We start from the raw sequence: 110,258 nt of genomic DNA, 5'->3' as shown, positions 1-110,258 counted from the left end.
CTCGACGAAGTTCTTCGACACGCCATAGAGGCTGTCGGGACGGACCGGCACGTCGACGCCGATATGCGCCTCGACCTCGTGATAGCCGACGGCATGTACGGAGGAGGCATAGATGACTCGTTTCACGCCGTGTTTCCGGGCGCCCTCGTAGATGTGATAGGAGCCGCGGATGCTGGAGTCCAGGATGGTTTGCCATTCGCATTCGAGTGGTGCGCCGCCGAAATGCACGATCGCGTCGCAATCCTTGGTGGCGGCAATCGTCGCCTCCATATCGGCGAGGTCGAAGACCGCTTCTTCCTCGTGTGGAGCAAGATCGCCGAACGGTTCGCGGCCTGCCAGGCGGATCGTTTTTGCCAGCGGCACCAGCCCCTTTCGCAGTTCCGAACCGAGGCGGCCGGCCGCGCCGGTGATCAGGATGCGTTCGTAATGCGGCATGATCTACTCCACTTGCGCGACGGCGGCGTTGATGCGCGCGATCGCTTCGGTCAGCACCTCTTCGCCGGTCGCGGTCGAGATGCGGAAATAGGGTGAAAGTCCATAGGCGGCGCCCGGCACCGAGGCCACGCGCCCTTCGTTCAGGAGATAATTCGCCACTGCCGTGTCGTCCTCGAGCACGACGCCTTTTGGGGTCCTGCGGCCGATCAGGCTGGCGCAGCCAATATAGGCATAGAAGGCGCCTTCCGGTGGCGAAAGCGTAAGACCGTTGATTCGCCTGATGCCGTCGACGACAAGGTCGCGGCGCGCCTCGAACGCCTGCCGAAAGCGTGCCACCTCGTCCTGAGGGCCGTTGAGCGCGGCCACCGTCGCCGCTTGCGCGATCGAGCAGACGGACGTGCAGGACTGGCTCTGGATGGTCGCCATCGCCCTGGTGAGCGGCGCCGGCCCGGCGGCATAGCCGACACGCCACCCGGTCATCGCATAGGATTTGGAGACGCCGTTGACGATCAGGGTGCGGTCCCTGAGTTCCGGGCAAGCCTTGCCGAAGGAGACGAAGTCGCGTCTGTCGAACAGGATGTGCTCGTAAATCTCGTCGGAAAGCACCAGCACCTGCGGATGCCTTGCCAAAACCGCTCCGAGTGCCCGCAGGTCCGATTGCGAATATATGGCGCCGGAGGGGTTGCCGGGCATGTTGAGGAACAGCCATTTCGTCCTTGGCGTGATGGCTTTTTCGAGCAACTCCGGCGTCAGCCGGAAGCCCGAAGTTTCCGGGCACTCGATAACGACAGGCGTGCCGCCGAGCAGCTTCACCATCTCGGGATAGGAAACGAAGTAGGGCGCCGGCAGGATCGCTTCGTCACCAGACTCCAGCGTCGCCATCAGCGCGTTGAAGATGATCTGCTTGGCGCCATTGGCCACGACGACGTCGTCCGCCGTGTAGTCCAGTCCGTTTTCGCGGCGGAACTTGCCGGCCACGGCTTCGCGCACCTCGGCCGTGCCGGCGGCACCCGTGTATAGCGTCTGGCCGGCCTTCGCGGCAAAATGCGCCGCTTCGATGATGTGGCTCGGTGTCGGGAAGTCCGGCTCGCCCAAGCCAAGATCGATCACGTCGACGCCCTTGGCGCGCAGGGCCTTGGCTGCTTGCGAAGCAGCCATGGACGCCGAAGGCTTCACCGCAGACAGGCGCGAGGCAATGTAGCTCATTTGCCGTTCTCCGAAATGTATTCCTTGGAGCGGTCGTTCGCCCGCGCCTCGGTGCTGCGCTTGGACGGATCGCCATAGCCGCCACCGCCCGGCAATTGGAGGATCAGCCGACGGCCGGCCGGAACATGCTGCCAGCCTTTGGGCCGCATCTGCGTGCCATCGTCCAGCCTGACCACGCCGGCCACTCCAGGCCCGCCGCCGTTGCGCCCGTGGGCGGGATGATTGACGCGGTCGAACATGGCCGAAAAGTCGAATTCATGGCCCTCGATCGCCTCGATTTCGATAACCTGCCCGAGCCCGCCGCGGAACTCGCCGTCGCCGCCGGAATCGGGCCGCAGCTCCTTGCGCCAGATGACGATCGGGCCGGTGTGCTCCGTTGCCTCGATCGGCATCGTATGGACGCCGGAGGGGAAGGCCGTCGCCGACAATCCGTCGAGACCGGGGCGCGCGCCCATGCCGCCGGAATTGAACATCAGCACCTCGGCGCGGCGGCCCGAACCGCCGGAGACCGGCCGAACCGAGATATGGATGTTCCACAGTGCGCCGGCGCCCTCGGCAAGGATCTTGCCGGGCATCGCCTTGGCAATCGCGCCGAGCACCAGATCGGGAACCATGTGGCCGAAGATGTGCCTGAGCGCCACCGGCGCCGGCCGCACGGCGTTCAGGATGTTGACCGGAGACGACACGGTGAAGAAGGCGAGCGACGCGGCATTGTTAGGAATATCGGGCGCCACCACGCATTTCAACGCGTAGCAGGCATAGGCCTTGCTGTAGATGATCGGGCAGTTGATGCCCCATCGGCTCATCGGGTCGGTACCGGTGAAATCGACCTCGATGCCGGCGTCCCGAACCGTGACGGTCGCCGCGAGCTTCACCGGCTTGTCGTAGCCGTCGGTCACCAGCGCGTTCGACCAGCTGCCTTTGGGCATCGCCTTGATGCGTTCGACCATGGCGTCGCGGGTGCGCGAGAAGATGAACTCGCCAAGCCCGTCCAGCGATGCCAGGCCGATCTCCTTCATCATGTCGATGAGGCGTCGGTGGCCGACTTCGTTGCAGGCGGCGAGTGAATAGAAATCGCCGACGACCTGGTTCGGCTCGCGGACGTTGGCGCGCAGGATCCTGACGAGATCGAAATTGACCTTGCCCTTCTCCGCGAACTTCATGATCGGGATCTGGATGCCTTCCTCGTAGACCGACTTGCCGTCAGCGCCGAAGCCGCGCCCACCGACATCGACCACATGCGCCGTGCAGGCGAAGAACGCAACCAATTCGCCGTTCAGGAACGACGGCGACACCATGGTGATGTCGTGCAGGTGGCCCGTGCCCAACCAGGGGTCATTGGTGACGTAGGTGTCGCCCTCGAACATGGTTTCGCGCGGGATTTCATTCATGAAATGCAGCACCGCCTCGGCCATGGTGTTGACATGGCCGGGCGTTCCCGTCACCGCCTGTGCCAGCATCTGGCCGCGGGGATCGAACACGCCCGCCGACAGGTCGCCGGATTCGCGCACCGATGTCGAGAAAGCCGTGCGCAGCAAGGTGAGGGCCTGCTCCTCGACCACCGAGATCAACCGGTTCCACATAACCTGCATGCGGATTTCACTGATGTCGCTCATGCCTGGCTGCCTTTGCGGATCAGAAGGATTGCGCCGTCGCTCTGGATGACGGCGTCGAAGCTCGTGGTGACGACGGTGGACGTCTCGCGTTCGACGATGATGACCGGGCCCGCCACCCGATCGCCGGTGCACAGCCCCTCCCGTTCGACGATGCCATAGGTCCGTGGCGCACCGCTGGCCGGATCGAACACCGCGCGGCTTGTTGCCGGCTGAGTGGTCCGCTTGCCGGTGATCAGCTCGTGCCTGGCGACAGCAGGCCGGACATCCGTCGCCTTCACGGACCAGGTGACGATCTCGATTTCCAGGCCGGCAAGTCCTTCGATGGCGCGGCCGAAGAAGCGTTGGTAATTCGCCTGGAACAAATCCTCGAGCGTGGTTGCGGCATCGTTGCCGAACGGCACGTCCGGCAGCGGCACGGGGATTTCCCAGCCCTGGCCGGCGTAGCGCATGAAGGCGGTGATTTCGCATGTGATCGTACCGTTGGCCCCTGCCCGCACGAAGCTTTCGGCTGACACTTTGAGGTCGTCGAGCAAAGCATTGGCCTCGGCCGGCTTGAACTGCGACAGCCGCGTCAGCCGGGATGCCAGGGCTTCGTAGCCGAACGGAGCCTTGAGGAAGCCGATCGCCGATCCGACGCCCGCGCCCTTGGGGACGATGCACTGGTCGATGCCGAGTTTCTCGCAAAGCCTTGCGGCGTGAAGCGGGGCCGCGCCACCGAAGGCGATCATCACGTTGTCGGAAATGTTTTTGCCGTTTTCGACGGCATGGACGCGGGCGGCATTGGCCATGTTTTCGTCCACCACCTCGCAGATGCCGAAGGCCGTCGCCATGGCATCGAGCGACAGGCGTTCGCCGACATCGCGCAGGATCGCCTGTTCGGATGCGGACGTGTCCAGCCTGATGGCGCCGCCGGCGAAATTGTCGGGATCGAGCTTGCCGAGCACCAGGTCGGCATCTGTGATGGCCGGGCGCCTGCCGCCGCGGCCGTAGCAGGCCGGGCCAGGTTCCGATCCGGCACTTTCGGGACCGGTCTGGATGCGGCCCATGGCGTCGACCCAGGCGATCGAGCCGCCGCCGGCGCCGATCTCGATCATCTCGATCACGGGAATGGAGATCGGCATGCCGGAACCTTTGCAGAAGCGATAGGTACGCGCCACTTCGAAGGTTCTGGCGGTGCGTGGCGCATAATCCTCGATCAGGCAGATCTTTGCAGTGGTGCCGCCCATGTCATAGGAGACGACCTTTTCCAGGCCGAATCGCCTGGCGATGTCGGCGGCGAAGATGGCGCCGCCGGCCGGGCCGGACTCGACGAGGCGCACGGGAAATTCCGAGGCCGTCTCCACCGAGATCAGACCGCCGCCCGAATGGATCATGAAGACCGGGCACTCGGCGCCCATCTCCTTCAAGCGGGTCTGGAAACGCGCGAGATAGTCCGCCATCTGCGGCCGCACATAGGCGTTGGCGCAGACCGTGTTGAAGCGTTCGAACTCGCGCATCTGCGGCGAGACTTCGGCGCTGATCGAAATCGGGATGGTAAGCTTGCGGGACAGGATAGCGCGTGCCCGGCGCTCATGATCAGGGTTGGTGTAGGCGTGGATGAAGCCGATCGCCACGGAGCCGAAGCCGCCGGCCCCGATCCGGTCGGCAATGCCTTCCAGGGCGGCTTCGTCGAGCGGCTGAAGCTCCTGGCCTTCCGCGCCGATCCGGCCCTTTACCGTGAAACGGTGCTCGCGCGGGATTAGCGGCGCCGGCAGCTGCAGGTCGAGGTCATACTGCTCGAAGCGGTTTTCCGTACGCATCTCGATGACATCGCGGAACCCTTCGGTGGTGACCAGCGCGGTCCTGGCGCCACGGCGTTCGATGAGCGCATTCGTCGCCAGCGTCGTGCCGTGGATGATGATGCCGATCTCGGCAAGCGCGATACCGGCATCGCGCGTGACGACGGCAATGCCGTCCAGGATCGCCTGCTCGGGCGCCGCATAATTGGTCAACACCTTGGTGGAGAAGATCGTTCCCCTGAGGTCGAGCGCGACGTCGGTGAACGTGCCGCCGATGTCCGCGCCGAGACGGATGTCGTCTTTGGAGGTCATGCCTTGGCCTTCTGGGAAGCGAGCGCGGCGTCACGCATCTGGGAAAGGGTCTGTCGGGGCGTCAGCGCTTCGGGAGATATGGCGATGTCGAGGACCGCTCCCGTCACGGATCCGAGCGCCCGATCGAACGCCGCCGCGAAATCGCGCGTCGCCTCGATCCGCTCGGCATGGAAGCCATAGGCCTTTGCCAGTGTCACGAAATCAGGGTTTTCGAGCGACGTGCCCGAAACGCGCGCCGGATAGTGGCGCTCCTGATGGGCGCGGATCGTGCCGTAGATGCCGTTGTTGAGGATCAGCACGATCGGCTGCGCGCCAGCCTGCATGGCGGTTCCGAGTTCCTGGCAATTCATCTGGAAGTCGCCGTCGCCGGCAAAGCAGACGACCGTGCGTTCTGGAAACGCAACCTTGGCGGCAATTGCCGCCGGCAGGCCGTAGCCCATGGCGCCAGACTGCGGGGCGAGCAGCCGTGCGTCCGGCCCGAACTTGAAGAACTTGTTCGGCCAGACGGTGAAATTGCCGGCGCCGTTGGTGAGAATGACGTCGGGAGGCAGGTTTTCGCGCAGCCAGGCGCTGACCTCCACCATGTCCACCGGGCCGGGCTGGACGGGCGCGCCGAATGTCCCTTCATAGGCTTTGCGGGCCGTCGCGCGCCAGTCCGCCCAGCCGCCTTTGACGGGCGTCAACGCCCGGGCGAAAGCGTTCGGCCCGGCATGGATACCGATGGCCGGCACATAGATCTTGCCGATCTCGCGATCGGAGCCATGGGCATGGATCAGTTTCTGGCGCGGCAACGGCACGGACAGCAGCGTATAGCCGTCCGTGGTCATCTCGCCGAAACGCACATTGACGGCCAGGATCACGTCGGCGTCGCGGAGCAGGGCTTTGACATGCGCCACCATGCCGACGCCGGCCTCGCCGACAAAGACCGGCGAATGGTTGTCGAACTGGTCCTGATAGCGAAAGGCCGCCACGACAGGGATGTCGGAAACCTCTGCGAAAGCCTGTAGCGCCGCGCGTCCGTCCACGGTCCAGTTGGCGCCGCCCATGAGCAGGACCGGCCTCTCGGCCTTGGCCAGCAGCCTGAAGGCCGAAGCGATCGCTTCCGGCGCCGGCGCCGGCTCGAAAATGGCCACCGGTGCGCTGAGCGGAGCCGCTTCGGTCATGGTGGTCAGCATGTCCTCGGGCAGCGCGACCACGACGGGACCAGGTCGTCCGGTCAATGCGGTCGTCCATGCCCGCGCCACAATCTCGGGCAGGCGCGCGACATCGTCGATCTCGACCGCCCATTTGGCGACCGTGCCGAACACCGCCCGGTAGTCGATTTCCTGAAAGGCTTCGCGGCCCTTCATGTCGGTGCCGACCTGGCCGACGAACAGGATCATCGGCGAACTGTCCTGCATGGCCGTGTGAACGCCGATGCTGGCGTTGGTGGCGCCTGGGCCGCGCGTCACGAAACAGATGCCTGGCGAGCCGGTAAGCTTGCCGTAGGCCGAGGCCATGAACGCCGCGCCGCCTTCATTGCGGCAAAGCGTGTAGTCCAGCTTTCCCTGCGTGTCGTGCAGCGCGTCCAGGACGGCCAGATAACTTTCTCCGGGCACGCCGAAGCTCCTGGTCGCGCCAAGCCCGATCAGGCACTCGACGAGAAGGCGGCCGCCATTGCGGATCATGCTTCGACATCCTCACTTTGGCGGCAGGTCGATCGAGCCTGCCTTCGGTTCATAGGTGCACGCAGGCGGTTCGGGGCGAAATCAAGAAATGCCGTCTATTCGAAAGTTTTTCTTTGCCGAGCAGCGTGCACCAGCACGCCCGGATTCATCGTTCCCCGTGGATCGAATGCATCCTTGAGCCGCGCCATGAGTTCGCGCTCCAACGGACTGCGGTTTCGGTCGGCCATGGCGACCTTGGCGCGGCCAAGTCCATGCTCGGCCGCGAAACTGCCGCCCATTTCCGTGGCGAGCGACGATAGCGCCTCGGCGAACCGCCCGGCCTTGCCGTCAAAATCGGCGCGGCCTTCCGGCGGCGACAGATTGTAGTGGATGTTGCCGTCGCCGAGATGCCCGAACGGGTTTATCCGCACGCCGGGAAGAATGTCGTCGCAGATCTCTGCGCCGGCCTCGACGAAACGGGCGATAGCGCCCGGAGGCACCGAGATGTCGTGCTTCAGCTGCTCGCCTTCCAGCCTCTGTCCTTCCGGCTGCTCCTCTCGCAGCCGCCAGAATTGTGCGCGATGCGCGCCCGTCGCCGCCAATGCTCCGTCCAGCACCAGGCCTTGCTCCATCCCCCACTCCAGCGCCGAAGCCAGTATCTCGTCGAGTGGAACGCGGGGGACGGCCGATGCCAGTTCGACCAGCACATAGACCTCGCCGCGTGCCTCCAACTGGTAGGCTAGGTCGGGCAGGTGTTTGAGGGCCAGTCCCAGCCCGATGTCGGAGAAGAACTCGAGGCCGGTCAGGAATTCCCCCGCCTCGCCCCGCAGAAAGGTGCCGAACGAAACCGCGGCAGCGAAATCGGGCATGACGACAAGCGCGCTCGCCTGCCGCTGCGGCATCGGGTAGAGCCGCAGGATCGCCCGCGTCACGATGCCAAGCGTTCCTTCCGCGCCGCAATAGAGCTTGCGCAACTGGTAGCCGGCATTGTCCTTCTGCACCGCGCGCAGCCCGTTCCATATCGCCCCGTCAGGGGTCACGACCTCCAGGCCAAGCACGAGGTCTTGCATCATGCCATACCGGAATGCCTGGCTGCCGCCGGCATTGGTGCCGACCAGGCCGCCGATCCTGGCGCTGCCTTCCGCGCCGAGATGCATCGGAAACATCAGGCCGTGCGGTTCCAGCGCCTCGTGCAGCGCGGCAAGCACGGCCCCCGCCTCGATGAGGATCGAGCCGCTGTCCAAGTCCGGTTTGCCGATCGCCGTCATGCGCGAAAGCGAAACGATCACCGCATCCGGCCGATCGGCGACGGCGCCGCCGCAAAGCCCGGTGTTGCCGCCTTGCGGCACGACCGCCAGTCCGGCCGCATGGCATGCCTTTACGACACTGGCCACTTCGGAGGTGTCCGCAGGCCTGGCTACGCCCAGAGCCGCGACGCCGTAGCGATCGAGCGAATCGCGCTGATAGGGCCTGGCATCGCTGCCCGAAAGCCAGCCTTTCGGTCCGAGCATCTCGCGCAAGACGGTGACGGGATCAGTCACGGACATGGCTGCGGCCTGACGCGGGATCGTTGCATCGATCAGTGACCAAGCACTTGCGACAGGAACTGCCGCGTGCGCTCGTTGCGGGAAAAGGTGAAGAATTCATCGGGAGGCGCCTGTTCGACGATCTCGCCTCCATCCATGAAAATTACCCGGTCGGCAACCCGGCGCGCAAAACCCATCTCATGCGTGACGCAGATCATTGTCATGCCTTCGGAGGCGAGCGTGACTATGACGTCGAGCACTTCCGCGATCATTTCCGGGTCGAGCGCAGAGGTCGGCTCATCGAACAGCATGATCTCGGGCTGCATGCAAAGGGCACGCGCTATCGCGACCCGCTGTTGCTGGCCGCCGGACAACTGACCGGGATACTTCATCGCCTGTTCAGGAATGCGTACCTTCTCCAGATAGCGCCGGGCGGTCGCCTCGGCATCCGCGCGCGGCACCTTGCGCACGATCATGGGCGCGAGCATGCAGTTCTCCAGCACCGTCATGTGTGGAAACAGGTTGAAGTGCTGGAACACCATGCCGACTTCCCGCCTGATCCCGTCGATGTTGCCGACATCGTCGTTGAGCTCGGTGCCGAGCACGGTGATCCGGCCGCCATTGTGCTGCTCCAGACGGTTGATGCAGCGGATCATGGTGGACTTGCCGGAGCCGGACGGGCCGCAGACGACGATCCTCTCGCCGCGATCCACGGACAAGCTCACCTTTCGCAGCGCCTGGAATGTCCCGTAATATTTGTCGAGATTTTCGATCAGCACCGCGGGGCCGCTGGATCGGTTTCCTGAAATCACGTAAACGCCCCCTATCGTTCGCCGACCGACATACGGCGCTCGAGAAAAGCGCCATAGCGGGACAGGCTGAACACGAAGATGAAGTAGATGAAGGCGATGAAGGCATAGACCTCGACATAGGCGAAGCGCCACTCGCCGGTGCCGTAGGCGGCATTGCCGGAGGCCAGGATCTCGAAGAAGCCGACGATGATCACCAGCGAGGTTTCCTTGAACGAGATCACGAACTGGTTGATCGTCGCCGGCAGCGCATTGCGCATGGCCTGCGGTAGAAGAATGCGGCCGACGCGCTGCCAGTAGCGCATGCCAAGCGCCTTGGCTGCCTCTTCTTGCCCACTGGGAACGCCCTGCATCCCACCTCTGACGATCTCCGCCTGGTAGGCGGAAAAAAACAGGGCCGAGCCCAGGATCACCCGGTACAGCTTGTCGCCCACCAGCCATTGCGGCAGTGCGAACGGCAGCACGATGGCGAAGGTGAACAGGATCGAGATCAGAGGCAATGAACGCACCCCGTCGATGATGAGGCCGGTGGTGCGGGAAATCCATGGCAGGCCGGAGCGGCGCAGCAGCGCCAGGCAGATTGCCAGCGGGAAGCCGATCAGGCAGGTGGTCACGAAGATGAACAGGGTCAGCGCCAGTCCGCCCCAGGCCTCCTCGCCGACATAGGGCAGACCAAGCACGCCGCCCTTCATCAGCACGTAGAAAAGCGCCGTTCCGGCTCCCCATACGAGTGCGATGCGGCGACCCGTCCAGAAGGCCGGAATGCAACTTAGCACCGTCATGACCACGACGGTCAGGCAAGCCAGGGCCGACCGCCACTGCTCGTCATAGGGATAGAGGCCGAACAGGATGATGCGCCATCGCGCGGCAATGACCGACCAGCAGGCTCCCGCCGCCGCCTGACAGGCTTCGGGTCCGCCGCTCGTCGTGAAGACGGCCGAGAAAACCGCCCAATTCAGGAGCTTCCAGACCAGGAAGACCATGATCGCCAGGGAAGCCAGCGACAGCAATGCCTGCAGGGGTGTCGCAAAGAAGCGCCGCCTCAGATCCTCGATCTTTCCAAGGGCAGGAGGGGCGACAACGACCATTTCCATCCCTCACCCCCTCAACTGGTTGCCCTTGAGGGCGATTGCTTTGTTGATGCGGTTGAAGATGGCGGCGAGGCTGAGGTTGATGGCGAGGAAGCCAGCCATCAGGATGCCGATCGCTTCGATTGTCTGGCCGGAATGGTTGATCGTCAGCGCCACGATCATGAAGAAATCCGTGAAGCCCACCGCGATGCCCATTGTGGTCGCCTTCATCAGCCAGACATACTGGTTGGCGAGGATTGGCAGCATGGCGCGTAGTGCCAGCGGCAGCCGCACCAGCATGAAGACCCGCCACGGGCCAAGGCCCAGGGAAAGAGCCGCCTCGACCTGGCCCTTGCCGACAGCCTTGAACCCGCCGCGCACGATCTCGGCGATGTAGGAGCCGCCATAGATGGCGATCGCGATGGCCAGTGTCGCAAATTCCGGCGGAATGCGCAGGCCGCCTCTCAGATTGAGACCTTGCAGCGCCGGGAAATCGAGCAGCGGCAAGTCGGCCAGGCGGCCGGCCACCAGAACGACGGCCGCGCAGGCAAGTGCCGCCGCCGCGCAGGCAAGCTGGATGCCGCCACGCTGGCCGACCGGCAGGCTGAGGCGCGATGTCCTGCCCAGCCAGATCGGCAGCGCGATGGCGGCAATCACAGCCAATGTCGCCGCAGCGAGCGCGGCGCTGCTGACATTGGGGAACGGAATGTAAAGCCCCCGGCTGGTGAGGAGAAAGCCCCATCCCTCATGCGCGGCGCGCGGCGTCGGCAGATGGGTGATGACGGCATACCAGAAAAAAACCTGGAGGATCAGCGGGATGTTTCGGAAGATGTCCACATAGGTGCGGCCGAGCAGCCGGGCCAATTCGTTCGAGGATGTTCGCGCCAGGCCGACGATCGTTCCCACGATCGTCGCCAGCGTCAGGCCGACGGTTCCCAGAAACAGCGTATTGATGATCCCGATGAGGAAGTACCACCAATAAGGATCGTTCGCCGTGGCGGGCAGCAGCGAGAAGTTCAGGTCCCAGCCCGTGGACTTGAACAGGAAGTCGAATCCGGAGGTGATCCCCTGCGCCGCCAGGTTCTGTCTGGCGATCGCAATGCCGGCAAGCACCATCGCGGCGATCGAGCCGACATACAGGACCTGCAACAGTGCGTTGCGGACTTTTTGATTTCTCAGCAGGCTGACCATTCAGAAATCCTTCCCGAATTGCCGCGCGGTCCCGCCCGGTGGGAGCCGGGCGGGACCTGGAGCGAGATGCGTTCAGAACGGATCAATCGACAACCAGCGGGAACAGGACACCGCCATTGTTCCACAAATTGGTCAGTTCGCGATCCATCTTGTAGGGCGAGTCCTTGCCGAGATCGCGATCGAAGATTTCGCCGTAGTTGCCGACGTTCTTGATCACCTTGTAGGCCCAGTCGTCGGAGAGCCCGAGACCTTTGCCCATGCCTGGCGTGACGCCGAGGAATTTGGCGACCTGCGGTGAGGTCGGCTTGGCCTTTATCTCGTCGACGTTCTTCGAGGTAATACCTTCCTGCTCGGCAAAGATCAGCGTGCTCAGCGTCCAGTTGGCGATGTCGACCCAGTTGTCGTCGCCTTGCCGCATGATCATGACTTCAGGCTCGACGGCGAGCACGTCGGGCAGAATGACGTGGTCGTCGACCTTGCTCTTGGCGATGCGCGCAATGGCCAGTGTCGGACCCCACTGCGCATAAAGATCGCAGCGTCCCGAGAAATAGGCCTGCTCGAGCTCCTCGGTCTTCTCGATGAGCACCGGTTCGAGCTTGATGCCGAGCTTGGCCGTATAGGCAGCGACCTGCTGTTCCTGCGAGGTGCCGGCGGGAATGCAGATCGTGCCGCCTGCGGCATCCTTGAGCGACTTGAGGTTCAGCTCCTTGTGCGCCATCACCTTGGTGGTCCCGAGATAGTAGGACATGGAGAACTGCAGCCCAAGTTCGGTGTCGCGGCTGAGCGTGCCGCCCGAGGCCTTGATGATGATGTCGACATCGCCGGACTGCAAGGCCGGCCAGCGCTGGGCCCAGCTGATCGGAACGACCTTCAGCTTCGCCGGGTCGCCGAACACGGCCGCGGCTACCGCCTTGCAGAGGTCGATGTCCATGCCCTTCCAGTTGCCCTTGTCGTCCACCTCGGCGAAGCCGAGATAGGAGCCGTCATGGCCGGTGCAGTTCAGCATGCCGCGTGCCTTGACGGTTTCGAGCGTCTTGCCGCCGGCGGCTTCCGCCGGCGCCGCAAAATGCACGAGGCCAAGGGCCAGGGCCGAAGCCCCCCATTTCATCATTTTCATGTTCCGTCTCCACTGTTGAGGTTGTTTGGTTTCTTGTTGTTGGAGGCCTAAAAAGCGTCTTTCAGGCCTCGGTCTCGAAGCCGCTTCTAGTCGGAAAGCGGGGCCGGTTTCGGTAACGAGGAAATCGTGAGGTCGCCGCGCCAGTCCTGCTGAGCCAGCCATCGGTGAAGTGCGGCGACCGCCTTCACACGCAGATGTCCGCGCGGGACGACAAGATAGAAGCCCGGGACTTCCTCTGGCTTCATATCGGCAATGGCGTCGCGGCCGATCGGCGCGACCAGCGTGCCCGCTCGGAAATCTTCCTCGGCGTCGATGACGGAAACCAAGCCCACACCTATGCCTTGCAAGGTCGCCCGGCGCATGGTCGCGGCGTCGTCGAAGCTGATGCTGCGGTCGCCATCCGTCAGTTCCACGCCAAGGTGGCGCAATATGTCCGGCCACAGACGCTTCGACTTGACGGTGTCGAGCAACGTGAACTGTGTCAGATCATGCGCCGACTTGATCCTTTCGCCGATCGCCGGCGTGCAGCAGATGATCTTCGGGTCCGGCACCAGCAACGTGGTTTCATAGTCGGACCAGTTGCCGTAGCCCCACTGGACCGTCATATCGATATCGTCGCGCCCGAAATCGGGCAGGTCGACCATCGTCGTCAGGCGCAGATCCGCGCCCGGCAAGATTTCCCGGAACAACGAAAGCCGCGGCAGGAGATAGTGCGTGGCGAAGTATGGGCTTGCATTCAGGTTGATGCGGTCCCGATAGTTCGACTTGGTGACGCGGCGAACGCCTTCGGCAAACTCGTTGAAGCCGGCTTTGACATAGTGCGACAGAAGAATGGCCGACTCGGTCAGTTCGATCGACCGGCCCTTACGCTCGAACAGCGTTACCTGGAGCGTATCCTCCAGAAGCTTGATCTGCTGTCCGACGGCCTGCGGCGTGACCAGCAATTCATCCGCCGCCTGCCGAAAGCTCTTGTGCTGCGCGACCGCGTGGAACACGCGCAGAGCATTCAGCGAGGGAAGGCGCAGCTTGCCGGTCATCGAAAATCCCGTTCCTTTCCCTGCTTGTGGCCGGTCGGTCATGCACTGCCTCGGTCATGCACTGCCAGAGTTCAGTCGCCTGCGGCGAAAGAGGCTCAGGCGTATATGTAACCGCCTGAAACAATTACGTTTTCACCGGTCATGTAAGTGTTCTTGGGGCTGCCCGTCATCAGCACCCATTCGGCAATTTCCTTTGGCTCGGCACCGCGGCCGAGCGGGCTCGCCTTGGCCAGTTCCTCCAGGAAGCCGAGCGCTTTTGCCTTCTCCGTCGCCATGCCGGCCGGCGCCACCGAATTCACCAGAATGCCGTCCTTCGCCACGTGATGGGCAAAGGATCGGGTAAGGCTGACGACGGCGGCCTTGGTCGCCGCATAATGAGCGTTCTGCGGATGCGCCTTGAAGGCGTCGACCGAGGTCAGGTTCACGATCCGCCCGCGGACGTGGCTCTTCGGCTCCTGCGATTGCATGTGGCGAACCGCCGCCACCATCATGTGGTAGGTGCCCTTGATGTTGATGCCGTTGGAGGCATCCCAGTCGGCGTCGGTGATTTCGAGGAGCGGGCGGCGAGGGTAGATCGCGGCGCAATTGATCAGCGTGTCGACGCGCCCGAGTTTCGAAACGATCGCCTCGAATGCGGCGTGGCACTCTGGGCCTACCTGGATGTCGCAAAGGGCGGTCGCGGTAGGCAGTCCGCTGGCCTTCGCGGTCGCCAGCGCGGACTCGGCGGCTTCCTGGTTGATGTCGATGATGCCGATCTTTGCCGCTCCGGCCTCGACAGCCATCTCGGCTAAGAGGGCACCGAGGCCGGCACCACCGCCAACGATCAGAACGGAAAGATCTTTCATCCCAGTTTTCCTTACTTGGTACCGCTTGGCGAGGTTGGCCAAGTCGGCATGATGTCGAAACGGGTAACGTCGGCCCATGCGGGGAGCCCAAGCACAGCGACGACCATCCTGGCCACGTCATCCGGTTGCACCACTTTGCTGGCGTACATGGCTGCGCGCGCGTTGGCGTCGAGGATGTCCTGGTAGAGCTGCGTCTCGACACGGCCGGCAACGATCTCGGTGACGCGTACGCCTGATGGGGAGAGGTCGGCGCGCAGCGCTGCTGCAAAGCCTGATATCGCCGCCTTGGTCGCTGAATAGACGGCAACGTTGGAGTATGCCGCGTGGCCCGCTGTGGAGCCGGTGAACAATACATGCCCGGACTGCCGCTCGCGCATTTGCGGGACGACGAGGCGCGTGAGCAGGATTGCCGCGCTGAGGTTCACCTCGAGCGTGGTGTCGATGTCAGCGATCTTCATATCGGCGAAGTTGCCGAGCGGCGGCATGACCCCGGCATTGTTGATCAGCACGTCGATGGTGAGATCCGCCAGGGCCGCTTCCAGGGCCTCGCGGTCGGTGACGTCGACGGCAATCGGCACGATGCCGGACCGCTGTGCCTGCAGCTCCTTGAGCGCGGCCTGGCTGCGCCCGACCGCATAGACGTCGTAGCCGGCGTCGCTCAGCGCGATCGCTATGGCCCGCCCTATGCCGCTCGTCGCACCGGTGATGAAGGCTGTCGTCACGTGGACTTTCCTGATTGTCTGTTTTCAGTTTGCGGCCCGGGCCGATGCCGCGAAACCAAGAAAACCAGCAAAAAGGAAAGATAAACTTTCGAAAATTTCGAACGCCTCCAAAATCCCTTGGGGTGTTGGTTTAACCGCAGCAGCCGAAAACCCAGGGAAACGCTGGCAAGCTGGCGCCTTCAACCCTTGGGAAACCCGCGCAGCCGGTGACGGAACAAAAAACACGGCTTTCGCAACGGATGTCTAATTTTCGGCTCAGGCGCGCCGATGCGATCGAATTCGCCGAGGCCTCATCCGCCTGTCGAGACAGGCCTTTTCATGTCGGTGAAAAGTGAGGCCGCCGCCGCCTTCTGCTCGGCTTCGATTGCCTCCACGCCAGAGGCTCGGGCCAGGGCGCGCACCCGCCCGAGGCTGTTGTGCAGGTGCTTGCGCATGGCCTGGCGGGCGGCGCGGCCATCCTGCCTTTCGATGGCGTCGACGATCGTCTTATGTTCGCTGTGTATGCGCGCGTAGTAGCTGTCCTTGAGTTCGGGCGTGACCAGATAGCCGAGCTGGAAGCGCGGCACGATCATCGGCCCGAGATAGCCTAGGAAACCGTGGATGAATTCATTTCGTGCCGCCTTGGCGATCGCCAGGTGGAAATCATAGTCGTAGTGGATCTGGACGACGGCGGGATCGGCCTGCTGGGCGTCGACCTGTTCCATCAAGGTGCGGATCACGCTGGCTTCCGCATCGGTGCGCCGTTCCGCGCACAATCCCGCCGACTCCACCTCGACGCTCAACCTCAGCTCGAGCAGCGCAATGGTTTCCGGCAAGGTCCTGAGCGCTTCGTCCGGTATCGAGAAGTTGCGCGGCGCCGGCGTCTCGCTGACGAACATGCCGCGCCCCTGCTGCGGCACCACCAGGCCTTCGGAACGTAGTCGCGCCACAGCTTCCCGCACCACCGTGCGGCTGACATCGTACTCGGCGCAAAGCTCCGCCTCTGTCGGCAATTGCGCGCCGGGCAGCAGCTGTCCGGAACGGATCTTCTCGGACAGGCTCTCCGCCACGACGGTGGAAAGCGGCTTGCGCTTCGTCATCAGTCTCCCTCTCGCCAGATTCGGGATGATGCCCGAACCGGCAGGACCATTCAAACCGCCGCGGTGACGATCAGTTCGACCAGCATTCCGGGCTTCGCCATCCGTCCTTCGCCCGATGAGCGCGCCGGTGCGTGCTCCCCGGGCATCCAGGCGTCCCACACCGCGTTGACTTCGTCGAAATCCCTGATGTCGTCCAGCCACATCTGCACATGAAGGATGCGGGTCTTGTCCGTGCCCGCCTTGCCAAGCAGCGCATCGATCTTGCCGAGCACCTCGCGCATCTGGTCGGCCGCGGACTGGCCGGGCCTCGCGACCTGGCCGGTGAGGTAGAGCGTGCCGTTATGGATGACGCCGTGGTGGATGCGGGTATCGAAGTCGAAGCGCTGGATGTCGCTCACTGGCCGGATATTGCTCACTGGATTATCCTTGTCAGATAGCCGGCGTTTGCCGGATGGGATTTCCCTGCAGATATTGTGCGTAAGGCGCCTGAACCAGCCAGCCGGCGTCGACCGGCAAGGTGACGCCGGTAATCGAAGCGGCGCGCTCCGAGCAGAGGAACAATGCCGCCTCGGCGACATCGCGCGGCTCGACGAAGCGTCGCAGTGCCGTGGTGGCCTGTATGGCTTCGGGGTTGCGTTCACCCTTGGCGATCTTGGTCTTCAAACCATCGGAAAGTGTATAGCCGGGCGCGACCGCATTGACGCGAACGCCATGCGGGCCGAGTTCGGCGGCGAGGATCTGGGTCAGGGCCAGGACCGCATGCTTTCCCGGCGTGTAGGCCGGCAGCGACAGCGGCGCGAAAGAGGCGAGCGAGCCGACATTCAGGATCGCGCCTCGCCGGGCGGCCGACATCAGCCGGCCAAACACCTGGCACCCCAACAGCGTGCCGCGATAATTCACCCGCCACATCTTCTCGTCCTCGTCCAGATCCTGATCAAGGACGTACTTGCCGCTCTGCAAGATGCCGGCGCAGTTGACGACGACGTGAGGCGTGCCGAACCCGTCGCTGACAATCCGTGCCAGAGCCTCGACTGAGCCGCTATCTGCGACATCTGTCTGGACAAACAGCGCACGCGGCGCGCCTGCCGCCTGGCAGGAGCCGGCCGCCTCATTGCCCCTCGTCGCATCCCGGCCGGAGACGACCACATGATAACCGTCTTCGGCGAAGCGCTGCGTGATAGCGCGTCCGATGCCGGACGTGCCGCCGATGACGACGGCAGTCGGTGTCTCAGCCATGGCCACGGTCCTTGCCTTCGATGTCGAAGAATTCGGACATCGCCCGGACCTGGAAATCCATCATCGGGCGTCCCGGTTGAACGCGGCAGCCGACCCCCTTGGCCGCCCGCAGCAGAGCGGTTTCCGCAGGCTCCATGATGATGTCCACGACCGTCATATCCGGGGTCAGCCGGCTGACGTCAAGCGGCAGCGGATCGCCGGCATGCATGCCGACAGGTGTGGCGTTGATCGCCATATGCATGCCGGAAGGCTCGGCCCCTCCGACCTGGATGCGGCATTTCGGGAACGCGCGGCCAACCAGCGCCGCCAGTTTCTCGGCACGCGCCGTATCGATGTCGGTAAGGCGGATTTCGTCGGCGCCGGCTTCCGCGAGACAATAGGCGAGCGAGGCACCGGCGCCGCCGGCACCGACTTGAAGAATGCGGCGGCCGGCGATCTGATGTCCGTTTGCCTTTAGCGCATCGATGAAGCCGACGCCGTCGAAATTGTCGGCATACCAGCTGCCATCCGGCAGCCGTCGCACCGAGTTGGCGCTTTCCACCCGCGCGGCGCGGTCATGCGCGGCGGAGCATTTGTGGTAGACGGCAACCTTGTACGGCACCGAAATGATCACGCCCCTGATATTCTCGGCTGCCGTGATGCCGGCCCAGAAGGTCTCGAAATCCTCCGGGCGGCAGCTCAAGGGCACCATGAGGCTGTCGAGGCCCTTCTGCTCGAAGATCTCGTTGAATATGCCGGGGCTCTTGGCATGGGCCACGGGATGGGCCAGCATCACGAAGATCTCGGCCTTGCCGGTTCCGCGCATCGGTTACTCCTTTTCTTTTGACAGTTCGTGGCCGCTCAGGATCTCCAGCGCCCGGACGAGAGACGAGTGATCGGCCTCGGCGCCACCTGGATGGCCTGAACAGGCATTCATCAGTTGCTGCGCCATGGCGGTGTTCGGCAGCGCCACGCCAAGGACGCGGGCACTGTCAAGCGCCAGGTTGAGATCCTTCTGGTGGAGCTTGATGCGGAAGCCTGGGGCGAAGGTCCGGTCGATCATGCGCTGGCCATGCACTTCCAGGACGCGTGAAGCGGCGAAGCCACCCATCAGGGCGCCGCGCACCTTCGTCGGGTCGCACCCGGCCTTGCTGGCGAAGACAAGCGCTTCGGCCACGGCCTCGATGTTGAGCGCGACGATGATCTGGTTGGCGATCTTGCAGGTCTGCCCGGCGCCATTCTGCTCGCCGGTCGAAGTGACGTTCTTGCCGAGTGTCTCAAAGATCGGCAGCGCCCGCTCGAACTCGGCGGCCGGGCCGCCGACCATGATGGTGAGGCTTGCCGCCTTGGCGCCGACCTCGCCGCCCGAGACCGGGGCGTCGAGGTAGCCGGCTCCCTTCTCTCGCAGTTTCGCCGCGAACGCCGCCGTGGCGATGGGGCTGATCGAGCTCATGTCGACGACCAGCTTGCCGGCTGACAGTCCTTCCAGGACGCCGTCCTCGCCCAACAGGACGCGTTCGACGTCAGGCGTGTCGGGCAGCATGGTGATGATGATCTCGGACCGCCGTGCCACTTCGGCGGCGGACGCGACGACCGATGCGGTCAGGCCCTGCGGTAGAGGGGAGCGATTGAGAACGGTGACGATCTCATGCCCGGCATCGGCCAGGTGGCGCGCCATCGGTGCTCCCATGACGCCAAGCCCGATGAACCCGATCCTCATTCTCCAGCTCCCATTCGAAAGTCCGCACATCCCATCTTGCACCGTTTTGTAGCCATATGATATAGGACATCATACAAATTTCAGTCCAGATGATTGGAGATGATCGCAAGATGCAAGAACGCCTCAACACGCTGAAAGCTGCCACAGCGGCTGGCCAGGCTCACATCGGCATCTGGTGCTCGCTGGCTTCGGCGCTCACCACGGAGATCGTCGCCGGCTCCGGAGCCGATTGGGTGCTGATCGACGGCGAGCACAGCCCCAACCATCTGCGCAGCATCATGGCGCAGCTTCAGGTGATGGGCGGCTTCGACAGCGAGGCTGTCGTCAGACTGCCCTCCGACGATCCCAATCTGATCAAGCAGGCGCTGGATATCGGCGCACGCAGCCTGATGATCCCCAATGTACGGACCGCCGATCAGGCCCGCGCCATCGTCGCGGCAATGACCTATGCGCCCGGCGGATTTCGCGGCTTCTCGGTCGGTCACCGCGCCAACGCCTTCGGCCGCATCGCCGGCTACCACGCCAAGGCGCGTGAGCAGCAGCTTCTCGCCGTGCAGATTGAGGATGAATTGGGCGTGGCGAATGCCGCCGAGATCGCGGCGGTCGACGGCGTCGACGTTCTCTTCGTCGGTCCCGGCGATCTTTCCACCAATATGGGCGCGATGGGCAATCCCGGCGCGGCACATGTCCAGGAGGCAATCTCGTCCGTGCGTCAGGCCGCAACGGCGGCAGGCAAGGCAAGCGGCATCCTGGCGCCGGCGAGGGCCGATGCCGACCGCTACCTTGCCGAAGGCTTCACCATGGTTGCCGTCGGTTCGGACCTTGGCCTTCTTGCGCGGGGCTCGGATGCCCTGATCGCTTTGTTCAACCAGTAGCTTGGAGTCGGAGCCATGGCGATCCCGCCTTACAAAGCGCCATCGCGCAACGCCTACGACATCGTCATCGTCGGCGGAGCGGTTGTCGGCTCGTCCACGGCCTACTGGCTGAGCCAGGCGCTGGGCAGCGGTGCATCGATCCTCGTGGTCGAGCGCGATAGCAGTTACGAGTTTTCATCGACAGCGCTGTCCACCAGCGCGATCCGGCAGCAATATTCCAATCCGATCAATGTGAAGATCAGCCAGTTCGGCATCGAGATCATCCGCACCTTCCAGGAGCGCATGGCACCCTTCTACAAGGACGAGCCGGCGCCCGATCTCGGCTTTCGTGAGCACGGCTATCTCTACTGCTGCTCCCCGGACGGCGTCGAAGCGGCCCGCGAGCGCGTCGACCTGCAGCGAAGTCTCGGGGCTCACACTGTCTTCCTCAAGCCGGGCCCGCTGAAGGATCGCTTTCCCTGGCTCAACGTGGATGATCTCGGCGGCGGTTCCTGGGGGGCCCGGGAAGAGGGCTGGTTCGATTCCATGGGGCTGATGAACGGTTTCCGCCGAGCCGCCCGGGCCAGCGGTGTCGAGTATATCGATAATGCCGTGACGGAGCTTGGCATCGCCAACGGGCGGGTCATCTCAGTGCGCCTCGCGACCGGCCAGACGATCGCCTGCGGAACATTGGTCAACGCCGCGGGTCCGCGCGCGCAACAGGTGGCAGCCATGGCCGGCCTGTCGATCCCGGTCGCGCCGTACAAGCGCTACAGCTTCGTCTTCGCCAGCGCCAATCCGATCCCTGGCCGGATGCCTAACGTCATCGACCTTTCCGGTACATTCGTGCGCCCGGAAGGCGAGCTTTTTCTCACCGGCAACACCCCGCAGGGCGACGGGCCGGCCGGCTACGACGACTTCGAAATGCAGTATGAAGAGTTCGACGAATATATCTGGCCGGCGCTCTGGCATCGCGTCCCGGCCTTCGATGCCCTCAAGGTCCAGACCAGTTGGACCGGCCACTACGAGTACAACATGCTCGACCACAACGGCATCGTCGGCTTCCACCCGCAGGTGACCAATTTCATGTTTGCCAACGGCTTCTCGGGGCACGGGCTGCAACAGTCGCCAGCCGTGGGCCGGGGAGTTTCAGAACTCATCGTTCACGGGGCTTTCCAGACGCTCGATCTGTCGCCGTTCTGTTACGAGCGCATAGAGCGCAACGAGCCGTTCCTCGAGGAAGCGGTGATCTAGGACGTAGACTCATTACCGCGTAGCCAGATGCGGATTGCGACGAGTTTGAGCGCGGTAAGATAGTTCTCAGCCAACTTGTCGTAGCGGGTTGCGATGCGGCGGAACTGCTTGGCTTTGTTGAAGAAGCGCTCAACCAAGTTGCGGCCTTATACAAGAAGGGGCTGAAGCAGATTGGGTCCTTGCGGTTGGCCTTGGGCGGGATGTTGGCCCATGCTTTTCGCTTGCTGACCGCATTACGCAAGGCGTTGGCATCATAGCCCTTGTCGGCGAGTAGCATGGCACCCTCCGGCAGATCCGTGATCAGGTCTGCTGCCGAGGCAATATCACTCATCTGACCTGCCGTGAGCATCAATTTGATCGGCATGCCTTTGGCGTCGACAAGAGCATGGATTTTGGTTGTCAGCCCGCCTCGGGAACGACCGAGACAATGATCTCGATCCCCCTTTTTTGCCGTCGCGCCCTGCTGGTGGACGCGAACAATAGAGGTGTCGATCATCTGCACCTTGCCGTCATGGACTTTGGTGATAGCGTCCATGAGGCGGTCCCACACGCCTGCTTTCCGCTATCGGACGAAGCGATTGTAACAGGTGGTGCGTGGACCATACCGCTCTGGTAAATCCCGCCAAGGCGCACCGGATCGCAGCACCCAGAAGATGCCGTTTAGCACGCACCGATCATCGACACGCGGCACCCCTCGTGGCCTTTTGGGCAAAAGTGGCTCGATCACGTGCCATTCGGAGTCGGTCAGGTCATATCGGCTCATGCAGAGTCTGGAATCAGATTCCGCTGCAATAGGAGAGCCGCCAGTCGACAATCGACCTCTTAGCGGACGTATTTGATCAATCCACAGGTGGCCGTTTTGGGGCTGCCGCAGCCACGAAGTCTTCACCTCGGAATTGCAGTGCCAGTGGTGTTCAGCCACCAGCACCGCAAGTACGGATGTTCCGCAGGGGTCGCTTAGTTATGGCCATTCTCGTCGATGGCGAGGGAACTCGAGAGCTCGCGATAGGCATCGATCTGCTGCTGCAGAATGGCAATCTTCTGCTCTGCCGTCGCAATGGCATCGGCACCGGCAAGGAAACGATGGGGCAGCACGTCCCCAGCCGCGAGCGTGATCAGTGCGTGCGCAAGCTTTGCGGGGTCACCCCCTTGCTTGCCGTTTTGAGAACGCCAGAAAGCGATCTGCGCCGTCCGCCGTTCGTTGTAGTCCTCGACGGAAGGCGCGGCATAGTTGGTCGACTCTTCCGTGAGAAGCTCGGTGCGGAAAAAGCCCGGGTTCACGATCATCGTCTCGATGCCGAACGGCACGACTTCGGTCTGCAGCGCCTCCATCCAGCCGTCGAGGCCGAACTTCGAGGCTGAATAGGCCGTGCAGAACTCGAAGCCCATTAGCCCGGCCGTCGAAGAGATCGAAATGACCCTGCCGGACCGCTGCTTGCGCATCGCTGGCAGAAAGGCCCGCGTCACGTTCATGGGACCGACGAGGCTGGTGCTGAGCTGCAGTTGCATCTGTTCGGCGGTCAGCTCTTCGAAATACCCGGCAAAGAAACTCGCCGCATTGTTGACCAGCACGTCGATGCGGCCAAACCGGTCAAGCGTTGCCTGGGCAGCGGCTTCGGCGTCGGCCGCGCTCGTCACGTCCAGCTTGACGATAAGGACGTTCTCGGACTTTCCGACGGCCCTTGCGACCTTTTCCGTGTTGCGGCCGGTTGCCACCACCTTGTGGCCCGCCGCCAATGCGGCCTTGGCGATATCCAGACCGAGGCCCCGGCCTGCGCCGGTAATGAACCAAACACTCATATTGCGCTCCTGTTCTCTAGGCCGCAGCTCGGCCTCGAATTCGGACGCGATGGCCAGCAGGGGCTGACGCCGCCCATGCCGGTATCCATCCGCCAGCGGACTGCGTCACTGCGGAAGGCCGGCGCCTTCGGTGATGATGCGAAATCCTTCGGTCGATTTGGTGAAAAACTGCCGGGCCGCCGTGTATTCCGGCGAGTTGTAGTAGCGCTGGGCGTCAGCAAGGCTCGGGAACTCGGCGATGGCTATCACCGATCTCGAGCTTCCTTCGATGGCAGTGACATTGGGGTTGTAGACGATCACCCGGCCGCCATACTTGGTGACGAGCGGCGAGGCGGCTTCGATGTACTGCTGAAACACCGCCTTATCCTTGATGTCATAGCTGCCGATCATGTAGGCGCGGGGGACGGCGCCCGTCGCTTCCTGAGCAAAGGCGGCAGGGCTCACGATCATGGTGAGGGCGGCGAGCGCGCCCACGATTACCTTCTTCATTTTGTTCTCCTTCGGTGGCCAGTTGGACGGTAGGCATTGCGCGGAGAGTTGCTCCGGACCGTCTGGCCTTGAGGTCAGGAAGTTAGCTCCTTTAGCGGCATGCAATTAGATGGTATAATCTGCATGGGCTTAGAAGTGGGGTTGATGAATGCGTCGCGACAGTCTGGATGACTTCCTGACCTTCATCGCCGTCGCCCGCGAGCGCAGCTTCACCAAGGCGGCCGCCAAGCTCGGGGTGTCGCAGTCGGCTCTGAGCTATTCGATCCGGACGCTGGAAGAGCGCCTCGGCGTTAGGCTGCTGACCCGCACGACCCGCAGCGTCTCGCTCACCGAAGCGGGGGATCGTCTGTTCCGAAGCATCGCTCCCAAGTTCGATGAGATCGCAAGCGAAATTGCCGCCCTCAGCGCCCTGCGCGACAAGCCGGCCGGCACAGTCCGGATCACCACCGTGGAGCATGCCGGCGAGACTATCATCTGGCCTGCCATGGTCGGGCTCATGCGCGACTATCCCGACATCAGGGTCGAGATCATCCATGACTACGGCTTGGCAGACATTGCGGCCGATCGCTTCGACGCGGGTGTGCGGCTTGGCGAACAGGTGGACAAGGACATGATCTCGGCGCGCATCGGACCAGACTTCCGCATGGCGGTTGTGGCAGCGCCTTCATACTTCGTAAGCCGCTCCCGTCCGGTCACGCCTGAAGACCTTGCCGATCACGCGTGCATACCCCTGCGACTGCCCACAGGCGGGCTCGCACCGTGGGAGTTTCGCCAGGAGGGGCGGGAGTTAAAGGTGCGCGTTCAAGGACACGCAGCGTTCAACACCCTCGCGATGATCCGTCAGGCCAGCCTTGAGGGATTCGGGCTCGCCTACCTGCCCGAGGACCTAGTGACCTCCCCCCTTGAAGAGGGTCGCCTGGTGCGTGTTCTTGAGGACTGGTGCCCACTCCGGCCGGGATATCACCTGTACTATCCAAGCCGGCGCCAACCCTCGCCGGCTTTCGCACTCGTGCTGGAAACGCTGCGCTACCGCGACTGAGTACGGTTGAAATAAGGATCGTCAGACCTTGGCGACCATGGCGCCTATCCAAGCAGCTCGGTACAGGAAGTCGGCGTCCGTTTCCCACCGATCCCGGTCTCCCCAATTTATGAGTTCACGGCCTAGGGCGAGATGATCGACCGTTTTGCTGCCATTCTCCGGTATTCGGCCCTGTTCAGAATATGACAGCACCGGGGCAACACTATCACACCTTCAGCACAAGCGCCCTGGTTGTCCTCCTGGCCTCGAGATCGCGATGAGCGTCGGCAGCCTGCGCCAGTAGGCGCCGACCGGCGGGCATGCATAGGCAATGCGGTCGCCGACTGAAAAGCCTGAAACCTCCGGGCCGACCGCTACGATGAGACCGGCGGCTTCAATGCCCGGAACGCCCGGCGGCTGCAGGAGGTCGAAATAGCCGGTCCCTGCAATAGACGTCGATGAAGTTGACCCCAATGAATGCGTGACGGATCTGGACCTCGCCACGCGATGGCGGCGCCAAGCCGATCTCCGCAAGCTGCAGAACCTCGGGTCCTCCGTGGCGCTCGACGAGGATTGCCTTGGTCCGTGTGCCCTGGGCGCCGGCTCCAGGCAACTCCGGCTGGGGTGCAAATTGGCGGAGAGAGCGGGATTCGAACCCGCGTTACGGTCTCCCGTAAACACACTTTCCAGGCGTGCGCCTTCAACCACTCGGCCACCTCTCCGTCCATGCATGTCGCGTCGGCCGGTTTCGCCGTGCGGGTTGGGGAGATGCACCTCCCTTGGGCTGAGGCGTGGAAATCCGCGCCGGCGCCGCCAACCAGCGAACGCCCTTCCCCGCACCTGAGCCGAAGCAACAGGCGCGGGGCTCATCTAGTCGATCCGGCGCCGAATGCCAAGCCATAACGGCAGTCTATTCGCTTTGCCGGCCACACAGTGTTTCACAAGGCGGCCGGCATGCCCGTTTTTACAGGCGCCGCCGCTGCAATGGTGTGCACAGGCAGGACCGCGGGGCCGGCCGCCCTTGACTTCCCCCGGAGTTGCCTGTCGGGTGCCGAGGCTTTGCGGGGGCATTGTGCGGACATGACATCAAGCAATGGACAGACGCCAGTCAGGCGGCCGGACAGCGGGCTGTCCTTCGTGCCGGTGGGCTGGCTTGTCTTCGTCATGGCGTGGTCGGTCTACGGCCTGATCTCCGTCTGGCCCGCGGTCGGCGCCACCGGCCTGCCAGACAGCGTGTTTTACCTTATCTATGGCGGGCTCGTCATCGATATCGTCACCATCCTGTGGGGGCTTTACCTGCTCGGCCTCGCCTTCGGCCGCTCGGCCCGCTTCCCGCGACGGTTCATCATCTGGCAGGTCGCCACAATCGTCTGGCTGGTGACCTGGCAGGCCTGTGCACTGACGATTTCGGATTTCGTCTTTTCGGGCCAGGCGCTTGCCATCATGGCTGCTCAAATCGCCATCGGCGTTCTCTGCATCTATCTGCTGCGCCGTGGATCCGAAGCCGATGCCGTTTATGTCAATCCGGAAACCGAAAGCCCGCCTGTCTTCGTCTCGGTCGTCGCCGCGCTGCTCGGCATCGTCCTGGGCGCGGTCATCGGCGCCGTGGGCGGATTCGCCATCGGCTCGGTGATCGCTGATGCCACCGAGATGAGCTGTTTCGAGGGCGCCTGCGGCTATTTCGCCGTGTTCACCGGCCTGGCCGGCCTGGCGATCGGCGCCATAGGCGGCGGCGTTTTTGCCGTCTGGCGTGTCCATCGGCGCAAAAGGAAGCCGGCCGCATAGTTCGCGCAGGGCAACGAATCCGGGTTCACCCGGGCTTTAGAGACTTCGCCGGCACGTCGGTTTGCAAGGCACCAAACGCAAAAACCCGCCTGTGCGGCGGGTCGTCGGCGCAAGTCAGCACCATGCCGAAATTGTTAGCATAGCTGCCCTCATATGTCAATGAAAAGCCACCCGGCCGACTGTCGTCCGGCCTTCTGTTGACCTGAGTTTGGAGTCTGCAAATTCGCGTATGGCGATTGCGATCCAGCCATGCGCATTCTATCTCTGAAAGGCCCCTCGATAGGGACCAGCCCGGAGGAGGGTTCTGATGTTTCGCTTCGTCTTTCGTCTTGCCGCAATGATCGCGCTGTCGATTTCCGTCATCATGGCGGTGCTCGACGCGACACGCACCGTGGCGGCCTCCGTTCTGGTGCTGACCCCGCTCAACACCAGTTGGCTGGCGGTCTCCCCCGACACGCGGGCCGCCTTCGAAACCTTCATCCGAACCAAGGCCAGCCCGCTGCTGTGGGACGGCGCCATCGCCTGGGTGCTGAACCAGCCGGGCTTCGCCGTGTTCGCGGTGCTGGCTTTCCTGCTCTATGTGATAGGCTACAGGCGGCCACCGCGTGCTGGGCAGTTCGCCGCCACCTAGAGCATCGGACCCAAAAGCGGTTGCCGGTTTTGGAAAATCCGATGCTCAAACAAAGCCGCCGTCATGCGGCATCTTATGTTTCACCCGGAGAGGAGCCGCGCATGTTCTTTCTCAGCGACATGCTGAATAAGAAGCTCAATCTGCCGAAGCCCTCCGAGGCCCTGCCGGGCCGCGCCAGGGCGATCCCGACCGCATCCAGGCACAAGGTCTTGAAAAGATCGCTCAAGGGTCCTTATCCCGAGAGGCTGGAGACGGCGATGTTCGGACTGGGCTGCTTCTGGGGTGCGGAGCGGCTGTTCTGGCAGATCGAAGGCGTCTGGGTCACCGCGGCTGGCTATGCCGGCGGCTTCACCCCCAATCCGACCTATCAGGAGACCTGCACCGGGCTTACCGGTCATGCCGAAGTGGTGCTGGTGGTCCATGACCCCGAGATCGTCTCCTATGCTGGGCTTCTGAAGCTGTTCTGGGAAAGCCACGACCCCACGCAGGGCATGCGCCAGGGCAATGATGTCGGCACCGCCTATCGCTCCGCGATCTACACGAGCGACGAGGCGCAATTGTCGGCGGCGAGCGCCTCGCGCGATGCGTATGAGACCTCGCTGCGCGGTGCCGGCCACGGCAGGATCACCACCGAGATCGCGCCGGCGGCCGAATTCTACTTCGCAGAATCCGATCACCAGCAATATCTGGCGAAGAATCCTTACGGCACGTGCAACCTCAAAGGCACTGGCGTCGCTTGCGCCATCCCTGCCGCCGCCTCCGCCTGACACTTGGCGCAAGGACAAGCTGCGGTGCGGCTTGCCCGCACCAAGCTTTTCCAAAAGGTCAAAATTCCGCGTGAATTTTGTTTCGGGCCATGCCAGATTGCCGCCGAGCGGGAGGGAGTACACTCCTGGCTGACGTCGTATGCCTGCCGGAGAACCGGGCCGGCATGCGGCGCGTAACGGAAAAAATAACCGACAGGGTGTGGATCACATGAAACGTATCGTTCTCGGCCTCCTGGCCGCAACCGCAATGGTTCTTCCGGCTTTCGCCGCGGATGTCCAGCCGGCCATCCTCTATGATCTCGGCGGCAAGTTCGACAAATCCTTCAACGAGGCTGCCTACAACGGCGCCGAAAAATTCAAGACGGAAACCGGTACGGCCTACGTCGAATTCGAGGTCTCCAATGCCTCGCAGCGTGAGCAGGCGCTGCGCCGCTTCGCCGAGGACGGCCGCAACCCGATCGTCATGGCCGGCTTTGCCTGGACGGACGCGCTGGCCAAGGTCGCCGCCGAATATCCCGACCTGAACTTCGCCATCATCGACGACCAGGTCGATCTGCCGAACGTGCGGTCGCTGAAGTTCAAGGAACAGGAGGGCTCCTACCTCGTCGGCGTCCTGGCGGCCATGGCTTCGAAGTCGAAGAAGGTCTCCTTCGTCGGCGGCATGGATATCCCGCTGATCCGCAAGTTCGAATGCGGCTATGTCGGCGGCGCCAAGTCAGCGGGCGCGACCGACGTCATCCAGAACATGACGGGTGATACGCCGGCTGCCTGGAACGATCCGGCCAAGGGCGGCGAGATCGCCAAGACGCAGATCGACCAGGGCTCCGACGTGGTCTATGCCGCGGCAGGCGGCACCGGCGTCGGCGTGCTGCAGGCGGCGGCAGATGCCGGCAAGCTCGGCATCGGCGTCGATTCCAACCAGAACGGCCTGCAGCCGGGCAAGGTGCTGACCTCGATGCTGAAGCGCGTCGACGTCGCCGTCTACACCGCCTTCATGGACGGCAAGAACGGCACCTTCAAAGGCGGAGTCGAGAATCTGGGCCTCAAGGAAGGCGGCGTCGACTACGCCATGGACGACAACAACAAGGCGCTGGTGACGGAAGAGATGAAGGCGGCCGTCGAAAAAGCCAAGGCCGACATCATTGCCGGCAAGGTCGAAGTACACGACTATACGGCTGACAACGCTTGCCCCTATTGAGCGGCACGAACACACAGCCATGATCTGCAAACCGCCGGGCGCCAGCCCGGCGGTTTTGTCTTTACCGGATCGAGCGAAACGTTCGCTCCGTGCCGGACACCGTTTGGGGATACAGATGCAGCCGAAGATCGGACCCATGGGCGAGCACGACGTAGCAGCGGTAGCCCAACTGCGCCTGGCTGCCTTTTTCGAGGGAACCGGAAGGACCCTCGGGGAAGATGCGGCAGGGCTTCGTGGCTTGATCGCCGGTGACGGCTTCGAGGCGGCATTCGTGGCCCGGATCGGCGACACCCCGGTCGGGACATGCCTGCTGGTACGCCACGAGCTGGAGCCCGCACATGATCTGACGCCATGGCTGGCCGGGTTGGTTGTCGATGCAAGATATCGACGCCGAGGCATCGCCACCGCGCTGGTCAAGGCAACGGAAGCCCATGCGGCGTCACGCGGCGTCGAGACGCTCTATCTCTACTCATGGGATGCGCGTGATTTCTACGCGGCCCTCGGCTGGAAATACCGTTGAGATAAGCGGCTCGGACGGCGAGACGATGGCGCTGATGTCGCGCCGGCCTCGCCTATAGCAGCTTCGCGACGACACAGCCCAGCGCGAACGCCACCATCAGCCCGGCGGCAACGACAACTCCGCGCCGGCCGCCAAGCGCGTGCACGCCAATGCCGTATGGTGGCCGGGACAGGCTTCGGATCACCGTGCGCGGTTTGACCTCATTGCCGCCGAGCTCGACGCTGCGCATCTGAGGTAACTCGGCTAGGCGTTGGGTAACCAGTTCCCAATGCCTGCCAGGCAGCAGGCCGCGTTTTCCGTAACGGTCGAAGAAATACATCTGCTCGGCAAGTCGCACGACCGCGTCGCGGAAGGCGGGATCGACCTCCAGGTCACGTTCGGCCCGTTCGCGGTCTTTGTCGTTCATAAGACCGAGCACATATTCGCCGGCCCGCGCGATGCGATCGCTTTCACTGACCACGGCGTGCACCTTCCCTTTCCTCACCAGTGCGGTGGCTTGGTTACCGGCACCTCATCTCCTGTCTGCTCCTCCAGCGCCAGGAAGCGATCCGTCAGCGCGTCGAGCTTGCGCTGCATGCGCTCGATCACTTTCCACTGCTCGGCGATCTGGCCGGACAGTTCCTCGATGGTCTTCTCCTGCTCGGCGGCGCGTATTTCCAGCGTCGTCAGCCGGTCGGCGGGCGTGATCATGTGAATTCCCCAGTCTTCACGGCGATGTCGTTCGCCGCGATGTCGTTCACCGCGATGTCGTTCACCGCGATGTTTTGCGCCGTGATGCGAATTTCGGCGCCGTCATACTAGCGAATGTGAAGGCCCCGGCCACGTTGCAAATTGACAAGCGCACCGGGATTTGTCGAGAGTGAACCGGCTCCGCCAATTGGCACGGGCGGAGCGTCATGCTAGGCGTTTTGACCAAGCGATAAAAAAATAAGAGTGGGACAGGCTGCATGGCGCAAGCCGCAATCGAGTTGATCGGCATCAACAAGAGTTTTGGTGCGGTGCGCGCCAACCGGGACATCAATCTTGAGATCGGTCGCGGCACGATCCACGGCATTGTCGGCGAGAACGGAGCTGGCAAGTCGACGCTGATGTCGATCCTCTACGGCTTCTACCAGGCCGACAGCGGCGAGATCCGCGTTGGCGGCCAGCCGGCCTCGATCAAAACCCCCAATGACGCCATCGCGCTCGGCATCGGCATGGTGCATCAGCACTTTATGCTGGTCGACAATTTCACGGTGCTGGAGAACGTCATCCTCGGCGCCGAAAGCGATGCGCTGCTGAAGAAGAGCATCGCCAAGGCGCGCTCCGAACTGGAGCGGCTGGAGCGTGAATACGGGCTGGAAGTCGATCCCGATGCAATCATCGAGGAACTGCCGGTCGGCCTGCAGCAGCGGGTGGAGATCCTCAAAGCACTCTATCGCGGCGCCGAGATCCTGATCCTCGACGAGCCTACGGGCGTGCTGACACCGGCCGAGGCCGATCACCTGTTCCGCATCCTCGGGCAGTTGAAGGACCAGGGCAAGACGGTGGTGCTGATCACCCACAAATTGCGCGAGATCATGGCCATCACCGACACCGTGTCGGTGATGCGCCAGGGCACGATGGTGGCGACGCGCGAGACCAGGAAGACGACTGTCGAGGAACTGGCCGAGCTGATGGTCGGGCGGCGCGTGCTCTTGCGGGTCGAGAAGGGCGAGGCCGAGGCCGGCGCCGTCAAGCTCGCTGTCAAGAACCTGACGGTCAGGGATACGCGCGGCGTCACCATGGTCGACGACATCTCCTTCGATATCAGGGCCGGCGAGATCGTCGGCATCGCCGGTGTCGCCGGCAACGGACAATCCGAACTGCTCGAGGCGATTTCCGGCATCAGGCGTGCCGTGTCCGGCTCGGTCATGCTCGACGGCAAGCCGATCGACCTGACCGGCGCCGCCGACCCCGGCGAACTGCGCGACCGTGGCCTCGCGCATGTGCCGGAGGACCGCCATCACGTCGGGCTGGTGCTGGCCTTCGAGGAGAACGAGAACTCGATCCTCGGCTATCACGACGACCCGCGCTATTTGAAGGGGCCGTTTCTCAACATCGATGCCATCCGCAACGATGCCAAGGACAAGATCGCCAAATACGATATCCGCCCGGCTGACTGCCGGCTGAAGACCGCCAATTTCTCCGGCGGCAACCAGCAGAAGATCGTGCTGGCGCGGGAGATGGAACAGGACCCCGGCGTACTGATCGTCGGCCAGCCGACGCGCGGCGTCGATGTCGGCGCCATCGAATTCATCCACAAACGCCTGATCGCCATGCGCGACCAGGGCAAGGCGGTGCTGGTGGTGTCGGTCGAGCTTGACGAGATCCGTTCGCTGTCCGACCGTATCCTGGTGATGTTTGCCGGCCGCATCGTCGGCGAGCGCGGCCCCGAAGCGACCGAGGGCGAGCTCGGCCTGCTGATGGCCGGCATCGAGCACCAGGAGGCCGCCGAATGAGCGCGCCTTACGCCAAACTGCCGGCCTGGGCCGACTATGGCCTGATCCCGCTGATCAATCTGTTCGTCGCCTTCGTCGTCGCCGGCTTCGTCGTGCTTCTGGTCGGCGAGAATCCGTTGCGCGCAGCCGTCATCCTGGTCGAAGGCGCCTTCGGCAAAGGCACCGGCATCGCCTTCACCCTCTTTTATGCCACCACCTTCATCTTCACCGGGCTTTCGGTGGCGGTGGCCGCGCATTGCGGCCTGTTCAACATCGGCACCGAAGGGCAGGCCTACATCGCCGGCCTCGGCATCGCCATCGTCTGCCTGAGCTTCGACAGCACACTGCCATGGTGGCTGACCTTCCCGCTGGCGATCATTGCTGCGGCGGCGGTGGGCGCATTGTGGGCGCTCATCCCCGCCTATCTGCAGGCCAAGCGTGGCTCGCACATCGTCATCACCACCATCATGTTCAACTTCATCGCCGCCTCGATCATGGTTTACCTGCTGGTCGGCCCGTTGAAGCCAGCCGCCTCGCAAGCGCCGCAGACGCGTAACTTCCTCGCCGGCGCGGAATTGCCCAAGCTCAACTGGATCATCGAGCTGTTCGGCGCCAAGATCCGTTCGGCGCCGCTCAACGTCACCTTCCTGCTGGCGCTGGTCATGGCCTTCCTGGTCTGGCTGCTGATCTGGCGCACCAAGCTCGGCTATGAAATGCGCACCTACGGTCACAGCCCGAAAGCGGCACGCTATGCCGGCATTTCCGAAACCCGCATCATCATCACCGCCATGATGATCTCGGGCGGGCTGGCCGGCATGATGGCGCTCAATCCGGTGATGGGCGATCAGCACAATGTCGCCATCGACTTCGTTTCCGGCGCCGGCTTCGTCGGCATCGCCGTGGCGCTGATGGGCCGCCTGCACCCTGTTGGCATCGTGCTGGCGGCAATCCTGTTCGGCATGCTCTACCAGGGCGGCGCCGAGCTCGCCTTCGAGATGCCGGCAATCAGCCGCGACATGATCGTCATCATTCAAGGCCTGGTGATCCTGTTTGCCGGTGCCCTCGAGCACATGTTCCGGCCCTACATCCAGGCGCTGTTCGCCTCGTTCAGTCCGCGATCGGTTGGCATGGAAGCGGTCAAGGGGAAAGGTGCCTGAGATGGATGTGTTCAACGCGATCATCCAGACATTGGACTCCACCATCCGCCTCTCGGTGCCGCTGCTGCTTGCCTGCCTCGCCGGGCTCTATTCGGAACGCGCCGGCATCTTCGACATCGGCCTCGAAGGCAAGATGCTGGTCGGCGCCTTCGCCGGTGCGGCCGCCGCTTCCGTGTTCCATTCGGCCTTTCTCGGCCTCGGCATGGCCATCCTGATCTCGGTCGCCTTTGCCATGATCCACGGCTTTGCCTCGATCACCCATCGCGGCAACCAGATCGTCTCCGGCGTGGCGATCAACTTCATCGCCGCCGGCTCGACCATCATCCTCGGCCAGGCCTGGTTCCAGCAGGGCGGGCGCACGCCGGCGCTGCAACCGGGCGAGCGCTTCGAGGCCATCACCTTGCCGGGCGCCGAGGCCATCCGCGACGTGCCGGTCATCGGACCGATCTATGCCGAGCTCCTGTCGGGCCACTCGATCCTGGTCTATCTTGCCTTCCTGATGGTGCCGTTCACCTGGTGGGTGCTGTTTCGCACCCGTTTTGGCCTCAGGCTGCGCGCCGTAGGCGAGAACCCGGCCGCCGTCGATACCGCCGGCATATCGGTCGCCTGGCTGCGCTACAGGGCGCTGATCTGCACCGGCATCCTCACCGGCATTGCCGGCGCCTACCTGTCGATGGTGCAAAATGGCGGATTCGTGAAGGACATGACCGCCGGCAAGGGCTATATCGCGCTGGCAGCCCTGATCTTTGCCAAGTGGAAGCCGGTCAACGCCATGTTCGCCTGCCTTCTGTTCGGCTTCCTGGACGCGGCGTCGATCCGCCTGCAGGGATCACCGCTGCCCATCATCGGCAAGGTGCCGGCACAGTTCATGCAGGCGCTGCCCTACATCCTCACCGTCATCCTGCTCGCCGGCTTCATCGGCAAGGCAATCCCGCCACGCGCCGGCGGCGTGCCTTATGTCAAGGAACGTTGAGCGGCAGGTCGGCTTTGCGCCGGGTTTTGAACACGATCATCGGAGAGAACACCTGAATGTCGCATGATCTGTTCGAGGCCGCCAAGGCCGCCATGGCCAGGGCCTACGCGCCCTATTCCAAGTTTCCGGTCGGCGCAGCCTTGCGCACCGAGGACGGGCGCGTCTTTACCGGCGCCAACATCGAAGTCGCCTCCTATCCGGAAGGCTGGTGCGCCGAGACCACGGCGCTCGGCCACTACATTATGGGCGGCGGCGGCAAGATCGTGGAGATCGCCGTCATCGCCGAACGCATGGCGAAATGCTCGCCTTGCGGCGGCTGCCGGCAGCGGCTGGCCGAATTCTGCCGGCCGGAAACAAAGCTCTATCTCTGCGACAATGCAGGTGTGGCCGAGACCGTGACCATGGGCGACATGCTGCCTTACGGCTTCCGCGGCGATATTTTGAAATGAACAATGGGCTCAAATGAACAGCTGGCAGCGATGACGGAAAAAGCCCTGGATCATCTCGTCGAAAGGCTGGACGGCCTGGCGCCGGCCACGGCACTGGTGCTCGGTTCGGGCCTCGGCGGTCTGGTCGCCCAGATCGAGGACCCGATCCGCATCTCCTATGCCGACCTGCCCGGTTTTCCCAGAAGCGGTGTCACCGGGCACGCCGGCGAAGTGGTGGCAGGGCTGTTTGCCGGCGTGCCGGTGCTGATGCTTTCGGGCCGCGCCCATTACTACGAGCACGGCGTTGCCGCGGCGATGCGGCCGGTGCTGGAAGTGCTTGCCGGCATCGGCATCACGAAGCTGATCCTCACCAATGCCGCCGGCTCGGTCGATCCGGACATGCCGCCGGGCTCGGTGATGCTGATATCGGACCATATCAATTTCTCGGGCACCAACCCGCTGATCGGCGAACCAAGCGACCGGCGTTTCGTCGGCCTGACTGAAGCCTATGATGCCGGCATCCGCCAGGCCATCGAACGGGCGGCAAATGCGACCGGCACCACCCTGCACAAGGGCGTCTATATGTGGTTCTCCGGCCCATGCTTCGAAACGCCGGCCGAGATCCGCATGGCGCGCATCATGGGCGCCAATGCAGTCGGCATGTCGACCGTACCGGAGGTCATTCTCGCCCGCTTCCTCGGACTGCGCGTCGCCGCCTGTTCGGTCATCACCAATTTGGCCGCCGGCATGACCGGGGCCGAGCTTTCGCACCAGGAGACCAAGGACATGGCACCGGTAGGCGGCGCGCGGCTGGCGACGATCCTGCAGCGCGTGTTTCGCGACGGACTGCTGGAGATCTGATGCTTCCCCAGGAAATCATCCGCCGCAAGCGCGATGGCCTCAGGCTGTCGGAAGAGGAGATCGCCGGCTTCGTCGCGGGCGTGACGTCGGGCGCCGTCACCGATGGCCAGGCCGGCGCCTTCGCCATGGCGGTGTTCTTCAACGGCATGAACCGCGACGAGGCCGTGGCGCTCACGCTGGCGATGCGCGATTCCGGCGATGTGCTCGACTGGTCGGACCTGCCCGGCCCGGTCACCGACAAGCATTCGACCGGCGGCGTCGGCGACAATGTCTCGCTGATGCTGGCGCCGATCGTCGCCGCCTGCGGCGCCTATGTGCCGATGATCTCGGGCCGTGGCCTTGGCCACACCGGCGGCACGCTGGACAAGATGGATGCCATCCCCGGCTACATCAGCCAGCCCGACGTCGCGCTGTTTCGCAAGGCGGTGCTCGAAACAGGCTGTGCCATCATCGGCCAGACCGCCGACCTCGCGCCCGCCGATCGACGGCTCTATGCGATCCGCGACGTCTCCGGCACGGTCGAATCGGTGCCGCTGATCACCGCTTCGATCCTGTCGAAGAAGCTGGCGGCCGGGCTGCAATCGCTGGTGCTCGACGTCAAGGTCGGCAACGGCGCCTTCATGGAAAAATCGCGCGACGCCACCGCACTCGCCAACAGCCTGGTTGAGATCGCCAACGGCGCCGGACTGAAGGCTTCGGCGTTGATCACCGGCATGAACGAGCCGCTGGCGTCGGCCGCCGGCAACGCCGTCGAGGTGCGCAACGCCGTTGATTTCCTCACCGGTCGGTTTCGCGACCGGAGGCTCGAGGATGTGACGCTGGCGCTGGCTGCCGAAATGCTGCAGTCGGCCGGGCTGGTATCGTCCAACCAGGATGGCATGCGGCGCGCCACCGAAACGCTCGCCAGCGGCCGCGCCGCCGCCACTTTCGCACGCATGGTGGCCGCGCTTGGCGGCCCCGCCGATTTCATCGAGAAACCGGAAAAGTATCTGCCGGCGGCGGCGATCGAATTGGCCGTCAAGGCAACCGCAAACGGCTTCGTCACCGGCATCGCCACCCGCGATATCGGGCTCGCCGTGGTCGGCCTGGGAGGTGGACGCACGCGGCCGGACGACAAGATCGACCCCGCGGTCGGCATCACCAGGCTGTTGCCGGTCGGTGCGGAGGTTGGGATCGGCGAGCCGCTGGCGCTGGTCCATGCCCGCTCATCGGCCGATGCTGAGGCCGCCGCGGCAACCGTGCTTTCGGCCTATACGGTCGGCGCCTCGAAGCCGCCCGCCGACAAGTCGGTCATCCGGCGGATTCTGCCGCGCGGCTAAAGCAATTCCAGGAAAAGTGTGAAACGGTTTTCCCGGGAAAAGCGCATAGCGCTTTCCCTTGGGAATTGCGGAAACGAACAGCCTTACTGGACGAGCAGCAGCGTGCCGTTCTCGACCTGGTATTTGTCGAGCCGGTTGAGGAAGCTCATGCCGATCAGATTGGTGCGCAGCGCCCTGTCGTCGAGCACGATGGTCTGGACGTCATTGACCGTGATGTTGCCGATCTGCAGGCGGTCGATCATGGCTACGGCCGCCTTGATGGTGCCGTTGGCGGTGTTGACCTCGCGGTTGAAGTCGGAAGCGTTCAACGACAGGCCGATTCTGCGCGCCGTCGAAATGTTGATGGCGACCAGCGTGGCGCCGGTGTCGATCATGCCGTCGACCTGACGTCCGTTGAGCTTGAAGGCCGATGAAAAGTGTCCGCGCTCGTCTGCCGCGACGACGACCTTGCGGCCCATCGGCAGCGGTGCCGCGGGCTTGTTGGGCACCGATGCCAGATTGACGTCCGGTTGGGCTTCGACCGCTTGTTTGCCCGGCACCGCCGACCTCAGCAGGTTTTCGACGAGTTGCGGATTCGACTGATACACAATCGGTATCGATGCCGATGAACCGGCGAAAACGGCGAGGATGAGAAGTTTGCGCAGCATGGATCGGCCTCGCCGCATGACCCCGGAAATCGGGATCGATTTCGGAAAGGCTCACGCGCAAATCAAAATGCTACAGCGTCCTTTGCGCGTCCGAAATGGACGCGCGGCGCCGTAGTGACAGCCGATCGTTAGGCCCGGATGGTGTTTGCCGCTTTAACGCGCGCCAAAACCGCGCCTTTGCGTAAACATTTGGTAAATCGTACCAGGTGAATTTGCCTGGTTTACTTGGTCCCGTACATGCGGTCGCCGGCGTCGCCGAGGCCCGGCATGATGTAGCCCTTCTCGTTGAGCTGGCGGTCGATCGAAGCGGTGAAGACGGGAACGTCCGGATGCGCCTTGATGAAGCGTTCGATGCCTTCGGGCGCTGCCAGCAGGCAGAGGAAGCGGATGTTGGTGGCGCCGCGCTCTTTCAGCTTGTCGATCGCCGCGATCGCCGAATTGGCGGTGGCCAGCATCGGATCGACGACGATCACCAGCCGGTCGGCGAGATCGCTCGGCGCCTTGAAGAAATATTCGACCGCTTCCAGCGTTTCGTGATCGCGGTAGAGACCGACATGGGCGACGCGGGCCGCCGGAACCAGGTCCAGCAGGCCTTCCAGCAAGCCGTTGCCGGCGCGCAGCACCGAGGCGAAGACCAGCTTCTTGCCCTCAAGCGTCGGCGCTTCCATGGTTTCCATCGGCGTTTCGATGGTCGTCGTCGTCAGTTCGAGGTTGCGGGTGACCTCGTAGCCTAGCAGCAGCGAGATTTCGCGCAGCAGCCGGCGAAAGCCGGCCGTCGAGGTTTCCTTCTTGCGCATGATGGTCAGCTTGTGCTGGACAAGCGGGTGGTCGACGACGGTGACGCCCTTCATGGTGTTCTCCTGATGCCTGCGCCCGAAAATGCGCGCATGGCCCTTTCGGACGCGCCGCGCTTCAAACTGCATGGGCGAACCCTAGCGGCAATGCGCCGGCCAAGGAACCGCTTGGCCCGCACCGACCACAGCTTTGTCGGCGGAAATCAGCGTGCCGCGCTGCTCAACCGGGCAAGAAGTGCCGTCTTTGTCTTTCTGTCGACGAAAGCGGCCTCGATGGCGGTGCGGGTGACGGCGGCCAGCGCCTTTTCGTTCATCGAGAAATGCTCGGCGGCAATCTCGTATTCCCGCTTCAGCGAGGTCCAGAAATAGGGCGGATCGTCGGAATTGAGCGTCACCTTGCAGCCGGCCGCCTGCAGGGCGGGAAATGGATGATCGGCGAAACTGTCGAACACCTTGAGCGCGATGTTGGAGCCGGGGCAGCATTCCAGCACGACGCCCTCGTCGGCGATGCGCCGGACCAGGTCCGGGTTCTCGATGGCGCGCACGCCATGGCCGATGCGGGATGGACGGATATGATCGAGCGCCGCCTGGACGGTCTCCCAGCCCGTCAGTTCGCCGGCATGGATGGTGATGCCGAGCCCGGCTTCGCGGGCGATCTCGAAAGCCCTGACATAGTCCTCCATATCGCCGATGCGCTCATCGCCGGCAACGCCGAAACCGGTGACCAGCGGATGCCCGCAGCGCGCCGCGAAGCGCGCCGCCTGCTCGATCGACTCGACGCCGACATGGCGCACGCCGGTAACGATCATGCGGCCCTCGATGCCGGTCTTGGCCTTGGCGCGGGCCATGCCTTCGCCGAGCGCATCGGTATAGGCCTTGGGCGACAGGCCGGCCTTTTTCGCGTGGTCCGGCGAGGTGAACACCTCGGAATAGATGGCGCCATCGCGAGCGAGACTGGTCAGATAGTGGTCGGCCAGCCGCGCATAGTCCTCCTCGGTCCGGAACAGATCGGCGGAAAAATCATAAGCCGCCAGGAAGGAGGTGAAATCGTGCCAGACGAAGGAACCGTTCTGGATATAGGGCGAGGTGTCCTTGCCGTATTTCTGCGCCTGGCGGATGACGAGTTCGGGCGCCGCTGCCCCTTCGATGTGGCAGTGCAGTTCCGCTTTCAAAGGCATTCAACCATCCCGTCGGTCCGTCCAGGTCTCGAAAACCCGCCACCTGGAAGCGCGGCTGAACACCGCGCCTTAAACAATAGCGCCCGCACCATCGATCGGCTATGGTCCCGCCGGTTTTATGACGGATCAAAAAAATGTCAGTTGAGAGAACCACGGCTGCGGGCGGCATGGAAACCTCCTATGGTTTCAAGCGTGTAGGGGCTGGCGACAAGCAGTCCCTGGTCAACGATGTTTTCCACAAGGTCGCCAACCGCTACGACCTGATGAACGATCTGATGTCGGCCGGCCTGCACCGGCTGTGGAAGGACGCCATGGTCACCTGGCTCAATCCTCCCAAAAGGATCGGCTGGCGCGTGCTGGACGTTGCCGGCGGCACCGGCGACATCGCCTTCCGCATCGTCGATGCCAGCCACGGCAATGCCCATGCCACCGTGCTCGACATCAATGGCTCGATGCTGGCTGTCGGCCGCGACCGGGCCGAAAAGAAGGGCCTGTCCGGCAACACCGATTTCGTCGAGGCCAACGCCGAGGAACTGCCCTTCCCTGATGCCACATTCGATGCCTACACCATCGCTTTCGGTATCCGCAACGTACCGCGCATCGAGGTGGCCTTGGGCGAAGCGTTTCGCGTGCTGAAGCCCGGCGGGCGCTTCCTGTGCCTGGAGTTTTCCGAGGTCGAGATGCCGCTGCTCGACAAGGCCTATGAAGCCTGGTCGTTCAATGCCATCCCCAAGATCGGCAAGATGGTCACTGGCGACGGCGAACCCTATTCCTATCTGGTCGAATCGATCGCCAGGTTTCCCAATCAGCAGAATTTCGCGACGATGATTTCCCGCGCCGGCTTCGACCGCGTTTCCTTCCGCAACTATTCCGGCGGTATTGCAGCACTTCATTCGGGCTGGAAGCTTTGAGGCCGGACCGCATTTCTCATAATCGACGCGTGCTATGCCGGTTCAAAGAGCCGGCAGGATTGGCGCTGCCATGAGCAATGTCAGTGCAGGATTCCGGCTCGTAAGGGCCGGCTGGGTTCTGGTCCGCGAGGGTGTCGTCGCCGCCTTGCCGGGTGAGGAGCTGTCGGGCCTGCCGAAGTTCGGCTGGCGGATGGCGCGGCTGTTCACCCGCCGCCGCGCGCTGGCCTATGAGCGCAGCGACCGGCTGGCCAAGGCGGTCGTCCGGCTCGGTCCATCTTATGTAAAGCTCGGCCAGTTCCTGGCGACGCGGCCCGACGTCGTCGGCAACGACATGGCGCTCGATCTCGCCACGTTGCAGGACAAGATGCACACCTTCCCCCGGGCCGACGCCATCGCGGCGGTCGAGGCTTCGCTCGGGCGCAAGATCGGCGCCCTCTATACGCAATTCGGCGACCCGGTCGCCGCCGCCTCCATCGCCCAGGTCCATGCCGCCGACGCTCTCCATGACGGCATTGCCACCAAGGTGGCGGTCAAGGTGATCCGGCCAGGCGTGCGCCGCCGTTTCTTCCAGGATCTCGAAAGCTATTTCCTCGCCGCTCGCCTGCAGGAGAAATACATCCCCTCGTCACGCCGGCTGCGGCCGGTCGAGGTCACCCAGACGCTGGCACAGACCACCAAGATCGAGATGGATCTTCGCCTCGAGGCGGCGGCTCTCTCGGAGCTCGGCGAAAGCACCAGGGATGACCCCGGCTTTCGCGTGCCGTCCGTCGACTGGGAGCGCACCGGCCGCGACGTCTTGACCATGGAATGGGTCGACGGTGTCAAGATGAACGACATTGCCGGCCTGGAGGCCGCCGGCCATGAACTGAAGGCGATCGCAGCAAACCTCATCCAGTCGTTCCTGCGCCACACGCTGCGCGACGGGTTCTTCCATGCCGACATGCATCCGGGCAATTTGTTCGTCGAGGCAAACGGCACCATCGTTGCCGTCGATCTCGGCATTGCCGGCAGGCTCGGCAAGAAGGAGCGCCGCTTCCTCGCCGAAATTCTCTATGGCTTCATCACGCGCGACTATCTGCGTGTCGCCGAGGTCCATTTCGAGGCCGGCTATGTGCCGCGCCAGCACAATGTTGCAGCCTTCGCGCAGGCGATCCGGGCCATCGGCGAGCCGATCCATGGCCAGCCGGCCGAGACCATCTCGATGGCCAAGCTTCTGACGCTGCTGTTCGAGGTCACCGAACTCTTCGACATGGCGACGCGGCCCGAATTGATCCTGTTGCAGAAGACCATGGTGGTGGTCGAGGGCGTGGCGCGCACGCTCGACCCGGCCTTCAACATGTGGAAGACGGCCGAGCCGGTGGTCGGCGACTGGATATCAGGCAATCTTGGGCCGCGTGGCATGATGATCGATGCGCGTGACGGCGCCAGGGCGCTGCTCACGCTGGCCCGCCAGATTCCCGAGCTTGCGGCGCGCACCGACCGGCTGTCGCGCGAGATCGACCTGATGGCCGAGCACGGCCTGCGCTTCGACGAAACCACCGCCCACGCCATTGGCAAGGCCGAGGCGCGCTACAGCCGCTCCGGCCGCTGGGCACTGTGGGTCATCGCCCTGACGCTCGTCTATATCGCCTGGAAGATCATCTGAGTGCATGCAATGACAGCAATGCTGTCATTGCATGCACGCTGCTTGTTGCCTATATTAAGCGGCTTGGAGCAAGACCATGAGCACGATAACAGTCCGCAACCTTGACGACAACGTGAAGCAGGTGCTCCGCGAGCGCGCCGCCGCGCGCGGCGTTTCGATGGAGCAGGAAGTGCGGGATGCCTTGCGTGAGGCGGCAATCCCAAAAACCAGGCTTGAGAATGGGGCGTGGCGACTGAAGGCTTCCCGTGACGAAATCTTGGCGCTCGGGCGGAAGCTGGAACGCCCTTTTGATCTCAAAGCGATTACTGACCATATGTGGGACGAGGGACTTCTGTGACAGTCGCGGTCGATACCTCGGCGTTGATCGCAATCCTAGGCTCGGAGCCGGATGCCGCTGCATTCGTCGACGTTTTCGGTACCTCATCTGTTGCACTGGTAAGCGCAGCGACGCTGCTGGAGGCGCATTGTGTCGCGAGCCGGTCGAGTGATGGCGTTAACGTCAACGAACTCAAACTGCTAATCGATCTTCTCGAGTTGACGGTAGTTCCTTTTGATTTAGCGCAGCTTGAAGTCGCACGGCTTGCCTACTCTCTCTATGGCCGTGGATCTCATCATCGTGCTGATCTCAACATGGGCGACTGTTTCGCTTACGCCTTGGCCAAGACGCGAAACCTGCCGCTGCTTTTCAAGGGTAATGATTTCATCCATACCGATATCGAACCGGCGCTGAAGCCGGCATGACACTGGACAGGAACTGGTCTCAGGCATGAGCCTCTCCGGCAAGCGCATCCTGCTCATCATTGGCGGCGGCATCGCCGCCTACAAGGCGCTCGATCTGATCCGCCGGCTGCGCGAGCGTGGTGCGGCGGTGCGGGTGATCATGACATCGGCGGCACAGGAATTCATCACCACGCTGTCGGCCGGCGCGCTCTCCGCCGACCATGTCTTTACCGAACTGTTCGACCGCCAGGACGAGCACGATGTCGGCCACATCAGGCTGTCGCGCGAGGCCGATCTGCTGGTGGTGGCGCCCGCCACCGCCGACCTGATGGCCAAGCTCGCAAACGGCCACGCCAACGATCTGGCCTCCACGGTGCTCATCGCCACGGACAAGCCGGTGTTGATGGCGCCGGCCATGAACACCAGAATGTGGGCGCATCCGGCCACCCGCCGCAATCGCGCGACGCTGCAGAAGGACCGCGTCACCTTCGTCGGTCCGGCCAGGGGTGAGATGGCCGAAAGCAATGAAGCCGGCGAAGGCCGCATGGCCGAGCCGCTGGAGATCGTCGCCGCCATCGAGGCACTGCTCGACGTCGGCCCGAAGTCGCTGTCGGGGCGCAAGATCATCGTCACCTCCGGCCCGACGCATGAGCCGATCGACCCGGTGCGCTACATCGCCAACCGTTCGTCCGGCAAGCAGGGCCATGCCATCGCGGCAGCACTGGCCAGGCTCGGCGCCGATGTGCACCTCGTCTCCGGCCCTGTCGGCATCGTCGATCCGGCTGGCGTGAAGACCATCCATGTCGAACGTGCGCAAGAGATGCGCGACGCGGTGGAACAGCTCCTGCCCGCAGACGCGGCGGTGTTCGTCGCCGCCGTGGCCGACTGGCGAACCGAGAATTCAGCCGGTGAGAAGATCAAGAAGGTCGCCGGCGAAGGGCCGCCGGTGCTGCGCATGGTCGAGAATCCCGACATTCTCGCCAGCGTCGGCCATCACAGCCAGCGACCCGGCCTGGTTATCGGCTTCGCCGCCGAGACGCAGGATCTCCTGCGCAACGCCGAGGCCAAACTCAAGAAAAAAGGCGCCGATCTCATCGTCGCCAACGACGTGTCGCAGGGAAGCGGCGTCGGTTCTTCGGGCGTGATGGGCGGCGATCGCAACCGGGTGCGGATCGTGTCAAAGGCTGGCGTCGAGGAATGGCCGGAGATGAGCAAGGATGATGTGGCGGCGCGGCTCGCCGCCCTGATCGCCGAAAGGCTTAAAACGATCGTCGTTTGAGCTGAAAGACGTTCTGCTGCAGTGACGCACCGCCCTGCCGCGAGATGGCATTCAGGCGGCGCGCTTTAAGTCCTGCGGCCTACATCAATTGGTCAAAAGCTCGGCGGTCCGGGCAAGCGCGCCGGCGAAGCCGTTGAGCGGAATGGAGAAGCTCACCGCTTGTCCGGTGTCTGCCGCGAAAGCGTCGATCTTCAGTGTGGTGCCTGATTTCAGCAGTGGCGTGACAGTCGCATCGAACACCACCGGCACCAGACAGCCGACGACCTGGCAGGTGTTGAACGCCAGGCTGCCGTCCAGCTTCTGATCGTCGATGGTCAGGCTGACCCCCTTGGCCAGCGCCAGGCCGAACGGCAACGCAAGCGTGCCCGTGGCATCCTCGCCGGTCTTGCTCGACAGCTCGATCGCCAGCAGCCGCTGATTGCTTTGCTTGTTGAATTGCTGATGCGACAGGCTGCAGGTCTTGGCCGTGCCCGATATCTGGCAATTGACCGTCCAGTCGCCGTGGGTTTCAGACAGTGCCGACGCGCCGCCGGGCAACTGCGGCGCATCCGCGGCAGCGGGTGCCGCGACCGCCTTGTCGCTCTTGGTTTGTGCCGCCACGGCCGCCACGCCGACGGTGCAGGCAACACCCAGCATCGCCACGAAATGCGCGTACTTCCTCATCAAGATCCCTCCCGCCCGGCTCCGCCTCGGGCCAGCTAGAAACTGACCTTGAGAGACGCGCTGATCGCGTTCTGTTTAACCGTTTCGCCGAAGGCGCCATTATATCTGACGGACATGCCGACGCCATTGACGCCATTCAGCTCAAGGCCGGCGCCGACCCGATAGAGCGGCGAATCGACGGCCTCCGTCAAGTGCAATGCGGGGCTGCCAGGCAGATTCTCCGCCGCCGCGAAGCGACCTTCGGGGGTGACAAGCAGATTTGGTCGCTCGACCCGCTGGCCATGGCATCGCCGCGCAAACGTCCTATATCAGTGGGCAGAGTTTTTTGCGCGGGAATGAGCGAATGTCGGCACTTCGGCCATCAACGATCTTCACAGTGGCAATGCTGGCCACGGCAGTGCTGGCGGGCGTTTGCCTGCCGGCTTCCGCACAAGCGCTCAATTCCGCTACCGGCAACAATGCGCTGATCCGGCAGAACGACCTGCAAATCCTGCAAAACAGGATACAGCGGCAGCAATATCAGCAGCAACAGCGGCAGTACCGCGCCCAGGACCGCCAGATCGTTCAGCAACCGCCCCCGGTCGTGCAGCAGCTCAAGCCAAGCTGCCAGACCCAGATAATCGGCACCACCGCCGTGAGCAATTGCCGCTGACAACAAGGCCTTTTTCATTTATTTAGCCGACTTAGGTATTTCGAGTGTCTTTCGGCATATGCGAAAGTTTTGGCGGCACATGCGAAAGTTTTGGTTTTGCAACGACGCCTTGTCGCGCTATGCGGCATTGCATCGACTGGATTGACGAATGGCAGCCACCAAGAAGAAAGCCGTACGCAAGGCAAAAAAGGGCGAAAGAATCCGCCAGGTGGCGGCTGTTCCCTTTCGGCTGATCGCGCGCGGCGACATCGAGGTCATGCTGGTTACGTCGCGCACCACCAGGCGCTTCATCGTACCCAAGGGCTGGCCGATGAAGGGCAAGAGCGGGCGCAAGGCGGCCACCATCGAGGCGCAGGAGGAAGCCGGCGTACTCGGCAAGACGCTGAAGCAGCCGGCAGGCACCTATTCCTACTGGAAGCGGCTGGCCAATCGCTTTGTCCGCGTCGACGTCATCGTCTATCTGCTCGAGGTAACGGAGGAACTGGCCGATTGGCAGGAAGCCAAACGACGCCAGCGGGCCTGGCTGGCACCAGCCGATGCGGCCATGCTCATCGACGAGCCGGATCTTTCAACGTTGGTGAAGACGCTGAAGCTTCCCCAGCCTATGCAGGTGGACAAGGCGTAAAGCCTCACTCGCCGGGGTCATCGCTTTCGGGAAACGGCCGCACCGGCGTGCCGGTATAGGCCCACAGCCACTCGCGCGGCAGCGGCCCCTTGTTTCGCTCGGCCTGCTGCGACTGCTCCCAAGCATGCGCCAGGATGCCGACCGAGCGCGACAGCACGAAAAGCCCTCGCGTCAGCGGCGGCGGAAAACCGAGTTCGCCATAGATGACGGCGGTGGCGCCATCGATGTTGAGCGGTATTTTTTTCCCCTTGCGGCGTTCGACGTCAGCCTCGATCGCAGCGGCGATGTCGGCGAAACGTCCATTGACGGCACCGCGTGCGGCGAATTCGCGGATCAGTTCCAGCAAGCGCGGCGCGCGCGGGTCGACGGGATGGAAGCGATGTCCGAGTCCCGGCACATAGCCCTTCTCCTCGGCGAAGAACCGGTCGAGCCGCGCCGAGACCGCCTCATTCAGCGTCATCCCGGCATCGATCGCCACGGCAATGTCACCATAGAAGGAAAGCGCCTGCTCGCCGGCGCCTCCATGCACGTCGCCGAGAACGTTGATGGCCGAGGCCATGGCGCTGTTGATACCGACGCCGCAGGTTGCAGCCATGCGCGCGATGGCGATCGATGGCGCCTGCGGTCCGTGGTCGACGGCGGCACCGAGCGCAATGCCGAGCAGCGCGGCCTGATCCTCGCTGGGCAGTTCGCCGCGCAGCATCAGCCAGATCATCGCCGGGAAGCTGACGCGGCCGATCAGATCCTGGATCTCGTAGCCGCGCAGCCGGATGACACCAGGCCGCATCTCGATGATGTCGGTCTGCCACCATTCCTCGCCGCGCTCACGGCCTGTCTTCTTCTCCGTGCCGCTCATGCGCTTGCCTTTGTGTTGACGCGCGGTGGCAGGTCGGCGAACACCTCGCCCATATGTTCGCCGAGCGCCGGCGGCGGCTTTGTCGGCAAGGGCGCCTCGCCATCGACCATGAAGCCGCCGCGCAGAACGGTCAGCGGTTTGTCCATACCAGCCACATCGTCGAAATTCGCGGTCACCTGGCGTTCGAGGACTTGCGGCTCGGCCAGCACTTGCGGGATCGTCAGCACCCTGCCGGCAGGCACGCCGGCGCGATTGAGCATCTCTTCCCAGGCCGCAGCCGGCGCGCCCGCCAGGGCGTGCTCGATCTCGACTTTAAGCGCCGCACGGTTGCGCTTGCGCGTCTCGCGCTCGGCAAAGCGGGCATCCAGGGCCAGTTCCGGCCGGCCGATCAGCCGGCACAGCGTCACGAACTGTTCCTGCTTGTTGGCGGCGATATTGATGAGCCCGTCGCCGGTGCGAAACGCACCGGAGGGTGCCGCCGTCATGTTCTCATTGCCCATCGGCTTGGGGTCGATGCCTGCGGTCAGATAGTTGGAAACCGGCCAGCCAAGCGCGGAAAGTGTGCATTCGAGCATCGAGACGTCGAGAAAGGCACCCTCGCCGCTCGTCTTCTGCCGCACCAGCGCCGAGGCGATGGCGAACGCGCCGACCAGTCCGCCAAGCGTGTCGGCCACGGGATAGCCGACCCGCAGCGGCGCCGTTTCCGGTGTGCCGGTGATACTCATGATCCCCGACAGGCCCTGGATTATCTGGTCATAGGCGGGATTGTCGCGCATCGGCCCGGTCTGGCCGAAACCCGATATCGCGCAATAGACGAGGCCTGGACGCACCGTCTTCAGCGCCTCGTAGCCAAGCCCCAGCCGATCCATCACGCCCGGGCGGAAATTCTCCACCAGGGCATCGGCGCTGGCCACCAGATCGAAAAAGCGCTCGCGATCGGCTTGCTTCTTGAGGTCGAGCACCACCGACCGTTTGCCGGCGTTCTGCGCCAGGAACGATGCGCCCATGCCGGCGCTGTTCAGCTTTGGCGAGCCGCCGAGCTGGCGGGCCAGGTCGCCGCCTTGCGGCGCCTCGACCTTGATCACATCGGCGCCAAGCAGCGCCAGCTGATAGGCGCAGTAGGGACCGGCCAGCACATTGGTCAGGTCAAGGACGCGGATACCGGAAAGCAGTTCTGTCATGGCATCATGGATCGATCAGGCATCGCCGGGCACATGCTCCGGTCCGCGCCGACGCCGATGCTCGATGAAGGCCCAGATATGCGGGCCGGCGAGGCCGATGAAGGCGAGCGTCAGCAGCGTCAGCGACAGCTTGTGGGTGTAGAACACCGACCAGTCGCCATTCGAGATGGTCATCGCCCGGCGGAACTGGGTTTCGGCGAGCGGCCCAAGGATCATGCCGATAATGACAGGCGCGGTCGGGAAATCGAACCGCCGCATCAGGAAACCGGCCGCTCCCAGCAGATAGAGGATGACGAGGTCGATGGGCGACTGCGAAATACCATAGGTGCCGACCGTCGCGAACACCAGGATGCCGGCATAAAGCTGCGGCGCCGGGATTTTCAGCAACCGCACCCACAGCCCGATCAACGGCAGGTTGAGGATGACCAGGATGACGTTGGCGATGAACAGGCTGGCGATCAGCCCCCAGACGAGATCGCCCTGGGTCGTGAGTAGCAGCGGTCCGGGATTGATGCCGTAGCTCTGGAAGGCCGACAGCATGATCGCCGCCGTCGCCGACGTTGGCAGGCCGAGCGTCAGCATCGGCACCAGCACGCCGGCTGCAGACGCATTGTTGGCGGCTTCCGGGCCGGCGACGCCTTCGATGGCGCCGACCGTGCCGAACTCCTCCTTGTGCTTCGACAGCTTCTTTTCGATGGCGTAGGACAGGAATGTCGGGATCTCGGCGCCGCCGGCCGGCATGGCGCCGATCGGGAAGCCGATAGCAGCGCCGCGCAGCCACGGCTTCCACGAACGCCCCCATTCGGCCGCCGTCATGTAGAGCGAGCCCTTCAGCGGCACGATCTCGTCCTTGCCTGCATAGCGGCGCGAGGCCATGTAGAGCGTCTCGCCGACGGCAAACAGGCCGACCGCGGCAATGATGACATCGACGCCATCGAGCAGTTCGTTCGTGCCGAAGGTGAAGCGCGGCTGGCCGGTCTGCAGGTCGACGCCGATCATGCCGATGACGAAGCCGGCGAACAGGCTGGTCAGGCCGCGCACCGACGACGAGCCGAGCACCGCCGAAACGGTGATGAAGGCCAGCACCATCAGCGAGAAATATTCGGCCGGACCGAAGGCCAGCGCGAATTTGACCACCACCGGCGCCAGGAAGGCAACGCCCATCGTGCCGATCGTGCCAGCGACGAACGAGCCGATCGCCGACGTGGCGAGCGCCGCACCGCCACGGCCGGAACGCGCCATCCTGTTGCCTTCCAACGCAGTGACGATGGTGGCGCTTTCGCCGGGCGTGTTGAGCAGGATCGACGTCGTCGAACCGCCGTACATGGCGCCGTAGTAGATGCCGGCGAACAGGATGAAGGATGCCTCCGGCGCCACCTGATAGGTGATCGGCAAAAGCAGCGCGATGGTCAGCGCCGGCCCAAGACCGGGCAGCACGCCGATGGCGGTGCCAAGCGTGGTGCCAAGCAGGCACCACAGAAGGTTGACCGGGGTGAAGGCGACCGAGAAGCCATGTGCGAGATGTCCGAGCGTTTCCATGGCGTCAGCCCCTCAACACGGTGATGAACGCATCGATGACCGTGTTCAGCTGGTTCTCGATGAAACCGGCACCGATGTTGACGCCAAGCGCCCTGGCGAAGCCGAAATAGGCGGCCAGCGCCAGGATCAGGCCGAGCACTGCGTCACGCAGTGTGCGCTTGCTGCCGAAGCCGTAGCAGACCAGAACGAACATAATGACCGAGGCGGCGGTAAAGCCGAGCGGCTGGATCAGCACCAGGTTTGCCACCAGCCCGATAACGACGATGCCCATCGCCTTCCAGTCGGTCGGCGTTTCCTTTTCTTCCTCCGGCTGCCAGCCGCCGCGCAGCGCTGCGAGGATGAGCAGCAGCGAAAGCACGATCATGCCGGTCATGGTGATATAGGGAAAGACGGTCGGCCCGACCTTGGAATAGAGCGGCGACACCGGGATCGCCAAGGTCTGCCAGGCTACGGCCCCGGCGCAGGCGAGAAGCCCGACGCCGATCAACAATTCGGGCATGGCAAGGCGCGGCGCCGCCGCCTGAGGGTCGCTGGTGCTCATCGGTGTCCTCCCAAGGTGGCCGGCATCCTCCAGCCGACCGCATCCGCAGTTTCGCCGCATCATATGTCCATGCGGCAGGCGAGATGGGAAGGGGGCGGCACTCTAACCGCCCCCTGAAGACATCAGGCGAGGCCGAGATCCTTGAGGATCGCGGTGATGCGGGCCGTGTCCTCGGTGAGGAATTTTGGGTAGTCGTCGCCAGTCAAAAGGATGGGCGTCCAGTTGCGGTTTTTGCACTCGGTTGCCCATGCATCGCTCTTGGCCATGGTCTCGATCATTGTGACCATCGCCGCCTTGTCGGCGTCGGAAATGCCCGGCGGTGCGAAGACGCCGCGCCAGTTGAACAGCTCGACATCGATGCCGGCCTCCTTCAGCGTCGGCGCATCGATGCCGTCCTGGCGCTTGTCTGCCGAGATGGCGAGCAGCCGCAGCGCGCCCGCCTTGACCTGCTCGGAGAACTCGCCAAAGCCGGAGATGCCGGCCGCGACCTGGTTGCCGAGCAGCGCCGACAATGCCTCACCGCCGCCGGCGAACGGCACGTAGGACAGGTTTGTCGCCGGCACGCCGACCGTCTTGGCAATCAAGCCGAACAGGATGTGATCCGAACCGCCGGCGGAGCCGCCGGCGACGGGAACTTTTGTCGGATCGGCCTTGAGCGCGGCGACGAAATCAGCGGCCGTCTTGAACGGCGACTCCGCCGGCACGACCAAGGCCTCGAACTCGCCGGTGAGGCGGGCGATCGGGGTGACTTGCGTCAGATTGTTCGCGGCCTTGTTGGCAATGATGGCGCCAACCATGACCATGCCGGCAACCATCAGGGAATTGCCTTTGCCGTTCCACTGGCTGATGAATTGCGGCAGCCCGACAGTGCCGCCGGCGCCGCCGACATTGGTGATCTGCGAACCCGAGATGAGCTTTTCACTGCGCAGCACCTGGTCGATCGTGCGCGCCGTCTGGTCCCAGCCACCACCGGGTGCGGCAGGCACGAAGAGCTGTATCTGGGGCGCGCCTTCGGCGAAAGCGGGAGAAAGATGCGACGTCATCAGCCCGGCACCCACGGCTGCGGTGCTCATCAAAAATCTGCGTCTGTTCAGCATGGGGATTCCTCCAAATCACGACACCTCCTCCGGTGCCCGCCAAAACGCGCCTGCATCCAGACCCGTCATCGATTTCAAGCAGATGTTACGGAGTTCTGTCAACGGAAACGATATTCTACTGGACAGAACGATTTGGCGGCGCGACAGAGTCGCGTGCTCGGCTTTCTTCAAACTGGAACCGCCATGGACTCGCCAAGCAAATCGGCAAATGGGGAAATAGATCGCACCTCGGCGGACGGTGTTGCCGCGCTTGATCGGGCCATTGCCATCCTCGATGCCTTCACCACGGATGACCGGTCGCTCAGCCTGGCCGAAATCGCGGCGCGCACCGGCCTCTACAAGAGCACCATCCTGCGGCTTGCGAATTCCCTTTTGCGCGGACGATTGCTCGAGCGCCTCGACAACGGGCGCTACCGCGTCGGACCCGCGACCTTTCGGCTCGGTGCGCTCTACCAGCGTTCGGTCGTGGCGGTCGATATCCTGCTGCCGATCATGCGCGATCTTTCCGAGCGAAGCTGGGAGAGCGTTGCCTTCTATGTTCGCTCGGGCGATGTCCGCACCTGTCTCTACCGCGTCGAATCCAAGCACCCGATCCGCTACACGATACGCGAAGGCGACGTATTGCCTTTGCTGCTGGGCTCGGGCGGCCGCGTGCTCGCAGCGTTTTCGGGCCAGCAGGGCGAACCCTACGAGACCATCCGCAAGACCTGCAACTGCCTCGCCGTGGGCGACCGGGACCCCGAGACGGGGGGCGTGTCGGCGCCGGTGTTCGGCCCAGGAGGCGTCCTGCTCGGCGCCTTGACCCTAGCTGGGCCCAGCACGCGCGTCGACGCGGCATTTCTGCAGCGCATGAAGCGTCCGCTGCTCGAGGCGGCGGCCCGCGCCACCCGCGCCTTCGGCGAGGACGCCTCCATGCTGGAGCGGGCAAGCCTGGCAGCGGACGCCATGCCGTAGAATGCGTCCCGGTTGGAAGGCTCGCTCCGATCAATTTGACCAGAACCACACGGCGGTTCTTGGCGGGGCCCGCCTCGTCATCATTGCTGGCGACAGGCGCCATCATGCCGGCGCCGGCAGCGGGCAGCCTCGCCGCTCAGGTCACCGCGCCAGCAGGATTGTCGGAGTGTCATGATAGGTGGTCTTCACCACTTCCCGGTAACCGCACTTGGCAGCCACCCTCAGCGAAGCGCCGTTTTCCGGATCGATGATGCAGACGGTCTTCTCGCGCCCGAAAATCGCTTCGCCCCACGCCAGGACGCGGGCAACCACCTCGGTGGCGAAGCCCGCCCCGTGCACGGCCGGAACCAGCGCCCACCCGGCCTCGGGAATGCCTTCGATCGATGGTTCCATGTCGCGCTTCAGATCGTGAAACCCGGCCTCGCCGATGAAGCGCCCGGTCGCCTTCTCCTCGATCGCCCAGAAGCCATAGCCGAGCAGCGACCACAGGCCGGCGTGACGCAGGAAGCGCATCCAGCTCTCTTCGCGCGTGCGCGGCTTGCCCCCGATGAAACGGGTGACCACTGGATCGGTCCACATCGCGGCATAGGCGTCGAAATCGTCCAGCCGGTGTGCCCGCAGGATGGTTCGCTTCGTTTCGATGACAGGAGCGCTGGTCGCTTGTGGATTGTTCATGGGATCTGCCTCGCACGGATCGCCAGCGATTAGCAAATCGCCGATGCGGCGCAAGGGGCCAGGGCAACACGGCCCATCATCCAGGCGCCGCTATGGGAATTTTGCGAGACGGTGTTATTTTTCACCGCAGGCCGATTTCAACACCTGCCAGCGCGACTTTCAAGCGCGCATTGGCGCCGTCAAACCCGGGGAAGAGCATGGACACCACCGATCTTGCGCTTGCGATCTTCCATCATCTGCTGGTGTTTTCGCTGGCGGGAATCATCGGCGCCGAATTCGTCCTGATCCGCGGCGATCTGGGTGCTGCGACGCTCAAGAGGCTCGCCGGCATCGACCGCCATTACGGCGTCATCGCCGCGCTGATCATCGTCGTCGGCATCGGCCGCGTCTTCTATGGCCTCAAGGGCTGGGAATTCTACGTCTACAACTGGGTGTTCTGGGCCAAGATAGCGGCGTTCATCGTGGTCGGCCTGCTGTCGATCATCCCGACCGTCCGCTTCATATCCTGGAACAGGCAGGCGAGCGGCAATGCCTCGTTCCAGGTGCCGGCGACCGAACTTGCGTCCGTGAAGACCTATATCCGCGCCGAAGCTTTCATCTTCCTGCTCATCCCGGTCTTCGCGGCGGCGATGGCGCGCGGCTACGGCTACTAGGATAGGGCTGATCAGCAGTTTGCCGTTTGCCTCCGGTTGCAATCTGCTAGCTTGCGCTAGTTGTTGCTTCATCCGCAGGCGGTGCTGAGAGGGACCCCGCGCAGCGGTTGGAGATTGATACACTGGGAGGAGATCACGATGAGAAGATTTGTCGCCACTCTGGCTGCTGCCGCGGCCGTCACGCTTTATGGGTTCACTGCCGGCGCGCAGACCTATCCCGAACGCACCATCACCGTTGTGGTGCCGTTTGCGGCCGGCGGCCCGACCGACACGGTCACGCGCCTCGTCGCCGAAGCGATGTCGAAGGATCTCGGCCAGCAGGTCATCGTCGAAAATGTCGGCGGTGCCGGCGGCACGCTGGGTGCCGGCCGCGTCGCCAACGCCGAGCCTGACGGCTATACGCTGCTGCTCCATCATATCGGCATGGCGACAAGTGCGACACTGTACAGAAAGCTCGCCTACGACACGCTGAACGCCTTCGAATATGTCGGCCTCGTCACCGAGGTGCCGATGACCATCGTCGGCCGCAAGGACCTGGAGCCGACCGACCTCAAGGGGTTGGTGGAGTACGCCAAGGCCAACAAGGATTCCATAACCGTCGCCAATGCAGGCATCGGTGCGGCCTCGCATCTATGCGGCATGCTGTTCATGAGCGCCATCAAGACGCCGCTGGTCACCGTACCCTACAAGGGCACCGGCCCGGCCATGACCGATCTCCTCGGCGGCCAGGTCGACATCATGTGCGACCAGACGACCAACACCACCAAGCAGATTCAGGGCGGCACCATCAAGGCCTATGCCGTCACCTCGCCGGAGCGCCTCGATGTGCTGAAAGACGTGCCCACGACGGTGGAAGGCGGCCTTCCCGAAGTGCAGGTCGGCATCTGGCACGGTCTCTATGCACCCAAGGGCACGCCGGCCGGGATCACCGAACGCCTGTCGAAATCGCTGCAGGTCGCGCTGAAGGACCAGAACGTCGTCGCCCGCTTCGCCGAACTCGGCACCAAGCCGTCGCCCGAGGCCGATGCGACGCCCGCCGCACTGAAGGCCAAGCTGGAAAGCGAGATCGCGCGCTGGAAGCCGATCATCGAAGCCGCCGGCCAGTACGCCGACTGAGGTTTGAATAGGGGCGCCACCAGCGCCCCTATTCGCTTGGCATCCGCTACCCACTGCGGGCTTGGGAGAACCATCATGAAACCTTTCGCGATCGACAGGGCCAACGGCCTGTGCGCCGCCCTGTTCATCGGTTTCGGCGCATGGTTCGCGCTGCAATCGCTCGGCCTCGAAATCGGCACCGCGTTGCGCATGGGTCCAGGCTATTTTCCGCTGGTCCTGGCGATCGTGCTGATCCTGCTTGGCGCCGTCATTCTCGTCCAGGCCGTACGCGTCGAGGGCGAAGCGATCGGGCATATCGCGTGGCGCGGCATGCTGCTCATCCTGCCTGCTCCGATCTTCTTCGGCCTGACGGTGCGCGGCCTCGGCTTCATCCCGTCGATCTTCCTGACGGCGTTGATCGCGTCGTTTGCCAGCCGCCGCATGAAGCCGTTGACCGCGCTCGTGCTGTCGGCCGGCCTGACATTGTTTGCGTACCTCGTCTTCAGCTACGCGCTCGGCCTGCCGTTCCGCCGCTTCGGCCCGTGGCTGGCCCCATGGTTGGTGTCGTGAGGCGATGAGCATGGATCTGCTCGACAACCTCGCGCTCGGTTTTTCGACGGCGACGTCGCTGACCAACCTCGGTTTCTGCCTGATCGGCGTCCTTCTCGGCACGCTGATCGGCGTCCTGCCCGGCATCGGCGCCACCGCGACCATCGCCATGCTTTTGCCGATCACCTTCCAGATCGGCGACCCGGTTTCCTCCCTCATCATGCTCGCCGGCATCTATTACGGTGCCCAATATGGCGGCTCGACCACCGCCATTCTCATCAACATGCCGGGCGAATCCTCGTCCGCCGTCACCGCGATCGACGGCTACCAGATGGCCAGGAACGGCCGCGCCGGAGCGGCCCTCGCGATCGCGGCCATCGGCTCGTTCTTTGCCGGCACGGTGTCGACGTTCCTCGTCGCCATCTTTGCCCCGCCGCTGACGGCGATCGCGCTGAAATTCGGCGCGGCCGAGTATTTTTCGCTGATGATCGTCGGCTTGGTTTCGTCCGTCGCGCTCGCCCACGGCTCTATCGTCAAGGCGCTGGCCATGGTCGTGCTCGGCCTGCTGCTCGGCATTGTCGGCACCGACATCTACACCGGCACGCCGCGCTTCACGCTTGGAATCCGGGAATATGCCGACGGATTGAATTTCGTTGCGGTGGCGGTCGGCGTCTTTGGCGTCGCCGAGATCCTGCGCAACCTCGAAAACGAGGATGAGCGTTCCGTGATGATCCGCAAGGTCACCGGCCTTATGCCGACCCGCGAGGACTTTCGGCGCATGGCAGCGCCCATCGTGCGCGGAACAATCATCGGTTCGGCGCTCGGCATCCTGCCGGGAGGCGGCGCGATCCTGGCAGCTTTTGCGTCCTACACGGTCGAAAAACGCGTCTCGAAAAACCCGCAGGAGTTCGGCAAGGGCGCCATCGAAGGCGTCGCCGGACCGGAATCGGCCAACAATGCCGGTGCGCAGACCTCCTTCATCCCGATGCTGACGCTCGGCATTCCAGCCAACCCGGTCATGGCGCTGATGATCGGCGCCATGATCATCCAGGGCATCGTGCCCGGCCCCAATGTCGCGACCGAACAGCCGGCGCTGTTCTGGGGCATCATCGCCTCGATGTGGATCGGCAATCTGATGCTGATCATCCTCAACCTGCCGCTGATCGGGCTTTGGGTGAAGCTGCTGACGATCCCCTACTACGTGCTTTTCCCGATCATCATGGCGTTCTGCTCGATCGGCGTCTACAGCGTCAACAGCAACGTCTACGACCTCTACGCCGTCGCCTTCTTCGGCTTCCTCGGCTACCTCCTGACCAAGCTGCGCTGCGAACCGGCACCGCTGCTGCTCGGCTTCGTGCTCGGCCCGCTGCTCGAGGAAAACCTGCGCCGCGCCATGATCCTCTCGCGCGGCGACCCAAGCACCTTCGTGACGAGACCGATCAGCGCCGGCCTGCTGCTCATCGCGCTCGCCGTGCTCGTCATCGTCTTCCTGCCGGCGGTCAAGAAAAAGCGCGAAGAGGTGTTTGTGGAGGAGAGTTGAACTACGTCGTCGTTCCGCTTCGGTCCTGGATCTCTTCGACAGGATCGAGCGGTGCGATCGGCACCAGCGGTGCTGGCACATCGGTCGTCTTGACCTCGGCCTTGCAGATGTCGGCGATGACGCAGGCCGGGCAATCCGGCTTGCGCGCCTTGCAGACGTAGCGGCCATGCAGGATCAGCCAGTGATGTGCATGGCGCATATATTCGTCCGGAATGATCTTCAACAATCCCTGCTCGACCTGTTCCGGTGTCTTGCCGGGCGCCAGCCCGAGCCGGTTGCCTATGCGGAGAATGTGCGTGTCGACCGCCATCGTGTGCTGGCCGAAGGCCATGTTGAGCACGACATTGGCGGTCTTGCGCCCGACCCCGGGCAGCTTGACCAATTCATCGCGACTGTCGGGTACCTCGCCGCCATGGTCGCGGATCAGCGCCTGCGACAGCGCAATCACATTCTTCGCCTTGTTGCGCCACAGCCCGATGGTGCGGATATATTCGCCGACCCTTGCCTCCCCCAGCGCCAGCATCTTGTGCGGCGTATCGGCGGCCTTGAACAGCGCCCGCGTCGCCTTGTTGACGCCGGCATCCGTCGCTTGCGCCGACAGCACCACCGCGACCAGCAGCGTGAAGGCGTTGACATGTTCGAGCTCGCCCTTCGGCTCGGGCCGCTGGACGGAAAAGCGCCGGAATATCTCGTTCACTTCGGCCGGGCTGTAGCGTGACGCGCTTCGCACCGGCCGCGGACGCGGCTTGGCGTTCGACCCATCGCTTCGTGCGGGCAACAGCTCTTTTTTGGACAGGGAAGAATCTTTGGACTTGGGGCTTGCCATTTCCCTCCTATAATATCCCCTCATGAGCGACACAAACGCCTCGTTTCAGGCCGACGAGCCATTCTTTCAGGCGCTACTCACCCCGCACCGGTCTCTGGGCCGGACAGGATTCTTCGTCCTGATCGGTGCGCTGCTGTTCGGCTGGCTTGTGACAGGCGCGTTTTTCCTGTCGCGCGGCGCCTGGCCGGTGTTCGGCTTCTTCGGCCTCGACGTGGCCGCCGTCTACATCGCCTTTCGCATCAACTATCGTGCCGCTCGTGCCCGCGAAGAAGTCTCGGTCTCGCGCACCAGCCTCGACATCCGCAAGACAGCCCCCTCGGGGAAATCGGAAGCGCATCGCTTCAATCCGTTCTGGGCGCGGTTTTCGGTGGCCCGTCACGCCGAGATCGGCATCACAGGGATGACGGTGGAAGGCCAAGGGCAGAACGTGCCGATCGGATCCTTCCTGGACCCCGATTCCCGCGAGAGTTTTGCCACCGCCTTTTCGCGGGCGCTGGCGACCGCCAAGGCACGCTGAGCCAGCCACGAGCGACTCCAGGGCTCGAATCCTGTGTCCATCTGGGTATGCGCCGCAAGAAAGCAAGTTTCGGGTGGCGATCGACGCCCCGAGGGGCGATATTCCGGCTCAAGGAGACAGTTCCATGAGCACACACACCGCGGTCCTCAAAAAGGACATCACGCCTGAAGGCAGCGACTACGAAATCGTGCGCCGTGCCATCGAGAAGATCAGCCTCGACTACCGCGATCAGCCATCCCTCGAAGAACTGGCCGAGGAGGTCGGCGAAACGCCGACCGGATTGCAAAAGCTCTTCACCCGCTGGGCCGGCCTGTCGCCCAAGGCGTTCCTGCAGGCGGTAACACTGGACCATGCGCGCAAGCTGCTCGATTCCGGCATGCCGTTGCTCGAAACATCCTTCGAACTGGGCATGTCCGGCCCCGGTCGGCTGCACGACCTGTTCGTCACGCATGAGGCGATGTCGCCGGGCGACTACAAGACACGCGGCGCCGGGCTCATCATCCGCTACGGCTTCCATTCCTCGCCGTTCGGCACCGCCCTGATCATGGCCACCGAGCGCGGACTCGCCGGCCTCGCCTTCAGCGACCCCGGCGAGGAACGCGCCGCCTTCGCCGACATGTCCAGCCGCTGGCCGAACGCCATTTATGTCGAGGACATGATTGCTACCGGCCCCTATGCCGCCCGTATCTTCGACCCGGCGCTGTGGCGCCCCGACCAGCCGCTGCATGTCGTCATGATCGGCACCGACTTCCAGGTTCGCGTCTGGGAGGCGCTGCTCAAGATCCCGATGGGCAAGGCCCGCACCTATTCCTCGATTGCGGCCAGCATCGGCGCACCGTCCGCCAGCCGTGCGGTCGGTGCGGCCAACGGCGCCAATCCGCTCTCTTTCGTGGTGCCTTGTCACCGCGCCATCGGTAAATCAGGCGACCTCACCGGCTATCACTGGGGCCTGACCCGCAAGCGCGCCATTCTGGGCTGGGAAGCCGGACAGGTATCGTAATATCGATTTTTTTCGATATTAGGAAGAAAACCATGGGTATGTCGGCGTTATTAAGTATAAGCGCGATTTCCACTGTGGTTTTCGCCTTTGCAACCGAGGACAACCTCTGGTTCCTGTAATTGTTATTTCGAGCCTTTATTTTAGGTAACTCTAAATTAACCACGATAAAGTGATGATACCCCATGTTAATCCGGACGATCCGGCTTGATAGGAGGTCCCGATGACGTTGTTTCGCGCCGTCTGCGGCGCAGCTCTGCTGGTTGCCAGCATCGACGAGGCCGCGCTGGCCACGACGCAGAATGTCATATTCAATGGTACGATCGCGCCCACCTGCACACTTGTCGTTGCCACCAACGGCACGATGACGGCCAGCCCCGATCTCCAGTCCCTCAGTTCGCACAACAGCGGCGGCTCGGCTGGAACCGTGACGCTGACGACGACCGGAGGTGTGTCGCTGAGTGTCGACCCGGTCACCACCATGACGGTGCCATCGGCAGACAGCACGTCGACGACCTGGACGCCCACCTACTCAGCCGCCGGCGCGCATGCCATCGGTGAGACCGGCTCGGCAAGCAGCATCACCACCCCCGGCGCCGACCTCGTTTCGGTCCACCTCGCCGGCACCAAGGGCGGCAGCAATCGCTTCGCCAACGGCAATTATCAGGCAACGGTAACGCTGCGCTGCGAATGACGCGAGCGAAGGAGGGGGTCGTGAAACATGCTCGAATCCTGGCGACGGCACTGGCCGTCGGATTGGCGCCCATTGCCGCCAAGGCCCAGTCGATGTCGCCGATGCGTGGCGAGATCAACAGCTTCACCGACGTCTTCGCGGTTCGCGTCTTCCCCGCCAATCCCTACGACCGGAAGATCCGGGTCGAAATCCATGTCTACGATCAGGATTTTCAGCCGGTAGATGCCAGAATCTCTCCAGATATATTCCAGCTGGCTTCCCAGGCCTCCCGTTCTGTCCTTGTGGTTGTGCCTTTTGACGGCGCTGCCGAGCGTAAAGTGCGTATCTGTACCGAAAGCATCCCCTTTCCCAATCAACAGACGCAGATAAGGGCACAGATATGCGGAAAGTTTTTTGGGCGCCGCAAGTCCTGACACTGGCGCTCGCGGCTGCTTGGGCGGGTGCGTCGCCGGCCGGGGCCGAGGACGTCTACAACCTTAACCAGAATGAGAGCGGCTTCAACCTGCCCGGCGTCACCTTGCCCCAGGGCCAGGACGAGGTCCATGCCGCGGACGGTACCACTTGCCGTTCCGCCGTCTCCGGTTCCGGCGCTTATGTCGATCTCGGCGTTATCAGAGGCAACAGCCAGTCGGACAACAGCGTTGCCACCTATGGTCGGGTGGTGATCCCGATCGGGCGCACGCCGAAGCGCGTCGATTGCAGCCGTCTCTATGAGCTTGAGGTCGAGCGCCTGCAGTTGGAACTGAAGCTCCTCAAAATGGGCCTCGGCGCCGACAGCCAGACGGCGAGCGTGGCTGCCAGCACTTCCACGGCCGCGTCACCGGGGTGGGCCAACGAAGGCTGGAGCATCAGGACCGGAAGTGGTGATGGCAAGAAAAAGAAGAAGCAGTAGTCGCGCGCTGCTTGCGATGGCAGCACTTGCCGGTTCCTGCCTTCCGGTGCAGGCGGCGATCATCGGCACCTGCACCATCATGGTCGGGGCGTCCGGAACGATGAAGGCCAATCCCGCCATCAGCATACTGGGCTCCAAACAGGCAGGCGGATCGAGCGCCAGCGCCACCGTGGTGGCAAGCTCCCTGTTGTGCTCGATACTTAATTTGCTTGACTGCTATTCGGTTTCGGCGCCGGCGCCTGCCGCATTCTCGTCCGCGCCGAGCGGCGGCGGCACCAACGTGACCTTCGCTTCGGTCTTCCGCCTCGATGGCTCGGGGGCAGATGTCAACGGAAGTGTGCCGCAGAGGGTTGCCAACGGCACCCACACGATGCAGGTCGACCTCACCGCCACCAGGTCGAGCGGTATCTTTCCCGCCGGCAACTATCAGGGCACGGTCACCCTGCGCTGCGAATAAGGCCACGACACCCCAAATCGGGCTGGACCATGCGCGTGGTCTGGCAAGCCGCGGCCTTACAGGTTAGCTTCCGCGCAATCGGAACGACCTGGGTTCGCTTGGACGCACAAGGATGCTCCGACATTTGAATTTGCGTTGCCAGGAGGCCTTGCTTGATTATCGTCATCGGTTCGATCAACCTCGACCTTATTGCCAAGGTCGACCGCTTGCCTAGCCCCGGCGAGACGGTAGGCGGCTCGGCCTTCACCACCGCGCCCGGGGGCAAGGGCGCCAACCAGGCGCTGGCCGCCGCACGCGCCGGCGCCTCGGTGCGCATGGTCGGCGCCGTCGGCAGGGACAGCTTCGCCGCCGAGGCACTGGCATTGCTGCGCGACGGCAAGGTCGACCTGTCCGGCGTTGCCGAGACTCACGCCTCGACCGGCACGGCACTGATCATGGTCGCCGACGACGGCGAGAACATCATCGCCGTGGTGCCGGGCGCCAACGCTTCCGTGGTGCCCGGCGATCTCTCCAAGGCCTTTCTGAAAAAAGGCGACGTCGTGCTGCTGCAAAATGAGATTCCGCTGGCCACCGTCGATGCCGCCCTCGACCAGGCAAGGGCGGCCGGCGCCATCACCGTGCTCAACACGGCGCCGTTCCAGGGGCAAGCAGCCGGCTTTCTCGGCAAGGCCGACTATGTCGTCGCCAACGAAACCGAGTTCGACCTCTATGGCGAAGCGCTGTCGCTGCAAGGCCGCGACCGGGCGGCCCGCATGCGCGACTTTGCCGGAAAGACCGGCCGCACCGTCGTCGTCACACTCGGCGGCGACGGCGTGATGGCGGCGACACCGACCGAGTACCTGGCCGTTCCTGCGCGCAAGATAACGCCTGTCGACACGGTCGGCGCCGGCGATACGTTCTGCGGCTATTTCGCCGCCAGCCTGTCGTCGGGCCTCACGCTCGAACAGGCGCTGGCGCGCGCCGGCGCAGCCGGCTCGCTGGCCTGCCTGAAGCCTGGCGCCCAACCGGCGATCCCGCTCGCCAAAGACGTCGATCAGGCGCTGCAGGAAACCCGTTAAAATGCTGCGTCCTCAAACGAAGCATGCCGTGCCGCCGGCAAGCGACATCTGCCGCCTTTCCGCGGTCGAACTCGCCGGCGCGATCCGGGAGAGAGAGCTTTCCGTGCGTGAGGTGGTGGCGGCATTCCTCGATCGCATCGAGGCGGTCAATCCGCTGGTCAACGCCATCGTCTCCTTGCGCGATCGCGGCGACATCCTGCGCGAAGCCGATGCGGCCGATGCCAGTCCGGCGCGAGCCGAAGCCGGCCCGCTCTTCGGCCTGCCGATGGCCATGAAGGACCTCGCCTCGACCACGGGCCTCAGGACCTCGTTCGGCTCGCCGATCTTCGCCGATTTCGTGCCGCAGGAAGACGACTTCTTCGTCGAGCGCATCCGCAATGCCGGCGCCATCATCATCGGCAAGACCAACGTCCCCGAATTCGGGCTTGGTTCCAACACCTATAATGCCGTGTTCGGGCCGACGCTGAACGCCTTCGATCCGGCCCTGACCGCCGGCGGCTCGAGCGGCGGCGCGGCGGTGGCCCTGGCGCTCGACATGGTGCCCGTCGCCGATGGCAGCGACTTCGGCGGCTCGCTGCGCAACCCGGCCGCCTGGAACAATGTTTTTGGCTTCCGCCCGTCGCAAGGACTTGTTCCCGGCGGACCCGATTTCGAAGTCTTCCATGCGCAGATGGGCGTCGACGGGCCGATGGGCCGCAACGTCCGTGACATGGCGCTGCTGCTCGATGTGCAGGCCGGTTACCACCCGCACGCGCCATTGTCCTACGAGAAACCCGGCTCGTTCCTCGAAGGGCTTGGAATACCGGCAACTGGTGGCCGCATCGCCTGGCTCGGTGACCTCCACGGTCATCTGCCGGTTGAAACAGGCATTCTCGGCCTGTGCGAGGCAGCACTTGGCCGCTTTGCGAAGGCATCGTTCCTGACCGAGCCCCTGCTGCCGGATTTCGATTTCGAAGCGCTGTGGCAGGCCTTCGTGACGCTGCGCCAGGCCAGCAGCGGCTGCGCGCTCAAAACCCACTATGACGATCCCGCGAAGCGCCGGCTGCTCAAGCCGGAAGCCATCTGGGAAGTGGAGAACGCCATGCGGCTGACGGCGCCGCAGATCCGCGCCGCCTCCGTGACCCGTACATCCTGGCATCGCAAGCTGCTGTCGCTCTTCGACCGCTATGACCTGATTGCGCTGCCGACGGCGCAGGTCTTCCCCTTCGACATAGGCACGCATTGGCCCCGTGAGGTCGCCGGACGCGCAATGGACAGCTACCACCGCTGGATGCAGGTTTCCGCCTTCGCGACCCTAGGCGGCTGCCCGGCGGTCAACGTGCCGGTCGGCTTCGACGACCGGGGCCGGCCGATGGGCATGCAGCTGATCGGGCGGCCGCGCGGCGACCTCGCCGTACTCAAGGCGGCGGCGGCCTATGAGGCTACACTGCCCTGGCAGGCCGGCGCCTGAACCGGGCGGACTGGCGTGTCGCAGGGCGCTAGGTAGCGGCTTGCACCGGCTGCGCTGCTATGCATTGATTACCCTCAACCGCGCCGCCTCGGCGGTATTCCTGGGGAAAAATCATGTCGTTCGAACTCTACGCTGCCTATGTCCTCGCTTGCATCGTTATCATCCTGGTGCCCGGTCCGACGGTCACGCTGATCATCGCCAACAGCATTCGCCATGGCTCGCGCGCCGGCCTCGCCAATGTCGCCGGCACGCAGGCCGGGCTTGCCGTGATGATCGCCATCGTCGGCATCGGCCTCAACACGCTGATCGCAGGCATGGGCCACTGGTTCGAGTGGGTCAGGCTGATCGGCGCCGCCTATCTGATCTGGATGGGTGTGCAGATGTTCCGTTCCAAAGGCACGCTGAATGCCGATGGAACAGCGAGAAAGCCACGCGGCGGCTTCTTCCTGCAGGGCTTGCTGGTGGCGCTCAGCAATCCCAAGACGCTGATTTTTTTCGGCGCCTTCTTTCCGCAGTTCATTTCGCCGCAAGGCAACTACTCGCTGCAGATCGCCATCATGGGCCTGACCGCCATGATCTTCGCCGCCTTCTCGGATTCGACCTATGCGCTGGCCGCCGGCCGCGCCGGGCGCCTGTTGTCGGCCGGCCGCATAAAACTTTTGTCGAGGATCAGCGGCAGCTTCATGGTCGGCGGCGGCCTGTGGTTGGCGTTTTCAAAGGCGAAGTAAGGTGCGCCTCTTCCCTCGCCCCGTTTACGGGGAGAGCGTGGTCGCGAAGCGATCGGGTGAGGGGCAACGCCGGGTCTGCAGACAAAATATTAACGTTTGTGCCGCCCCTCATCCCCCTGCCGGGACCTTCTCCCCTTAAACGGGGAGAAGGGAAGCTTTTAAAGCCGCCCCAGCCTCTCCACCAGCAACGCGAAAAACCCATCATGGTCGATGTCGCGCATCACCATGGCGTTCTTCGGCCGCTTGGTGACGCCCCACCAGTCGATCACGGTCATCCCCATGGTCAGTTCCGAGGCGGTTTCCACGCTGACGTTGCAGTTGCGGCCCTTGAACAGGTCCGGCTTCAACAGATAGGCGATGACGCAAGGGTCGTGCAGCGGGCCGCCGTCGGTGCCGTATTTCTCCTCGTCGAAGCGCTCGAAGAACTCCAGCATCTCGGCGGTGGCGGTGCCGACCTTGGTGCCGAGCGCGCGGAAGGTTTGCGTGCGCTTGGCAGTGGTCAGCGCCTTATGGGTGACATCGAGCGGCATCATCACGATCGGGATGCCGGATTTGAGCACGACATCGGCGGCCTGCGGATCGACATAGATGTTAAATTCGGCGGTCGGGGTGACGTTGCCGCCTTCGAAGAAGCCGCCGCCCATCAGCACGATTTCCTTGATGCGTGGTGCGATGCGCGGCTCGCGGATCAGCGCCAGCGCAATGTTGGTGAGCGGGCCGAGCGCGCAAAGCGTGATCGTGCCGCTTTCTTCGCTCATCAGCGTCTGGACGATGAAATCGACCGCGTACTGGTCCTGCAGCTTCATCGTCGGTTCGGGCAGTTGCGGTCCGTTGAGACCGGTCTTGCCATGCACTTCCTCGGCGGTGACCAATTCGCGCATCAGGGGCCGGATGGCGCCGGCATAGACCTTGATGTCCGGACGGCCAGCCAACTCGCAGATCTTGCGGGCATTCTTTTCGGTAAGCTTCAGCGGCACGTTTCCGGCAACGGCTGATATGCCGACGATCTCCAGTTCGGAGCTGCCGAGCGCCAGCAATATGGCGACGGCATCATCCTGACCGGGATCCGTGTCGATGATGATCTTGCGTGACTGGGGCATTTCAATTCCTTGTTTGGCGAGGTCGTGGGCTTGAACCGATCCGATCGAAGCATCCAAATGACGCCGAAGCGGCCGCGAGCTGCCACGCCGAACCGCTCGACCGGGGAAGACAATCCCCGACCTGCGCGCTTCTCCTTGCATCTGCTCGCCGTTTCAAGCGCCATGTCGGTCATTCCTGTGAGTCCACGCCTGGTCTTTTTGGGCGGGTCTGTTGACGGCTTGAACTTGGTCGCGGGGCGGACCATATCAAGGCCATCGGGAAAAATGCCATCTGGGTTTTTCCACTTTATGTCGCTCTTGAGAGGACAGTGTAACATGAGCCGAATGACGCCCTTTTCCAGCCCGCTTCTCCTTGGTTTCGACGCCATGGAAAAGACCCTGGAACGCTTGGCGAAATCCGGCGACAGCTACCCTCCCTACAACATCGAACGCCTCAGCGGCGCCGACGGCAAGACCGAAAGGTTGCGCATTACATTGGCGGTCGCCGGTTTCGCCGAAAGCGATCTCGATGTCACCACGGAGGAAAACCAGCTGGTCGTGCGCGGCCGTCAGACCGACGACACCGAGCGCGAATTTCTTCATCGCGGCATCGCCGCGCGCCAGTTCCAGCGCTGTTTCGTGCTGGCCGACGGCATGCGGGTGATCGCGGCGGAGTTGAAGAACGGTCTTTTGTCGATCGACCTCGATCGGCCGGAGTCCGAACGGCTGGTACGGAAAATAAACATATCGGTGAAAGACTGATCGTTACCACTGCATCGGCCGGAAAATCGGCACCGATTTTTCGAAAGCACGATGCAGCAAATTGAATGGCTCTCATGCGGGATGGCCTTGAGCGGCGTCCTCGCGCCAAGGAGGCTTTGAAATGACCAGAACTGAAAACATCACCATGACCAATGGCGAATTCGCTCATCTCGGCGAAGGCTCGGTCGCTTATCTCAGAAAGGTCTCGAGCGACGAATTGCTCGGCCGTTTCCCCAATCTCGGCGAAATCGCCCCCGGCATGGAACTGTGGGCGCTGTTTGCCGCCAATGGTCAGCCGATCCTGCTTTCCGATGCGCGTGACCGCGCTCTGGCCGGCGCCATGGAAAACGACCTGACCACCGTCGCCATTCACTGACAGCGATTCCGGCTGAAACGGAAAAGGGCCGCCCATGGCGGCCCTGTGGCGATATCATTCTCGAAATTCAGGCCGCGTGCGAAGCCTGGGTGTCCGACAAAAGCGCGTGGATAGCGGCGGCGTCGCGCGTACCCCTGATCTTGGCCACCGTGTCGGCATCGCGCAGCACCCGCGCGATGCGCGACAGTGCCTTGAGGTGGTCGGCGCCCGCCCCTTCCGGCGCCAATAGCAGAAACACGAGATCGACGGGCTGATCATCCAGCGATTCGAAATCGACAGGCGTCTCCAGCCGGGCGAAAACACCTGCGATGCGCTTCACGCCGGCCAGCTTGCCGTGCGGAATGGCGATGCCGTTGCCGACGCCGGTCGAACCCAGCCGCTCACGCTGCAGGATGGTGTCGAACACCTCCCGCTCCGGAATGCCGGAAATCGCCGCTGCCCGTTCGGACAGCAATTGCAGCAGCTGCTTCTTGGAGTTCGCCTTCAACGCCGGCAGTATCGCCGGAACGTTGATAAGATCGCTCAGATCCATGCTTGAAAATCCCTTGTTCGCCTGCCGTCACCAGTCCCCACCCCTCGTGCGGCCGGCTCTTATCCCAGTGCGACCGTGGTCGTCACGTCCGTGCGACCTTTGTCGTCACGCTTGCGCGACCTTGGTCGTCGACGGGTCGATCCAGCCGATATTTCCATCGGGTCGGCGATAGACGATGTTGAGATGGTCGGTTCCCGCATTGCGGAAGACAAAGACCGGGCTGTCCTTGGTGTCGAGCTCGATGACCGCCGACGCCACCGACATGGTCTTCAGCGTCATGGTTGATTCGGCGACGATGGCCGGCGCGAAATTCTCCGGAATGTCCTCGTCGTCATCGGCAAGCGGCGCCATCACCGTGTAGGCTATGTCGGTCGGCTGGCCGTTGGCGGCGCCCGAATTGTGCGATTTCAGCCGGCGCTTGTAGCGCCTCAGGCGGGTTTCCAGACGATCCGCCGCGGCCTCGAAGGCCAATGTCGGATCCTGGGCATCGCCGGTGGCCTGCAGCGAAGCGCCGGAATCCAGCCGGATCATGCAGTCCGCCGAATAGCGCGAGCCCGATTTGATGACCGTGACATGTCCGGCAAAGCCGCGATCGAAATATTTGCCGATCGCTTCGCCGACGCGATCATTGATGCGTGTCCGAAACGCATCGCCGATGTCCATGTGTTTTCCCGATATGCGCAGATTCATCTGAAAACTGACCTTCCTGCTCAGGCTTCAAACTGGCCCGAGTTTATACTCGTGATCCGTGCGCACAAGCTTTGCGGCGTCACTTGCGCCGATTTTAAATCCAAACTTTCCGGTTGATCACAAGCCGCCCTTTGACCGTCCCGAGGCCAACGTCGTGACGGACCATCCGCATGCGGGCATCTAGCCCGTCTCATGCGGGCGGGCTTCTAGCCACTTCACCGCGGCTTGTCAATGAAGTGCCGGCCTGTGGAAAATCGACCCGCTCAGCGCCCGGCGCTGGCCATCGCCCGTTTCTCGCGTCGGCGCTGCACCGAAGAGGGGATATTCATGCCTTCCCGGTACTTGGCGACCGTACGCCTTGCAATGTCGACGCCACTTTCACGCAACATGTCGACGATTGCGTCGTCGGAAAGCACGTCGACGGGTTTTTCCTCGTCGATCAACTGCTTGATGCGGTCACGCACGGCTTCCGAGGAATGCGCATCGCCGCCGCCCGAGGCGGCGATCGAGGCGGTGAAGAAATACCGGAGCTCGAACACGCCGCGCGGCGTCAGCATGTATTTGTTGGCTGTGACCCGGCTGACCGTCGATTCGTGCATGCCGATGGCGTCGGCCACCGTGCGCAGATTGAGCGGCTTCAGCTGCCGCACGCCATGGACGAGGAAGGCATCCTGCTGGCGAACGATTTCCGAGGCGACCTTGAGGATGGTCTTTGCCCGCTGGTCGAGGCTGCGCGTCAGCCAGTTTGCATTCTGCAGGCATTCGGCCAGAAAATCCTTTTCCGCCTGGTTCTTGGCCTGCGGTGAGACCTGGGCGAAATAGATATGGTCGACCAAAACCCGCGGCAGCGTTTCGGCATTGAGCTCGACCGTCCAGCTGCCGTCATTGGCCGCGCGCACCTCGACATCGGCGACGATCGCGTCGCTGGCGCCGCCCGAAAACGCCATGCCCGGCCGGGGATCGAGCGCCCGGATCTCCGCCAGCATGTCGAGCAGATCCTCCTCGTCGACACCGCAGATCCGTTTCAATGCGTGAAAATCACGCCGTGCCAGGAGTTCGAGATTGGCGACCAGCGCCTTCATCGCCGGATCGAGCCGGTTGCGCACCGCAAGTTGCAGCGACAGGCATTCGGCTAGGTCGCGGGCAAACAGGCCGGCCGGCTCGAAGGTCTGACACACCGCCAGCACCTTCGCGACGGCGGCGGCATCCGCACCGAGACGAACGGCGATCTCGGCCAGGTCGGCACGCAGATAGCCGCTCTCGTCAAGGCCGTCGGCGAGTTCGGCGGCGATCAGCCGTGCAGCCGGATCGGCGAAGGCTAGCGCCACCTGTTCACCGACATGGTCGCGCAGCGTGATCGTCGCGGCCGCCATATCGCCCGCATCAAACCACTCGGATGAGGAACCCGCGCCATTGCCCGAAGCCGACTTCCATTGTGCCGTCAGGTCGGGACCGAGCCGCTCGCTGGTGCCCGGGTCGTCGGGAAACAGGTTTTCCAGCGACGTGTCGAGCTTGTCCGAGATCGCCTCGGCGCTCCACTGCGTCTCGTTTTCGAACCAGTCGCCTTCGGCGGTGGCTTGCGGCTCCGCCTCGATCTTTTGCGCCTGGTCGCTGGCGGCATCGTCCTGCGGCTCGGCGCGTTCCAGCAGCGGATTGCGCTCGATTTCCTCGTCGATGAAATGCTCAAGCTCGACATGGGTGAACTGCAGCAGCCGAATCGACTGCATCAGCTGCGGCGTCATCACCAGCGACTGCGATTGTCGTAGCTGTAGTTTGGCCGCCAACGCCATGGTTCGGTTTCAAACGCCTCGTCTACGCATCCCGACTTCCGGGCAAGAATTTTGCAGCCGGCCATAAAAACTGGCCCGGCTTTTGCTTGTCAAGGCAATTGGTAGCAAAACGCGCTTACCGGAGCGTTATCCCGGAGCAAAATCGAGAAAAAAGCGCCGCGCGAACCGCAAAAATCGTGTCAGGAAACAAATTTCACGCTCAGAGCAATTCCAGGAAAAGTGTGAAACGGTTTTCCCGGAAAAGCGCATAGCGCTTTCCCTTGGGAATTGCGTCAAGACGAAAAGACGGAGCGGATTGGCGTTTTCCGTGAAACGACGAACCGTTCAGAGCGTAAAACCCTCGCCGAGGTAAAGTCGCCGCACATCCGGGTTTGCCACCACTTCGTCGGCCCTGCCATGGGTCAGCACCTGGCCGGCATGGATGATGTAGGCGCGGTCGATCAGGCCGAGCGTTTCGCGCACATTATGATCTGTGATGAGGACGCCGATGCCGCGCGCTGTCAGGTGGCGCACCAGTTGCTGGATATCGGCGACAGCGATCGGATCGATGCCGGCGAAAGGCTCGTCGAGCAGCATGTAGGCCGGACGCGTCGCCAGCGCTCGCGCGATTTCCAGGCGTCGCCGCTCGCCGCCCGAAAGCGACATGGATGGCGCCTTGCGCAGATGGCTGATGTGGAATTCCTCGAGCAGTTCGTCGAGATTGCGCTCGCGCACCTTGCGGTCCTTTTCGACCACTTCCAGCACCGCGCGGATATTCTGCTCGACATTGAGCCCACGGAAAATCGACGCTTCCTGCGGCAGATAGCCGATGCCGAGGCGTGCGCGACGGTACATCGGCATCGACGTGACGTCGAAGCCGTCGATCTCGATCGTGCCTTCATCCACCGGCACGAGGCCGGTAACCATGTAGAAACAGGTCGTCTTGCCGGCGCCGTTGGGGCCGAGCAGTCCAACGGCCTCGCCGGCGCGCACGCCGATGGTGACGCCGCTGACGACCTTGCGGCCCTTGTAGCTCTTGGTCAGCCCCTTGGCGATCAGGGTTCCCTTGAACTTTCCCGCATCGACGGTCACCGTGGCCGGCGCCGAAAGCTTGCCGGCGGCCCGTCCCGGAAGACGCGCCGTCAACGACGACAGGCTGGCCATCAGGGGTTCGTCGCTCCCGATTTCGGCGGCGGCGTGATCGACATCTGGACGCGTTGCCCAGCACATGGATCCACCTGAGCCAGTCCGCTTTTCATCTGCACCGTAAGCTTGCAGCCCACCAGAACATTGTCGTTTTGCGACAGAACGACCTTTTTGCCCGAAAGCACCAGCACCTGGCTCTTCATATCGAAGCTGCCTTGATCGCCGGTCGCGACCTGCGCATCCGACTTGATGTAAACCTTGTCGGAGATCTCCAGGTGATCGATGTTGGCCGAGCCCGTCATCGCCGCACCCGCGGCCTCCGTGCCCTTGGCAGCGGCGTTGGGGTCCTTGACGTAGTAGACCGTCATCTTGCCGGCCTTCATCAATGTCGGCCCCTGGACGACGCTGACATTGCCCGTGAAGATGGCGACACTGTCGGCCTGGCGGACTTCCAGCTTGTCGCTCTCGATCTGGATCGGCTTGTCGCCGGACAGTTTGAGGCCTGATTGACTGGTCGTCTGCGCCCATGACGGCACGAGTCCGAGCAGCAGCAACGCTGAAGTTGCAGCCGCGAGCCGCGTCGAACTACTGAGCCGCATTGGTTTCTCCGCTGTTTCCCTGTGCCGCCTTCAAGGCGGCGGAATCGATGTTGACGCGCACTTTGTTCTCGAAAACCAGAACCTTGCCATTGTCCTGGACCGACATCGTATCCGCCGTGATCCGCGACCCGCCACGGCTGACATCGACGGGATCTCCCGTCTTCATAGTGCCTTTGCCCATGTCGAGGAAGACCGATTTGAACTTGGCCTGCATGCCGTCGGTCGTGGTGATCGTCACGTCGCTGGTCAGGTTCATCGTATTGCCGTCGCGATCGTAGGTGCCGTGCGAGGCCTTGACCGCCGCCACATTGTCGGGCGCGATCGGCACCTTGGCGTCGATGCCTTCCAACTCGATGATACCTTGCGTGCTGACATCCTGAATGGCACGCAGCGCCGTCATCGAATAAGGCTGCTTCTGCTTGGTGAAACCGTTGAGCTTGGGATTGGCCATCACCAGCTTGCCGTTGGAAAAGGCAGTGCCTTCCGCCTGAACCTTCACGGCGACGGGTGCGGCGAGATAGGAATAGACCGGGAAAGCGACCGCTATCAGTGCCGCGGCCACTGGCACGGCAAATTTGAGAACGCGCACGCGGCGCGAATGACGCTGTGCACGGTCGAAAGCATCGCCGCGCGTCCGACCGCCCGCCGGGGGAGCCAACACCGCCTCGGCGTTGGTTGGTTCAATAGGTCGCGCTAACATTCACTGCTTTCTTCTAACCCTGCCCGCCCTTGAGCACCGCCTATAGGTGGGACGCCGGCGCTTTCAAGCAAGCACAAGCCCACGAAAACTGCAAAAGTGTGACAACCGCCTTTGTACAGACGAAAACGAAGTCCGCACAACTGCGTGTTCTCCATAGCAGAAACAGACACGCGGCGTAAAATTTATCAGCGCCTGTCTCGCCGCCCGACCTCGCGGTGATTGCCCAAAAACGTGAGGGGAGATGTCGGATGCCCCGCCTAGCCAGCCTGGTCGATCGTGTATGCGGCGTTGCCGATCACGTCGGCGGGACGCTTTTGGCTTTAGATCCGGTCGGCGTCAGGCCGCCTTCCTCTGTATGAGACCAACAAGAACGGTGCGCATTCCCGAATACGATGGGCTGCCAATTTTCACTTCCCAATCAGTGTTGCGTTTCCGAGGGTGCTTCACATTACGCAACGCTTGGCGGAATGTGTTCGGGTCGACGCCTACAGTTCGAGCCATATCTTCGGCGGTTGTGTGTTTGGCGATCATGAAATCTCCTATGCCTTTTGCCGGTATATAGGGCGTTTGCGCAACTCGGCCAAAGGATTAGCCGTTTGCGCAAACTTCAGACTGAGACACTGCCGGAAAGAGAACTGCTTCCCGATGAGAGGATCATGGTCTAAAAGCGTCCCCTTCCGCCGACTGAAAGGCTGACCATGGCACTGAGAGCCGACGACCTGATCGACCGCCGCCGTTTGCGGCGCAAGCTGACATTCTGGCGCGTTGTCGCCATAGGCATCGTAGCCCTTGGGGTGATTGCGCTTTCAACCTGGTTCTATGGCGACGATTTCGGCGGCTCGACGGTCGACCATATTGCCAAGGTCAAGATCGAAGGCACGATCACCGAGGACGAGGAACTGATCAAGCGCCTGGAAACCATCCGTCTTTCATCGAAGGTGAAAGGGGTGATCCTGTCGATCGATTCGCCTGGCGGCACCACCGTTGGCGGTGAATCGATCTATGAAGAAGTGCGCAAGCTGGCCGCCGACAAGCCGGTGGTGGCGGAAGTCGGCACGCTCGCCGCATCGGCGGGCTATATGATCGCCAGTGCCGCCGATCACATCGTTGCCCGCAAGACCTCGATCGTCGGCTCGATCGGCGTGCTGATCCAGTATCCCGACGTCAGCGGCCTGATGGACAAGCTCGGCGTCAAGCTGGAGGAGGTGAAATCCTCGCCGCTGAAAGCCGCGCCCTCTCCCTTCAAGCCGACCAATGACGACGAGCGCGCCATGGTTCGCAAACTCATCCTCGACAGTTACAACTGGTTCGTCGACATCGTCGCCGAACGCCGCAAGATGACCCGCGAACAAGCGCTGGCGCTTGCCGACGGCTCGATATTCACCGGGCGCCAAGGCGTTGCCAACGGGCTGATCGACGCCGTCGGCGGCGAGGCCGTAGCGGTCGACTGGCTGGCCACCAAGGGCGTCGATGCCAAGCTCAAGGTCGTCGAGTGGAAGGATACCGAACGGCGCGGCAGCTTCCTGTTCTCGAAAGCGATGGCGCAAACCATCGGCAGTGCGCTCGGCCTGCCCGCCTACAGCGGCGACGTCATCCATGAACTCGGAGCCGACCGCTTGTTTCTTGACGGTCTCGTTTCCGTCTGGCACCCTTGAGACGCCGTTTGGGGCAAGTGAAAAAAGCAAATAAAATCATCCTCATAATTTTGACCGCACTGCTTTCACGGGGACCCGTCTCATGATCAAGTCCGAACTTGTGCAGATTATTGCCACGCGCAATCCGCATCTTTTCCTGCGCGACGTCGAAAACATCGTCGGCGCCATCTTCGATGAAATCACCGACGCCCTTGCCGAAGGCAACCGGGTCGAGTTGCGTGGCTTCGGCGCTTTTTCGGTGAAAAATCGTCCCGCCCGCACCGGCCGCAATCCGCGCACAGGCGAATCCGTCGAGGTCGAGGAGAAATGGGTGCCGTTCTTCAAGACTGGTAAGGAACTGCGTGAAAGGCTGAACGGCGGCAAGTAGGCGCGACGTCAGCGCCTGACGGCCTTCGGACAGGCCAGCTTCCGACGGAAAACATCATGTTCAATCGCTTCATGCTCATCGCGATCTTCGTGCCCCTGGCGATCATCCTGATCGCACTCGCCGTTGCCAACCGCGAACTGGTCGCCTTCACGCTGGATCCGTTCAACCCCGGCAATCCGAAGCTGACCCTGACTTTGCCGCTGTTCATCTTCCTGTTCCTGGCACTCGCCATCGGCATGATCGTCGGCAGCCTGGCAACCTGGGTCAAGCAGGGCCGCTATCGCAAGCTGGCGCGCCAGCGCGGCGTCGAGGCCGAGAACCTGCGCCAGGCGGTCAGCCGTGCGCCGGCGGTATCACAAAGCCAGGCTCCGGGAACGGCCCCAGGCTCCGCCCACGGGTCCGCCCAAGGGTCCGCATTGCCGAAGCCGACCGCTTGAACCGCCTGTTGGCGGTTTTGTCCCCACGGAGTTTTGCATGCTGACCATTTCGGCCGCAGAGGTTGACCATGCCCTGAGCTTTGCCAGGCTGGTCGAGACGCTGCGCATGGCGTTTCGCGACGGTGCGGTGCAGCCGGTCAGGCATCATCATACGATCGAGCGGCCAGATGGTGCCGCCTCCACCCTGCTTTTGATGCCGGCCTGGACCGATCTCAACGCGGCCGGCACGTCGGCCGGCGGTCACGTCGGCGTCAAGATCGTTACCGTGTCCCCCTACAACAATGCCATCGGCAAGCCGGCGGTGATGGGGCTCTATCTCCTGCTCAATGGCGCCACCGGCGAACCCGAGGCCTTGATCGACGGCCAGCGGCTGACACAGTGGCGCACCGCCTGCGCTTCGGCGCTCGCGGCCTCCTATCTCGCCCGCGACGATGCCTCGCGGCTGCTGGTGGTCGGCGCCGGCGCGCTGTCGCCCTTCCTCGCCAAGGCGCACTCGGCCGTACGGCCGATCAAGACCATCCGCATCTGGAACCGCACTCCGGCCAATGCCGAGAAAGTCGCCGCCGACCTGCGCGCCGAGGGTTTTGCAGCCAGCGCGGCGAGCGATCTCGATGCCGAGCTTGGGCAGGCCGACATCGTCTCCTCGGCGACGATCACCACCACGCCGTTGATCAAGGGTGCGCTGTTGCAGCCGGGAACCCATGTCGACCTGGTCGGAGGCTTTACGCCGACGATGCGCGAGAGCGATGACGACGCGATCAGGCTTGCCCGCGTCTATGTCGACACCCGCGCCGGCGCCACCAAGGAAGCCGGCGACATCGTCCAGCCGCTGGCCTCCGGCGTGCTGAAGCCGGAAACCATCGTCGCCGATCTGCACGAATTGGCGCGCGGGCAGAAGAAGGGTCGCGAGAGCGCCGGTGAGATCACGCTGTTCAAGTCGGTCGGCGCGGCGCTCGAGGATCTTGCCGCCGGCATTGCCGTCTACAAGGCGATGAAGACTTAATTCGCTGCCGCAGCCGTTTTGGCGCCCATCGCCTCTGCGATCAGAGCAAAATCGGCCGCGCTGACCGAAAACAGGCCAAAGCGAAGCTGATAACCCCAGTTCGACTTGCCGACGGTGAATTCGAGCTTGTCGAGCAGCGGCTTGATCGGCGCTTCCTCGGCCTTAGCCCACGCAACATCGCGGCGGAACGGCGTGAAGCCGGCGCCCATATCGCCCTGATAGGGCCCGCCTTCCCGCACCGTGCCGATCGCGGTGAAGGCCTGCAGGCCATCTTTCTCGCCCAAAACAGTGGTCGGCGAATAGTAGACGATGCCATCGCCTGGCTTGACGCGACGCAGCGGTGCCGCCTTGCCGTGATTGACCTGCATGAAGCCGGCTGCGCGACCCCGCCGGACATGTTCGGCCGATGCCACCGCGATCCAATACGCGCTCATTTCTGGTCACCATCGGCTTGTGCGCCGTCGGACAGCCAATAGACGCGCAGGCGATGATTGTCGGGATCGAGCGCGACAAAAGTACGGCCGAAATCCATGTCGGTCGGCGTCTGCAGGATTGTCAGCCCGCGCCCGGACCAGTCGGCATGGGCGGCATCGACCGCATCGGGCGTATCCAGCGCAAACACGATTTCGGCGCCACCGCCTGACGTGGCGGCTGCCGGCTCCACCGTATGGCGCGACCACAGGCCGAACTTGAAGCCGGCATCGAGCACGAACAGCACGAAGGTCGGCGAACTTTCGACCGGCTGACGGCCGAGCAGCGCGCTGTAGAAGGCGCCGCTCTGCTGCGGCTGGTCGACATAGAGGATGACGAAATTCGGGGTGGTCATGTCTGCTCTCCAAGGTTCAGCGTTTCGACTTGGCGAACATAGGATGCGCTACTGTCAGTTTCTGGCAGTAGCCGTCACGAACCACGCGACGTGTCGAGCGTTGCCCGCCATTCCTTGAGCAGCGCCTGGCGACGATGGGGATAGCGCGTATCTGTTGCATGGAGTTCGGTAATGCGATCGGTGCGAAAATGCCGGAAATCGTGCCGCATCTCGCACCACGCCACCACCACCCGCACCTTGTCGAAGAAGCCCAGCGCAAATGGCCACACGACACGCTCGGACGCAGCGCCGCCAGCGTCGCGGTAAAGAAAGCCGAGCTTGCGCTCGTTGCGGATGGCCTGCCGTACGAGGCCAAGGTCGATGGTCTCGATGGCCATGGCGGGAGGGCCGACCAGCAGTGTGCTCGCGTCGAGATCCTCGCGCAGATCGTCCGGCAGGACAGCCGCGATCTTGGCCAACGCGTTGGCAGCGGCGGCCGAAAGACGCTGGTCCGGCTGCTTGGCGACCCAGCGCGAGCCGAGCACGATGGCTTCGATCTCCTCGTCGCTGAACATCAGCGGCGGCAGCATGAAGCCGGGCTTGAGCACATAACCGACACCCGCCTCGCCCTCGATCGGCGCGCCCTGGCCCTGCAGCGTGGCGATGTCGCGGTAGAGCGTGCGGATCGAAATCCCGAGTTCATCGGCCAGCGCTTGCCCGCTCACCGGCCGGCGATGCCGGCGCAGGCACTGGATCAGGTCGAGCAGGCGTTCGGAGCGGGACATCCGGTAGATTTGCCTGTTTCTTTGACATTGGTCCATCGCGGCCAACCTGAACCGGAGAGGCCGACCTGTCGGACTTGGTTGCGAAGCCGGTTGCCCTATGTCAAAAGCGGCCACCCCGTTCGGAGTTGCCCCCGCTTGAAGTCTTTTCGCGACAAACGCCGCGACAACCGTCCACATCCATCCGCGAAGGGTGCGGCGGACGTGTCACGTCCGCGTCCCGGCCAGGCTCCCGCCAGACCGGAAGCGCCACCGCGCGAGCGCCATGAGGCGAAGACGGAAAGTCGTTCCGAACCGAACTCGGCGCCGCGCATCCTGGCCCGCCGCGAAGGCGCTCTGCCCGCCGAACATCTTCCCGTGATCCTGGAACTGGCGCCCAATGCCGATTATGCGCTCCTCGACAGCGGCACCGGCCAAAAGCTCGAACAATATGGCCCCTACCGTATCGTGCGGCCCGAGGGCCAGGCGATCTGGCAAAAGGCCTTGCCGGCAAAGGAATGGGAGCGCGCCGACGCCGTCTTCACCGGCGACACCGACGAGGAGGGTATCGGCCGCTGGCGTTTTCCCAAGCTGCCACTCGGCGAGACCTGGCCGATGAAGCATGACGGCATCGACTATCTCGGCCGTTTCACCTCGTTTCGTCATGTCGGCGTCTTTCCCGAGCAGGCCTCCCATTGGGATCACATGGCCGGGCTGATCGCGGCGGCGAAGCGGCCGGTCAAGGTGCTGAACCTGTTCGGCTATACCGGTCTCGCCTCATTGGTGGCGGCTCGCGCCGGCGCCGAGGTCACCCATGTCGATGCCTCGAAGAAGGCAATTGGCTGGGCCCGTGAAAACCAGGAGATGGCCGGCCTCGGCAGCAAGCCGATCCGCTGGATCGTCGACGACGCGGTCAAATTCGCCGAGCGCGAGGAGCGTCGCGGCAGCCGCTACGACATCATCTTGTTCGACCCGCCGGCCTATGGCCGCGGCCCCAAGGGCGAGGTCTGGCAATTGTTCGAGGACCTGCCTGATTTGACCGACCTTTGCCGCGCGATCCTGACGCCGAAGCCGCTCGCCGTGGTGCTAACCGCTTATTCGATCCGCGCCTCCTTCTTCGCCATCCACGCCTTGATGCGCGATACGTTTGCCGGCATGGGCGGCAAGATTGAATCGGGTGAGCTGATCATCCGTGAAAAGTCCGCCGGCCGGGCGCTCTCGACCTCATTGTTTTCGCGTTGGGTGGCTGAATGAACGAGCGGCATGCAGGCGCACCTGGCCAGGTGAAGGAGGTCACCAGCCTCGCCAATCCGCTGGTCAAGGACATCAAGGCGCTCGCTCAGAAGAAGTTCCGCGACCAGCAGAACGCCTTCATGGCCGAGGGGCTGAAGCTGGTCATCGATGCGCTCGATCTCGGCTGGCAGATCAGGACATTGGTTTTCGCCAAAGCCGGGCGCGGCAATGCGGCGGTGGAGAAGGTGGCCGCACGCACCGTTGCCGCAGGCGGCATGGTGCTAGAAGTGTCGGAAAAGGTGCTGGTCGCCATCACCCGCCGCGACAATCCGCAAATGGTGGTGGGCGTCTTTTCGCAGAAATTCCTCGCCTTGAAGGATGTGCGCGCCGACAATGGCGACGTCTGGGTGGCACTCGATCGGGTACGCGATCCCGGCAATCTCGGCACCGTCATCCGCACCGTCGATGCCGTCGGCGCCAAAGGCGTCATTCTGGTCGGCGATACCACTGATCCATTCTCCGTGGAGACGGTGCGCGCCACCATGGGTTCGATCTTTGCCGTGCCGGTAGCCAAGGCGACAACCGAGGCTTTCCTTGCCTGGCGGGGCGGCTTCTCAGGCCTCGTCGCCGGAACCCACCTGAAAGGCGCCGTCGACTACCGCTCGGTCGATTTTTCCCGCGGGCCCGTGCTGCTGATGATGGGCAACGAGCAGCAGGGGCTGCCCGAAAGCCTGGCTGCGAGCTGCGACAGGCTGCTCAGGATTCCGCAAGCGGGCCGTGCCGATTCGCTCAATCTGGCCGTCGCCACCGGCATCATGCTGTTCGAGATCCGGCGCGGCGCGCTGAAGCTCGAGCCAATCCTGGACCAGCAATGAAGGTTGCCTGCCCGTGAGATCATGGTCTCCCTACGCACTGCTCGTCGTCGCGGCCATCGCGCTCGACCAGTGGATAAAGTACCTGGTCGAGGCCGGTCTGCCTTTTCAGGAAAAGGTTGATCTGTTGCCCTTCCTGGCGCTGTTTCGCACCTACAATACCGGCATCGCCTTCTCGATGTTCTCATCCTTCGGCGACACCGGGCTGATCGTCATTTCGCTCGCCGTCGTTGCCTTCGTGCTGTTCCTGGCGACGCGGATCGCGCCGTCCCAGATCCTTGCCCGCACCGGCTTTGCGCTGATCGTCGGCGGCGCGCTCGGCAACCTGATCGACCGCGCCGTCTACGGCCACGTCATCGACTACATCCTGTTCCACACGACGGTCTGGTCGTTCGCCGTCTTCAACCTTGCCGACGCCTTCATCTCGGTGGGCGCGGCACTGGTCGTCTTCGACGAGCTGTTCGGCTGGCGGCGCGAGCCCGGGCCGTCCAACGCCAAGCCTTCCAAAGCCATGCCTTCCAAGGCCAAGTCTTCGAAGGCCAAGTCTTCGAAGGATTGACCCCGTGCCGCCATCGCCGCACAGTTCATGTCGCCAAACACGATCGCGGAGAAAGACATGTCCGAAACCTTCAAAGCCATCCTCGTTTCGCGTGACGCCGAGAAAAAGCAGTCGGTAACCGTGACCGATCTCACCGACGCCGACCTGATGGAAGGCGATGTCACCATCGCGGTCGAGGCAACGACGGTGAACTACAAGGATGGCCTGGCGATCACAGGCAAGGCGCCGGTGATCCGCCGCTGGCCGCTGGTGCCGGGCATCGATTTCGCCGGCACCGTCATCTCGTCTTCCCATCCCGACTGGCGCGCCGGTGACAAAGCCATCCTGAACGGCTGGGGCGTCGGCGAAACCCATTTCGGCGCCTATGCTGGCCGCGCCCGTGTCAAAGGCGACTGGCTGGTGCCGCTGCCGCAGGGCATCAGCCCGCATGACGCGATGGCCGTCGGCACCGCAGGCTATACCGCCATGCTCTGCGTCATGGCCCTGGAGCGGCACGGCATCCTGCCCGATCGCGGCCCGGTGGTGGTGACGGGGGCGGCCGGCGGTGTCGGCTCGGTCGCGGTCTCGATCCTGTCCAGCCTCGGCTACCATGTCATTGCTTCCACCGGCCGCAATGCCGAAAGCCCCTATCTGATCGACCTTGGCGCCGCCGAAGTGATATCGCGCGACGAGCTTGCCCAGCCGGCCAAGCCGCTGGCCAAGGAGCGCTGGGCCGGCGGCATCGACGCAGTTGGCAGCCACACGCTGGCCAATGTGCTCTCGATGACCTCCTATGGCGGCGCGGTCGCCGCCTGCGGCCTGGCCGGCGGCATGGACCTGCCGACCAGCGTCGCGCCCTTCATCCTGCGCGGCGTCTCATTGCTCGGCATCGATTCAGTGATGGCGCCGAAAGCAGTCCGCCTCGAGGCATGGCGCCGCATCGGCACCGACCTCGATCTTCAGAAGCTCGCCAGCCTGTCCAGCACCATCGGGTTCGACGGCATCGTCGATGCCGCGCGCGACATCGTCGACGGCAGGATCCGCGGCCGCGTCGTCGTGGATATGTGACTCCGCCCAACTGCCGGAAGGATGGAATCGCCAGATCTGCGGCAAACCCGCCGCGCCTCGGCAAAAAGCGCTCATCCGCTAAAATTCGAACGATCCGCCGCAATTTTCCATAATCTCTGTCTGGCAAGGATTTCGCATGATCGCGGAATCCGGCAGCCAACAGGCGGACACTGGCGACGACGTCGATGCGGTGCTCCCGCCGCTGGTGCCCGAGCCGGAATTCTCCAGGCGCGAAAGCCTGCCCTTTCTGACATTCGTCGCCATCGTGGTGGTGGCCGGGCTGGCGCATCTGACCGGGGCACCAATCTTCATTAGCGTCGCATTGCTGGCAACCGGTCTTGCCGGTCTTGCCCTGCATCTGCGCGCCAGGCGGAGCGAACATCGCACCTCTGCCCTTCTTGACGAAACCACTGCCCGCAGCCGCGCCGAGATCGAGACGCTGGCCGACCGCATGTGGGAGATGCAGGAGAGCGATGAGCGCTTTCGCGGCCTGATCGACGCGCTTGGCGATCTCGTCATCCATCGCGACCGCGATGGCTACATCGTCTATGCCAACAAGGTCTTCGCCGATCTCGTCGAGATCGACCAGCGCGACCTTGCCGGCAAGACCCTGGCAGAACTGGGCATCGAGGTCGGCATGGTTCCCGATGCCGCCTTTTCCGACCATGAGTGCCTGAGTTCCACCGATGTCTCTATCAGCACGCCGAGCGGGCAGCGCTGGTTCTCCTGGATCGAACTGTCGGTGCGCGACAAGGACAGCGGCGCGGTTTCGCACCGCACCATCGCCCGCGACATCACCGCCCGCAAACGCGCCGAATCCTCGCTGATCACCGCACGCGAACGGGCCGAATATGCCAGCCAGGCCAAATCGCGCTTCCTCGCCACCGTCAGCCATGAAATCCGCACCCCGATGAACGGCATCATGGGGATGGCCAGGTTGCTGGCCGACACCAGCCTGTCGCCGGAGCAGCAAACCTATGTCGGCGCCGTCTCGACCTCGGCCAGCGCATTGCTTGCCCTGATCGAGGATCTTCTCGACTATTCCAAGATCGAAGCCGGGCGTTTCGACCCCGAGCCGCAGCCGATGTCGGTGCGCGAGATCGCCGACAACATCATCGAATTGCTGGCAGCGCGGGCTTTCGCCAAGGATATCGGGCTGGGTTGCCATGTCGAACCCGACGTGCCGCAATTGATCACCGCCGATCCGGGCAAGGTGAGGCAGGTGCTTCTCAACCTCATCGGCAACGCCATCAAGTTCACCGACAGCGGCGGCGTGCTGGTGAGCATAGCACGCGCACGCACCGAAACCAGCGACCGCATATGCTTCACCATCGCCGATACCGGTCCGGGCCTGCGTGATGCCGACCTGGAGCGCATTTTCGAGGAGTTCGAGCAGGCCGACGGCACGTCGACACGCACACATGGCGGGGCCGGCCTCGGCCTTGCCATCTCCAGACGCCTGGTGGCCGCCATGGGCGGCACGATCTCGGTATCCAGCCGGCTCGGCCAGGGATCCGAGTTCGTCTTCGAAATCCCTGCGATAGCGGCCACCGAAGCGCCGCAGGGCCACCAGAATGCTCTCTCGGGCAGACGCGCGGTGATCCTGTCGAAGAACGCCGTCGAGGCCGACGCCATCGCCCGCACCATCCGCGCCAATGGCGGCGCGGTCGACATCGCCACCACTGCCGCACAGGCCGCGCCTTTCGCCGCCGGCTGCGATGCGATCCTGGTCGATGCAGCGATGGAAGAAGGCGACGGAAGGCTGCTCAAGCGCCTGCGCCAAAGCGGTTTCTCCGACTGTGAGGCGATCACGCTGATCGCGCCGACCGATCGCGGCATGCTTGGCGAGTTCCGAGCCAGCGGCTACGCAACCTTCCTGGCCAGACCGGTGCGTGGCGGAACACTTCTGCGTGTGCTGTTGAGCAGCCATGCTCCGAGCCTCGGCCCGCCGCAGCCGGAAAGGCGCGGCGCGCCGACGCTGCGCGCCGTCGGCAACCGCCAGCGCGGCCTGTCGGTGCTGATCGCCGAGGACAATGACATCAACGCCATGCTGGCCCGCGCCACGCTGCTGAAGGCCGGGCATCGCGTCAAGGTGGTCGGCAACGGCAAGGCCGCCGTCGAGGCTGTCACCGGCGCCGCGCACAAGGACCGCTTCGACGTGGTCTTGATGGATCTGCACATGCCGGTCATGGACGGGCTGGACGCGATTGCCGCCATCCGCCGCCATGAGGAAGAAAGTGCAGTGCGGCCGGTGCCGATCATGGTGCTGTCGGCCGACAGCCAGGAAAAGACCCGTCATGCGGTGTTGGCCCATGGCGCCAGCGGCTTTGTCACCAAGCCGCTCGACCCCGAGGCGCTGGTCAATGCCGTCGAGGGGCAGGTCGTCGCGGCCTGAGCTTTCCACCGCCATTCGGCACGGGCGATCACTTAAACGTAGCCGGTTGATCGTATTCGCCAGCCGACGAAGTATTGCCCATGACGTCGTATCACGGTACTGTCACAATCCTGTTGCACCTACACCGTATCCCCGTGCCAAGAGGGATGGCTCGAAGGAGAATCACTCGTGCATACAGTTATGCCGGAATGTGACACTCGGCCGAACGCCAGCAGCGCCTTGCTTGCCGGACGTAACGTCGATTCCGTCATAAAGGGCGCGGCGCTGGGCCGTATAGGCAATCTTGAAGTGCGGCTCGCTCGCAACGAGGCCGAGATCGCGGCCGCGCAGGAAGTGCGCTACCGGGTGTTCTACGACGAACTTGGCGCCAGGAAGGACCTGTTCCAGGCCCATGACCGCCGGGACGCCGATCGGTTCGATCCGCTCTGCGACCATCTGCTGGTTTTGGACACCACGCTTTCCGGTCCCGAACATCGCCGCATCGTCGGCACATATCGGCTGCTGCGGCAAGAAATCGCGGCCACGGCCGGTGGCTTCTATTCCGAAGGTGAATTCGAGCTGACCAAGCTCATCGCCCGCCACCCCGGCCAGCGCTTCCTTGAACTCGGCCGCTCCTGCGTGTTGCCGGAATACCGCTCGAAGCGCACCATCGAGGCGTTGTGGCAAGGCATCTGGGCTTACATCAACCATTACGAAATCGGTGTGATGACCGGCTGCGCGTCCTTTCACGGCACCGTGCCGGCGGCGCATGCCGAGGCGCTCACCTACCTAGCCCACCACTGCCGGACGAACTCGGCCTGGGACGTGCGCGCGGTGTCCGGGCGCTATTGCTCGATGGATCTGATGCCGATCGAGGCCGTCAATGCCAAGGCGGCGATCGCCGCGATGCCGCCTTTGGTCAAGGGCTATCTGCGCGTCGGTGCCCGCATCGGCGATGGTTGCGTCATCGATCGCGAATTCTCGACGGTCGATGTGTTCGTCGTGATGCCGGTCAAGGAGATCGGCGCACGCTACGTCAACTATTATGGCGGCGAAGCCCAGCGCTTCGCGGCGTGAGATTGAGTAGGCAGTAGGCAGTAGTGATGACGCCACGATTAAGCTCCTGTGACTACTGATTATTCCCTATTCCCTATTCCCTATTCCCCATTCCCTATTCCCTCTCTTCACGGAATATCTTCCGGCCGCCTGCCGGGTCGGCTCTTGTAGGACGGAAACGACCAGCCGAATTTGAGCGCACCACCGCGCACGAGGAACGCCGCCGCAAAGCCGGCAAGGTCCGAGGCGAGCGGCGGCAGGCCGGCAAGATCGCCAAGCGTGTAAAGGCAGGCACCCGCAAGGGCCGCCGTAACGTAGATTTCGGGCCTGAGCAGCACCGATGGCTCGCCGGCGAGGAGATCACGCAGAATGCCGCCGAAAGTGGCGGTGAGCACGCCGGTGATGACGGAGACGACCGGCGAACCGGTAATCGCAAGCCCCTTGGCCGCGCCCATCACCGAAAAAGCGGCGAGCCCGACGGCGTCGAGCCAGAGCAGCCATTTCCAGCGCGATTCGACACGATGCGCGCTGAAGAAGACCAGCACCGCAACCGCGGCGCAGACCAGCACATAGCCGGAGTTGGCGACCCAGAAAACCGGCAGGTTGAGGATAACGTCGCGAAGCGTGCCACCGCCTATCCCGGTGACGCTGGCCAGGAACAGGAAGCCGATAATGTCGAGCTGCTTACGCGAAGCCGCCAGCGCCCCGGTCGCCGCGAAGACGGCGACACCGGCATAATCAAGAAGCGCGATAGGGTTCATGAGGCCAAGGCAGTAGAGATTAGGGATTAGGGAGTATGAATAGCACGAAGCCGCGCGATTGATACGACTGCCCTAGTTTCCTACTGCCTACTGCCTACTGCCTACTGCCTATTCTCCTGCCTCACGCATCTTTCTCGGCCTGTTCGTTCACCGGCCCCGGCTCGACCGGTGCTTCAGCGGCGGTGAACTTTGGCCCGCCCTTGGCGACGCCCACCATGGCCGGGCGCAGCACGCGGTCGCCGATCGAATAGCCCGGCTGCACGACCTGGACCACGGTGTTGGCCGGGACATCGGGATTGGGCACTTCGAACATCGCCTGGTGGAAATTGGGATCGAACTTCTCGCCTTCAGGCGCGAGCTTCTTGACCCCATGCCGTTCCAGCGCCGACAGCATGGCGCGCTCGGTGAGGTCGACGCCTTCGATCAGCGCCTTGAAGCCGGCGTCACCCGATGCCTTGGCCTCGGCGGGAATCGCATCCAGCGCGCGGCGCAGATTGTCCGACACCGACAACATGTCGCGGGCGAAATTCGCGACCGCGTAGGTGCGCGCATCGTGCACATCGCGCGCCGTGCGGCGCCGCAGGTTTTCCATCTCGGCCGCCACGCGCAGCGCGCGGTCCTTCAGCTCTTCATTTTCCTTCAGCAGCCGCACAAGGGCTTCATAATCACCGTCGGTGCTGCCTTCCGTGCGCTCGGCTGTGGGCTCGGTCGCCTCGACTTCATCGGGCGCGCGTTCGTCTTTTGCCTGGTCGCTCATCGCCGTTTCCCGTCAATCTCGAATGATGTGGATTTTGTGCCCGATATCGATGTTTGGCGGCCAAAAATCAAGGGGTAAGCGACTATGGAAGCCGCCGGCCAAGGCGGGACAATGACAGGCAAGACATTTCGACTTTAATTCAAATTTTACCTTAACCGCCGGCTTTGCTTGCCACACAGGCATGATGGGGGAACCATTCTCTTGCTGCAGGAGTTTCGAAGCCGAGACAGGATTTTGAGATGATGACCCGCAACATGGGCGAAAAGGCAGAGGGGCTGGCCATCGAGATCAGGCGCCAGTTCGGCGCCGAGGCGGTGACCCGCTTTCTGCGCACCTTGCCGGCCTTCCGCACCGAAGCCGACATCCCCGACCGGCTCAGAGAACTGCTCGACCGCCTCGATGGGGCGGAGCGCGGTGACATCGGCTGGCGCCGGCCGTAACGCAACAATCGATCTTGGCAGCAAACCTCCTATCGGCAATAGCCGGGGAGAGCCGAACCATCTAAGGATAGATGGGTTGGTTCAAATGGAGGACGTAATGCGCAAGGTTTCGATTACCTCATCGCTGATGGCGCTTGTCGGCCTCGGCGCCATAACTTTGGCGGCCTTTCCGGCACAAGCAGACAATCTGCAGCTGCAATTGGGCAAACATGGCCCGCGGCTGAAGCTCATGGAAGATTGCGACCCCGCCTACGACGATTGCGAAGGTCCCCGTCGCGACGATCGGCGCGACCGGCGTCAACGAGGCTGCACGGAAGACCGGGCTCTCGACAAGGCAGAGCGAATGGGCATCCGCCGCGCAAGAATTGAGTCCATCGGCCGCCGGGAGATCACGGTCCGCGGCAGACAGGGTGGCGACCGCGTGCGCGTGACTTTTGGCACCGAGCGCGGCTGTCCTATCCTCGATCGCGAATAGCGGTCGACGTCATCAGCAGGTTGAGCTGGCGGTTGGCTGGCTCGACCGCCAAGCCACGCGACAATTACGCACAGTAATTTTGCGTGATGTTGCCTTGCGGCGGCGAGGCACCGCGCCTATGCTTCCTGATGAACATGATTTCCCCTGAGGCGGTGGCCAACAGCAAGCGCGCCTGGCTGAAGATTCTCGCCCGCTACAAGAAGCCCGACAGGCGGCGCAGCGCCGTCGAACTCGCCATCACCCTCATTCCATTCGCCATACTCTGGGGACTGTCCTCGGCGGCCTATGCCTATGGCCATTGGTGGGGACTGGTCCTCATCCTTCCCGCGGCCGGGTTTCTGGTGCGCATCTTCATGATCCAGCACGACTGCGGCCACGGCTCCTTCTTCGCCAATCGCTACGCCGACGACTGGATTGGCCGCGCGCTCGGCATCCTGACGCTGACGCCCTACGATTGCTGGCGGCGTGCCCACGCGACGCACCACGCCAGCGCCGGCAATCTTGACGAACGCGGCATGGGCGACATCCGGACGCTGACCGTTGCAGAATACCGGCAGATGTCGTGGCGAGGCCGCCTCGCCTACCGTCTCTATCGCCACCCGCTGGTGATGTTCGGGCTCGGTCCGATCTGGCTGTTCATCTTCGAGCAAAGGCTCCCCGTCGGCATGATGCGCGGCGGCCTGACCCCTTGGGTGTCGTCGATGACCACCAATCTTGGCATCGCGGTCGCAGCAGCCATCCTCATCTGGTTCGTCGGCCCGGGCGCTTTCCTGGTGGTCCACCTGCCGATCGTCATCCTCGCCGGTTCGGCCGGCATCTGGCTGTTCTACGTCCAGCACCAGTTCGAGGAAACGGAATGGGCGAAGGATGCCGACTGGGAATTCCAGCACGCTGCCCTGCACGGATCGTCCTATTACGATCTACCGCCGGTGCTGAACTGGCTCACCGGCAACATCGGTGTCCATCACGTCCATCATCTCTCCGCCAAGGTGCCGTGCTACCGGTTGCAGGAAGTGCTGCGGGATTATCCCGAGTTGCGCGACATCGGCCGTGTCACGCTGCTCGAAAGCTTGCGCTGCGTCAAACTGGCATTGTGGGACGAAAACCGCCGCAAGCTGGTGTCGTTCCGCGAGGCACGGGCGGCGGCTTAAGCAATTCCAGGAGAAGTTTGAACGGTTTTCCAGGGAAAGCGCGTAACGTTTTCCCTGGGCAATTGCGTCATAACAAAAGGACCGCCGCGCTATGGGCGCCGCGGCCTGGAGCTCCGATCAGGCAGCCCTGATCATGTCGGCGGCCTTTTCGGCGATCATGATGGTTGGGGCATTGGTGTTGCCACCAATCAGTGTCGGCATCACCGAGGCGTCGACGACACGCAAGGCTTCAAGCCCGCGCACCTTGAGTTGCGGATCGACCACCGCCATCTCGTCGACTCCCATCCGACAGGAGCCGACCGGGTGATAGACCGTGTCGGCGCGGGTACGGATATGGGTCATCAGATCGGCATCGCTCGGCTCGCCGGCGATGTGCATTTCCTTGTGCCGGTAGCGCGTCAGCGCCGGCGAAGCCAGCACCTGCCGGGTGATCCTCACGCCTTTCAGCAGCAGTTCCGCATCGCGCTGGTCGCCGAGAAAGCGCGGATCGATGCGTGGCGCGGCAAATGGATCGGCGCTGGCCAGCCCAACCTCGCCACGTGAGTGCGGCCGCAATATGCAGACATGACAGGAAAAACCGAAGCCGTAGTGCAGCGTGCGCGCATGGTTTTCGACCAGGCCGATGACGAATTGCAGCTGCAGGTCAGGGCGTTCAAGCGCCGGGTCGGATTTGACGAAAGCGCCGCTCTCGGCCGCCGGCGAGGCGATCAGCCCGGTTCCATCCCGGCGCCACTGCGCGATGTGCCTGAGGAAACTCAACGCGCCGCGCGGGCTCATGCCAAGCATATCGGTGTCCTTCGATCTCCAGCCGACGATGAAATCGAGGTGATCCTGCAGGTTCTTGCCGACGCCCGGCAATTCGTGGACGACGGGAATGCCATGCACGGCAAGTTCGGCCGCCGGGCCGATACCCGACAGCAACAGAAGCTGCGGCGAACCGAAGGCACCGCCACAGAGGATCACCTCGCGCGACGCCTGTGCCACTGTCTCGCCTTTGCGTGTCCGGTAGCGGATGCCGGTGGCGCGCTTGCCGTCAAGGACGATGCCTGTGGCGTGCGCCCGCGTGACCACGGTCAGATTGGTCCGCTGCATCACCGGATGGAGATAGGCGGCGGCAGTCGAACAGCGCTCGCCATTACGGGCGCCACCGGCAAACTGGGTCACCTGGAAATAGCCGGCGCCCTCTTGTTCCGGTCCGTTGAAATCGTCCGAGGCGCGAATCTGGTTTTCGGCACAAGCCTCTATGAAGGCCTTGGCGATCGGCCTCGGCGAGCGCTGGTTCGACACTTTCAGCGGGCCGTCCCCGCCATGCAACGCATCAGTGCCGCGCTCATTGCCCTCGGCGCGCCGGAAATAGGGCAGCACCTCATCCCACGACCAGCCCTCGCAGCCTAGATTTGCCCATTCGTCATAGTCGCTGCGATGGCCCCTGACATAGAGCATTGCATTGATTGCGCTGGAGCCGCCCAGCGCCTTGCCGCGCGGCTGGTAGCCCTTGCGGCCGCCAAGACCTTGCTGCGGCACGGTCTCGAAGGCCCAGTTGTTGATTCTGGGCCGGCCGGAAAGCATGCTGATAATGCCAGCAGGAGCGCGGATCAGCATATCCCTGCCCTCGCCGCCAGCTTCGATCAGGCAGACCGTTTTCGATGGATCTTCCGAAAGCCGCGCGGCAAGCGCACAGCCGGCGGACCCACCGCCGGCTATGACATAGTCGTAACGCATGAAGACCCCTCCCCGATCGTCCACGGATTTCCATCCGGATGATCAAGAAAAGGCCTGAACACGACTGATGTAAAGACGCGCGGAATTACCGCAACGTCAGCTGCTGCGAACGCGCCGCCAGGAGTATTTCGGGCCTTTTGGTTCCGGCACGGCGGCTGGCTGGTAGTAGAGCCCCAATCCGCCGGTACGGTCCTCCTCCAGGCGCTTCAACAGCACCGGATTGGAAATCTCGAACTCGTCGAAGCCCAGCCGCAGCATATGCGGCAGCTGGTCCACCAGCACCTGGCCCGTGGCGCGAACGGCACCTTCGAAATGGTAGCGGCCGCGCAGCAGTTCTCCCTTGGAGAAGGAGCGGCCGTCGCTGAAGGCCGGGAAGGCCAATGCCACCAGCGACAGCTGGTCGAGCAGGTCGGCAATCTTCTCGAGCTGATCACCCGGCTGCAGCAGGACGCCGAGCCGTTCCTTGGCCGAGCGGCGCACCTCCGGATCCAGATCGAGGAAGACTTGCAACGGCAGGATGAAGCGGCCGTTGCCGGACAGCGCATCGGCGCTTTCGGCATGCGTCCACTCATCCTCGTGAAAACCCGCAGGGGTCCAGAGCCGGGTCTCCGGTGTCGTCGGTCCAGTCATAAAGATTCCTAAAGCCCCAAGATCCAGGTCCGCTGAAAGTCCATCCCACGCAAAGCCGGCGGCCTCCGGATGAAGGTCGCCGTTCGCAGGCCGGCTGAATTTCAGCATACCCTATAGTGATGCGTCGGTCAGCGACTTCTCCAGCCCCGACAGGTGAATGCCGCACTCGGTCTTGGCATGACCGGCCCAGCGGCCGCTGCGCGCGTCCTCGCCCGGCTGCACCGGCTGCGTGCACGGGAAGCAGCCGATCGACAGATAGCCATAGGCGACCAGTGGATTTTCGCGCAGCGCATGCGCGCGCATGTAGTCGGCCTGGTCCGATGTCGTCCAATGCGCCAGCGGATTGATGCGGATGCGCGGACCGACCGCCTCGAACACCGGCAGCGCCGCCCGCGTCGCGGCCTGAAAACGCTTGCGGCCGGTGAGCCAGGCACGAAATGGCGCGACACCGCGCGCCAGCGGCTCCACCTTGCGCACGTCGCAGCAGGCGTCGGTGTTGCTCTGATGCAGATTGCCCGTCGGATCGATCCGTTCGAGTGCTGCTTCCTCGGGTTTGATCACCCTTATGTTGGTCAGCCCGAAATCGGCGGCGAGCGCGTCGCGATAGCCGAGCGTCTCCTCGAAATGCTTGCCGGTGTCGAGGAAGATGACCGGCAGTGTCCGGTCGATCTTGGCGATCATGTGCAGCAGCACAGCCGAGTCCGCGCCGAACGACGACACCGCAGCGATCTCGTCGAGGAACAGTTCGCGGGCCGAGCGTTCGATGATCTCGATCGGCTTCAGATGACCGTAGAGCGCGTCGAGCCCCGCCGCTTTGGCGGCGATGCCGTCATCGACGTCTCCGATACGGTCAAGCGGCCTTGGCTTCGCCAGCATAGAGCGCCTCCTTGAACGGCGCGGGACCGACTCGGCGGTAGGCGTCGATGAATTTCTCTTGTGGGTCGAGCCGAAGGCCGAGATAGGTCTCGACGATCTGTTCGATGGCGTCGGTGATCTCTTCCGAAGAGAAGCCGCGGCCGATGATCTCGCCGACCGAGGTGTTCTCGTCTGCCGAGCCGCCCAGCGTCACCTGATAGAGTTCGGAGCCCTTCTTCTCGACGCCGAGGATGCCGATGTGGCCGACATGGTGATGACCGCAGGCGTTGATGCAGCCGGAGATCTTCAGCTTCAGTTCGCCGATCTCGCGCTGCCGCTCCAGCGAGGCGAAGCGTTGCGAGATTTCCTGCGCGATCGGGATCGAGCGCGCCGTGGCCAGCGCGCAATAATCGAGACCCGGGCAAGCGATGATGTCCGATATCAGGTTGGAATTGGCCGTCGCCAGGCCGATGCCGACCAGCGCATCATAGACCGCCTTGAGGTCGGCGCGGGCCACATGCGGCAGGATCAGGTTCTGCTCATGGCTGACACGCAGCTCGTCAAAGCCATACTTCTCGGCGATGTCGGCGATCGCTTCCATCTGGCTGTCCGAAGCGTCGCCGGGCACCTCGCCGATGCCCTTCAGCGAGATCGTCACCGCCGCATAGTCGGGATGGCGGTGCGTCACGACGTTCTGGTCGAGCCACTCCGAGAACCCCTTGGAATCGAGCCGCGCCAGCTTGACCGCCTGGTCGCCTTCCGGCCGCCCAGCGAGCACCGGTGGCGCGAAATAGGCCTCGATGGCGCGGATGTCGGCTTCCGGCAGCTTCAACTCGGCGTCCTTCAACTCCTGCCACTCGGCCTCGACCTGGCGGGTGATCTCCTCGACGCCGGTCTCATGGACGAGGATCTTGATGCGCGCCTTGTATTTGTTGTCGCGGCGGCCATAGAGGTTGTAAACGCGCAGGATCGCCGTGCAGTAAGACAAAAGATCGGCTTCCGGCAGGAAGTCGCGGATTTTCCGGGCAACCATTGGCGTGCGACCCTGGCCGCCGCCGATATAGACGGCAAAACCGAGTTCGCCGGCGGCGTTCTTCTTCAGGTGCAGGCCGATGTCGTGGGTCTGAATGGCGGCGCGGTCGCGCTCGGCACCCGTCACCGCGATCTTGAACTTGCGCGGCAGGAACGAGAATTCCGGATGCACCGACGACCACTGGCGCAGGATTTCCGCGTAGGGACGCGGATCGGCGACTTCGTCGGCGGCAGCGCCGGCGAAGTGGTCTGCGGTGACGTTACGGATGCAATTGCCGCTGGTCTGGATGGCATGCATCTCGACGCTCGCGAGATCCGCCAGGATCGCCGGAATGTCAGACAGCGCCGGCCAGTTGAACTGGATGTTCTGGCGCGTGGTGAAATGGCCGTAGCCCTTGTCGTATTTGCGGGCGATGTGGCCAAGCATGCGCAACTGCTTGCCGTTCAGCGTGCCGTACGGCACCGCGATGCGCAGCATGTAGGCATGCAGTTGAAGATAGACGCCGTTCATCAGCCTCAATGGCCGGAACTGGTCCTCGGTGATCTCGCCGGCAAGACGACGCTGCACCTGGTCGCTGAACTCCGCGACGCGGGCCTGGACAAAATCGTGGTCGAACTCATCGTAACGGTACATGCTTGGTCTTTCAGGGCGCGTCCGCCCATGCCTGGTGTCTTGGTTATGCTGCCCGCGCAGCCTGCTTGCCGAGATCGTTGCGAATGGTCGGGCCGGCGGCGCGGATCTTCTCTCGCAGCCGCACCGGTTGGACGACACCGTTGACGACTTCAGCGTCGATCAAATTGACGTCGACCACTTCGTTGGCGGCATAGGCCTTGGCGCCGATCGCCTCGAGCCTATCCTCGGATGCCTTGTCATGGGCGAGGTCGGCATGGTCCACCGTCTCGGCCCAGCCGCCATCGGCGTACCAGACGGCAATGCCGTCGGTGAGGCGGTTGGCGGTCAGTATCTTCATTGCTGAACTCCTTCGGCGATCGAACTGGACGCGCCTTCATGCCTGTGTGCCGCCAGCGGCTCGGATCGCTCAAAGTTGGCGCCGGCGACCGCATCGCCGATGATGGTCATGACCGGGCCGGAAAGATCGGCGCGCGCTTCCAGCGACGGCAGGTCGGCAAGCGTGCCGTGGAAGCGACGCCGGTTGGCGAGGCTGGCATTCTCGACCACGGCCACCGCCGTATCCGGCGACAGACCGGCCTCGATCAGCCGTCCGGCAACCTCGGCGGCCACAGAGCGGCCCATATAAACGGCGACGGTGGCGCCGGAAATGGCGAGCTTGGCCCAGTCGGGCAGCGAATTGCCCTTGAGGTCGTGGCCGGTGGTGAACACCATCGACGAGGAGACACCGCGCAAGGTCAGCGGCAGTTCGAAATCGGCGGCGGCGGCAAAGGCCGCGGTGACGCCCGGAACCACCTCATAGGCGATGCCGGCATCGCGAAGTGCCGCCATCTCTTCGCCGGCCCGGCCGAACACCAGCGGATCGCCTGACTTCAGCCGCACGACACGCTTGCCTTCACGGCCAAGCTCGACCAGCAGCGCATTGATCTCAGCCTGGCTCTTGGTGTGACAGCCCTTGCGCTTTCCGACCGGCAGACGCTCGGCATCGCGGCGACCCATGGCAACCACCGCCTCCGGCACCAGCGCGTCATGGACGATGACATCGGCTTCCATCAGCAGGCGGTGTGCGCGCAAGGTCAGAAGATCCTCGGCGCCCGGACCGGCACCGACCAGCGCGATGTGGCCGCGAGCCGGCGCATTCGAAAGCAGGAGATCGACGGCAGCATCATGCGCCTGCGAAAGCTGACCGATTTCAGCCGCGCGTGCAGGAGCACCAGTGAAGAAATCATTCCAGAAGCGGCGCCGGGCATTGCCTCTCGGCAGCAGCTTCTCGGCAGCCCCGCGAAACGAAGCGGCAAGCGTTGCCAGCGGCCCGAGCGACGGCGACAGCATACGGTCGATGCGGCCGCGCAGCATCTGCGCAAGCACCGGCCCGGCGCCTTCGGTGCCGATGGCGATGGCGACTGGCGCGCGGTTGACCAGCGCCGGGGTGAAGAAATCGCAAAGCTCAGGCCGATCGACGGCATTAACCGGAATGCTTAGGCGGCGCGCATCCGCAGCCACCCGACGGTCGAGTTCCTCGTCGCCGCTGGCGGCAAACACCATGATCGCGCCTTCGAGCTGCGATGCGTCGTAAGCGGCGGCAAAATGGCTCGCGCCGGCCTGGGCGACGAAGGCGAGCAGGTCGGGCTCGGCGTGTTCCGCGATAATCCGCAGGACCGCACTCGACTGTCCGATCAGCCGCGCCTTGGCCAGCGCCTCTTCGCCGCCGCCGACGATGGCCACGGCTTCGCCCTCGACCCGCATGAACACGGGGAAGGCGTTGAGCTTGGGAGCAGTGTGCGACATGGACGCGAGCGGAATCCTGAATGAGCTTGCAGTTCTACGCGCGGGCGCGAGAAACCAGAAGGAACGCACTCGCGCATCCCTTATCGGGATGCAATTGCTTTTCTGAAAGCATCCCGGCCAAGAGAAAAATATTTCTCGTTTACAGATGGAGCGGATTCAAGCTGCTGTCGCAGGCCTTGTTTTCCGGGTCTTTTAGCGCCCGGGGAGAAAAGCCGCAAAACCGTTTTTTCTAAATTCTACCAAATTAGTAGATTAAAGCCGCGAACTCTGGATAGCCAGAATGTCCAACGCCGACGCGGCTGCCGACTGGAACATTAGTGGCTCCGGGCGCGTTCTCAAAAGGCCTGTCATATCGGATCGAAACCCCGGCTGCGGAACGCCACGAAAGGCCACCACGCGGCTGAAAAGGAGCCTGTCATCATGAACACAATCATACTCAAGCACGGTATCTGGGTCATGGTGGCCGATGGCGAGAAGGCGCTTTTCCTCAGGAACGCCGGCGACAATAAATATCCGAATCTCGAGGTGGTGCAGGAAATGCAGCAGGACAACCCGCCCACCCGCGAGCAAGGCAGTGACAGCCCGGGCCGATACAATGATGGTCCCTCCGTACACCGCAGCGCGGTCGAGGATACGGATTGGCACCGCATCGGCAAGGAGCGTTTCGCCGATGAAATCGCCGCCCGGCTCTACAAGCTCGCGCATGACGGCGAATTCAGCGAGATCGTGCTGGTCGCACCGCCGGTGGTGCTTGGGACAATGCGCAAAAAGCTGCACAAGGAGGTCGGGGACAAGGTGACCGCCGAAATTCCCAAGACATTGACCAACCATGCCATACCGGAAATCGAGGCCTTGCTGCAGGCAGCCTGATCATTGTCGATCGGCCCTGACCGATCGAGACGAATAGCACCGCACAAATTCCGATTTGACCGGCAGCTTTCTCAGCTGCCGGTCAAATATTTGCGGCAGCGCCGTCGATTTCATGGCTTTGCGGGTTGCATCGCCAACATACCATCCACCATATTGCAAACAGGCGGCGGCTTTGGGCGGCGCTCATCCAACATCGCTGTTTTTGAAAGGCGCTCCATAGACAATGCCGCATGACACGCCCCTTATCGCCACCATCGTCGCCGGTCTGGGGCTGGCTTTCGTCTTCGGGGCTCTCGCCAACCGCTTCCGCATTCCGCCGCTGGTCGGCTATCTCGTAGCCGGCGTGCTGGTCGGGCCGAACACGCCTGGCTTCGTCGCCGATGCCGGCCTTGCCAACGAACTGGCCGAAATCGGCGTCATCCTCCTGATGTTCGGCGTCGGGCTGCACTTCTCGCTCAAGGATCTGCTGTCGGTGCGTGCCATCGCCGTGCCGGGCGCCATCGTCCAGATCGGCTTTGCCACCGCACTTGGCGCCGGTCTTGCCTGGATGCTTGGCTGGTCGATGGGCGCGGGGCTGGTGTTCGGCCTGGCGCTGTCGGTGGCCTCGACCGTGGTGCTGCTGCGTGCCCTGCAGGAACGGCGGATGATCGAGACCGAGCGCGGCCGCATCGCCGTCGGCTGGCTGATAGTCGAGGATCTGGCCATGGTGCTGGCGCTGGTGCTGCTGCCGGCGCTCGCCGGCGTGCTCGGCGGTCAGGAGCAGGCTGACGCCCATGCCAGCGGCCTGCTGTCGCTGCCGGCCAGCTACGGCATCTGGGGCGTCGTCGGCATCACGCTGGCCAAGGTCGCCGCTTTTGTGATCGTCATGCTGGTGGTCGGCCGCCGGGTCATTCCCTGGATCCTGCATTACGTCGCCCATACCGGCTCGCGCGAACTGTTCCGGCTGGCGGTTTTGGCCATCGCGCTCGGCGTCGCCTTCGGTGCGGCAAAACTATTCGGTGTCTCGCTGGCGCTGGGCGCCTTCTTCGCCGGCATGATCATGAGCGAGTCCGAGCTCAGCCACCGCGCCGCCGAGGAATCGCTGCCGCTGCGCGATGCCTTTTCCGTGTTATTTTTCGTCTCGGTCGGCATGCTGTTCGACCCGTTCAGCCTGATCAGCAATGGCTGGCCAATCCTGGCGACGCTCGCCATCATCGTCATCGGCAAATCACTGGCCGCATTCGCCATCGTTGTCGCCTTCGGCTATCCCATCGCCACGGCGCTGATAATTTCGGCAAGCCTTGCCCAGATCGGCGAATTCTCCTTCATTCTGGCTGAACTCGGCGTCGGGCTGAAGCTGCTGCCGGAACAGGGCCGCGACCTCATTCTGGCCGGTGCGATCCTGTCGATTGTCCTCAACCCGCTGATGTTCCTGGCCATCGACTGGATGAAGCCGTGGCTGGAACGGCGCGCCGCCAGGACGGCACCACCGGTCGAGGCAAAACCGGTTGGTCCGGCGACGGAGCCGGGCCAGGTAGCCTCTGTCGCGGCAACGACGAAAAAGGAGGACGGCCCGCCTCCAAAGACGGCACTCACCGGCCATGCCATCCTGATCGGCTACGGCCGTGTCGGTGGCCTGGTCGGCTCGGCGCTGAAAGACGCGGCAATGCCCTTCCTGGTCATCGAGGACGCCGACAAGACGCTGGCGAAATTGAAAGCGGACAGCATCGAGACCGTCGCCGGCAATGCGGCCAATGCCGAAGTGTTCGCCGCCGCCAATCCCGAAGGCGCCAGCCGGCTGATCCTTGCCATCCCCAATGCCTTCGAAGCCGGCCAGATCGTGCTCCGAGCCCGCACCGCCAACCCTGGCATCAACGTCATCGCTCGTGCCCATTCCGACGCCGAGGTCGAACATCTCAAGGGTTTGGGCGCCGATACGGTGATCATGGGTGAACGCGAGATTGCGCGCGGGATTGTGGAAGAAGTTCTCGGTCCCAAACCGGAGTTGAGGCGCGAAACCGCCGAGCCATCGGTGGCCTGAGTTCCAAAGCCCAGGCTGCACTCTCGCACGCTGGCACCGTGATCGGCTCGACCACCCTTTCAAGCGAGCATCACGCCACGAATGCAGAGCCGCCATTTTGCGCGATACCACTGAGATATTTGGCCGGCGGCTTCCCAAGCGCCTTCTTGAACATGGTGATGAAGGCCGTGACCGAACCATAGCCGAGATCGCCCGAGACTTGCTGGACACTCTTGCCGGAAGCCAGTTCCCGAATTGCAACGATCAAATGCAATTGCTGGCGCCAGCGCCCGAAACTCAGCCCTGTCTCCTTTGTCACAAGGCGGGCGAGGCTGCTTTCGCTGAGCGCGACGCGATTGGCCCATTCCGCCAGTGTGCTGCGGTCGGCGGGGTCCTGCGCCAGCGCTTCGGCGATCCTGTTCAAGCGCGGCTCGGATGAGATCGGCAGGTGCAATTGCTGGACAGGCATGCGTGGCAACTCGGTGAGCAGTATCTTGGTCAAGAGCTCGCCCCTCGCCTCGTCGTCCTGCAGCCGATCGGAAAGCTCGATGATCAATTCGCGCAGCAGTGGCGAGATCGAAAGTGTGCAGCACCGCTCCGGCAGGTCGGCGGCGCCCGGCTCTATGTAGACGAAAAAAATCCGGGCGTTGGCGGTTGCGACATTGCTGTGCTCCATGCCGCCGGGGATCCACACCCCGCAATGCGGCGGCACCATCCATAGACCGCTTGGAACGCGGCATGTGACGCCGCCGCCGAGCGCGAAGACGAGCTGGCCTTTGCGGTGCCGATGGGCGGGGACTTCCGCTCGGGTGTCGGGGATGTCGACGCGCACGGCAATCGCCAGCGCGGCTGGGTCATCCACATCGAGATCGAGCCAGGGGTAGCTGAGGGGCTGTCTCATGATTGACTGTTATTAGCGATGAAACGCCACGATAGCTAAATTCTTTAACCGCGAAAGTCGATAGGCTTCGGTTCGCGCAGGGTTGATCTCGTGACGCTGCGCGCCCCCGCCGGTATGGCCCGCTACCTACGTGGGTACTCAGCTTGCCGTGCTTTCCAACGCAAGCTGGCACCGACAAGCCAGCAACAAGGTACGCCCATGCTTGCCCTGGTCATCTCTCCCGAAAACGCGACCGGGTTGAGGCTCGCCGACGTCGCCGAGCCTCAACCGGCCTCGAATGAAGCACTTGTCTCGGTCCACGCGACTTCGTTGAATCGCGGCGAACTGCGCCTGCTTGCCATACGCCCCAAGGGTTGGATACCCGGCCAGGACATTGCTGGGATTGTCGAACGAAGAGCAGCCGATGGTTCCGGGCCAACCGTCGGCGCCCGGGTTGTCGCGTTGGTCGACGAGGCTGGTTGGACCGAACGCATCGCAGTCCCAACCGACCGTCTCGCCATCCTGCCGGATGACGTCAGCTTCGTTTCCGCAGCCACGCTTCCTGTCGCCGGTACGACGGCGCTGAGGACTTTACGCCATGGCGGCGACCTCGCCGGCCAGCAGGTCTTGATCACCGGCGCAAGCGGTGCGGTCGGTCGTTTCCAGATCCAGCTCGCCCGCCATCAGGGCGGATTCGTGACCGCTGTCGCCGCCGCCCGGCACGCTGAGGATCTCCGCAACCTGGGAGCCAGGCAGGTTGTCGAAGCGATAGACCTGACCGAGGGGCCGTTCTCGCTGATTACCGAGTCGGTTGGCGGTCAAAGCCTCGCATGCGCGATCGAACGCGTCGCCCCTGGCGGGACCATCGTCATGTTCGGCTCGAGCAGCGGCGAACTGACGCCCGTCGGATTCCGCCAGTTCGTTCCGGATCATGAAGGAGCGAGGCTTCAGACTTTCGCGTACTACACGTCTGGTCCAGGCATTGGCGAGGACATCGCCTCGCTGCTCGCTCTGGTCGCAGCCGGCCGGCTCGAAACGCGCGTGGCCATGACCGTGCCGTGGACAGACATCGCCCAAGCGCTGAACGCACTGCGACAGCGCAGCTTCAGCGGCAAGGCCGTTCTCACCATAACAGGATGAGCATCCTGTTTTGTCACACGTGCTGGCCGCCATTGATGTGAATTTCCGAGCCGGTCACGTAGGACGCCTGCTGCGAGCACAGGAAGAAGATGATGTCGGCGACTTCGGCCGTGGTGCCGAGCCTTCTCAAGGGGATCGTCTCGACGATCTTGTCAGTGCCCGGTGACAGGATCGCGGTGTCGATCTCGCCGGGCGCAATGGCGTTGACGCGGATGCCGTGCGGGCCGAAATCATGTGCCATCTCGCGCGTCAGCGAGCCAAGTGCCGCCTTCGATGTCGCGTAGGCCGTGCCGGCGAAGGGATGCACGCGGGTTCCGGCGATCGAGGTTACGTTGACGATCGAGCCCTTGGCCGCCGCCAGTTCCTTGAACAGGCCGCGCGCCAGCATGATCGGCGCGAAGAAATTGACCTGGAACACGTCGCGCCAGACATGCATCGGCGTGTCGATCGAATCCATGCGGCTGTTGCCGTCCTTGAGCTTCGGCGAAATGCCGGCATTGTTGACCAGTGCATGCAACTGGCCGCCATGCGCTTCCAGCCGGTGGCGGATTTCGGAGACGGCGATGCCGACATCCTCCTGATCGGCGAGATCGACCTTGATGTGGTCTTCCGGCCCGGCCGGCCACGGGCAATCCTCGGCGAAAGCCTGCCTGGAGCAGGTGATGACGCGCCAGCCCTCGCGCGAAAAACGCTTGACGGTGGCGTGGCCGATGCCGCGGCTGGCGCCGGTCAGCACGATGGTCTTTCTGGTGTCGAGTTCAGTCATTTCAAGGTCTCCGGCCGGCAGATGTAGCCGAACGCCGCCGAGGTGGCGAGAGGCCGAAATGTCACCATTCACGTCAAAGGAGGAACCGGGAAGCCAACTCGCCGTTGGTTCGGGAGTGCAGGACAAGGGTGCGGGGTTTCACATCAAATCAATCGGACAGAGCCATGACACAGACAGCACCCCTCGACATCGCCACGGCCTTCACCAAGGCGTGGACAGGCCACGACCTCGAAAAGGCAGCATCCTATGTCGCCGACGACGTCGTTTTTGATGGGCCGATGCAGCAATCGACCGGCAAGGCCCCCTACCTGAAGGGCCTGACCAAACTTTCACAGGATGTGACCGGTGTGCGCATGATCGCTGCTTTCGGCGACGATCACCAGGCGCTGCTGATGTATGACTTGATGACAAAGTCGTCCGGCGCGCTTTCCTGCGCCAAGCACCTTACCGTCCGCGATGGCAAGATTCACAGCGACAAACTGACCTTTGACAGCAAGAAATTGGGCAACGCCAAACCACGGAATTAGCGGATCGGATCAGCCGCCAAGGAGGTCGAGGATCGAGGTCTGCCGCTTTTTGCGCGGACCGCCGACGTCGCCTGGCGGCACCGGGTGCTTGATCGATGCGGTGGCGCCGTCATCCTCTGGCATGGAAAGGCCATCGGCATCGACGGTTTGGGCGGGACGGGCCGCGCGGGACGGCGCTTGGGCAACCGGCGCTGCTGGCCGCGCCGGAGCCTGCTGGCCGACCGACGTTGACGGAACCGGCGCCGTGTTGTTCGCCGAGGGGATCTCGTCGGGGACGATTGTGTCGGCCGGCGTCGATTTCCAGGTGCCGGGCAGCGGCCGCACCGGCACACCCTCGTGGGCCGCAACCATGAACTCGTGCCAGGCCTGCGCCGGCAGTGCGCCGCCGGTGACCTTCTTCATCGGGCTGCCATCATCATTGCCGAACCACACACCGGTGGTGAGGTTGGCGGTGTAGCCGACGAACCAGGCGTCGCGCGAATTCTGACTGGTGCCGGTCTTGCCGGCCGATGGCCAGGCGAAAGCCGCTTTCCGGGCAGTGCCGATCTCAACCGTGCCCGTCATCATCGAGTTCATCATGCCCACGATCTCAGGCTTGACGACGCGCGGCGCGCTGCCGCCGCCGCTGTCGTAAAGCACTTTGCCCTCGGTGGTCGTCACGCGCCGGATGAAGTGGATGTCGGGCTTGTAGCCGCCATTGGCGAATGGGACATAGGCCGAGGTCAGCTCCAGCGGCGTCACTTCCGAAGTGCCGAGCGCGATCGAGGTGTTGGCTATCAGGTCGGACTGGATGCCCATGCGGTGGGCCGCCTCGACTACCGCGTTCGGCCCGACCTCCATGGTCAGCTGCGCGGCCACCGAGTTCAGAGACTTGGCCAGCGCGGTGGCCAGCGTCACCTTGCCGAAATACTTGCCGCCGTAATTGTCGGGTGTCCAATTGCCGATCTTGATCGGCGCATCGTTGCGGATGCTGTCGGGCGTGCGACCGGCTTCGAGCGCGGCCATATAGACGAACGGCTTGAACGCCGAGCCCGGCTGGCGACGTGCCTCCGAAGCACGGTCGAACTGGCTCGTCGAATAGTCGTAGCCGCCGACCATGGCGCGCACCGCGCCGGAATCGTCGATCGACACCAGGGCGCCCTGGCTGACGTTGAGCTTCTTGCCGCTGTCGTCGATCAGCCTGCGGATCGACTGTTCGGCGAGCTTTTGCAGGTTCAGGTCGACGGTGCTGTCGATGACGATGTCGCCGCGCACGTCGCCGATCAGGTCGGGCAATTCTTCCATGATGGTGTCGGCGACGTAATTCTCCGAGCCGGTCCAGTAGGACGGCGCACGCGTTGCCGGCGCGCTCATTGCCGAGGTCAGTTCCTTGGCGCTGATCTTTCCCTCGTCGCGCATGGCGGCAAGCACCAGTTGCGAGCGTTCCTCGGCGGCCTTCGGATCGCGTGCCGGCGACAGCCGCGACGGCGCCTTCAACAGGCCGGCAAGCAATGCGGCTTCCGACAGGGTGACGTCACGCGCGCTCTTGCCGAAATAGCGGCGCGAGGCGGCCTCGACGCCATAGGCGCCGGAACCGAAATAGACCCGGTTGAGGTACATTTCGAGAATCTGGTCCTTGGTGTGCTTGTGCTCCAGCCACAGCGCCAGCAGCACCTCCTGCACCTTGCGCTCCAGCGTGCGGTCCGGCGTCAGGAACAGGTTCTTGGCCAATTGCTGGGTCAGCGTCGAGCCACCCTGCGAGAAATGCCCGCCAAGCACATTGGTGACCATGGCGCGAGAAAGCCCGATCGGGTCGATGCCGAAATGCGAGTAGAAGCGCCGATCTTCGATGGCGATGACGGCTTCCGGGATATAGGGCGACATTTCATGCAGGCCGACGGCCTCGCCGCCGCTCATGCCGCGATTGGCGAGCAATTGGCCGTCAGCAGAGACGATCTTGATGTTGGGGGCGCGGTCGGGAATCGACCAGGTCGTCGCCGCCGGCATCTTGGCGCCATAGTAAACGACGATGCCGGCCACCGCGATGCCGCCCCAGATGGCGAACACAAAGCACCAGTAGAACAGCCGGCCGAGCACGCCGAACAGGCCGCGCCGGCTTCTGCCGCGCTTGACCCGCGACGATTTCCCTTTGGCCGGCTTGCGTTTTGCGGAAGCTTTGCGATTGCTCGGCACGACGCGATCCTCCTCGTTCACCGAAAGACCCGCCGAGGACCGCGCCTGCGGCGGCCCCTCGAAACTGGGTTCGATGCGACTGTCCCTGCGGTTCGCCATGCGCTGTGCTTGATATCCCCGATGCCTATGGCGTTCGGGTTGAAGAGTAGATGCGGCGGTTTAAAGGCGGGTTAAGTCGTGTTCGAATGCCGGCCCTGGCGTTGGGCAGCGAAAAGGCCAGCGTCTGCTCTTTGCAGGCCACTGCCACCACGCTGTTCGATGTCTCGTTCAGATAGGCTCGAACTTCACATCCGGCTGGTCGGGACCGCCGGCTTGCCGCAACAGCGCGAGAATGTGTTCGCCCCTGTCAGCCGGCTGTCGCCTCCAGTTCGAGGCGTTCGTCACGTGCAGCCAGCCATCGACCACCATGAAAAAATCCTCGGATTGATCATGTCCAGCGCCGAAGCGAAGCGATTTGTTTTCAGCGAACCGAACCATCGCCGGGTCGATCGACCTGTAGAGCACCGGCCAGTTGCCGCCGCCGGAATCCATATGGAACTTGTAGCTCGGGGCGAAATCCAGCCGCCGCCGCAACAGGCTTCCATCGAAAAAACAGAAGCCGGGCCACAAGAACCAGCCGCCTGGTGTCGGCGTATCGCGCCGCACGCTGCCGTAGAGGCTCTTGCCCTTCATCCGGTCGCGGATCGAAAATGGTTCAGTTGGAAAGATGTCATGATCGATGAAGCCGAAAAGCTTCGGCCCGAACCCAGGCAAGAAATTCCGCACGATCCAGTTGAGCGCTTGACCGTGCGATCTGCTGACGACCAGCCTGTTCTTCGGCAATGCGACATAGGGGACATGCTGGCGACGGCAGAGATCGCGGATCGCTTGCCTGGCCTCGTCCTTCTTGCTGTTGTCGAAGACGATGTAGCTCTCGTGCTCGGCAAGGTATCGGCGCACCAGGTGGATCTGCCATTCGATCACGTCTGGCCGGTTGAAGGCCACGGTGGCGACGACCGCATCACGGAATACCTGCTCTTGCCCCTGCAATTCGCTGACCGGCGCGGATGTCCTCAGAAAGCGAAACACCCGCCAATGATAGCGCAGCAGCGCCTCACGCCTCGGCGGCCTGTTCAGCCTCTCCCATTCCGCCACGGTAATCCCAGGCTGATCGACGCCTTCCGGGGCGTCAGAAGCAACCATGTCGCGCTCCCGCATGGCTTAGTTCTGCTGGATCGAAATGCCCTTGTCGTCGATCTTGAGTTCGACGCCTTTGGGTTTGGTCTGCTCGCGATAGACGTAGATGCCGAGCGCAATGACCACGACGACGAGCGCGCCAATGACGAGATAGAGCGTATTCTGTTTCATGGCGCGCTCTTTGCGTTGTCGAGCCTCAGGCTCTTTTCAGGACCTTGACCAGCACCAGCAGGATGATGGCGCCGATTGTGGCATGGATGATCGCGGCGAGAGTGCCGCCGCCGATGGAAAATCCGATCCTCGGGAACAGCCAGCCAGCGATGAACGCGCCGACGATACCGACAATGATGTTGCCGATCAGACCGAAGCCGAAGCCGGAAACGATAAGACCGGCGAGCCAGCCGGCGATGGCACCGATGATGATGAAGACGAGCAGGCTTTCGACACCCATAGAGAGTTCCTCCGAGCAAGAGGACGACGGCGGAACGGAAAGCTCCGAATCGGCCTCGATATCAACAGCTTCAGGCTATTCGAAAGCGGCCGGCCTCACCAGCGGCGCCATCATTGATCGTCATCGTCGCTTGCGGCAGGGCGCCAACTGGTCGGCTCGACCTTCTTTTGCGTGTGACTGTCGATATAGACCCACCAGCCGTCGTCGCGATATTGCGCGATGGATTCGTTGGTGACGCCGTCGCTGTCCTTCCAGGTCACGGAGACCTTGGAGCCATCTGTCGGTGCGGTCGCAATCGGCTTTCTGTCCGCCATGTCATCATCCCCCAATTGCACCGACAAACTGAGCCGACAGAACGCGGCGGCCTGCATCCGGTTCCAAACGCTCACCGGCCGCGGAGCGCGCCGACGACCGTCAGCTATGGGCGAAGATATCCTCTTCGTCCCAGCCCATCAGGTCAAGCTTGGCACGCGTCGGCAGGAAGCGGAAGCAGGCATCGGCTTCCTTGATCCGCCCATCGCGCGCCAGCCGTCCGGCCAGCACATCGCGCAACCGGTGCAGATAGAGCACATCGGAAGCTGCATATTCGAGCTGTTCGGGCGACAGCGTCTCGGCCGCCCAGTCCGACGATTGCTGCGCCTTGGAGAGGCCGACGCCAAGAAGCTCGAAGCAGATGTCCTTCAGCCCGTGGCGGTCGGTGTAGGTGCGGGTCAGCCGCGAGGCGATCTTGGTGCAGAACACCGGCTCGGGCATGACGCCGAACGCATTGTAGAGCACGGCAAGGTCGAAGCGTCCGTAGTGGAACAGCTTGGTTACGCCGCGGTTCCGCAGCAGGCTGACGAGGTTCGGCGCCTTCTTCTGGCCGGGCGCGATCTGGATCACATCGGCCGTGCCGTCGCCAGGCGAAATCTGCACCACGCACAGCCGGTCGCGATGCGGATTGAGCCCCAGCGTTTCGGTGTCGATGGCCACTGCCCCGACATTGTAGTGCGAGAGGTCGGGCAGATCATGCTTGTGGAAACGGATATCGGCCATTGTCTTCTCCGGTCGAGCCTTGCGCGTCCCTTGACCCGCAAGGGACGCTGTAGCGCTTTGTCTTGTGGCCCGTCCTCGCCGCGTTCCGCTGAAAAATCAACTGAAAGTTGATTTTCACGCCGCGTCAGCGGGTCAGCGCATCGAGAATCCGCGCCCAGGAGCGCTGGCCCTTGTGGAAGGAGCTGAGCTCGTATTTCTCGTTGGGCGAGTGGATGCGGTCGTCGTCGAGGCCGAACCCGACCAGCAGCGATTCCATGCCGAGATAGGTCTGGAAGTCGCCGACCACCGGGATCGACCCGCCGCTGCCCGTCGTCACCGCCGGCTTCGGCCATTCGTCGGACAGCGCATCCTTGGCCTTGGCCAGGAAGGGCGAGTCGTAGGAAAGCTGGATTGCCGGCGAGCCGCCATGCGGATGGAATTCGACCGAGCAGTCGGCCGGAATCCGCTCCTTGACGAATTTCTGGAACGCCGCGCGGATTTTCTTGGGATCCTGCTTGTGTACGAGGCGAAACGACACCTTCGCCGAGGCTTCCGCCGCGATCACCGTTTTGAAGCCCTTGCCGGTGTAGCCGCCGATGATGCCGTTGAACTCGGCCGTCGGCCGCGCCCAGGTCAACTCCAGCACGGAGCGGCCCTTTTCGCCCGACGGGATCGACAGGCCGACTGGTCCCAGGAACGTCTCGGCGGTCTCGCCCAGCGTCTCCCAAGATTTCAGGATCTGCGACGGCGTTTCCTCGACGCCGTCATAGAAGCCGGGAATGGTGATGTGACCGTCCTTGTCGTGGATATCGGCCAGCACCTTGGCCAGGATGCGGATCGGGTTGGCGGCGGCACCCCCATAGAGGCCCGAATGCAGGTCGCGATCGGCCGCCTTCACCGTGATCTCCTCACCGACCAGCCCGCGCAGCCCGACGCAGATCGACGGCGTGTCGCGGTCCCACATGCCGGTATCGCAGACCAGCGCGAAATCGGCCTTGAGTTCGTCGGCATTGGCTTCGAGGAACGGCTTCAACGAGGGCGAGCCGGATTCCTCTTCGCCCTCGAACAGGATGGTGATGCGGCAAGGCAAATTGCCGTGCACCTGCTTCCAGGCGCGGCAGGCCTCGACGAAGGTCATCAGCTGGCCCTTGTCGTCGGCCGAGCCGCGTCCGGTGATCACCTTGTGATCCGGCCCGACCTCCTTGACAGCAGGCGCGAACGGATCGCTTTCCCACAATTCGATCGGATCGACCGGCTGAACGTCATAATGGCCGTAAAACAACACATGCTGCGAACCGGCCGGGCCGTCATGGTGCGCAACCACCATCGGGTGGCCTGATGTGTCGCGAACGCTGGCGTCGAAGCCGATCAGCTTGAGTTCGGCCACCAGCCATTCCGCCGCCTTGCGGCAATCGGCAGCAAAGGCCGGATCGGTGGAGATCGACTTGATCCTGAGCAAGCCGAACAGGCGCTCGAGGCTCTGGTCGAGATTGTTGTCGAGACGGTCGAGGACGGGGGAAATTGCGGACATATGTGAAGCCTTTCGATTCAGAACCCGAACCGTAAAGGCAGGACAGCAAAACGAAAAGCCCGCGATCATTGGACCACGGGCTGCAAACGTCTGTCTGGGATAAAAAAGACCGCCGTGGTGGAGGGGGAACCACGGCGGCCTTCTACTCGAAACGATGCGGCAGCCCGGAGAGGGGGGATAGGCTGCCGCAGGTGTCCGGGATAGGCGGGGGACGGGCCTTGCTCCGGACTCGGCGAAAACTGCCGATGACGTGTATTTGGGTCTCTGAACATGGCGATTCAAGGGCACGAAAATTACAGTTTTGTAACATAGGCGTGAGCGGGGTAACGGCGATCTGTCAGGGTGTTGCCGGAACCGATAGTCGAGGCTGCCTTTGGCATGGACCAAGCCGCCGCGCCGCGCTATCCCTGCCGGCATGAAAAAAGGCGATCATCTCTTCCTTGTCGACGGCTCCGGCTACATCTTCCGTGCCTATCACGCGCTGCCGCCGCTGACCCGCAAATCCGACGGCCTGCCGGTGGGCGCCGTTTCCGGCTTCTGCAACATGCTGTGGAAGCTGATGCTCGACGCCCGCAACACCGATGTAGGCATTGTGCCAACGCATTTCGCCGTCATTTTCGACTATTCGTCGAAAACCTTCCGCAACGACCTCTACCCCGAATACAAGGCCAACCGCTCGGCACCGCCGGAAGATTTGATCCCGCAATTCGGCCTGATCCGCCAGGCGACCAGGGCGTTCAACCTGCCCTGCGTCGAGATCGAAGGCTACGAGGCCGACGATCTGATCGCCACCTATGCGAGGCTGGCCTGCGAAGCTGGCGGCGACACCACCATCATCTCCTCCGACAAGGATCTGATGCAGCTGGTCGGCGACACGGTCGCCATGTACGACCCGATGAAGGACCGCCAGATCGGAATCCCGGAGGTGATCGAGAAATGGGGCGTGCCGCCGGAAAAGATGGTCGATCTGCAGGCGCTGACCGGCGATTCGGTCGACAATGTGCCTGGTGTGCCCGGCATAGGGCCGAAGACGGCGGCGCAACTGCTCGGACAGTTCGGTGACCTCGACACGCTGCTGGCCCGGGCCGGCGAGATCAAGCAGGACAAGAGGCGCGAATCGATCATCGCCAATGCCGACAAGGCGCGCATTTCGCGTCAGCTGGTGACGCTGATGAACGATGTGCCGGTCGCCGAGGGACTGGACGATTTCGTCCTGCACGCGCCGGACGGCCCGAAGCTGATCGGTTTCTTGAAGACCATGGAATTCACGTCACTGACCCGCCGTGTGGCGGAAGCGACCAGCACCGAGGCCGGCGATGTCCAGGCCGTCGCGGTCACCGTCGAACGCGCCGATCATGCTCATGGCCCAGATGTCGGGGCCGGGTTGCCGCCGGTTGCCCGAAACGCGTCCGGCACTGAACCGGACGAAGCCGGCGGGACGGCGGAGACGTCAAAACAAGGCGATACCCCTTCCCTGCTCGCGGCACTGCGGCTGGAGCGCGCGGCCACCGGCAAGATCGATATTTCTGCCTATCATTGCATTCGCGATGTCTCGACCCTGAAAGCCTGGGTGGCAGAGGCACGGGAGGCGGGCATCGCCGCCTTCGATGTCAGGGCAACATCGGCTGATCCGATGCAGGCCGAACTGATCGGCATGGCCATCGCCACGGCGCCCGGGCGCGCCGCCTATATCCCCTTTGCCCACATGAGCGGCAATGGCGACCTGCTCGGTGGTGGCGCGCTCGAAAACCAGATACCGCTTCGCGAGGCGCTGGCTGTGCTGAAACCGCTGCTCGAAGACAGATCGGTTCTCAAGATCGCGCAGAACCTGAAATACGATCTTGTCATCATGAGCCGCTACGGCATCGATGTCGCACCGTTCGACGACACCATGCTGATCTCCTACGTGCTCGATGCCGGCACGCCCCATGGTCACGGCCTGGACTCGCTAGCCGAGAAATGGCTGGGTCATACCCCTCTCCTGCTCAAGGACGTCACCGGCTCCGGCAAAAGCTCCGTCGGTTTCGATCAGGTCGACATCGACAAGGCGACCGCTCATGCCGCCGAAGACGCCGATATGACGCTGCGGCTCTGGCTGGTGCTGAAACCGCGGCTTGCCGCCAAAGGCCTAGTGTCGGTCTATGAGCGGCTGGAGCGGCCGCTGGTGCCGGTGCTGGCGCGCATGGAACAGCGCGGCATCTCGGTCGACCGGCAGATCCTGTCGCGGCTCTCGGGCGAACTGGCCCAGGGCGCCGCTCGCCTCGAAGAGGAAATCTACCAGCTCATCGGCGAGCGCATCAACATCGGCTCGCCAAAACAGCTTGGCGACATCCTGTTCGGACGCATGGGCCTGCCCGGCGGTTCCAAGACCAAGACCGGCCAGTGGTCGACCTCGGCGCAGCTTCTCGAAGATCTCGCCGCCGAAGGTCACGAACTGCCGCGCAAGATCGTCGACTGGCGCCAGCTGACCAAGCTGAAATCGACCTATACCGATGCGCTGCCGGGCTTCATCCACCCCGACACCAAGCGCGTTCACACCTCCTACGCGCTGGCCGCGACGACGACGGGACGCCTGTCGTCCTCCGATCCGAACCTGCAGAACATCCCGGTGCGCACCGCCGAAGGCCGCAAGATCAGGACCGCCTTCATCACCGACAAGAGCCATCGGCTGGTCTCGGCCGACTACAGCCAGATCGAACTGCGGGTGCTCGCCCATGTCGCCGAGATCCCGCAATTGCGGCAGGCTTTCGCCGACGGCGCCGATATCCACGCCATCACCGCGTCTGAGATGTTCAACGTGCCGGTCGAGGGCATGCCTTCGGAAGTCCGTCGCCGCGCCAAGGCGATCAATTTCGGCATTATCTACGGCATCTCGGCCTTCGGCCTCGCCAACCAGCTGTCGATCCCGCGCGAGGAGGCCGGCAACTACATCAAGAAATATTTCGAGCGCTTCCCCGGCATCCGAGACTATATCGAGGAGACCAAGGCCTATGCCCGCGAGCATGGCTTTGTCGAAACGATCTTCGGCCGCCGCATCCATTACCCCGACATAAGATCGTCCAACCCCTCGCTCCGCGCCTTCAACGAACGCGCCTCGATCAACGCCCGCCTGCAAGGCACCGCCGCCGACATCATCCGCCGCGCTATGATCCGCATGGAGGAGGCGCTGGAAAAAGCAGGGCTTTCCGCACGCATGCTGCTGCAGGTGCATGACGAACTGATCTTCGAGACAGTCGAGGCGGAAGTCGAGGCAACGATCCCGGTCGTGCGTCACGTCATGGAAAACGCGGCGATGCCGGCGGTATCGATGTCGGTGCCGCTGCATGTCGATGCGCGGGCCGCCAACAACTGGGACGAGGCGCATTGAAGCCTATCGTGGGCATCGGTCGCGATCCTTCACACCCCCCTCTGTCCTGCC

119 protein-coding genes, 1 tRNA gene and 1 pseudogene (1 of these 121 running past the window's edge) are annotated in these 110,258 nt (G+C 63.4%); 55 read left to right on the top strand and 66 right to left on the bottom strand.

Going from position 1 to position 110,258, the window contains the following annotated elements; translation table 11 throughout:
- The 13 genes from NKI66_RS10810 to NKI66_RS10750 all read right to left on the bottom strand — a co-directional run.
- Positions 1–435: the 5' portion of an NAD-dependent epimerase/dehydratase family protein gene (locus NKI66_RS10810; protein ID WP_023810144.1), read on the bottom strand. 378 nt of this gene lie to the left of the window's left edge; only the first 435 of its 813 coding nucleotides appear in the window; the start codon lies at positions 433–435; the stop codon falls past the left edge of the window.
- A 3-nt stretch (positions 436–438) separates the two neighbouring features.
- The gene (locus tag NKI66_RS10805) at positions 439–1,641 is read right to left on the bottom strand and encodes a pyridoxal phosphate-dependent aminotransferase (protein WP_023810145.1); all 1,203 of its coding nucleotides are present in this window, start codon (positions 1,639–1,641) and stop codon (positions 439–441) included.
- Positions 1,638–3,257, bottom strand: coding sequence for a hydantoinase B/oxoprolinase family protein (locus NKI66_RS10800; protein ID WP_023810146.1), 1,620 nt, complete (start codon positions 3,255–3,257; stop codon positions 1,638–1,640). The genes NKI66_RS10805 and NKI66_RS10800 overlap by 4 nt, the downstream gene beginning before the upstream one ends.
- Entirely contained in the window at positions 3,254–5,347 is a 2,094-nt protein-coding gene (locus tag NKI66_RS10795) for a hydantoinase/oxoprolinase family protein (protein ID WP_023810147.1), read from the bottom strand. The genes NKI66_RS10800 and NKI66_RS10795 overlap by 4 nt, the downstream gene beginning before the upstream one ends.
- Positions 5,344–7,014, bottom strand: coding sequence for a thiamine pyrophosphate-binding protein (locus NKI66_RS10790; protein ID WP_023810148.1), 1,671 nt, complete (start codon positions 7,012–7,014; stop codon positions 5,344–5,346). Before NKI66_RS10790 ends, NKI66_RS10795 begins: the two co-directional genes overlap by 4 nt.
- A gap of 95 nt (positions 7,015–7,109) precedes the next feature.
- Positions 7,110–8,540 (bottom strand): FAD-binding oxidoreductase, encoded by a 1,431-nt coding sequence (locus tag NKI66_RS10785; protein ID WP_245273150.1) that lies wholly within the window; start codon positions 8,538–8,540, stop codon positions 7,110–7,112.
- A gap of 32 nt (positions 8,541–8,572) precedes the next feature.
- The gene (locus NKI66_RS10780; RefSeq protein ID WP_031212843.1) at positions 8,573–9,331 is read right to left on the bottom strand and encodes an amino acid ABC transporter ATP-binding protein; all 759 of its coding nucleotides are present in this window, start codon (positions 9,329–9,331) and stop codon (positions 8,573–8,575) included.
- Positions 9,332–9,342: 11 nt separating this feature from the next.
- Positions 9,343–10,422 carry an amino acid ABC transporter permease gene (locus NKI66_RS10775; protein ID WP_023810151.1) on the bottom strand — a complete coding sequence of 360 codons (1,080 nt, stop codon included), beginning with the start codon at positions 10,420–10,422 and terminating at the stop codon, positions 9,343–9,345.
- 3 nt (positions 10,423–10,425) lie between these two features.
- The gene (locus NKI66_RS10770) at positions 10,426–11,589 is read right to left on the bottom strand and encodes an ABC transporter permease subunit (RefSeq protein WP_023810152.1); all 1,164 of its coding nucleotides are present in this window, start codon (positions 11,587–11,589) and stop codon (positions 10,426–10,428) included.
- Positions 11,590–11,671: 82 nt separating this feature from the next.
- Positions 11,672–12,706 carry an amino acid ABC transporter substrate-binding protein gene (locus NKI66_RS10765; protein ID WP_023810153.1) on the bottom strand — a complete coding sequence of 345 codons (1,035 nt, stop codon included), beginning with the start codon at positions 12,704–12,706 and terminating at the stop codon, positions 11,672–11,674.
- A gap of 86 nt (positions 12,707–12,792) precedes the next feature.
- On the bottom strand, positions 12,793–13,743 hold the full coding sequence (locus NKI66_RS10760; protein ID WP_023810154.1) for a LysR substrate-binding domain-containing protein: 951 nt from the start codon (positions 13,741–13,743) through the stop codon (positions 12,793–12,795).
- Between the two features lie 95 nt (positions 13,744–13,838).
- Positions 13,839–14,588 (bottom strand): SDR family NAD(P)-dependent oxidoreductase, encoded by a 750-nt coding sequence (locus NKI66_RS10755; protein ID WP_023810155.1) that lies wholly within the window; start codon positions 14,586–14,588, stop codon positions 13,839–13,841.
- Between the two features lie 11 nt (positions 14,589–14,599).
- Positions 14,600–15,310 carry an SDR family oxidoreductase gene (locus NKI66_RS10750; protein ID WP_023810156.1) on the bottom strand — a complete coding sequence of 237 codons (711 nt, stop codon included), beginning with the start codon at positions 15,308–15,310 and terminating at the stop codon, positions 14,600–14,602.
- Between NKI66_RS10750 and NKI66_RS10745 the strand changes: the two genes are divergently transcribed.
- Entirely contained in the window at positions 15,294–15,557 is a 264-nt protein-coding gene (locus tag NKI66_RS10745; RefSeq protein ID WP_128303176.1) for a hypothetical protein, read from the top strand. The genes NKI66_RS10750 and NKI66_RS10745 overlap by 17 nt on opposite strands.
- Positions 15,558–15,600: 43 nt before the next feature.
- On the opposite strand, the gene NKI66_RS10740 is transcribed toward NKI66_RS10745, so the two are convergent.
- Genes NKI66_RS10740 through NKI66_RS10720 form a run of 5 tightly spaced genes read right to left on the bottom strand, consistent with a single transcriptional unit; the run spans position 15,601 to position 19,324 of the window.
- The gene (locus NKI66_RS10740) at positions 15,601–16,389 is read right to left on the bottom strand and encodes a FadR/GntR family transcriptional regulator (RefSeq protein ID WP_032908872.1); all 789 of its coding nucleotides are present in this window, start codon (positions 16,387–16,389) and stop codon (positions 15,601–15,603) included.
- Between the two features lie 50 nt (positions 16,390–16,439).
- Positions 16,440–16,787, bottom strand: coding sequence for a RidA family protein (locus NKI66_RS10735; RefSeq protein WP_023810158.1), 348 nt, complete (start codon positions 16,785–16,787; stop codon positions 16,440–16,442).
- Positions 16,788–16,818: 31 nt separating this feature from the next.
- Complete coding sequence (locus tag NKI66_RS10730; RefSeq protein ID WP_023810159.1) at positions 16,819–17,625, bottom strand: SDR family NAD(P)-dependent oxidoreductase; 807 nt, start codon at positions 17,623–17,625, stop codon at positions 16,819–16,821.
- Positions 17,618–18,430: a shikimate dehydrogenase family protein gene (locus tag NKI66_RS10725; protein ID WP_023810160.1), complete on the bottom strand. Its 813-nt coding sequence runs from the start codon at positions 18,428–18,430 to the stop codon at positions 17,618–17,620. The genes NKI66_RS10730 and NKI66_RS10725 overlap by 8 nt, the downstream gene beginning before the upstream one ends.
- Before the next feature lie 3 nt (positions 18,431–18,433).
- Positions 18,434–19,324: a 2-hydroxy-3-oxopropionate reductase gene (locus NKI66_RS10720; RefSeq protein WP_352751613.1), complete on the bottom strand. Its 891-nt coding sequence runs from the start codon at positions 19,322–19,324 to the stop codon at positions 18,434–18,436.
- Positions 19,325–19,434: 110 nt separating this feature from the next.
- Between NKI66_RS10720 and NKI66_RS10715 the strand changes: the two genes are divergently transcribed.
- Together NKI66_RS10715 and NKI66_RS10710 are read left to right on the top strand one after the other, a co-directional pair.
- On the top strand, positions 19,435–20,199 hold the full coding sequence (locus NKI66_RS10715) for an HpcH/HpaI aldolase family protein (protein ID WP_128303178.1): 765 nt from the start codon (positions 19,435–19,437) through the stop codon (positions 20,197–20,199).
- Between the two features lie 15 nt (positions 20,200–20,214).
- Positions 20,215–21,432 carry an NAD(P)/FAD-dependent oxidoreductase gene (locus NKI66_RS10710; RefSeq protein ID WP_352440886.1) on the top strand — a complete coding sequence of 406 codons (1,218 nt, stop codon included), beginning with the start codon at positions 20,215–20,217 and terminating at the stop codon, positions 21,430–21,432.
- On the opposite strand, the pseudogene NKI66_RS10705 reads toward NKI66_RS10710, so the two are convergent.
- The 3 genes and pseudogenes from NKI66_RS10705 to NKI66_RS10695 form a co-directional block, all read right to left on the bottom strand.
- Positions 21,429–22,195 (bottom strand): annotated as a pseudogene (locus NKI66_RS10705) (IS5 family transposase). The gene NKI66_RS10710 and the pseudogene NKI66_RS10705 sit on opposite strands and share 4 nt — an antisense overlap.
- 194 nt (positions 22,196–22,389) lie before the next feature.
- On the bottom strand, positions 22,390–23,232 hold the full coding sequence (locus tag NKI66_RS10700; RefSeq protein WP_128303180.1) for an SDR family oxidoreductase: 843 nt from the start codon (positions 23,230–23,232) through the stop codon (positions 22,390–22,392).
- A 105-nt stretch (positions 23,233–23,337) separates the two neighbouring features.
- On the bottom strand, positions 23,338–23,721 hold the full coding sequence (locus NKI66_RS10695; RefSeq protein ID WP_127290690.1) for a DUF1330 domain-containing protein: 384 nt from the start codon (positions 23,719–23,721) through the stop codon (positions 23,338–23,340).
- A gap of 148 nt (positions 23,722–23,869) precedes the next feature.
- Here NKI66_RS10695 and NKI66_RS10690 point away from each other — a divergent pair, with 148 nt between their 5' ends.
- A complete protein-coding gene (locus NKI66_RS10690) occupies positions 23,870–24,760 on the top strand; it encodes a LysR family transcriptional regulator (protein ID WP_128303181.1) in 891 nt (296 codons plus the stop codon).
- A 213-nt stretch (positions 24,761–24,973) separates the two neighbouring features.
- Here NKI66_RS10690 and NKI66_RS10685 read toward each other — a convergent pair whose 3' ends face one another.
- Together NKI66_RS10685 and NKI66_RS10680 are read right to left on the bottom strand one after the other, a co-directional pair.
- The gene (locus tag NKI66_RS10685) at positions 24,974–25,243 is read right to left on the bottom strand and encodes an alcohol dehydrogenase catalytic domain-containing protein (protein ID WP_164892877.1); all 270 of its coding nucleotides are present in this window, start codon (positions 25,241–25,243) and stop codon (positions 24,974–24,976) included.
- A 128-nt stretch (positions 25,244–25,371) separates the two neighbouring features.
- Positions 25,372–25,461: transfer RNA gene (locus tag NKI66_RS10680), tRNA-Ser, on the bottom strand.
- Positions 25,462–25,819: 358 nt separating this feature from the next.
- Here NKI66_RS10680 and NKI66_RS10675 point away from each other — a divergent pair.
- From NKI66_RS10675 to NKI66_RS10655, 5 genes are all read left to right on the top strand, one after another.
- A complete protein-coding gene (locus tag NKI66_RS10675; protein ID WP_245486098.1) occupies positions 25,820–26,524 on the top strand; it encodes a DUF2569 domain-containing protein in 705 nt (234 codons plus the stop codon).
- 307 nt (positions 26,525–26,831) lie between these two features.
- Positions 26,832–27,155, top strand: coding sequence for a hypothetical protein (locus NKI66_RS10670; RefSeq protein WP_128303183.1), 324 nt, complete (start codon positions 26,832–26,834; stop codon positions 27,153–27,155).
- Positions 27,156–27,256: 101 nt separating this feature from the next.
- Entirely contained in the window at positions 27,257–27,922 is a 666-nt protein-coding gene (msrA, locus tag NKI66_RS10665; protein ID WP_128303184.1) for a peptide-methionine (S)-S-oxide reductase MsrA, read from the top strand.
- A gap of 208 nt (positions 27,923–28,130) precedes the next feature.
- On the top strand, positions 28,131–29,120 hold the full coding sequence (locus tag NKI66_RS10660) for a BMP family lipoprotein (RefSeq protein WP_128303185.1): 990 nt from the start codon (positions 28,131–28,133) through the stop codon (positions 29,118–29,120).
- Between the two features lie 115 nt (positions 29,121–29,235).
- The gene (locus tag NKI66_RS10655; protein WP_352751609.1) at positions 29,236–29,640 is read left to right on the top strand and encodes a GNAT family N-acetyltransferase; all 405 of its coding nucleotides are present in this window, start codon (positions 29,236–29,238) and stop codon (positions 29,638–29,640) included.
- A 52-nt stretch (positions 29,641–29,692) separates the two neighbouring features.
- Here NKI66_RS10655 and NKI66_RS10650 read toward each other — a convergent pair whose 3' ends face one another.
- Both NKI66_RS10650 and NKI66_RS10645 read right to left on the bottom strand, forming a co-directional pair.
- Positions 29,693–30,100 carry a hypothetical protein gene (locus tag NKI66_RS10650; protein ID WP_352722344.1) on the bottom strand — a complete coding sequence of 136 codons (408 nt, stop codon included), beginning with the start codon at positions 30,098–30,100 and terminating at the stop codon, positions 29,693–29,695.
- A gap of 20 nt (positions 30,101–30,120) precedes the next feature.
- On the bottom strand, positions 30,121–30,327 hold the full coding sequence (locus NKI66_RS10645; protein WP_174800349.1) for a SlyX family protein: 207 nt from the start codon (positions 30,325–30,327) through the stop codon (positions 30,121–30,123).
- 260 nt (positions 30,328–30,587) lie between these two features.
- Here NKI66_RS10645 and NKI66_RS10640 point away from each other — a divergent pair, with 260 nt between their 5' ends.
- The 6 genes from NKI66_RS10640 to deoA are packed head-to-tail and all read left to right on the top strand — an operon-like array spanning position 30,588 to position 36,837.
- Complete coding sequence (locus tag NKI66_RS10640) at positions 30,588–32,120, top strand: ABC transporter ATP-binding protein (RefSeq protein ID WP_352751607.1); 1,533 nt, start codon at positions 30,588–30,590, stop codon at positions 32,118–32,120.
- Positions 32,117–33,256 (top strand): ABC transporter permease, encoded by a 1,140-nt coding sequence (locus NKI66_RS10635; protein WP_023812577.1) that lies wholly within the window; start codon positions 32,117–32,119, stop codon positions 33,254–33,256. Before NKI66_RS10640 ends, NKI66_RS10635 begins: the two co-directional genes overlap by 4 nt.
- A 1-nt stretch (position 33,257) precedes the next feature.
- A complete protein-coding gene (locus tag NKI66_RS10630; RefSeq protein ID WP_023812576.1) occupies positions 33,258–34,229 on the top strand; it encodes an ABC transporter permease in 972 nt (323 codons plus the stop codon).
- Positions 34,230–34,285: 56 nt separating this feature from the next.
- Entirely contained in the window at positions 34,286–34,678 is a 393-nt protein-coding gene (gene cdd / locus NKI66_RS10625) for a cytidine deaminase (protein WP_023812575.1), read from the top strand.
- 30 nt (positions 34,679–34,708) lie between these two features.
- Positions 34,709–35,518: a purine-nucleoside phosphorylase gene (locus NKI66_RS10620; RefSeq protein WP_352751605.1), complete on the top strand. Its 810-nt coding sequence runs from the start codon at positions 34,709–34,711 to the stop codon at positions 35,516–35,518.
- A complete protein-coding gene (gene deoA / locus NKI66_RS10615) occupies positions 35,518–36,837 on the top strand; it encodes a thymidine phosphorylase (protein WP_352751604.1) in 1,320 nt (439 codons plus the stop codon). Before NKI66_RS10620 ends, deoA begins: the two co-directional genes overlap by 1 nt.
- 83 nt (positions 36,838–36,920) lie before the next feature.
- On the opposite strand, the gene NKI66_RS10610 is transcribed toward deoA, so the two are convergent.
- From NKI66_RS10610 to NKI66_RS10600, 3 genes are all read right to left on the bottom strand, one after another.
- Positions 36,921–37,484, bottom strand: a complete 564-nt coding sequence (locus NKI66_RS10610) for a TIGR02281 family clan AA aspartic protease (protein ID WP_352751602.1) — start codon at positions 37,482–37,484, stop codon at positions 36,921–36,923.
- Positions 37,485–37,705: 221 nt separating this feature from the next.
- Positions 37,706–38,335, bottom strand: coding sequence for a uracil phosphoribosyltransferase (gene upp / locus NKI66_RS10605; protein ID WP_023812571.1), 630 nt, complete (start codon positions 38,333–38,335; stop codon positions 37,706–37,708).
- Positions 38,336–38,481: 146 nt separating this feature from the next.
- A complete protein-coding gene (locus NKI66_RS10600; protein ID WP_352751600.1) occupies positions 38,482–39,456 on the bottom strand; it encodes an adenosine deaminase in 975 nt (324 codons plus the stop codon).
- Positions 39,457–39,590: 134 nt separating this feature from the next.
- Here NKI66_RS10600 and ubiE point away from each other — a divergent pair, with 134 nt between their 5' ends.
- The 5 genes from ubiE to coaBC all read left to right on the top strand — a co-directional run bounded on the left by ubiE (position 39,591) and on the right by coaBC (position 44,011).
- Positions 39,591–40,367 carry a bifunctional demethylmenaquinone methyltransferase/2-methoxy-6-polyprenyl-1,4-benzoquinol methylase UbiE gene (gene ubiE / locus NKI66_RS10595; RefSeq protein WP_127328341.1) on the top strand — a complete coding sequence of 259 codons (777 nt, stop codon included), beginning with the start codon at positions 39,591–39,593 and terminating at the stop codon, positions 40,365–40,367.
- Between the two features lie 70 nt (positions 40,368–40,437).
- Positions 40,438–42,012, top strand: a complete 1,575-nt coding sequence (ubiB, locus tag NKI66_RS10590; RefSeq protein WP_352751598.1) for a 2-polyprenylphenol 6-hydroxylase — start codon at positions 40,438–40,440, stop codon at positions 42,010–42,012.
- A 76-nt stretch (positions 42,013–42,088) separates the two neighbouring features.
- Positions 42,089–42,349 carry a FitA-like ribbon-helix-helix domain-containing protein gene (locus NKI66_RS10585; RefSeq protein ID WP_023812567.1) on the top strand — a complete coding sequence of 87 codons (261 nt, stop codon included), beginning with the start codon at positions 42,089–42,091 and terminating at the stop codon, positions 42,347–42,349.
- Positions 42,346–42,753, top strand: a complete 408-nt coding sequence (locus NKI66_RS10580) for a type II toxin-antitoxin system VapC family toxin (protein ID WP_023812566.1) — start codon at positions 42,346–42,348, stop codon at positions 42,751–42,753. The genes NKI66_RS10585 and NKI66_RS10580 overlap by 4 nt, the downstream gene beginning before the upstream one ends.
- 25 nt (positions 42,754–42,778) lie before the next feature.
- Positions 42,779–44,011 (top strand): bifunctional phosphopantothenoylcysteine decarboxylase/phosphopantothenate--cysteine ligase CoaBC, encoded by a 1,233-nt coding sequence (gene coaBC / locus NKI66_RS10575; protein WP_352610225.1) that lies wholly within the window; start codon positions 42,779–42,781, stop codon positions 44,009–44,011.
- A gap of 84 nt (positions 44,012–44,095) precedes the next feature.
- On the opposite strand, the gene NKI66_RS10570 is transcribed toward coaBC, so the two are convergent.
- The 3 genes from NKI66_RS10570 to NKI66_RS10560 form a co-directional block, all read right to left on the bottom strand.
- Positions 44,096–44,674, bottom strand: coding sequence for an invasion associated locus B family protein (locus NKI66_RS10570; RefSeq protein ID WP_023812564.1), 579 nt, complete (start codon positions 44,672–44,674; stop codon positions 44,096–44,098).
- A 35-nt stretch (positions 44,675–44,709) separates the two neighbouring features.
- The gene (locus tag NKI66_RS10565) at positions 44,710–44,865 is read right to left on the bottom strand and encodes a hypothetical protein (RefSeq protein ID WP_164892878.1); all 156 of its coding nucleotides are present in this window, start codon (positions 44,863–44,865) and stop codon (positions 44,710–44,712) included.
- 170 nt (positions 44,866–45,035) lie between these two features.
- Entirely contained in the window at positions 45,036–45,344 is a 309-nt protein-coding gene (locus NKI66_RS10560; protein ID WP_164892879.1) for a hypothetical protein, read from the bottom strand.
- Between the two features lie 130 nt (positions 45,345–45,474).
- Here NKI66_RS10560 and NKI66_RS10555 point away from each other — a divergent pair, with 130 nt between their 5' ends.
- Positions 45,475–45,951: an NUDIX hydrolase gene (locus tag NKI66_RS10555; protein ID WP_023812561.1), complete on the top strand. Its 477-nt coding sequence runs from the start codon at positions 45,475–45,477 to the stop codon at positions 45,949–45,951.
- Positions 45,952–45,955: 4 nt separating this feature from the next.
- Here the strand turns inward: NKI66_RS10555 and NKI66_RS10550 are convergent, their stop codons facing one another.
- The 5 genes from NKI66_RS10550 to NKI66_RS10530 form a co-directional block, all read right to left on the bottom strand.
- Positions 45,956–46,807 (bottom strand): citryl-CoA lyase, encoded by an 852-nt coding sequence (locus NKI66_RS10550; RefSeq protein ID WP_023812560.1) that lies wholly within the window; start codon positions 46,805–46,807, stop codon positions 45,956–45,958.
- Entirely contained in the window at positions 46,804–47,988 is a 1,185-nt protein-coding gene (locus NKI66_RS10545; RefSeq protein ID WP_023812559.1) for a CaiB/BaiF CoA transferase family protein, read from the bottom strand. Before NKI66_RS10545 ends, NKI66_RS10550 begins: the two co-directional genes overlap by 4 nt.
- A gap of 15 nt (positions 47,989–48,003) precedes the next feature.
- Positions 48,004–49,527, bottom strand: a complete 1,524-nt coding sequence (locus NKI66_RS10540; RefSeq protein ID WP_023812558.1) for a tripartite tricarboxylate transporter permease — start codon at positions 49,525–49,527, stop codon at positions 48,004–48,006.
- Positions 49,528–49,531: 4 nt separating this feature from the next.
- Complete coding sequence (locus NKI66_RS10535) at positions 49,532–50,068, bottom strand: tripartite tricarboxylate transporter TctB family protein (protein WP_023812557.1); 537 nt, start codon at positions 50,066–50,068, stop codon at positions 49,532–49,534.
- Positions 50,069–50,190: 122 nt separating this feature from the next.
- Positions 50,191–51,165, bottom strand: a complete 975-nt coding sequence (locus NKI66_RS10530; RefSeq protein ID WP_352751595.1) for a Bug family tripartite tricarboxylate transporter substrate binding protein — start codon at positions 51,163–51,165, stop codon at positions 50,191–50,193.
- 183 nt (positions 51,166–51,348) lie between these two features.
- On the opposite strand from NKI66_RS10530, the gene NKI66_RS10525 reads away from it, so the two are divergent.
- Positions 51,349–52,119 carry an IclR family transcriptional regulator gene (locus NKI66_RS10525; RefSeq protein ID WP_023812555.1) on the top strand — a complete coding sequence of 257 codons (771 nt, stop codon included), beginning with the start codon at positions 51,349–51,351 and terminating at the stop codon, positions 52,117–52,119.
- 141 nt (positions 52,120–52,260) lie between these two features.
- Here NKI66_RS10525 and NKI66_RS10520 read toward each other — a convergent pair whose 3' ends face one another.
- Entirely contained in the window at positions 52,261–52,794 is a 534-nt protein-coding gene (locus tag NKI66_RS10520; RefSeq protein ID WP_128303198.1) for a GNAT family N-acetyltransferase, read from the bottom strand.
- A gap of 197 nt (positions 52,795–52,991) precedes the next feature.
- Between NKI66_RS10520 and NKI66_RS10515 the strand changes: the two genes are divergently transcribed.
- The 4 genes from NKI66_RS10515 to NKI66_RS10500 all read left to right on the top strand — a co-directional run bounded on the left by NKI66_RS10515 (position 52,992) and on the right by NKI66_RS10500 (position 56,631).
- Positions 52,992–53,447 (top strand): DUF2214 family protein, encoded by a 456-nt coding sequence (locus tag NKI66_RS10515; RefSeq protein ID WP_128303199.1) that lies wholly within the window; start codon positions 52,992–52,994, stop codon positions 53,445–53,447.
- Positions 53,448–53,585: 138 nt separating this feature from the next.
- The gene (locus tag NKI66_RS10510; protein WP_023812552.1) at positions 53,586–54,563 is read left to right on the top strand and encodes a tripartite tricarboxylate transporter substrate-binding protein; all 978 of its coding nucleotides are present in this window, start codon (positions 53,586–53,588) and stop codon (positions 54,561–54,563) included.
- A 75-nt stretch (positions 54,564–54,638) separates the two neighbouring features.
- Positions 54,639–55,112, top strand: coding sequence for a tripartite tricarboxylate transporter TctB family protein (locus tag NKI66_RS10505; protein WP_023812551.1), 474 nt, complete (start codon positions 54,639–54,641; stop codon positions 55,110–55,112).
- Between the two features lie 10 nt (positions 55,113–55,122).
- Positions 55,123–56,631: a tripartite tricarboxylate transporter permease gene (locus tag NKI66_RS10500; RefSeq protein ID WP_023812550.1), complete on the top strand. Its 1,509-nt coding sequence runs from the start codon at positions 55,123–55,125 to the stop codon at positions 56,629–56,631.
- 1 nt (position 56,632) lies between these two features.
- Here NKI66_RS10500 and nth read toward each other — a convergent pair whose 3' ends face one another.
- Positions 56,633–57,457: an endonuclease III gene (gene nth / locus NKI66_RS10495; protein WP_023812549.1), complete on the bottom strand. Its 825-nt coding sequence runs from the start codon at positions 57,455–57,457 to the stop codon at positions 56,633–56,635.
- A gap of 22 nt (positions 57,458–57,479) precedes the next feature.
- Between nth and NKI66_RS10490 the strand changes: the two genes are divergently transcribed.
- From NKI66_RS10490 to NKI66_RS10450, 9 genes are all read left to right on the top strand, one after another.
- Positions 57,480–57,974: a DUF2244 domain-containing protein gene (locus NKI66_RS10490; protein ID WP_023812548.1), complete on the top strand. Its 495-nt coding sequence runs from the start codon at positions 57,480–57,482 to the stop codon at positions 57,972–57,974.
- A gap of 124 nt (positions 57,975–58,098) precedes the next feature.
- The gene (locus NKI66_RS10485; RefSeq protein ID WP_352751592.1) at positions 58,099–58,974 is read left to right on the top strand and encodes a methylated-DNA--[protein]-cysteine S-methyltransferase; all 876 of its coding nucleotides are present in this window, start codon (positions 58,099–58,101) and stop codon (positions 58,972–58,974) included.
- A gap of 220 nt (positions 58,975–59,194) precedes the next feature.
- Positions 59,195–59,665 carry a hypothetical protein gene (locus NKI66_RS10480; protein ID WP_023812546.1) on the top strand — a complete coding sequence of 157 codons (471 nt, stop codon included), beginning with the start codon at positions 59,195–59,197 and terminating at the stop codon, positions 59,663–59,665.
- A 20-nt stretch (positions 59,666–59,685) separates the two neighbouring features.
- A complete protein-coding gene (locus tag NKI66_RS10475; RefSeq protein ID WP_023812545.1) occupies positions 59,686–60,078 on the top strand; it encodes a hypothetical protein in 393 nt (130 codons plus the stop codon).
- The gene (locus tag NKI66_RS10470) at positions 60,045–60,557 is read left to right on the top strand and encodes a hypothetical protein (protein WP_352751590.1); all 513 of its coding nucleotides are present in this window, start codon (positions 60,045–60,047) and stop codon (positions 60,555–60,557) included. Before NKI66_RS10475 ends, NKI66_RS10470 begins: the two co-directional genes overlap by 34 nt.
- Positions 60,532–61,014 carry a hypothetical protein gene (locus NKI66_RS10465; protein ID WP_023812543.1) on the top strand — a complete coding sequence of 161 codons (483 nt, stop codon included), beginning with the start codon at positions 60,532–60,534 and terminating at the stop codon, positions 61,012–61,014. The genes NKI66_RS10470 and NKI66_RS10465 overlap by 26 nt, the downstream gene beginning before the upstream one ends.
- 152 nt (positions 61,015–61,166) lie before the next feature.
- Complete coding sequence (locus NKI66_RS10460; RefSeq protein ID WP_128303205.1) at positions 61,167–62,072, top strand: ribokinase; 906 nt, start codon at positions 61,167–61,169, stop codon at positions 62,070–62,072.
- Between the two features lies 1 nt (position 62,073).
- A complete protein-coding gene (locus NKI66_RS10455) occupies positions 62,074–63,522 on the top strand; it encodes an amidase (protein WP_352751589.1) in 1,449 nt (482 codons plus the stop codon).
- A 113-nt stretch (positions 63,523–63,635) separates the two neighbouring features.
- Entirely contained in the window at positions 63,636–64,250 is a 615-nt protein-coding gene (locus NKI66_RS10450; protein WP_352554956.1) for a LysE family translocator, read from the top strand.
- A 158-nt stretch (positions 64,251–64,408) separates the two neighbouring features.
- On the opposite strand, the gene NKI66_RS10445 is transcribed toward NKI66_RS10450, so the two are convergent.
- Positions 64,409–65,350, bottom strand: coding sequence for a nucleoside hydrolase (locus NKI66_RS10445; RefSeq protein ID WP_352554957.1), 942 nt, complete (start codon positions 65,348–65,350; stop codon positions 64,409–64,411).
- A 315-nt stretch (positions 65,351–65,665) separates the two neighbouring features.
- Here NKI66_RS10445 and NKI66_RS10440 point away from each other — a divergent pair, with 315 nt between their 5' ends.
- The gene (locus NKI66_RS10440; RefSeq protein WP_023760739.1) at positions 65,666–66,091 is read left to right on the top strand and encodes an Hsp20 family protein; all 426 of its coding nucleotides are present in this window, start codon (positions 65,666–65,668) and stop codon (positions 66,089–66,091) included.
- A gap of 121 nt (positions 66,092–66,212) precedes the next feature.
- Positions 66,213–66,467, top strand: a complete 255-nt coding sequence (locus NKI66_RS10435) for a BQ00720 family protein (RefSeq protein ID WP_023760740.1) — start codon at positions 66,213–66,215, stop codon at positions 66,465–66,467.
- A 67-nt stretch (positions 66,468–66,534) separates the two neighbouring features.
- On the opposite strand, the gene ptsN is transcribed toward NKI66_RS10435, so the two are convergent.
- The 7 genes from ptsN to NKI66_RS10400 form a co-directional block, all read right to left on the bottom strand.
- The gene (gene ptsN, locus NKI66_RS10430) at positions 66,535–66,999 is read right to left on the bottom strand and encodes a PTS IIA-like nitrogen regulatory protein PtsN (RefSeq protein WP_013529589.1); all 465 of its coding nucleotides are present in this window, start codon (positions 66,997–66,999) and stop codon (positions 66,535–66,537) included.
- Positions 67,000–67,104: 105 nt separating this feature from the next.
- Complete coding sequence (hpf, locus tag NKI66_RS10425; protein WP_013529588.1) at positions 67,105–67,689, bottom strand: ribosome hibernation-promoting factor, HPF/YfiA family; 585 nt, start codon at positions 67,687–67,689, stop codon at positions 67,105–67,107.
- A 263-nt stretch (positions 67,690–67,952) separates the two neighbouring features.
- Positions 67,953–69,479: an RNA polymerase factor sigma-54 gene (rpoN, locus tag NKI66_RS10420; protein WP_352674935.1), complete on the bottom strand. Its 1,527-nt coding sequence runs from the start codon at positions 69,477–69,479 to the stop codon at positions 67,953–67,955.
- A gap of 324 nt (positions 69,480–69,803) precedes the next feature.
- The gene (gene lptB, locus NKI66_RS10415) at positions 69,804–70,622 is read right to left on the bottom strand and encodes an LPS export ABC transporter ATP-binding protein (RefSeq protein ID WP_013529586.1); all 819 of its coding nucleotides are present in this window, start codon (positions 70,620–70,622) and stop codon (positions 69,804–69,806) included.
- The gene (locus NKI66_RS10410; RefSeq protein ID WP_023812537.1) at positions 70,622–71,203 is read right to left on the bottom strand and encodes an LptA/OstA family protein; all 582 of its coding nucleotides are present in this window, start codon (positions 71,201–71,203) and stop codon (positions 70,622–70,624) included. The genes lptB and NKI66_RS10410 overlap by 1 nt, the downstream gene beginning before the upstream one ends.
- On the bottom strand, positions 71,190–71,903 hold the full coding sequence (gene lptC / locus NKI66_RS10405) for an LPS export ABC transporter periplasmic protein LptC (protein WP_352440862.1): 714 nt from the start codon (positions 71,901–71,903) through the stop codon (positions 71,190–71,192). The genes NKI66_RS10410 and lptC overlap by 14 nt, the downstream gene beginning before the upstream one ends.
- 336 nt (positions 71,904–72,239) lie before the next feature.
- Positions 72,240–72,434, bottom strand: coding sequence for a hypothetical protein (locus tag NKI66_RS10400; protein WP_127296383.1), 195 nt, complete (start codon positions 72,432–72,434; stop codon positions 72,240–72,242).
- 167 nt (positions 72,435–72,601) lie between these two features.
- Here NKI66_RS10400 and sppA point away from each other — a divergent pair, with 167 nt between their 5' ends.
- The 4 genes from sppA (at position 72,602) to lhpI (ending at position 75,365) form a co-directional block, all read left to right on the top strand.
- The gene (gene sppA / locus NKI66_RS10395; RefSeq protein WP_023812535.1) at positions 72,602–73,558 is read left to right on the top strand and encodes a signal peptide peptidase SppA; all 957 of its coding nucleotides are present in this window, start codon (positions 72,602–72,604) and stop codon (positions 73,556–73,558) included.
- 82 nt (positions 73,559–73,640) lie between these two features.
- Positions 73,641–73,925 (top strand): integration host factor subunit beta, encoded by a 285-nt coding sequence (locus tag NKI66_RS10390; protein ID WP_006200394.1) that lies wholly within the window; start codon positions 73,641–73,643, stop codon positions 73,923–73,925.
- Positions 73,926–73,981: 56 nt separating this feature from the next.
- A complete protein-coding gene (locus NKI66_RS10385; protein ID WP_023812534.1) occupies positions 73,982–74,362 on the top strand; it encodes a LapA family protein in 381 nt (126 codons plus the stop codon).
- Between the two features lie 37 nt (positions 74,363–74,399).
- Positions 74,400–75,365: a bifunctional Delta(1)-pyrroline-2-carboxylate/Delta(1)-piperideine-2-carboxylate reductase gene (gene lhpI / locus NKI66_RS10380; RefSeq protein ID WP_352751586.1), complete on the top strand. Its 966-nt coding sequence runs from the start codon at positions 74,400–74,402 to the stop codon at positions 75,363–75,365.
- Here the strand turns inward: lhpI and NKI66_RS10375 are convergent.
- From NKI66_RS10375 to NKI66_RS10365, 3 genes are all read right to left on the bottom strand, one after another.
- A complete protein-coding gene (locus NKI66_RS10375) occupies positions 75,362–75,799 on the bottom strand; it encodes an EVE domain-containing protein (RefSeq protein WP_023812532.1) in 438 nt (145 codons plus the stop codon). The genes lhpI and NKI66_RS10375 overlap by 4 nt on opposite strands.
- Entirely contained in the window at positions 75,796–76,191 is a 396-nt protein-coding gene (locus NKI66_RS10370; protein ID WP_128303211.1) for a VOC family protein, read from the bottom strand. The genes NKI66_RS10375 and NKI66_RS10370 overlap by 4 nt, the downstream gene beginning before the upstream one ends.
- 74 nt (positions 76,192–76,265) lie before the next feature.
- The gene (locus NKI66_RS10365) at positions 76,266–76,955 is read right to left on the bottom strand and encodes a helix-turn-helix transcriptional regulator (protein WP_128303212.1); all 690 of its coding nucleotides are present in this window, start codon (positions 76,953–76,955) and stop codon (positions 76,266–76,268) included.
- 135 nt (positions 76,956–77,090) lie between these two features.
- Here NKI66_RS10365 and NKI66_RS10360 point away from each other — a divergent pair, with 135 nt between their 5' ends.
- From NKI66_RS10360 to olsB, 6 genes are all read left to right on the top strand, one after another.
- On the top strand, positions 77,091–78,185 hold the full coding sequence (locus tag NKI66_RS10360) for an RsmD family RNA methyltransferase (RefSeq protein WP_352751584.1): 1,095 nt from the start codon (positions 77,091–77,093) through the stop codon (positions 78,183–78,185).
- Positions 78,182–79,039 (top strand): TrmH family RNA methyltransferase, encoded by an 858-nt coding sequence (locus NKI66_RS10355; protein ID WP_013529576.1) that lies wholly within the window; start codon positions 78,182–78,184, stop codon positions 79,037–79,039. Before NKI66_RS10360 ends, NKI66_RS10355 begins: the two co-directional genes overlap by 4 nt.
- 13 nt (positions 79,040–79,052) lie before the next feature.
- A complete protein-coding gene (gene lspA / locus NKI66_RS10350; RefSeq protein ID WP_023812529.1) occupies positions 79,053–79,595 on the top strand; it encodes a signal peptidase II in 543 nt (180 codons plus the stop codon).
- Between the two features lie 57 nt (positions 79,596–79,652).
- Complete coding sequence (acuI, locus tag NKI66_RS10345; protein ID WP_023812528.1) at positions 79,653–80,642, top strand: acrylyl-CoA reductase (NADPH); 990 nt, start codon at positions 79,653–79,655, stop codon at positions 80,640–80,642.
- Between the two features lie 136 nt (positions 80,643–80,778).
- Positions 80,779–83,037, top strand: a complete 2,259-nt coding sequence (locus tag NKI66_RS10340; protein WP_352751583.1) for a response regulator — start codon at positions 80,779–80,781, stop codon at positions 83,035–83,037.
- Between the two features lie 180 nt (positions 83,038–83,217).
- Entirely contained in the window at positions 83,218–84,093 is an 876-nt protein-coding gene (gene olsB / locus NKI66_RS10335; protein ID WP_023812526.1) for a l-ornithine N(alpha)-acyltransferase, read from the top strand.
- 107 nt (positions 84,094–84,200) lie between these two features.
- Here the strand turns inward: olsB and NKI66_RS10330 are convergent, their stop codons facing one another.
- Entirely contained in the window at positions 84,201–84,833 is a 633-nt protein-coding gene (locus tag NKI66_RS10330; RefSeq protein ID WP_023812525.1) for a trimeric intracellular cation channel family protein, read from the bottom strand.
- 121 nt (positions 84,834–84,954) lie between these two features.
- On the bottom strand, positions 84,955–85,590 hold the full coding sequence (gene grpE / locus NKI66_RS10325) for a nucleotide exchange factor GrpE (protein WP_023812524.1): 636 nt from the start codon (positions 85,588–85,590) through the stop codon (positions 84,955–84,957).
- 239 nt (positions 85,591–85,829) lie between these two features.
- Here grpE and NKI66_RS10320 point away from each other — a divergent pair, with 239 nt between their 5' ends.
- From NKI66_RS10320 to NKI66_RS10310, 3 genes are all read left to right on the top strand, one after another.
- The gene (locus tag NKI66_RS10320) at positions 85,830–86,030 is read left to right on the top strand and encodes a hypothetical protein (RefSeq protein ID WP_023812523.1); all 201 of its coding nucleotides are present in this window, start codon (positions 85,830–85,832) and stop codon (positions 86,028–86,030) included.
- Positions 86,005–86,505 carry a hypothetical protein gene (locus NKI66_RS10315; RefSeq protein WP_348625599.1) on the top strand — a complete coding sequence of 167 codons (501 nt, stop codon included), beginning with the start codon at positions 86,005–86,007 and terminating at the stop codon, positions 86,503–86,505. Before NKI66_RS10320 ends, NKI66_RS10315 begins: the two co-directional genes overlap by 26 nt.
- Positions 86,506–86,633: 128 nt before the next feature.
- Positions 86,634–87,656, top strand: coding sequence for a fatty acid desaturase (locus NKI66_RS10310; protein ID WP_023812521.1), 1,023 nt, complete (start codon positions 86,634–86,636; stop codon positions 87,654–87,656).
- 117 nt (positions 87,657–87,773) lie between these two features.
- Here the strand turns inward: NKI66_RS10310 and NKI66_RS10305 are convergent, their stop codons facing one another.
- The 6 genes from NKI66_RS10305 to cysG all read right to left on the bottom strand — a co-directional run bounded on the left by NKI66_RS10305 (position 87,774) and on the right by cysG (position 94,314).
- Positions 87,774–89,378 (bottom strand): GMC family oxidoreductase, encoded by a 1,605-nt coding sequence (locus NKI66_RS10305; RefSeq protein ID WP_128303220.1) that lies wholly within the window; start codon positions 89,376–89,378, stop codon positions 87,774–87,776.
- Between the two features lie 96 nt (positions 89,379–89,474).
- Positions 89,475–90,008, bottom strand: a complete 534-nt coding sequence (locus NKI66_RS10300) for a DUF934 domain-containing protein (protein WP_128303221.1) — start codon at positions 90,006–90,008, stop codon at positions 89,475–89,477.
- Positions 90,009–90,119: 111 nt separating this feature from the next.
- A complete protein-coding gene (locus tag NKI66_RS10295; RefSeq protein WP_127272509.1) occupies positions 90,120–90,884 on the bottom strand; it encodes a phosphoadenylyl-sulfate reductase in 765 nt (254 codons plus the stop codon).
- Positions 90,859–92,529: a nitrite/sulfite reductase gene (locus NKI66_RS10290; protein ID WP_128303223.1), complete on the bottom strand. Its 1,671-nt coding sequence runs from the start codon at positions 92,527–92,529 to the stop codon at positions 90,859–90,861. Before NKI66_RS10290 ends, NKI66_RS10295 begins: the two co-directional genes overlap by 26 nt.
- Before the next feature lie 43 nt (positions 92,530–92,572).
- Positions 92,573–92,866, bottom strand: coding sequence for a DUF2849 domain-containing protein (locus NKI66_RS10285; RefSeq protein ID WP_352751579.1), 294 nt, complete (start codon positions 92,864–92,866; stop codon positions 92,573–92,575).
- A complete protein-coding gene (gene cysG / locus NKI66_RS10280; protein WP_352751577.1) occupies positions 92,863–94,314 on the bottom strand; it encodes a siroheme synthase CysG in 1,452 nt (483 codons plus the stop codon). Before cysG ends, NKI66_RS10285 begins: the two co-directional genes overlap by 4 nt.
- A 420-nt stretch (positions 94,315–94,734) precedes the next feature.
- Here cysG and NKI66_RS10275 point away from each other — a divergent pair, with 420 nt between their 5' ends.
- Both NKI66_RS10275 and NKI66_RS10270 read left to right on the top strand, forming a co-directional pair.
- On the top strand, positions 94,735–95,184 hold the full coding sequence (locus NKI66_RS10275; protein WP_023812513.1) for a baeRF12 domain-containing protein: 450 nt from the start codon (positions 94,735–94,737) through the stop codon (positions 95,182–95,184).
- Positions 95,185–95,407: 223 nt separating this feature from the next.
- Positions 95,408–97,204, top strand: a complete 1,797-nt coding sequence (locus NKI66_RS10270) for a cation:proton antiporter domain-containing protein (RefSeq protein WP_352610164.1) — start codon at positions 95,408–95,410, stop codon at positions 97,202–97,204.
- A gap of 70 nt (positions 97,205–97,274) precedes the next feature.
- On the opposite strand, the gene NKI66_RS10265 is transcribed toward NKI66_RS10270, so the two are convergent.
- On the bottom strand, positions 97,275–98,084 hold the full coding sequence (locus NKI66_RS10265; RefSeq protein WP_023812512.1) for an AraC family transcriptional regulator: 810 nt from the start codon (positions 98,082–98,084) through the stop codon (positions 97,275–97,277).
- 198 nt (positions 98,085–98,282) lie between these two features.
- Between NKI66_RS10265 and NKI66_RS10260 the strand changes: the two genes are divergently transcribed.
- Entirely contained in the window at positions 98,283–99,203 is a 921-nt protein-coding gene (locus tag NKI66_RS10260; RefSeq protein WP_352751693.1) for a zinc-binding dehydrogenase, read from the top strand.
- A gap of 13 nt (positions 99,204–99,216) precedes the next feature.
- On the opposite strand, the gene NKI66_RS10255 is transcribed toward NKI66_RS10260, so the two are convergent.
- Entirely contained in the window at positions 99,217–99,969 is a 753-nt protein-coding gene (locus tag NKI66_RS10255; RefSeq protein WP_023812510.1) for an SDR family NAD(P)-dependent oxidoreductase, read from the bottom strand.
- 164 nt (positions 99,970–100,133) lie between these two features.
- Between NKI66_RS10255 and NKI66_RS10250 the strand changes: the two genes are divergently transcribed.
- Positions 100,134–100,496 carry a nuclear transport factor 2 family protein gene (locus NKI66_RS10250; protein WP_023812509.1) on the top strand — a complete coding sequence of 121 codons (363 nt, stop codon included), beginning with the start codon at positions 100,134–100,136 and terminating at the stop codon, positions 100,494–100,496.
- Between the two features lie 9 nt (positions 100,497–100,505).
- Here the strand turns inward: NKI66_RS10250 and NKI66_RS10245 are convergent, their stop codons facing one another.
- From NKI66_RS10245 to NKI66_RS10215, 7 genes are all read right to left on the bottom strand, one after another.
- The gene (locus tag NKI66_RS10245) at positions 100,506–102,767 is read right to left on the bottom strand and encodes a transglycosylase domain-containing protein (RefSeq protein ID WP_352751574.1); all 2,262 of its coding nucleotides are present in this window, start codon (positions 102,765–102,767) and stop codon (positions 100,506–100,508) included.
- A 168-nt stretch (positions 102,768–102,935) separates the two neighbouring features.
- Positions 102,936–103,850: a hypothetical protein gene (locus tag NKI66_RS10240; RefSeq protein ID WP_352751572.1), complete on the bottom strand. Its 915-nt coding sequence runs from the start codon at positions 103,848–103,850 to the stop codon at positions 102,936–102,938.
- A gap of 18 nt (positions 103,851–103,868) precedes the next feature.
- A complete protein-coding gene (locus NKI66_RS10235; RefSeq protein WP_013529552.1) occupies positions 103,869–104,015 on the bottom strand; it encodes a hypothetical protein in 147 nt (48 codons plus the stop codon).
- 25 nt (positions 104,016–104,040) lie between these two features.
- Positions 104,041–104,295, bottom strand: coding sequence for a GlsB/YeaQ/YmgE family stress response membrane protein (locus NKI66_RS10230; RefSeq protein WP_013529551.1), 255 nt, complete (start codon positions 104,293–104,295; stop codon positions 104,041–104,043).
- 110 nt (positions 104,296–104,405) lie between these two features.
- A complete protein-coding gene (locus NKI66_RS10225) occupies positions 104,406–104,609 on the bottom strand; it encodes a hypothetical protein (protein ID WP_352751570.1) in 204 nt (67 codons plus the stop codon).
- A 100-nt stretch (positions 104,610–104,709) separates the two neighbouring features.
- On the bottom strand, positions 104,710–105,330 hold the full coding sequence (locus NKI66_RS10220; RefSeq protein WP_031213535.1) for a ribonuclease D: 621 nt from the start codon (positions 105,328–105,330) through the stop codon (positions 104,710–104,712).
- A gap of 124 nt (positions 105,331–105,454) precedes the next feature.
- The gene (locus NKI66_RS10215) at positions 105,455–106,840 is read right to left on the bottom strand and encodes a M20/M25/M40 family metallo-hydrolase (RefSeq protein ID WP_352751568.1); all 1,386 of its coding nucleotides are present in this window, start codon (positions 106,838–106,840) and stop codon (positions 105,455–105,457) included.
- A gap of 415 nt (positions 106,841–107,255) precedes the next feature.
- On the opposite strand from NKI66_RS10215, the gene polA reads away from it, so the two are divergent.
- On the top strand, positions 107,256–110,207 hold the full coding sequence (gene polA / locus NKI66_RS10210) for a DNA polymerase I (RefSeq protein WP_352751691.1): 2,952 nt from the start codon (positions 107,256–107,258) through the stop codon (positions 110,205–110,207).
- Positions 110,208–110,258: the final 51 nt, after the last annotated feature.

Source organism: Mesorhizobium sp. M0518 (assembly GCF_040321125.1).
Taxonomy (GTDB): domain Bacteria; phylum Pseudomonadota; class Alphaproteobacteria; order Rhizobiales; family Rhizobiaceae; genus Mesorhizobium.
This window is presented reverse-complemented; position numbering and strand designations above follow the sequence as displayed.

Coding starts and splice junctions, on each gene's coding strand:
- NKI66_RS10805 (WP_023810145.1), bottom strand. CDS start 1,641: ATGAGCTACATTGCCTCGCGCCTGTCTGCGGTGAAGCCTTCGGCGTCC.
- NKI66_RS10800 (WP_023810146.1), bottom strand. CDS start 3,257: ATGAGCGACATCAGTGAAATCCGCATGCAGGTTATGTGGAACCGGTTG.
- NKI66_RS10795 (WP_023810147.1), bottom strand. CDS start 5,347: ATGACCTCCAAAGACGACATCCGTCTCGGCGCGGACATCGGCGGCACG.
- NKI66_RS10790 (WP_023810148.1), bottom strand. CDS start 7,014: ATGATCCGCAATGGCGGCCGCCTTCTCGTCGAGTGCCTGATCGGGCTT.
- NKI66_RS10785 (WP_245273150.1), bottom strand. CDS start 8,540: ATGTCCGTGACTGATCCCGTCACCGTCTTGCGCGAGATGCTCGGACCG.
- NKI66_RS10775 (WP_023810151.1), bottom strand. CDS start 10,422: ATGGAAATGGTCGTTGTCGCCCCTCCTGCCCTTGGAAAGATCGAGGAT.
- NKI66_RS10770 (WP_023810152.1), bottom strand. CDS start 11,589: ATGGTCAGCCTGCTGAGAAATCAAAAAGTCCGCAACGCACTGTTGCAG.
- NKI66_RS10765 (WP_023810153.1), bottom strand. CDS start 12,706: ATGAAAATGATGAAATGGGGGGCTTCGGCCCTGGCCCTTGGCCTCGTG.
- NKI66_RS10760 (WP_023810154.1), bottom strand. CDS start 13,743: ATGACCGGCAAGCTGCGCCTTCCCTCGCTGAATGCTCTGCGCGTGTTC.
- NKI66_RS10755 (WP_023810155.1), bottom strand. CDS start 14,588: ATGAAAGATCTTTCCGTTCTGATCGTTGGCGGTGGTGCCGGCCTCGGT.
- NKI66_RS10745 (WP_128303176.1), top strand. CDS start 15,294: ATGAAGGCTGTCGTCACGTGGACTTTCCTGATTGTCTGTTTTCAGTTT.
- NKI66_RS10740 (WP_032908872.1), bottom strand. CDS start 16,389: ATGACGAAGCGCAAGCCGCTTTCCACCGTCGTGGCGGAGAGCCTGTCC.
- NKI66_RS10730 (WP_023810159.1), bottom strand. CDS start 17,625: ATGGCTGAGACACCGACTGCCGTCGTCATCGGCGGCACGTCCGGCATC.
- NKI66_RS10725 (WP_023810160.1), bottom strand. CDS start 18,430: ATGCGCGGAACCGGCAAGGCCGAGATCTTCGTGATGCTGGCCCATCCC.
- NKI66_RS10720 (WP_352751613.1), bottom strand. CDS start 19,324: ATGAGGATCGGGTTCATCGGGCTTGGCGTCATGGGAGCACCGATGGCG.
- NKI66_RS10715 (WP_128303178.1), top strand. CDS start 19,435: ATGCAAGAACGCCTCAACACGCTGAAAGCTGCCACAGCGGCTGGCCAG.
- NKI66_RS10710 (WP_352440886.1), top strand. CDS start 20,215: ATGGCGATCCCGCCTTACAAAGCGCCATCGCGCAACGCCTACGACATC.
- NKI66_RS10700 (WP_128303180.1), bottom strand. CDS start 23,232: ATGAGTGTTTGGTTCATTACCGGCGCAGGCCGGGGCCTCGGTCTGGAT.
- NKI66_RS10695 (WP_127290690.1), bottom strand. CDS start 23,721: ATGAAGAAGGTAATCGTGGGCGCGCTCGCCGCCCTCACCATGATCGTG.
- NKI66_RS10690 (WP_128303181.1), top strand. CDS start 23,870: ATGCGTCGCGACAGTCTGGATGACTTCCTGACCTTCATCGCCGTCGCC.
- NKI66_RS10675 (WP_245486098.1), top strand. CDS start 25,820: ATGACATCAAGCAATGGACAGACGCCAGTCAGGCGGCCGGACAGCGGG.
- NKI66_RS10670 (WP_128303183.1), top strand. CDS start 26,832: ATGTTTCGCTTCGTCTTTCGTCTTGCCGCAATGATCGCGCTGTCGATT.
- msrA (WP_128303184.1), top strand. CDS start 27,257: ATGTTCTTTCTCAGCGACATGCTGAATAAGAAGCTCAATCTGCCGAAG.
- NKI66_RS10660 (WP_128303185.1), top strand. CDS start 28,131: ATGAAACGTATCGTTCTCGGCCTCCTGGCCGCAACCGCAATGGTTCTT.
- NKI66_RS10655 (WP_352751609.1), top strand. CDS start 29,236: ATGCAGCCGAAGATCGGACCCATGGGCGAGCACGACGTAGCAGCGGTA.
- NKI66_RS10640 (WP_352751607.1), top strand. CDS start 30,588: ATGGCGCAAGCCGCAATCGAGTTGATCGGCATCAACAAGAGTTTTGGT.
- NKI66_RS10635 (WP_023812577.1), top strand. CDS start 32,117: ATGAGCGCGCCTTACGCCAAACTGCCGGCCTGGGCCGACTATGGCCTG.
- NKI66_RS10630 (WP_023812576.1), top strand. CDS start 33,258: ATGGATGTGTTCAACGCGATCATCCAGACATTGGACTCCACCATCCGC.
- cdd (WP_023812575.1), top strand. CDS start 34,286: ATGTCGCATGATCTGTTCGAGGCCGCCAAGGCCGCCATGGCCAGGGCC.
- NKI66_RS10620 (WP_352751605.1), top strand. CDS start 34,709: ATGACGGAAAAAGCCCTGGATCATCTCGTCGAAAGGCTGGACGGCCTG.
- deoA (WP_352751604.1), top strand. CDS start 35,518: ATGCTTCCCCAGGAAATCATCCGCCGCAAGCGCGATGGCCTCAGGCTG.
- NKI66_RS10610 (WP_352751602.1), bottom strand. CDS start 37,484: ATGCTGCGCAAACTTCTCATCCTCGCCGTTTTCGCCGGTTCATCGGCA.
- upp (WP_023812571.1), bottom strand. CDS start 38,335: ATGAAGGGCGTCACCGTCGTCGACCACCCGCTTGTCCAGCACAAGCTG.
- NKI66_RS10600 (WP_352751600.1), bottom strand. CDS start 39,456: ATGCCTTTGAAAGCGGAACTGCACTGCCACATCGAAGGGGCAGCGGCG.
- ubiE (WP_127328341.1), top strand. CDS start 39,591: ATGTCAGTTGAGAGAACCACGGCTGCGGGCGGCATGGAAACCTCCTAT.
- ubiB (WP_352751598.1), top strand. CDS start 40,438: ATGAGCAATGTCAGTGCAGGATTCCGGCTCGTAAGGGCCGGCTGGGTT.
- NKI66_RS10585 (WP_023812567.1), top strand. CDS start 42,089: ATGAGCACGATAACAGTCCGCAACCTTGACGACAACGTGAAGCAGGTG.
- coaBC (WP_352610225.1), top strand. CDS start 42,779: ATGAGCCTCTCCGGCAAGCGCATCCTGCTCATCATTGGCGGCGGCATC.
- NKI66_RS10570 (WP_023812564.1), bottom strand. CDS start 44,674: ATGAGGAAGTACGCGCATTTCGTGGCGATGCTGGGTGTTGCCTGCACC.
- NKI66_RS10560 (WP_164892879.1), bottom strand. CDS start 45,344: ATGAAAAAGGCCTTGTTGTCAGCGGCAATTGCTCACGGCGGTGGTGCC.
- NKI66_RS10555 (WP_023812561.1), top strand. CDS start 45,475: ATGGCAGCCACCAAGAAGAAAGCCGTACGCAAGGCAAAAAAGGGCGAA.
- NKI66_RS10550 (WP_023812560.1), bottom strand. CDS start 46,807: ATGAGCGGCACGGAGAAGAAGACAGGCCGTGAGCGCGGCGAGGAATGG.
- NKI66_RS10545 (WP_023812559.1), bottom strand. CDS start 47,988: ATGACAGAACTGCTTTCCGGTATCCGCGTCCTTGACCTGACCAATGTG.
- NKI66_RS10540 (WP_023812558.1), bottom strand. CDS start 49,527: ATGGAAACGCTCGGACATCTCGCACATGGCTTCTCGGTCGCCTTCACC.
- NKI66_RS10535 (WP_023812557.1), bottom strand. CDS start 50,068: ATGAGCACCAGCGACCCTCAGGCGGCGGCGCCGCGCCTTGCCATGCCC.
- NKI66_RS10530 (WP_352751595.1), bottom strand. CDS start 51,165: ATGCTGAACAGACGCAGATTTTTGATGAGCACCGCAGCCGTGGGTGCC.
- NKI66_RS10525 (WP_023812555.1), top strand. CDS start 51,349: ATGGACTCGCCAAGCAAATCGGCAAATGGGGAAATAGATCGCACCTCG.
- NKI66_RS10520 (WP_128303198.1), bottom strand. CDS start 52,794: ATGAACAATCCACAAGCGACCAGCGCTCCTGTCATCGAAACGAAGCGA.
- NKI66_RS10515 (WP_128303199.1), top strand. CDS start 52,992: ATGGACACCACCGATCTTGCGCTTGCGATCTTCCATCATCTGCTGGTG.
- NKI66_RS10510 (WP_023812552.1), top strand. CDS start 53,586: ATGAGAAGATTTGTCGCCACTCTGGCTGCTGCCGCGGCCGTCACGCTT.
- NKI66_RS10505 (WP_023812551.1), top strand. CDS start 54,639: ATGAAACCTTTCGCGATCGACAGGGCCAACGGCCTGTGCGCCGCCCTG.
- NKI66_RS10500 (WP_023812550.1), top strand. CDS start 55,123: ATGGATCTGCTCGACAACCTCGCGCTCGGTTTTTCGACGGCGACGTCG.
- nth (WP_023812549.1), bottom strand. CDS start 57,457: ATGGCAAGCCCCAAGTCCAAAGATTCTTCCCTGTCCAAAAAAGAGCTG.
- NKI66_RS10490 (WP_023812548.1), top strand. CDS start 57,480: ATGAGCGACACAAACGCCTCGTTTCAGGCCGACGAGCCATTCTTTCAG.
- NKI66_RS10485 (WP_352751592.1), top strand. CDS start 58,099: ATGAGCACACACACCGCGGTCCTCAAAAAGGACATCACGCCTGAAGGC.
- NKI66_RS10480 (WP_023812546.1), top strand. CDS start 59,195: ATGACGTTGTTTCGCGCCGTCTGCGGCGCAGCTCTGCTGGTTGCCAGC.
- NKI66_RS10470 (WP_352751590.1), top strand. CDS start 60,045: ATGCGGAAAGTTTTTTGGGCGCCGCAAGTCCTGACACTGGCGCTCGCG.
- NKI66_RS10465 (WP_023812543.1), top strand. CDS start 60,532: ATGGCAAGAAAAAGAAGAAGCAGTAGTCGCGCGCTGCTTGCGATGGCA.
- NKI66_RS10455 (WP_352751589.1), top strand. CDS start 62,074: ATGCTGCGTCCTCAAACGAAGCATGCCGTGCCGCCGGCAAGCGACATC.
- NKI66_RS10450 (WP_352554956.1), top strand. CDS start 63,636: ATGTCGTTCGAACTCTACGCTGCCTATGTCCTCGCTTGCATCGTTATC.
- NKI66_RS10445 (WP_352554957.1), bottom strand. CDS start 65,350: ATGCCCCAGTCACGCAAGATCATCATCGACACGGATCCCGGTCAGGAT.
- NKI66_RS10440 (WP_023760739.1), top strand. CDS start 65,666: ATGAGCCGAATGACGCCCTTTTCCAGCCCGCTTCTCCTTGGTTTCGAC.
- NKI66_RS10435 (WP_023760740.1), top strand. CDS start 66,213: ATGACCAGAACTGAAAACATCACCATGACCAATGGCGAATTCGCTCAT.
- ptsN (WP_013529589.1), bottom strand. CDS start 66,999: ATGGATCTGAGCGATCTTATCAACGTTCCGGCGATACTGCCGGCGTTG.
- hpf (WP_013529588.1), bottom strand. CDS start 67,689: ATGAATCTGCGCATATCGGGAAAACACATGGACATCGGCGATGCGTTT.
- rpoN (WP_352674935.1), bottom strand. CDS start 69,479: ATGGCGTTGGCGGCCAAACTACAGCTACGACAATCGCAGTCGCTGGTG.
- lptB (WP_013529586.1), bottom strand. CDS start 70,622: ATGGCCAGCCTGTCGTCGTTGACGGCGCGTCTTCCGGGACGGGCCGCC.
- NKI66_RS10410 (WP_023812537.1), bottom strand. CDS start 71,203: ATGCGGCTCAGTAGTTCGACGCGGCTCGCGGCTGCAACTTCAGCGTTG.
- lptC (WP_352440862.1), bottom strand. CDS start 71,903: ATGTTAGCGCGACCTATTGAACCAACCAACGCCGAGGCGGTGTTGGCT.
- NKI66_RS10400 (WP_127296383.1), bottom strand. CDS start 72,434: ATGATCGCCAAACACACAACCGCCGAAGATATGGCTCGAACTGTAGGC.
- sppA (WP_023812535.1), top strand. CDS start 72,602: ATGGCACTGAGAGCCGACGACCTGATCGACCGCCGCCGTTTGCGGCGC.
- NKI66_RS10390 (WP_006200394.1), top strand. CDS start 73,641: ATGATCAAGTCCGAACTTGTGCAGATTATTGCCACGCGCAATCCGCAT.
- NKI66_RS10385 (WP_023812534.1), top strand. CDS start 73,982: ATGTTCAATCGCTTCATGCTCATCGCGATCTTCGTGCCCCTGGCGATC.
- lhpI (WP_352751586.1), top strand. CDS start 74,400: ATGCTGACCATTTCGGCCGCAGAGGTTGACCATGCCCTGAGCTTTGCC.
- NKI66_RS10375 (WP_023812532.1), bottom strand. CDS start 75,799: ATGAGCGCGTATTGGATCGCGGTGGCATCGGCCGAACATGTCCGGCGG.
- NKI66_RS10370 (WP_128303211.1), bottom strand. CDS start 76,191: ATGACCACCCCGAATTTCGTCATCCTCTATGTCGACCAGCCGCAGCAG.
- NKI66_RS10365 (WP_128303212.1), bottom strand. CDS start 76,955: ATGTCCCGCTCCGAACGCCTGCTCGACCTGATCCAGTGCCTGCGCCGG.
- NKI66_RS10355 (WP_013529576.1), top strand. CDS start 78,182: ATGAACGAGCGGCATGCAGGCGCACCTGGCCAGGTGAAGGAGGTCACC.
- acuI (WP_023812528.1), top strand. CDS start 79,653: ATGTCCGAAACCTTCAAAGCCATCCTCGTTTCGCGTGACGCCGAGAAA.
- NKI66_RS10340 (WP_352751583.1), top strand. CDS start 80,779: ATGATCGCGGAATCCGGCAGCCAACAGGCGGACACTGGCGACGACGTC.
- olsB (WP_023812526.1), top strand. CDS start 83,218: ATGCCGGAATGTGACACTCGGCCGAACGCCAGCAGCGCCTTGCTTGCC.
- NKI66_RS10330 (WP_023812525.1), bottom strand. CDS start 84,833: ATGAACCCTATCGCGCTTCTTGATTATGCCGGTGTCGCCGTCTTCGCG.
- grpE (WP_023812524.1), bottom strand. CDS start 85,590: ATGAGCGACCAGGCAAAAGACGAACGCGCGCCCGATGAAGTCGAGGCG.
- NKI66_RS10320 (WP_023812523.1), top strand. CDS start 85,830: ATGATGACCCGCAACATGGGCGAAAAGGCAGAGGGGCTGGCCATCGAG.
- NKI66_RS10310 (WP_023812521.1), top strand. CDS start 86,634: ATGAACATGATTTCCCCTGAGGCGGTGGCCAACAGCAAGCGCGCCTGG.
- NKI66_RS10305 (WP_128303220.1), bottom strand. CDS start 89,378: ATGCGTTACGACTATGTCATAGCCGGCGGTGGGTCCGCCGGCTGTGCG.
- NKI66_RS10300 (WP_128303221.1), bottom strand. CDS start 90,008: ATGACTGGACCGACGACACCGGAGACCCGGCTCTGGACCCCTGCGGGT.
- NKI66_RS10295 (WP_127272509.1), bottom strand. CDS start 90,884: ATGCTGGCGAAGCCAAGGCCGCTTGACCGTATCGGAGACGTCGATGAC.
- NKI66_RS10290 (WP_128303223.1), bottom strand. CDS start 92,529: ATGTACCGTTACGATGAGTTCGACCACGATTTTGTCCAGGCCCGCGTC.
- NKI66_RS10285 (WP_352751579.1), bottom strand. CDS start 92,866: ATGAAGATACTGACCGCCAACCGCCTCACCGACGGCATTGCCGTCTGG.
- cysG (WP_352751577.1), bottom strand. CDS start 94,314: ATGTCGCACACTGCTCCCAAGCTCAACGCCTTCCCCGTGTTCATGCGG.
- NKI66_RS10275 (WP_023812513.1), top strand. CDS start 94,735: ATGAACACAATCATACTCAAGCACGGTATCTGGGTCATGGTGGCCGAT.
- NKI66_RS10270 (WP_352610164.1), top strand. CDS start 95,408: ATGCCGCATGACACGCCCCTTATCGCCACCATCGTCGCCGGTCTGGGG.
- NKI66_RS10265 (WP_023812512.1), bottom strand. CDS start 98,084: ATGAGACAGCCCCTCAGCTACCCCTGGCTCGATCTCGATGTGGATGAC.
- NKI66_RS10260 (WP_352751693.1), top strand. CDS start 98,283: ATGCTTGCCCTGGTCATCTCTCCCGAAAACGCGACCGGGTTGAGGCTC.
- NKI66_RS10255 (WP_023812510.1), bottom strand. CDS start 99,969: ATGACTGAACTCGACACCAGAAAGACCATCGTGCTGACCGGCGCCAGC.
- NKI66_RS10250 (WP_023812509.1), top strand. CDS start 100,134: ATGACACAGACAGCACCCCTCGACATCGCCACGGCCTTCACCAAGGCG.
- NKI66_RS10245 (WP_352751574.1), bottom strand. CDS start 102,767: ATGGCGAACCGCAGGGACAGTCGCATCGAACCCAGTTTCGAGGGGCCG.
- NKI66_RS10240 (WP_352751572.1), bottom strand. CDS start 103,850: ATGGTTGCTTCTGACGCCCCGGAAGGCGTCGATCAGCCTGGGATTACC.
- NKI66_RS10235 (WP_013529552.1), bottom strand. CDS start 104,015: ATGAAACAGAATACGCTCTATCTCGTCATTGGCGCGCTCGTCGTCGTG.
- NKI66_RS10230 (WP_013529551.1), bottom strand. CDS start 104,295: ATGGGTGTCGAAAGCCTGCTCGTCTTCATCATCATCGGTGCCATCGCC.
- NKI66_RS10225 (WP_352751570.1), bottom strand. CDS start 104,609: ATGGCGGACAGAAAGCCGATTGCGACCGCACCGACAGATGGCTCCAAG.
- NKI66_RS10220 (WP_031213535.1), bottom strand. CDS start 105,330: ATGGCCGATATCCGTTTCCACAAGCATGATCTGCCCGACCTCTCGCAC.
- NKI66_RS10215 (WP_352751568.1), bottom strand. CDS start 106,840: ATGTCCGCAATTTCCCCCGTCCTCGACCGTCTCGACAACAATCTCGAC.
- polA (WP_352751691.1), top strand. CDS start 107,256: ATGAAAAAAGGCGATCATCTCTTCCTTGTCGACGGCTCCGGCTACATC.